The organism is Sulfuricurvum sp., from assembly GCF_041651515.1.
In the GTDB taxonomy this organism is placed as follows: Bacteria; Campylobacterota; Campylobacteria; order Campylobacterales; family Sulfurimonadaceae; genus Sulfuricurvum.
The window spans coordinates 1-96,506 of record NZ_JBAZJF010000007.1 but is presented as its reverse complement, the minus strand read 5'-3'; the positions used below and the strand labels follow the sequence as shown (position 1 = coordinate 96,506).

Sequence of the window (96,506 nt, the reverse complement as noted above, 5' to 3'; positions counted from 1 at the left end):
CATCGCCCAAAACCGCTAAACCTACTTAGTTTTCAATGATCGCAAACTCAAACTCAATGCCTTAACTCAAGGCGTCTCATCGTTTGTGGACGGGAATTATAGGGGAAAATGTAATGGATGTCAAGAGGTTTTGAAGAGAATTATGTGAAATCTTCTATAAGAAAATAATTTCTCGTTTTTTACCCTCTTTTTTGTAACTAAATTACTCATTTATCCTTCTTTATACAGATACATTATCCTCAATACACAATAAACGGTTAATAGAACTACTGTATAATCCCATTTATAAATATCCATATTAAGGAAGAAGCTATGGCTTTATATGATCGCGAATACGCACGCCAAGGTGCGTTTGGTTATGAAACCGCGCAAAGAGACGAAGCGCAGATCGTTTCATTTGTTAGAGAAACCTATAAATTATTTGCCGCATCTATGTTGGCAGGAGGGGTAGGTGCTTACGTAGGGATGCCATTTGCCGGTATCGTTGCTGCTAATTATTGGTGGATTGCTATTCCATGGATGCTCTTTGGTATGTTCGGTCTGCAAATGATCAAAAACAAACCGGGAATTAACATGATCGGCTTGTTCGCCTTTACCTTTGCAAGCGGCGTTATCATTACTCCTCTTATCAGTCATGTTCTTCACCTCTCCGGCGGTGCAGGATTGGTTGGAAACGCATTTTTCATGACGGCAGCATTGTTCGGTGGTCTAAGCTTTTTCGCTATTAAAAGTGCGAAAGATTTCACAACTTGGACCAAACCGATCGTAATTGCCTTTTTCATTATTATGGCGTTTTCATTAATTAATGTCTTTTTCTTGAAAAGTCCAATGATTTATGTGGCTATTCAAGCGGTTTTCTTGCTCGTTATCAGCATAATGGTGTTGATCGATACTCAAAATGTTATCCGTGGGGCATACGAAACGCCGATGGACGGCGCAATTGCCCTTTATCTTGATTTCTTTAACCTTTTCATTACCTTGCTCCAACTCTTCGGAATTTTTGGTGGCCGTGACGAGTAACTCTCTCCCCCCGGAACTGCTCCGGGTGGTGGATGCCAATCTTAATAGACTCAAAGAGGGTATCCGTGTGATTGAGGATATAGCGCGCTATGTTCACAATGACAAGGAACGCTCCACTTCGCTCAAAAATCTCCGCCACCTCTGTCGTATCGAACCCCTCGAAGCACTCCTCGCCTCACGTGACAGTGTCAATGATGTACTCCGTCCTACCATGCAAAGCGAGATGAACCGAACCGATCTCCTTTCTATAATAATAGCAAACTATAAAAGAGCCCAAGAATCTTCACGCGTGTTGGAAGAGCTTTACAAAATAGTAGAGCCGAGTTTGAGCGAGCAATTTAAAACCATCCGCTATGAACTCTATACATTAGAAAAGAAAAATGTCCTATACCTCGGTAACGAGAGTCGTTGAATCCCAAACACATCATTATCATCGGAGCGGGACCGGCCGGGCTAATGGCAGCGGATGTTTTGTCTGCGGCAGGGATGAGTGTCGATATTTATGACGCCAAACCCTCGGTAGGGAGAAAGTTTCTCATGGCAGGCAAAGGGGGACTTAATATTACCCACAATGAGCCGCTAAATGATTTTATCCGCCGCTATGATCAACCAGAGTGGCTAAAGCCTATGATTAACACATTTGATGCCACTATGATTAGAACATGGATGGAGAGCTTGGGGGTGGATTCGTTCGTCGGGACATCGGGACGGATTTTCCCCACCGAGATGAAGGCGGCACCGCTGTTACGACGCTGGCTCTCTTCGTTGAAAAAGCGGGGGGTTCGTGTCCATTGTCGCCATTATTGGCAGGGATTCACCGATGAGGGCTCTTTACGATTTACCTGTACGGAGGGTGAAACCGTCGCAACAGCCGATGCAACCATTTTGGCTTTGGGCGGCGGAAGCTGGGCCAGCTTGGGTTCGGATGGAACATGGGTCGATATTTTGACAGCTAAGGGAGTAAAAATCAATCCTTTGTTGCCCTCCAACTGCGGGTTCAAAGCAACATGGTCTACGTTCATGCAGCCCTATTTAGGAAAACCGTTAAAAAATATATCGGGCTGGGTTGGAATCCCTAAAGAGGAGAGCAGCTCTTCCGAAGCCGTTTTGAGCACGTACGGTATCGAGGGGGGACTGGTTTATGCGTTATCGCGTCCGCTTCGTGAGGAAGTGACCGCGCACGGCACGGCAATACTCTATTTAGACCTCTTGCCTCATATCGCTGAAGCTGACTTGGTATCACGGCTCACCTCAGTCTCTAAGCAATCTACCGATAATATCTGGCGTAAAGCGGGATTGGATGGGGTAAAGGGGGCACTTATCCGCGAGCTATTGAGCAAAAACAAATGGAATGATCCGATCGCTGTTGCGGCACGTGTTAAAAAATTCCCCCTCCGCCTCACCGGAATGCAGCCCATCGATGAAGCCATTAGTACCGCCGGAGGGGTCATGCGTGAGTCCATGAATAGTGATCTGATGCTTCACACCCTGCCGAATGTTTTTTGTGCGGGCGAAATGCTCGATTGGGATGCGCCGACGGGGGGTTATCTGTTAACCGCCTCGTTTGCCAGCGGAGTATTTGCGGCTAAGGGTGTTTTGAAAATCCTTGGCTGATCGAATAAATCAATGACGGCATTCGCCATCGTGACAATGAATTTGTTCTTCAACATATTCTTCAGAGACATGCAAATTGGCACATGAATCAAGGAGACCGTAAAGCTCCATTTCCGCTCCGGTAATATGACGAACCACATTTCCGGCACCATCGATAAAAACAAACATCTCATACTTGTGCTCATTCTTTTTTATATGCTGAGAGAAGATCACGTATTCGGCTTTTGTAAGTTCGGGAAAATTGTCGCACGATGCGATGTATTTCTCACACTCTTTATTGATTTTTTTGATTTCCAAAAATTCGGACTGAATCGCATCTCGAAGGACGGGAAGTAAATTAGGGATAACCTCTTTTAGATTATCGTATTTTTCGATCCCCAACATCATACACTCCTATTTGAAATTCTATATTAACGGATAGTATAACGCTTTGGGATCAAATATTGGTAAAATTCCGGTATTAATCCAAAAAGGGCATTATGCAAACGTTGGCACAACTGCGCGCAGGCGAACTCAAAGGGGTAACACGGCTTACTCTCAGCGAAAACCTCACCTCATTTCCCGAAGAGATATTCGATCTTGCCGATACTTTGGAGATTTTGGATTTGAGCCATAACGCCCTCACCTCCCTCCCGCACGATATCAGCAGACTCACCAAACTGCGAATCGCTTTTTTTTCCTATAACCGTTTTGTCGCACTCCCCTCTTTTAGTGGGTGTGACAATCTCACGATGTTAGGCTTTAAAGGGAACCGGATAGAGACGTTTGACGAAGATATCCTCCCGCTGGATATCAACTGGCTGATCTTGACCGACAACCGACTCAAAACCCTCCCCCGCTCCATCGGCAAACTGCACAAACTCCAAAAATTTCCCCTTGCCGGCAACCAAATAGAGAGACTCCCCGACGAGATGGCAGCGTGCCGAAATCTAGAACTCCTCCGCCTCTCAGCAAACCGCCTCGAAGTACTCCCCTCGTGGCTCATGAAACTCCCCAAACTCTCATGGCTCGCCTTTTCGGGGAATCCGTGCAGCGGAGATCAAAAGTTCACTCTTCGAGAGATTGAATATGAGACATTGGAAGTAAAAGAGAAGCTGGGTTCCGGTGCTTCGGGGGATATTTTCAAGGCCTATTCAAGGGTGCACGAAGAAGAAGTGGCGCTCAAACTCTTTAAAGGGGCGATCACGAGCGACGGTTATGCGCATGATGAGATGAATGCCTGCATGAGCGTGGGGGAACATCCGAACCTCATCAAAGTACTGGCGAAGATAGAGGGGGATGAACAGTTGGGGCTACTGCTGGAATATATCCCCGATACCTACCGAAACCTCGGTCTTCCCCCCGATTTTGAGACCTGCACGCGCGACACCTTCGAAGAAGGGAGCGAATTTAGCCTAGAGACGATCCGAGCAGTGGCCAAAGGAATTGCCTCCGCGAGCGCTCATCTGCATTCGCGCGGAGTGATGCACGGCGATCTCTACGCTCACAACATCCTTATCAACGACGATGAGCACTGCTATCTGGGAGATTTCGGAGCGGCAAGCTTTTACAAACCGCATCAAAAAGAATTAGAGAAAATCGAAGTGCGGGCGTTCGGATGCCTCATCGAGGATATGCTCTCGCTGTGCGTTACCAAAGAGGGAGCTATTTACGAGAGACTAGAAAAATTGAGAGAACAATGTATGAATGAAAATGTAGTCAAGAGACCGCTTTTTTCGGAGATGGAGTTTTAGTTTAATTAATTCTAACTATTTGAATTTATTGCACTCCATCCAAGTGAAAACAAAGTTGAAAGTGCTCGTTTTGCCACATCCGATATTTGTTCTTTGGCAGCAGTTTTAAATGCCTCTTCAAGCTCATCACCTATAGTTTTTTTAGCACCTTCTATAGCCAGTGAACTTGGTACAGTTTTCAGAAGTTCAAGAGCTTTTGGACTCAATGTAACATATGATGACATAGAAGACGCTGTTACTGAACCAATCAAATACTCCGTGTCATATAACCATCTTATAGTATCAAATGCTACATCCAGCTCATCTTTTAAATATTCAATTTTTCCATTTTTTTTATATTTACAAGTATATTCTCCATAAGCATTGACAGTTTCATTACATTCTTCTGCACCTATCAAATCAACTGGACTTAATTGTACTCTTCTTGGAAATTCACGCTGTAATTGTGCGAATATATAGCCTACATGATAATTGAAAGTTTCCATATTTTGCATATTTTTCCTTATCAATTAATTCTTAACTTGAATATCTTTACATATTATCAAAAAATATGCAAATCAAATAGAACTACGTCGTAATAAACACAACCTCAAATTCAAGATAGTTCAACGGATAAGTTTCCATCAACCGTTTTGTCTGCGCGAAATCGAGAACTCTGCGCCCACCACTTACCCCGCTGCGTTTGATGTAGCGGAACATCTCCCGCACCGAATCAAACTCCAAAGTGTAATGCAATACCTCAAAACGGCCATCCAAATGTTTTTCGGCGAGAGAGATCACCTCATCACTGCTGCGAAGCAACGGAGTGACTCCCGCACATTCATGCAAGGTTTTAAACGTCCCTGCGGTGAAGATCGCCAATGACATCGGCGTATTTAACGAAATAAGCGATTTTAAAACTCCCTCCAAATCCTCCGCCCACTGCAATGCTGAAGCCGAGTATATACGATCAAAGTGCTTATCTCTTAGTTTTTCAAAAAGTGCAGGGTCGTTGAAATCCCCCAAGATCAACTCGACGTTGGGGAATAAGGGGTGATGGGAGAGCATGGAAGCGGAAAAGTCGACCCCGACAAAACACTCCATCTCCCAATCTATCAAAGAGAAAAGGGTTCCGTTTCCGCATCCCAAGTCCAAAATACGCTTCGGCTGGTCGGGAGTAGAGGAAATCAGTTTATCCGCAACGAGGCGCTGGATGACATTGCGGCTCCCGTATTCAGCGGCATAACGGGAAAATTCATGGCACGCACTGCTCATCGACGGTTCACAACCAATGCAATAATAAAGACGGCGAGGAGACACAACACGATCGCCGCACCACTGGGGAGGGAGAAAAAGAAAGAGGCGCTCAATCCAAGGACAACACAAATCAGCGCGATGGCGATAGAGAGAAGGGTAGTCCTAAAAAAGCCCATTCCAAAACGGATAGCGGCAACAGGGGGGATCACCATCAAGGCGCCGATAAGCAATGTCCCGACTACTCGGATCGAGAGGGCAATGATGATCGCGATAATGCTCACCAGCATAAAATTGAGTATTGCGACGCGGATACCGCTCGCCCGCGCCACCTCTTCATCAAAGGCGATAAAGTAAAGTTCTTTGAAAAAAAGGATCAGCAGCCCCATCGCAATGGAGCCGAAAAAGGCCATGATCATCAAATCTTCATTGCTGACCGAGAGGATCGAGCCGAAAAGGTAGCTGAATAGCGACGCATTGAACGAGCCAGAGAGAGAAACGATCACAATCGCCAAAGCAAGTGAGCCAGAGAGAAAGATCGCCAGAATCGAATCGGAGTACATCCCGTGGACACTGCGCAGATACTCGATAAGCCATGAAGCGATGAGCGACGCGGCAACCGCCATCCATAAAGGGCTAAGGCCGAAGAGAAGCCCCACAGAGACTCCGACAAGGGAGACGTGGGCGAGGGTCTCGCTGAGGAGCGAATAGCGGCGCAGAACGATAAACGATCCGCTCATCGCCGCCAAAAGGGCGATCATCAATCCGGCGACAAAAGCGCGCTGCATAAACGGGTAATGTAACATCTCCATCACAAGCGGCTCCTAATGGTTATGGCTGACAAGATGGGCAGGGGTTCCGTATAAACGGCTCATCTGATCGCATCGCAGCATTTGTTGGGGTGTTTGGGAAAGGAGGAGTGTTTGATTGACGAAAAAGAGTTTGGAGATATCCTCGGCGATCACCCCGACATCGTGGGTAATGAAAAGGATAGCAATCCGCTTGGTTTTGTTCAAAAGGCGCAACAGCTCGTAAAAACGGTGCTGGGATTCCACATCGACCCCCGTATTGGGTTCATCCACGATCAAGACCTGCGGATGCGATGCCAACGCACGGGCAATCATCACCCGCTGACGCTGTCCTCCCGAGAGATGTCCGATCAGACGGTCGCGCAGATCGCTTACCCCCATCTGCTCCATCGATTCCTCGATTGCTTCGGCATCTTCACTCGTCTCGAAACCCAAAATTCCCCGTCCGGCGTATCGTCCCATCGCAACCACTTCGCGTACGGTAGCGGGAAACGTCGCGTCGACGAGGGCGGAGCGTTGAGGGACATAACCGATTCGGTTCCATGCGCGAAATTTATTCTGCTCGGTACCGAAAAGTTTGATCGATCCGGAGGTGGGCTTTTCCAACCCCATCAATAAGCGGATCAGTGTCGTTTTCCCTCCGCCGTTGGGTCCGATGATGGCACAATACTCCCCTTCTAAAATAGAGAGATTGACCGATTTTAGAATTTCGTTCCCCCCTCGGGTGAAATTCAGATCACGGACTTCAAAGAGACTCGGGGCAAATTTCAACGACACTCCATCGCTTGGGTCAATTTGGCTAAATTATGGCGCATAATCGACTCGTAAGTTTGATGCGATTTTAACTCATCTTCGCTGATATTTTCGAGCGGCTGCAAAGACTCTGCGTGTGCACCGCTCTCTTTGGCGATTGTTTGGGCGACGTTATCGTTGATCAACTCTTCAAAAAAGATCGTCTTAATCGCATGCTCTTTGACCAAGGAGATAACACGGGCAATGATCTGTGCGCTCGGCTGAGCATCCGAAGAGAGGCCAATGATAGAGATATTGTCAAAATGGTTGGCGTGGGCAAGATAGCCAAACGCATTGTGATTGGATACGAGGGTGCGGCTACGACACGTTTTTAATTCTGCCGCATAATCCGTTTTTAGCTTTTGAAGCATCGCGATATAGGCGGTGGCATTTTTTATGTATAACGGCTCGTTTGAGGGAGAGAGACGTATAAATTCGGCTTCAAGGGTCTGGGTCATACGGATCATATTGTCGATATCGAGCCAATAATGGGGATCTGGGGCACCCTCTTTGGTTTTCAGCAAAGCTACATGGGTGCTCATATCAATAACATGCGTACTCTTGGGAAGGGTGGGTTTTAGCGACTCTGCCCATGTCTCGAATCCGGCACCGTTGTAAACAAACAACGCGGAGCGGGAAATCTCCGCCACCTGCATAGGGTTCGGGGAGAACATATGGGCGTCGCTTCCTAAGGGGATTATAGAGCGAATATCCAGCGTATCTGCGGCTATAGCATGTGCCGCTTCATAAAGGGTATAGGTACTGACCGAGATAACCGGTTTTGTGCTGCTTTGGACATCCTGCTCATCCGAATCGGACAAAAGGATGGTCAACACCGAGAAAAAAGTGATGATGATCGCAATAATCAGGACAATTCTTTTTCGTATCGGACATTTGGTACACATTATAGTTTCCTTCTCTAAAAACCGTATTTTAGTCTAAATACTTTAAAGCAATGGGCGGATGGAGAACTCAAATAGCGAACGACGCAGTGCCCTTTCACTAACATTATGCTATAATCGCGAACTTTTTTAACAATCAAGGATTAACATGACAGGTATTCTGCTCATCGTGCAAATCGTACTCGTGGTAATGATCACCATCGCAGTACTTCTTCAAAAAAGCTCCAGCATCGGTCTAGGGGCATACAGCGGTTCGAACGAATCGGTTTTCGGTGCTAAAGGGCCGGGGACGTTCTTGGCCAAAGTAACCTTTTTCCTCGGATTTATTTTCGTGGTCAATACCATCGCATTGGGTTACTTTTATGCTCAGCAAAAAAATGCCTCGGTCATCGACGCGATGGTCGAAAAAACCGATGTTGTTGCTCCGACGATCAATATCGTAAACGATACCAACACCACTAAATAAAGCAAAGGGGTTATTCATGCTAAACGAAGTGTATCAATTTTGTGAAGAAAAAATGCAAGGGAGCTGCGAGCATCTTCTCAGCAACTTCCGCACACTCCGCACCGGACGTGTCACCACTAAAATCTTGGATAATGTTCGTGTCGATAACTACGGTTCACTGACTCCCATCGATCAAGCGGCAAGCGTCCTCGCAACCGATGCAACCACTATCACCATCTCTCCGTGGGATAAGTCGATGCTCTCCGTTATCGAAAAAGCGATTATGAAAGCGGACATCGGGGTTAATCCGAATAACAACGGAACCGAAATCAAATTGTTCTTCCCTGCGATGACCGTAGATCAGCGTCAAGATACCGCTAAAAAAGCACGCGGTATGGCGGAAGATGCAAAAGTAGCGGTACGTAACGACCGCAAAAAAGCAAACGATAAAATCAAAGTGCTTGAAAAAGACAAATTGATTACGACCGATGAGTCAAAATCGGGTCAAGATCAAGTTCAAAAAATCACCGATAAATTTATTGCCAAAATCGAAGAATTGCTCAAAAATAAAGAGCAAGATATCCTGACGGTATAATTGCGATGGATATCAAACAAATCTATCTCGATGCAAGTGCAATGCTCGAAGGGCATTTTAAACTCAGTTCGGGCAATCACTCTGCGTATTATCTTCAATCGGCAAAAGTGTTGGAACAACCTCGCACGGCAAAGCTTCTCGCCGATGCGCTGGCGGCTAACATTCAAGCAAGCGGAATTCAAATCGATACCGTATGCGCTCCGGCACTGGGCGGTTTGATCGCGGGCTTTGCCCTCGCAACCGCACTGGATAAACGTTCGATTTTTGCAGAGCGGGTAAACGGTGAGATGCAAATCCGCCGTGGCTTTGAGATCAGTGCAGGTGAGAGAGTTCTCATCTGTGAAGATATCATCACCACCGGCGGCTCTGCAATGGAAGCGGCGAAAGCGATCGAAGCACTCGGTGGCGTTGTGGTCGGATTTGCCGCACTTGCGAACCGTGGATTCTGCAAACGCAGCGGCAGTGCTTTGGAACGTAAAGTAAATTGTGCTTTACCGGAAGACAAACCTCTTTTCGCCTTAGCCGATTTCGATTTCGAGATGTACGCACCGGATAATTGCCCCTTGTGTGCAAACGGTTCTGAAGCGATTAAACCCGGATCACGAGGCAACTAATGTCGGAAAAATTTAAACTTGATATGGCGCACCTCCAGAGGGTGCAACGTACCCTTCGTAAATCGGGGAATATTTTCCCGAATGAAAAACCCCTCATCGAGACCCTCGAAGATCTGATCATCAAAGCTCAAGATGATACCTCCCTCAACACCTATTACTCTATGGCTCAATATCTTAAACAACGGATAAAAGAGTTACGAGGACATATGGAAGTTCCGGTAGCAGAGATCGAAGAGGCCTATTTGGATTTGGATTGGTCCATCAACTATCTTCAGTGGCTTGTGCGCGAACAGCCTAAAGAATCATAATCGACATTGCATCGCTTCTCCGACGAGGCGGCTTGCAACCTCTTTTTTTCCATCCACGGCAACCGCTATCGGCAGATCAATCAATGCCTCTTTCTCCTCTAAACTGATCACTTTAACCACCACTTTTACCTCCGGATAATAGTGGAGGACACTCTCGCAAACCAATCGTTTCTTCTCCAGATTATCGAGGGTGACAATGACACTTATGGCGCTCTCCACATGAAGCTTTTCTAAAATCTGATATTTAGCCATATCTCCGTAATATGCCTCTTCCCCCTCGGCAAGTGCCTCTTGAACGTGACGATAGTTATTATCGATGACAATATACTCGATACCACGGAGACGAAGCTCTTTAGCTACGAACTTCCCGACGACACTGTATCCGCAGACGACAACATGGTTGGCATGTTTGGAAAGCATACTAAAGTCCTCAGTGACTCCGGGGTCTTTAAAAAGGAGTGCGCTGATGCGTGGAATATTGGCGAGGATCAGCGGAGTAATCATAATTGACAGAACCACTGTTAGCACTAACATCTGCACCAATTGGTCGTCAAGAATCTTTTGATTGCTCGCTAACGCAAAAATAGCAAACGAAAACTCCCCCACCTGAGAGAGGGCCAATGACGTTTTAAATGCGATTTTCCCTTTTGAAGAGAGACGGATAACCCAAAATATAACCGCCGCCTTGATCAGCAATATCCCGGCTAAAACCATTAATATACTAAGAAAATGTTCTCCAAAAAAAGCCAAATCAATTTTCATCCCTACGGTGACGAAAAACGTCCCCAATAAAAGATCTTTAAACGGCGCAATGTCGGCTTCGACTTTATGGTGATACTTGGTCTCGGCGATAATCATCCCTGCGATAAAAGCCCCGAGTGAGTAAGTAAATCCGAATGCATTTGCCAGCAAAGATGCCCCAACTACAATGACCAAAACGGAACCCATGAAAAATTCATCGACTTGAGAATTCGATGAAAAGTGCAGCAGCCATGTCATCAGCCGCTTACCGACAACGAACAACAACCCTGCAATCATCACGGCACTGATCGCGGTTTGGATCAATACATCGTTGATGCTTCCCCCATCGGAGCTTAAAAATCCAATCAATAGCAAGATAGGGATAACCGCAATGTCTTGAAAAATTAAAATTCCCATCGAGCGCTGACCGTAGGGGCGATGGATATCTTTGGTCGATTTGAGATAGGTCAATACGACCGCTGTAGAAGAGAGCGATAATGCCATCGCGGTGATAAGGGACGTCTCTAAATTAAGTCCGAAAACGACGCGGGACAAAGCAAAAAAGATAGCCGCTGAAAGGATAACCTGCAAAAAGCCGTTCATGAATACATCGATTTTCATCATCGCCAGCCGCTGGAGCGAAACCTCCAAACCGATCGTAAACATCAAAAAGACCACTCCGAATTCAGCTGCCTGTTCCAATACATGCGAATCGGCCATATGGCGTAGATCAAATAAGTAGGCGACCATTACCCCGGTTAAAATATACCCGATGATCTGAGAGATTCCGAGCCGTTTTAGAAAAAGATTCACAATGATCGACATACCCAGTGCCATCGTGACGTAATAAAGTGTCGATTCCATTTACTTCCTTAACGCCATCGGAATTCATCCCGATTGGCTACGCTAACGCTTGGTTCACCTCGGCGGTGTACCCATGCATATTTGCATCCGATTTTTTTGTATGTGAGTAGCTATTTATAAGTCTCTTAAGTATATAATACGTTCCTTAAGAAGAACGGTACTTTGCCAACACTTTGGATCAAACAGAGCCGTTTAATTCCATCTTTAAACCCGAACGATCAAGGAATCACCATGACTAAGTATATTTTTGTGACCGGCGGCGTTCTAAGCTCACTCGGTAAAGGGATCACGGCAGCCAGTATCGGCGCACTTCTCAAACACGCCGGCAAAGAGGTCGGGATGCTCAAAATCGACCCCTATATCAACGTCGATCCGGGGACAATGAGCCCGTTGGAACACGGTGAAGTATTTGTCACCAAAGACGGTGCAGAGACCGATTTGGATATCGGTAACTATGAGCGGTTCCTTGATGCCTCTTTTTTACGTACCAGCAACTTTACCACCGGACAGGTATACAGCAGCGTTATCGAACGTGAGCGAACCGGCGGATATTTAGGGCAAACGATTCAAGTTGTTCCTCATATCGTTGGTGAAATCGTCGATCGTATCAAAAAAGCGGGTGAAGGGCACGAAATTCTCGTCGTTGAGCTCGGCGGTACAGTCGGAGACATCGAAGGGTTGCCGTTCATGGAAGCGATCCGTATGATGAAGCATGACGATGAAGTGGAGGGGACTTTTTTTATCCATGTCACCCTTATCCCATTCATTAAAGCTGCGGGCGAGCACAAAAGTAAACCGACTCAACACTCCGTCCAAGAGCTTCGCCGTATCGGTATCACCCCGCAGATGATTATCGCCCGAAGCGAAGAGCAGCTCCCTAAAACGTTCAAGAAAAAACTTGCCCTTGCATGTGACGTAAGTGCGGACAGCATCATCGAAGCAATGGACGAGCAAACCATCTATGCCGTTCCGTTGAGCTTTTTACAACAAAACATCCTTACCCCGATCGCAAAAGAGCTGAGTTTAGGTGATCTTAAACCCGATATGGAGCGATGGGACTCACTGGTCAAAAAAATCGTCTCCCCAAAACACCGTGTTACTCTTGCATTCGTCGGTAAATATTTGGAGCTCAAAGAGTCGTACAAATCCCTTATCGAAGCCCTTATCCACTCGGGAGCGCACCTCGATACCCGCGTCCATATCCACTGGGTTGACAGTGAAAAGATCGAATCTCAGGGTGCTGAAGCGTTGTTACGTGATTGTGATTCGGTACTTGTTGCCGGAGGATTCGGTAACCGTGGCGTGGAGGGAAAAATTGAAGCGATCAAATATGCCCGAGAAAACAAACTCCCTTATTTGGGAATTTGTCTGGGGATGCAGCTCTCAATCGTCGAATACGCCCGTAATGTCTTAGGATATACCGATGCCAATTCGATCGAGTTTAACCCGACAACGACCCATCCTATGATCTATTTGATCGATAATTTCATCGACCAATCGGGTGAGACGCAACTAAGAACCCACCATTCGCCGATGGGAGGAACACTCCGTTTGGGTGAATATCCGTGCGAAACCAAAGAGGGGTCTAACCTCCGCGCCGCATACGCTGATCAAAAACTCATTTTTGAACGTCACCGTCACCGATATGAAGCCAATCCGACCTATCGTGAAGCGCTGGAAAATGCCGGAATGATCGTAACCGGAGAATCCAACGGACTTATCGAAGCGGTCGAAATTCCAGCTCATCCGTGGTTCTTGGGTGTCCAATTTCATCCGGAGTTCACCTCACGCCTCCAAAGCCCGAATCCGTCGATTTTGGCCTTTGTTCAAGCGACTTATAACCATGCGAATCCCGCCTGAAGTACCCCTTCTCACTCATGAAACCTTGAGTGAATGCTTAGCGCGCCGGTTCGAGGCGCAGGGGGAAAAACTCTCCGAAATCCCCCACCCCTCTCTTCTAAAAGATGCCAAAAAAGCGGCTGAACGGCTTGCACTTGCGATCCGAAACGGTGAAAAAATCGCCCTTGTAGGGGATTACGATGTGGATGGCGTCACCTCCACCGCACTGGTTAAACGATTCTTCGACCTCATCCCCTACCCTCTGACGACCACTATCCCCAACCGATTTACCGATGGGTATGGAGTTTCACGCGGCGTTTTAGAACGACTTGATGCTCACGTCGTCTTTACCGTTGATAACGGGATTAATGCGATAGAAGCGGCCGACGTATGTAAAAGCCGAGGCATTGATCTGATCATCACCGATCACCATACCCCCTCCGATACGCTCCCCGACGCGTACGCCATCGTCAATCCCAAACAAAGCGATTGCCCCTACCCGTTTAAAGAGATTTGCGGTGCCCAAGTAGGATGGCTGTTGATGGGGCTACTCAAACAAGAGCTTAATCTCACTACCGATATGCGTCAGTTTTTTCCGTTTTTAGCCCTTGCGATCATCGCCGATGTAATGCCCTTGGTAGGGATTAATCGAGGTATCGTCAAATCGGGGATGGCGATGATGCAAAACTCGTCCCTCGCCCCTTTTGTCATCATCCGCGATGTATTGGGACGCTCTTCTATAACCTCTGAGGACATCGCATTTCAAATCGCCCCCCGGATCAACTCTGCCGGCCGGCTTGAAGATGCATCAATCGCTTTGGAATTTTTAACCGCCGATACAACGGCAAAAGCCTATCACCAATTCGAACTCCTCACCGCACTCAACACCCTGCGAAAAGAGACCGAAGCGCAAACTACCGAACAAGCACTCGCACAGGTTCAAACCGAAGGCCCTGTCATTGTCGTTGCAGGTGAGGGATGGAATGAGGGGGTTGTAGGAATTGTCGCATCACGCCTCGTAAACCATTTCCAAAAACCCGCAGTGGTGCTCAGTATCCATAACGGTATCGCCAAAGGGAGCGGACGAAGTATCGGGAATGTCGATCTCTACAGCCTCATCAAATCCCAAGAGCACTTCCTCACAAAATTCGGCGGACACAAAATGGCAGCAGGACTCTCAATGAGCAGTGAACACGTCGATTCATTTCGTAAGGGAATCACTGCAGAAGCGGCAAAACTCCATCCCGACGATTTTATCCCCCAGAGTGATATTCTAGGTGAACTCGACCATCATGCCATTAATTTTGACCTTTTAAACCTGCTGGAACATTACGAACCCTACGGAGAAGGCAACCCTCGACCGCGCTTTTTACTGCGTGATGCAGAGGTCGTAAGTGTCAAACTTTTCGGACAAGACCGCTCCCACAGCCGCTTGGAACTCCGTCCACGCCCCACTCATCCCAAGACATTAGAACTGATCGCCTTTCGGCGTGTTCTTGAAGCTCCTGAGAGTAAGCGTTTAAGTTGCAGTTATACCGTCAATAAAAATGAATTTAACGGTAAAATTTCGCTACAATTGATGGTTGAACGTTTATTTATATAGAGGTAACCCAATGAAGCCGCAACTCCCAGAAGATAAGTTCCACATACCGATGTCGCGCCGTGACGCGCTCAAATACATGACCCTCTCACCGCTCGCTGCATCTATGCTCGCGAGCAGTTCTGCACCCGCATCCGCAGAAGCATCTGCATCGAGTGCAAAAGGTCATATTGTTATTGTCGGAGGGGGTTCAGGAGCTTTAATGGCACTTGCCCGACTCCGCCGCGCTCTCAAAGAGCCTCAAATTACCATTATTGCCCCCAATGAAAAACACATTTATCAGCCCGGCCAAATCTTCGTTGCCGCAGGCGAATACGCTCCGGAAGATATTATTTTCGATAATACCGGCTACATCGGGGATGATGTCACATGGATCAAAGATGAAGTCGCTACCTTCGATCCGGAACACAATACCCTGAAAACCAAAGGGGGCAAAGATATTGCGTACGATTACCTTGTCGTCGCGGCGGGTGTATCGTGTCACTACGATCAGATCGAAGGGCTTAGTGAGGAGTTGATCGGTCAACATGGCATTTCAAGCGTTTATTTGAGTAACTTTGCAGCAGGGACGGCTGAGGGTGCAACCATGACGCACGAATGGTTTAAAGCAATTCACGAAGCCGCTAAAACTTCCAAACCGCGTGTTATTTGTACCCAACCCTCCACTCCGATCAAATGCGGAGGGGCTCCGCAAAAAATCCTCTATCTCAGCGATGATTTCCTCCGCCGCGATAAACTCACGGCAGATTTTACCTTTGCAAGTTCGGGAGAAAAGCTTTTCGCTCTTCCTGAAATCAATGATGCCCTCTTCAAAGTTCAAAAAAGCTACAACAACATCACCAATAAATTCGGACACGACTTGATCCGAATTGATGCGGAGAAGAAACTGGCCACCTTTAAACATAAGTACGAAGTTAAAGGGGAGTACGACAAAATTCTCGAAGAGTATGAAATGATCGAAAAAGAGGATGAAGTGGTCATGGAATACGACTTCATTCACATTGTGCCCCCTATGAGTGCGGCTGATGCCGTTGCCGCATCACAGCTCGGATGGCAAAAAGGGACGGCACAGGGGTGGCTGGAAGTTGATCGCGAAAGCCTGCAACACCGACGTTATCCAAATGTTTTCGGTATTGGTGATATTTGCGGTATCCCAATGGGGAAAACCGGCGGCAGTGCCCGTCACCACGGTCCGATTATGGTTAAAAATCTCGTCTCTGTTATGGAAGGAAAAAAACCGACCGAAAAATTTGACGGCTACACGGTATGTCCGCTCAAAGTGAGCTACGGTGAAATTATAATGGCTGAATTCAATTACGACGGACTTGCCCCCTCTTTCCCTCTTGATCCGGCAAAACCGCGCTGGGTATGGTGGGCATTCGATTTATACATGCTTCAACCGATGTACCGCTATCTCATGCTAAACGGTTTGATGTAAGTGCGGCTTAGCGGGTGGATACTTTTATCTTTGCTCTTTTGGGGGTGCCATGATTCCCCGACACACCTCCCATATCCTCTCACTATTACCCCTGAGGGGATAGGTACTATCCATTTAAAAGGGACTTTTGATATCCCCTTATTATCGGGGAAGCTCCCCGGTTTTGAGATTAAAAAGCTCTCTTCGGTCACTCCGGATCAACCCCAGGATATTTTGCAGCTTACCCGCTATGATGAACCGATTGCGCTGATCGTATCCGACTCTGGCAAAACAAAAATCGCCCAAATCATTGTCCGCTCGCCACTGCTTAAAGATCCTGCAGGAGTGGGAATCAATGATATCCTTTCCCTCAGTGAAAGAGTTTATTGCGACCGCAATCAATGCCACTACAAAGATAAACCGACAATTATCTATAGTATTGAACCTCAATCGCACGTTATTCGCGAAATAACCGTGCAATAGCTATAATACGGTTATGAATACCTTTTTTATTGAGTTTCGCGATCCTCTTTTCGGGGTTATTGTCTTTTTTATTCTCCTCTTTATCCTCTCATTCTTGAGTTATTGGTGGGGGCGCTACAAAGCCGCACGGGCGCACCGAGATTTGGAATCTTTTTTAGGAAAATTCGAGTCTTTGCAAGATGAAGCCAAAATAAGCGAGCAGGTACAAACCAATTCTCTTTCAAGCGAATCGTGGCTTATGCTGGCACAATGTTTCGAGCATCAGGGAAATACCGAAAAAAGCGTCGAAATTTATCATGCCCTCCTTTCTAAAAATCGAGACAAGATTTTTCAAAAAGAGGCACTTTTATTATTGGGAAAAACCTATTTTAAAGCGGGATTTTTAGAACGTTCCCGCCTTATCTTTATGCAAATTCTCCAAAATAACCCCCGTACTCCGGCTGCACTGCATAATCTCGTCCTTATCTATGAGCAGCTTCAACAATACGATAAAGCTCTCGAAGTGATGGACTCGCTGCTCGAGATCTCTCCGGATGCCATTAATGAAAAACTCTATCTCGAATGCCGCGCCCTCTTATGCAACCCTTCAATGGGCGCTGATGAAAAAGCGGCAAAACTTCTTGATATCTATCACCGTTACGGACAATTGGGATATATGGTGTTTGAATATCTCTTTACCTACCGCCCCCGCTTAGCATGGGAACATTTCGACCAATCGCTAGCGCACCGCTTAAGCGATATTCTATGGCGACTGGATGAGGGAAAGCTCGATTTGGATATAATTGCATCCAACGGTTATCTGCGTGAACTCTTTAGTGCAAAAGGCTCTCTCTCACTTGCACAGGGGAGCTCTATATTTGAACTCGATACGCTCATAACACTGCGTCAATGCGGTGGAAGCAAAGCCTCTTTGCAATTCGAATACGTCTGTGATGAGTGTAAACAGCTCTCGATTTTCACCTTTCACCGTTGCCCGCATTGCCATGCAATTGATTCGCTTACACCGACTATGAGCCTTACAAAGGAGCGTTTTGAAGACAATAACTCTTTTCAGTGACGGTTCTGCTCTGGGTAACCCGGGACCCGGCGGATACGGGGCCATTTTACGCTACGGTGAAGTGGAAAAAATTGTAAGCGGCGGAGAGAAACATACCACCAACAACCGTATGGAACTCTTAGGGGTCATTGAAGGGCTACGTGCCCTCAAAGAGCCCTGTGACGTTACCGTTATCTCCGATTCAAGTTATGTGATTCGAGGGATAAACGAATGGCTAGAGGGGTGGGTTAAACGGAATTTTGCCAAAGTCAAGAATCCCGATTTGTGGCATATGTATCTGGAAGTCTCCGCCCCTCACCGTATACGAGGAGAGTGGGTGCGCGGACATGACGGTCATCCCGAGAATGAGCGGTGTGATGTAATCGCCAAAGAAGAGGCGGAAAAATTTAAACAAGGATTATCAAACAATGGATGATTTACAAACCCTGCAAGCACAGTTGGGGTACTACTTTCAAAAAAAAGAGCTCCTTATTGAAGCGCTGACGCATAAAAGCTACAAACAGCCCTACAATAATGAGCGACTTGAATTTTTAGGCGATGCGGTTTTAGATTTGATCGTTGGCGAATATCTCTATACCAAATTTCGCGATTTCGATGAGGGGAAACTCTCGAAAATGCGGGCATCTCTCGTTAATGAGGGGGGATTTACCGCGCTGGCAAATCATCTTAAATTGGGTCAATATATTTATCTCTCCAACGCCGAAGAGAATAACAGCGGCCGAACCAAAAGTTCGCTTCTCTCCAATGCGTTTGAAGCACTGATGGGAGCCATTTACCTCGAATCCGGATTGGCTACCGTCCAAAATATTACCATTGAGCTATTGGAAATTGTTCACGATGAGATTTCGCTCGATTCACTCTTTAAAGATTATAAAACCTCTTTGCAAGAGTTAACCCAAGCCCATTACGGAACGACTCCGGAGTACCATCTCATTGCAGCACACGGACCCGACCATAAAAAAGAGTTCGAGGTAGCCGTCATAATCGATGGAAAGCGCTATGCTTCCGCGTGCGGAAAAAGTAAAAAACAAGCACAGCAAGAAGCGGCACAAATCGCCCTGGAACTGCTCTCTAAGGAGCTCAAATGAACCGCTTCGGAGAACGCTTTAGTATTACCACTTTCGGCGAATCACACGGAAAAGCGATCGGCTGTGTCCTTGACGGTGTCCCTGCCGGACTTGAAATTGACGAAGCCTTTATCCAAAGTGAATTAAACCGTCGTAAACCGGGGCAGAACGAGTTTGCAACCGCACGTAAAGAGGATGACAAAGTCGAAATCCTCAGCGGTGTTTTCGAAGGAATCAGCACCGGAACGCCTATTACACTCGTGATCTATAATACCGATCAAAAGAGCGGCGATTACTCCAATGTCAAAGATATTTTCCGTCCGGGACATGCCGATTTTACCTATTTTCACAAATTCGGTCTGCGCGATTATCGCGGCGGCGGACGCTCTAGCGCACGTGAAACGGCAGCGCGGGTAGCCGGAGGAGCCATAGCAAAACTGATGCTGAAACCTCTTGGCATTAGCTTCGAAAGCGGTATCAGCGCCATCCACGGTATAGAAGCACAAACCTTCGATTTTTCTTACCCTTCGAAAAGTCCTATTTACGCCCTTGATAAAAATGTCGAAGAGGCTCAAAAAGCAGCTATTTTGGAGGCTAAAAACGCTCACGACTCAGTCGGAGGCGTCGCTACCCTCAGAATTTCGGGCCTCCCCATCGGTTTGGGTGAGGGGTTGTATTACAAACTAGATGCCATCTTAGCCGAAGCAATGATGGGGATCAATGCCGTCAAAGCAGTGGAAATCGGCGAAGGGATTCACAGTACAGAATTACTCGCTTCCCAAAATAACGATCCGATTACTCCAAATGGCTTTAAAACCAATCATGCGGGTGGAATTTTGGGCGGTATGAGCAACGGAGATGATGTTACTCTTCGTGTCCATTTTAAACCGACTCCCTCCATTTTCATTGAACAAGAGAGCGTGGATAAGCACAATGATAGTGTCCATGTCTCCCTCAAAGGGCGGCATGACCCCTGCGTAGCTGTGCGCGGTTCTGTCGTTGTAGAATCGATGGCAGCGCTTGTTATCGCCGATATGCTGCTCCTGAATATGGGACGTACGATGGATGGTATTCGCAACTACTACGCTTAAGAATTCTTTTGCTACCATAAAGAATTCCTACAAAAAGGGTTCTTTGTGACAAGTACCATTCAAAACTGCTACCTCCTCGATACTTCCGTTATTCTTGATGATCCTACCAATATTTTACGAATCAGTGATGAAAACCAAAACGGCGTTGTCATCACGAATATTGTTCTGGCTGAACTTAACAGCAAAAAAGACGATATGCGCTCCGAAGCGGGGTTTCAGGCACGGGAATTTTTTCGCCTTGCAGATGCCGCATGGGGAGAACCGATCAGCTTTATAGAGCTCCCTGAATGCGTCCGTAAGCATGTTGATGTAGAAGAGTGCAAAAATGATCGCTACTATCGATTAGCGCTCAATTTTGACCGCTCGCTCCATGGTGGAGAAGCGAATCTTATCGATCTGTTTATCGTTCACCGCGAAAATTACCGCGTTTCTCACAACTTCTCCGAGCCCAAGGGGATTAATGATGCCAAAATCGGTGAGATCGCCGATGATTATGACCTCACCCTCCTGAGTAACGATATGTCCTTTCGGATTGCCGCAGAGATTCGCGGTATACGGACCCAAAGCATTCGGAACAGCAGTGTAGAAGCCCCGGAAGAAATTGATTTTTCCCATACCTATACGTATGAAGAGACCCCTGTACTGCCGGCGGAGGGAGAACACCATAATTTCGAACAAATTACCTTCGTGCAACAAGCCCTAAGCACTACCTCTGAAATGTATGAGACGGGGGTTCAGCGTTATGCCTTCACCTTTAACCAACAGCTCGAATGGTGTGATTTTGACCGCCGTTTCGGAGAACATTTCAGCGAGGAGCTCGTCCGCCCTCTCAATCTTGAACAAAAATTCTATTATGCAATGATGACTCATCCTCAAAATTATGTCACCGTCGTTGCCGGTTCCACCGGATCGGGAAAAACCCTTGTCGCCCTTCAAGCAGGATTAGAGCTTGTCGAAGAAGGGATCGTCGAGGGGATTGTTTATGCCCGAAACACCGTTACTTCCAACGATCAGCAGGCGGAACTCGGATTTCGTAAAGGGGATGAGGAGCAAAAGCTCAGTTTTTTTATGTACCCTCTCTATTCGGCGGTCAACTTTACCATCGAACACCAAAGTAAACGCTCCATCGATGCTCGGGTCGAATACACGGGGAATACCAACTCGGTCAAACGGGAAAATGCGACGGAAGTGTTTATGAAAAAATACAATATCGAAACAATGGATATTGCCCATTTGCGAGGGACAACGATCTCTCGTAAATTCGTCATAATCGACGAAGCCCAAAATATGACCAACGCAACCCTCAAACTTATCGGAACCCGTATGGGGGATGAAACCCGCCTTGTCGTCATGGGAGATCCGGGTCAAATTGACCACCCGTTCCTCTCCAAACGGCGCAATGCGCTCGTCAGTCTACTGAACAAAGCGCAGCACAATGATTTTGTTGCCGGAATGCAATTACGCCATACCATCCGAAGTGAAGTAGCCGATTGGTTTGATAAAAATTTTTAAACAAGAAGTTCCCGCAAAAGCGGGAATAAGAAGAACGTATTAAATTGGCAAGACGCGGATTTTTTGAGAAAGTTTCTCTTTGAGTGTTGCTTCGATAGCGTAGAGTGTTCCGGTACTTGAACTTGCACATCCGTTACAGGCACCCAAATAGCGGATATAGACATCGATATACTCCGGAGAGTCTTTAATATCGATAATCTCCATATTACCGCCGTCCATAATCAAAAATTGACGGATACTCTCATCAATAACAGCATCGATCGCTTTGATCTTTTGTACCAGCGTCATCGTTTCAAAATCACCGTGTACTCCGGCATCTGCCGCACCGCGCATTTTCTCTTCATCCATCTCACGACGCACATCGGCCAAAATATCGACCAAATAATATTCACGCGCTTCATGACCGCCCGGTTTGATACACGATTTACAAAAACCGCCGGCTTTCGTGTAATCGGTAATCTGTTCTACCGTTTTAAGGTCATTGATTTTGATCACTTCGCGAAGCGTTCCGAGACTTACACGGGCACATTCACACACAATAATCTCATCTTCAAAACTCGATTCATCGACACCAAGGTAGAGTCCGGCCGCTTTTTTGATAACATCGTACGCCATAACCGAACAGTGCATTTTCTGAGGCGGAACAGCCGGAACATCCGGAGTATCACGCAAAGACATCTCTACATCAATATTGGTTATTTTAACCGCTTGCTGTACCGTTTTACCGATACATAACTCCGCCATCATATCCGAACTGGCAATCGCCGTACCGCAACCGAAACTTTTAAATTTCGATTTCACAATAGTGTCTGATGCAGGATCGACTTCCCAATACAAACGGACCGCATCACCGCAACTCTCCGCACCGAAATCGGCAACGATCAGCTTATGCCCTGCCGCATCACACTCCTCTTGGGTGATCTCCCCTTGATTATTCGGGTTGTTCATAAGGGTGGTTACTTTATTTGAGTACTGATCCCAAAGAGATCCGCCTAATAAATCATTTTTTGCCATAGTGGTATCCTTTAGTGATGTATTCCGCACGCGGTTGCTTCACCGCCTGCAGTGGGTTGTACGATTGCATACGAACTTGAGATGGCCCGTAACCGTTTGACAGCGGATTCAAATCGCTCAATCACGTAGTCAATCTCTTCATCGGTCGTAAAACGGCTCAAACTCAAACGAATCCCCGTATGTGCGAGTTCATTATCCGCCCCGATAGCGAGCATAACCGTGTTGGCTTCCAAATCTTCCGATGCACATGCTGATCCGGTAGATGCTCCGATAAGAGCATTATTGAGATCCCATAACATCCCCTCTCCCTCAACTCCACGAATCGAAATAAGGATGGTATTAGGGGTACGATTATCACGGTTACCAACAACCATAACATCACTTAATCCTGCAAGGAGAGCATCTTCAAGGCGATCGCGTTTAGCACGGATGGAGGCCATTTTCGTTTCGATATTTTCCGTAGCAAGTTCAATTGCTTTACCCATTCCAACAATGTAAGGGACATTGAGAGTGCCGGATCGGCGACCTCCCATATGTTCTCCTCCGTGAAGCAAAGGGGTCAGTGCTTCCGAATTGCGAATATAAAGGGCTCCGATCCCTTTAGGACCGTGAAATTTATGGGCGGACATCGACATAAAATCGACATGAACCTCTTGCATGTCGACCGGTATCTTTCCGACCGCTTGAACGCCGTCGGTATGAAAAAGGACCCCTTTTTCTTTACAAATCTGCCCGATCTCTTTAATCGGAAAAATCATTCCGGTTTCATTGTTTGCCCACATGACCGATACCAGCGCCGTTTTTTCGGTAATGAAGCTGCGAAGGGTATGCGCTTCAACAATTCCCTGATCATTAACCGGAAGATAGGTTACTTTTACCCCTTGCTCTTCGAGAAATTTGCACGTTGAAAGAACCGATGGATGCTCGATTTCGGTGGTTACAATATGGTTTTTATCGCCGTTTAGGATCTTATCAACCCATACCGATTTAAGCACCCAGTTATTGGATTCCGTCGCACATGAGGTAAAGATGATATCATCTTTATCACTTGCATTGATCCCTTTGTACATCTGATTGATCGCTTTTGTAATCGCAGGATGCGACGCCGTGCCGAATCGGTGAAGCGAATTGGGATTTCCGTATATTTCACTGAAAAACGGAGTCATGGCGTCAACAACGGCTGGATCAACCATTGTTGTGGCATTGTTGTCCAAATAGACTTGCATAAGACTCTCCAAAATGTGGATTTTAATAAAAGACAAAAAATATCTTGTTTAACTTTTGGGATAATAGAGCAACCGATGTTATAGAGACCTTAAGGGTTTTTTATATTTAGTATTATTTAAGAATTCAACATCAATTCAATCAGCTGATCAACCGTCTCTTGGTAACCGCTAGCAACCATTGCTTCCTGAGAAAGAAAGGCGTCCATCTTCTCTTTTTTCGAGATTGCCTCATCCAACTCTTTATCGCTCCCTCGTACATACGCACCAATCCGTATCAACATCTCATTCTCTTTGAGTAACGTATACAGACGTCGAAAACGGCGTACCGCACTCAAATGTTCGGGAGAAATAATATCGTTTATTACCCGTGAAGCAGAATTGAGGATATTAATAGGGGGATAGATTCCAAAATCGGTCAGTTCGCGTGAAAGGACAATATGCCCGTCCAAAATCGACCGAGACTGATCGGCTATCGGATCAGACATATCGTCCCCCTCCACCAAAACGGTGAAAAAAGCGGTGATAGAACCGTTTCCTTCTTCTTTGCCGGCACGCTCCATCAATTGGGGCAAAAGGGTCAACGAAGAAGGGGGGTACCCTTTTGAGGTTGGAGGTTCACCCAATGCCAGACCAATTTCACGCTGTGCCATGGCGAAACGGGTCACCGAATCCATCATAAAAAGGACATCTTGCCCCTTGGCTTTAAAATATTCCGCAACACTCATTGCACTGAATGCCCCGTATTTGCGCATCAGCGGCGAATCATCACTCGTTGCGACGACCAAAACCGTATTTTCAAGATTTCCTCCAAGGCTTTTTTCGATAAATTCGGGTACTTCGCGTCCCCGTTCTCCGATGAGGGCAACCACTTTGATCGGGGCGTCCGCTCCACGGACGATCATCCCCATCAAGGTCGATTTTCCCACACCACTTCCGGCAAAAATACCGAGTTTCTGCCCCTTGCCACAGGTAAGAAGTCCGTCGATGGTTCGCACCCCGACACTAAACACCTCGTCGATCATTCCCCGCTTCATCGCGGCAATAGGAGCTTTAATAATCGATTCTATGTGATCGAAAACAATAGGCCCTTTGCCGTCGATAGGGGTCATAAACGGGTCAACAACCCGCCCAAGAAGCCCCTCACCTACGCCGATAGCCATCCCCGTCTGATTGGGATATACCTTATCTCCGGCACGAAAACCCTCAACAAATCGAAAAGGGGTAATAAAAAATCGGTTGCGCTCTACCTCGCTCACCATCCCTAACGCTTCGGCACCGTCGATATCGGAGATGATGACAACCGTATCACCGATACTTACATGCAGCCCCTCCGCCACAATAACGGTCGGGCTAATTTTGGTAACGGTACCGAATACGGTGGTAAGTTTCTCGACCCCTAAACGGCTGCGCAATGCTTTAAGTGGCATAGGCTAGTATCGGTTACCGCTGGAGGAGTTGATGAGGCTGAAAAATTCCATCCGGGTCTTCTCATCGCGCTTGAACAATCCGCGCAGTGCGCTCGAAGTGGTCGTAGAACTAATCTTCTCAACTCCGCGCATCTCCATACACATATGACGCGCCTGTATCACGACCGCTACCCCTTTTGGGCTGATCGCTTCCATAAGAGCGTCGGCAATCTGTTCGGTAAGCTGTTCTTGAATCTGCATTCTACGGGCGAACACATCGACAACTCGCGGGATTTTAGAGAGCCCGACCACTTTGCCATCGGGTATATATGCTACATGTGCACGGCCGATAATCGGGAGAAGATGGTGCTCACACGTCGAATAAAACTCTATGTCTTTGATCAATACCATCTCATCATTGCTCGTCTCAAACATCGCCGAATTTAAAATAGCTTGAGGGTCTTCATTGTAACCACCATAGATAAATTCATACGCTTTCAAAACACGCTCAGGGGTTTTAAGCAATCCCTCACGATTCACATCTTCGCCGACGTGAGTTATCATCGTTTTGACCGCATGTATAAACTGTTCGTTGTTATCTAATCCCATAGTTGCTCATCCGTGTAAAATATTACTATTACTCTAACACGTTCTAGCTTTTATTCAGCCATCTATTAACCCTTTTAAGATATTATTGCCACCATTTACTCATCATGAGATAACGCCATAAGGGAATTTAATGCAGATTACTACCAACAAAATCGACTCGGCAAATGCCAAAATCAACGCGGCTATCACACGTCAAACTATTGATGCCAACGTCGAAAAAATTGCCAATCAACTTAGCAAAGAGGCAAAAATTGCCGGCTTCCGTAAAGGGAAAGTTCCTGTCAGTGCCGTAAAAAAACAATACGGTGAGCGTTTGGTACAAGATGCAGAAGCACAAGTATTACGTGACCTTCTCAACGAAGGGCTTAAAGTTATGGAGATCGCAAGCGACATGCTTATCGGTGAACCAAATATCACCAAATTTGAAAAAAATGATAACGGTATCGATGTCGAAGTATCCATTGCTATCCGCCCGGCTATCGAATTGGGCGATTACGCCGCTATGGTTCCGGATGTTGCAAAACCGGACATCGATGATGCAACGGTTATGGCACGTATCGAAGAGCTTGCTTCCGCACAAGCGCCATTGATAAACGTGGAAGAAGATCGTCCCCTCGTAAGCGGTGACACGGTTCTTATGGACTTCGAAGGGTTCGTAGACGGAGAACCGTTCGAAGGCGGTAAAGCGGAAGGATTCTCATTACGTCTCGGAAGCGGTCAGTTTATCCCGGGCTTTGAAGATCAAATGATCGGAATGAAAAAAGACGAAGAAAAAACGATTGATGTAACGTTCCCAGAAAACTACGGCGGAGCTAAATTGGCAGGGAAACCGGCACAATTCAAAGTAAAAGTTCAAGCTATCCAAGCCAAAGAAGCGGTAGTTGTGGACGAAGAGCTTGCGAAAAAAATGCTCCCCGGTTTTGAAGACGCAAGCGTCGATATGCTCAAAGAAAAAGTAAAAGAGCAGCTCCAAAGCGAAGCAATGAGTACCCTTTACAATGACACCCTCAAACCGGATTTGATGGAAACATTCGTAGGGGCATTCACAATTGATCTTCCTGAATTCATCGTTGAACAAGAGATGGATATGGCTCTCAATAAAAAAGCGCGTGATATGAGCGAAGCGGAGCTCGAAGAACTTCGCGGTGATGCTGAAAAAGTAAAAGCGCTACGTGAAACCTTCCGTGACGATGCGTGCCGTGCCGTTAAAGCAACCTTTATCGTAGATGCGCTTGCTCGTGCTGAAAACGTTATCGTTAACGAACAAGAGTTGATGCAAACCATTTATTACGAAGCGATGCAAATGGGTCAAGATCCTGCTGCGGTTTACAAACATTACCAAGAGTCAGGATACCTTCCTGCGATTCAAATGGCGATGATTGAAGATCGCGTACTCAGCAAATTGCTTAACGATAAAATCAAGTAATTACGATGAGCTACATCCCTTACGTCATTGAAAAGACGGGGCGCGGCGAGCGCTCATATGATATTTATTCTCGTCTACTGAAAGATCGTATCATCATGCTTAGCGGCGAAGTAAATGATCCGGTATCTTCCTCGATCGTAGCGCAGATGCTTTTTTTGGAAGCGGAAGATCCTCAAAAAGATATCTATTTCTACATTAACTCTCCGGGTGGTGTCATCACTTCGGGGATGGCGATTTATGATACGATGAACTATATCCGTCCCGATGTCTGTACCATCTGTATCGGTCAAGCGGCATCCATGGGAGCCTTTTTGCTCAGTTCGGGTGCCAAAGGAAAACGTTACGCCCTCCCGCATGCCCGTATCATGATTCATCAGCCTCTCGGCGGTGCACAAGGACAGGCAACTGACATCGAGATCCAAGCCAAAGAGATTTTGCGTATGAAAGCGGAACTCAATGAAATTTTGGCCAAAAACTGCGGACAAACTGTCAAAAAATTGGAAAAAGATACCGATCGCGATAATTTCATGTCAGCCGCAGAAGCGGTAGAATATGGTATTATTGATGAAGTTCTTTTACAAAAAGAAAAAGAAGAGAAATAAGGATTCATGTGGCAAGCCTCAGTGACCTCAAGCGCACACAACGACTAGGCTCCTCCGGAATGGAGGATGGTGTAGTCATTAGTGCAGGCGCACTCAATGATCCCACCAGCGATTTAGAAGTTTTTGCCAAAGAGGTACTGGGTGCCCTGATTTCCAATAATCTTCCCCCTACCCCCAATAATTTTGCCGTCTATTTTGACCGTAAGCTCGAAGAGAAAAGTGAAAGCTTACGGCGTCAAATCGGTTCTATATTGGAACTCGAAGAAGATAATGAAGACGAAAAAAGTATTGAGTTTGAGAAAACACTCAAACAAGGGTTCTCTTCCGTCAAAAGTATTTTACAGCTCAGTGCAACCTTGTATAAAAACATGTCACTTATGGAGAAAATCCTCGATAAGCGTAAAGATGAGCTTAAAGAAGTCCCCTCTCTTGAAGGTGCCAGCGAACTGCTCTCGTCTTTAAGCGGAGACGTCAGTAAACTCAGCGGTATTCTCAAAAAACAAGTTACCCATATGAAGACCATCTACGATGAGACGGCAAATATCGTCAAACAAGTAGAACAAGAGACGATCTTTGATAACCAGTACGGAGTCTATAATAAACGCTACTTAATCACCAAGCTGGAGCAAGAGCGCCATTTAATCACCGAGTTTAAACATAAAAGCTCCTTGATTACCGTCGAACTCTCTAAAAGTACTGCGCAAAGTATCCAAAGTGAAAAAGCACATCAGTTGATGATTCGAACGATTGCACGCCTCTTGTTGAAAACTTCCCGCCGGAGTGATATTGTCGCTCATTATGGTGACGGAGTTTTCGCGATGGTACTCAAACATACCGATATAGAAAGCGCCAAACGGGCTTCCGATCGTCTGTATGAATTGGTAGCATCCAGCAACTTCTTTTTGGCAGAACAAGAGATTCAGCTTCGTATTGCCATTGGAGTAACGGAAATTGATCCCGATAAATCCGTAGAGGAAACCCTTGTGGGAACCCTCGACGCTATGGAAAGCGCCCATTCCGATTCAAAGATTCACTACGCCGTCTGTAACGGCTGATATTAGGTTCTCTATGACTCTCACGATTATTACTTACCCCGATAAACAGCTAAAAAATATTTCCAAAGAGGTTACTGCGTTCGATAATACACTGCATCGATTCCTCGATGACATGTACGATACAATGATTACCTGCAATGGGATAGGGCTTGCTGCCATTCAAGTCGCCAATCCTATACGAGCCTTGCTTCTTTGTATCCCGGACGAAGAGGGAAACCAGCACAGAGACAATTTGCTTGAAATTATCAACCCTGTCATCGTCAATACGGACGGATCGGTATTATATCAAGAGGGGTGTCTAAGCGTCCCCGGCTTTTATGAGGACGTAGAGCGCTATGAAACACTCACCTTACGCTATCAGAACCGTTACGGAGAACGATGTACCCTTGAGGCCAAAGAGCTTCTAAGTATTGCTATCCAGCATGAAATCGATCATCTTGAGGGAAAGCTTTTTATCGAAAAGCTCTCGTATAGCCGCCGCAAGAAATTTGAAAAAGAGTACAAAAAAGCCCTCAAAGAGAAAAAATAGCCCTTTCTCTTCTCCTAAAATATTTCAATCTGCCATATTATTTTCTTCTTCTTGATAATTTGATACAATAATTGTTAAATAATATGGTTGGTAATTATGAAACAGCTACTCTGTGCCACATTTGAAGGGATCGATGCCAAAGCGGTAGAGGTTCAATTTTCAGCAACCAAAGGGCTCCCTGCGTTTAGCATCGTTGGAATGGCAAATACCGCTATCACCGAGTCAAAAGAGCGGGTCAAATCAGCTCTTTTGTCTAATGCGTTCACATTTCCGCCTAAACGGCTCACCGTCAATCTCGCTCCAAGCGATCTCAAAAAAGAGGGCTCTCATTTTGATCTCGCCATTGCGACACTTATCGCACTGGGAAATGATGAATGCGATGTAAGCGAATGGTACGTTTTTGGGGAGCTTGGGCTAGGAGGTGACGTTACCGAAAATATCCTCCTCTACCCAATCCTCCTCTCGCTGGCGAATCAAGGCTTAATTAGCAAAGCGATTGTCCCTTTTGTCAGTCTCGAAAAACTTTCCAAAATTCCGGGAATTGCTTTTTACGGTGTACGTAATCTCACTGAGACGTTAAACCTCCTCCAAAGTACCGAATTGCCATCCCCCTCGTTAAGTGCATCAACTTTTTCCTTTCCTATCGAAAGCCATAAGGATAAAGTATACTATTACCATGAAGAATACCCTCTCGATTTCAACGATATCAAAGGGCAAGAACATGCCAAACGTGCGGCTCTCATAGCGGCCGCAGGGATGCACAATCTGCTGCTGGAAGGCTCTCCCGGATCAGGAAAATCGATGATTGCCAAACGGCTGCGTCATATTCTACCACCGCTGAATAATAATGAGATGCTGGAGTGCGCTAAACTCGAAATTTTAGAAGGGAAAGAGCCCTCTTTTACCCCGTTACGGCCTTTCCGCTCTCCGCATCACTCCAGTACCGGAGCCAGTATTTTCGGAGGAGGAACACACAAAGCCCAAATAGGAGAAGTGGGGTTAGCGCATGGAGGGATTTTATTTTTTGATGAACTCCCCCACTTTTCTAAAACCGTATTAGAATCACTTCGAGAACCGCTTGAAGACCGTCATATCCGTATATCGCGTGTGAATGCAAAAGTGACATATGAAGCCGATTTTTTATTTGTAGCGGCAATGAATCCCTGCCCATGCGGAAATCTGTTTAGTGCTACCGTCCCCTGTCGCTGTTCAGATGTCGAAGTAAACCGCTATAAGTCACGCCTTTCTGACCCTTTTTTGGATCGTATCGATCTCTACATACAAATGCACCCTATCAGTGCTGAAGATCGTCCAAGCCTAAGCTCAAAAGAGCTCCATGCCAAAGTACGGCAGGCCTTTATTCGACAAAAAGAGCGTGGGCAGATGAGTCTCAACGGATCGTTGGGTGATGCAGAAATACAAAAATACTGTGCGGTAGATGAAGAGGGGCAAAAGATGATCGACCAAGCCATTGGGCGATTCAACCTCTCTTTCCGCGCCGTGGGAAGACTCTTAAAGGTAGCACGTACTATTGCGGATATCGAAGGGGAGAAGGAGATAAGAAAAGCTCATCTGCTGGAAGCATTGAGCTATCGGAAGAGATAAAATTTTGAGGTCGCAATTTGCGCCCTCAAAAAGTATTAGAATGTCGCCACAACCCATTGTGTAATGACGAATCCCCCTACTACCAACCAAATAAACATCGAACCAGCCGCATAAATAGGGGCTAATCCAAGTCCTTTGAATTTGGCAAAGCGTGTCCCCATACCAAGAGCTGTCATTGCCATCGTAAGCAAGAAGGTATCAATGATATTAATATTGCTGATGAGTGATTGAATAGTCGTTGCAATCGCGTCCGTTGCATGAGCATCGGTGTAATTGAGCAAAAGAGAATTAACTCCGGCCATACCGATAAAGTAGACGGCAAACCATGGGATAACCAGTTTAACGCCCCCTCCGGTTGTCCCGCTTTTCTTTGCCGCGTAGGAGAGATAAATTCCCAAAACAATCAACATTGGGGCGATCATAATAACCCGTGTCATTTTAACGATGACGGCAGTATTGGCCATATCGGCACTTGCCCCAGGAATCGATGCCGGAACCGCAACCACTTGTGCCACTTCATGTATTGTCCCCCCTACATACATCCCAAATGTACTTGGAGCCATGTGTAGAAATCCGGTTGCCGGTTCAATAATTGCAGCGTACAATACAGGATAAAGAAACATCGAAATAGTTCCGAAAAGAACGACCATCGAAACAGCAATTGCCGCCTTATATTCTTCGCTTTTTAAAACAGGTTCAGTTGCCAAAACAGCTGCCGCACCGCACACCGATGCACCTGCAGCGGTCAACATAGAGGTATCACGGTCAAGTTTAAAGAATTTTTGCGCTAAAAAGGTTCCAAGAATAAATGTCGTAGAAAGCATGATCAAAGAGACCATAAATCCCTCTATTCCCACTTGTTCAATCTGCTGAAACGTAATTCGGAATCCGTAGAAAACAATTGCGAAACGCAAAATCTTTTTCCCGGAGAAAACAATACCGCTCTCCCAGGCCGATGGAAATTTGTTATGCAACGTGTTAGCATAAAAAATACCCAGTACAATCCCCACAACCAGTGGTGAGATACCTAAATTTTTAATAACGCCAAGCCCGGCAATCATGGTTGCTGCTGCTGCGAATATAGCAACAAAAAGGATCCCGTTAATGGTTCCTGCTCGCTTTTGAGGTGAAAATGGCATAAATGTGCCCCCTATGGTTTACAAACTAAAAGGGCAATTATAGGTTATTTTGGTCAACAGGGCTCTTCCGAGGCAAAATTAATCCTCAATTCTTACAAAACCACTATGTTTAAACGTATCGGAATATCCCCATCTGCTGTTGTTTTAGCCGATTCATTCGGTTTCACGACAACCCTTTTTTCCAAGCCGGGATTTTTCAACAAATACTGATAAATCTGTTCAGCTCTGCGAGTTGAAAGAGCTTGTATCTCCTCTGCTGTGATACTTTGAACCGCTATAAGCCGCTCAACCAGCTCCGCGCTGTAATAACGGACAAAGGCACTCTCTTCCTTGTGTTCCTCTTGAAGCTTTGTTTTAAGCGCTTTTATCTCCCCTCTATCCAATGACTCTTTGGCCATTGATTCGAGTATATCCAAACTAACCGCTTGAACCGAATCAATTTTCGATGTTTTATCCCTCTTCATAGCGGCAAGGACGAGTTTTTCAGCTTTCAGTGCATGTGCATCGCTCACCGTATCACTCGCACCGTACACTTCCAGTGAAAGCTTCGGGCGTTTGGCGAGCATTGCCGCGACTTGATCGAGCTTCTCTTTCTCAGGAGGGAGCAATACCGCCGAACCGCTCTCAAAATCAATCGCTGAGAGTTTATCGTTCTCAATTCCCATCATAGAACCGAGCAGTCTAAACGGAGAGGTTACCGCCTTGGTAAAGAGATTGGTAATCACCTGCCAGACAACTTTGCCGTATTTAAAATCAGGGCTGTTCACATCCCCTTGTATCGGCAGATCGATATCAATGATCCCATCGCTGTCTTCGAGGAGTGCTACAACAAGTCGCATCGGCCAGGGTGAGCCCCCCTCTTTTTCCGCGCCCAACTCAATCTGTTTAATCAGAATATTATTCTGACCGTCAAGCTTGCCTCCGTTGATTTTGTATCCTAAATTTAAAAAGAGCCGCCCATCAGCAATCTTGTACCCCAAAAATTGCAACGAATAGGGGGTGTACTCTTTAAGCTCAAGATTATCAAAAGCGACTTTTATATCGGTATATTGCTTCGGTGCTTTGGTATTGAGCTGACCGTCGATTTTTGCCAATCCGTATTTATCTACCCCTCCGCGCAATTTAACAAACGTTGTCACATCCTTGGTCGTAGATATTCCAAGAACGGACCCCTCCAAATCATGAATATAAGTTTTAAACGGCAACGGCAACGAGAGATCACTGAACGTCGCACTGCTGTCGCGTACGAGAAGCTTTACTATATCAATACCGAAAGGGTTAGAGGACGAACGAGTTGTATTCCCCTCAGAAGCCGCATGCTTACCGAGAAGTGCGAAGTTGAGCTCTTTTTTTGCATCAATGAGCGCGTTAATATAGAATCCGTCAATTGCAAGCTGATTGATCTTAAGCCGATTATCGGGATAGGCATAGGTAAACGGAGTTGCCCCAATACTCTGCCAACCCGCCAATACCGTCTCATCGCGTGAATCGTCTACAACCCAGTCGCTTAGGGCAACTTTTCCATTCAATGCCGTTTTCAACGGGGTATAGTCATAATTTCCGCTAACAGAGAGACTGCCGCGATGGATGGATGCATAGGTGGAGGGCTCTAAATAGGGGTTGAACATCGATACGTCCAACCCATTCAATTCAAATCGTCCCTTGCTGTGCAATTTTTCCCGCACCAAATCACCGTCTACACTCAACGTACTTTTCGAATTTACACGGGTCGATGCCGTAATATGATTCGCTGATTTAGGATCACTGCCAAAATTACGGACATTTACATTAAGCTGTTCAAGATTTAGTGCAACCGTTTTATTCGGAACCTCATCCACAAAACGAACTTTACCGTCCGTTAGACTCGTAGAATCCAATACATAGCTCCACGGTGCTTCAGAAGAGGGCTTATCCTCCTTCTTTGCCGAAGTATAAACGATACGTGATACATCAAGAGAACCGTCTTTCGACCGTTTCAAAGCGACTGAAGGGTTTTTCAGCGTTATGCTCGAAATACGTGCCATCTTCTGGATTCGATCGACATGTATCCCATCCACTCCTATACCATCCAAGGCCGCAATTTGCCCTCCGTCTTTCTGACGCAAAACATTCAATGCCCCGGACGTTAACGATGCATTCAAAGGGGCACTCTCTTCACTGTTAATAGCAGTTGCATGAAGAGAGAGATTATCAAGAGACATTTTATACGGCTCAAGCGGCGCTTTATCGTTCCACGTGATACCCAATCCATCCAAATCCAATCGATCCAATGCTACTTTCCACGGTACTTTGGTCTCATTCTCATCATCAGGAAACGCTTTTTGAATCTCCTCGATATAGTGCACCCAGTCGATGGTTCCGTTTTGGTATCGTTCCGCATTCAACCCAATGGAAGAGAGTTTGAGTGATTCGGCTGAAAACACTTTACGCATCGGAAGCACTTTGCCCCCTTGAAGATGCAAAGCACCCATGTTTAGAAGGTTATGTTCTTCCCCTTTGGGGATAATACGGAGTCTGTTGACATCTGCACTTACGTGGGAGAGTTCGGTAGCGTTAATATCCGAACTGTTAAAACGGTAGTCAAAACCGAACTTTATTGTCCCATCGGCTACTTCGATCGGAAGCTTCTCTTTAAAATAGCTCCACGGCGTATAAAGCTCACCGGAATTAAAGGCGACAGTTCCGCCGATAACCAAAGGAGCAAGGGCATCGATTTTACCCCGCAACTCTACAAAGCCGCCATCGTTAATGGTTGCGTAAAATCGCAGTGCCCCGTTGGTATTTGAGAAGTGACGAAAGTCGATGTTATCCAAATTAAAACCGATAGGAGTGGCATCCAGCGTATACACTTCCCCCTCACTGGCATCAAAATAAGCCAGACTTCCCCCTTGGAGCGTAAAGTGTCTGATTAACAACTTCGGAGGCTCTGAGTTCTTCTGCGGCTCGTCATTACTACTGAGCTCGGTAAGCCATTTGAAATTAAAATCTCCCTTAGCATCTCGACGAATGGTAATTCTCGGCTCTTCAAGGGTGATATTGCCGATAACCAACCCGCCGCGCCATATATACGAGAGGGGATCAATATTGATGCTAAAGTGTTTTAACGCGACTAAATCACCTTTCTTCGGTGTCTTAAACGCCATGTTTTTCAGAGAAAGGTTCCACGTAAAAGGGTTGAACGAGGCTGATTCGACCGAGAAGTCTCCCCCCTTGGTCACCTCCGCTATTTTTTGAGGAGCGATGTGTTTGATCGCATACGGAACACCGAAAAAACCGATTACACCGTATAGTATCGTTGCAGCTGCTAACGATTTGAGAACTATCCCTTTGTTCATTGTCATGCCCTTGTCAAAATCTATTTTCATTTTATCATAGTTAAATCTATATTTCGACATAATCAGCTACTTTATCTAACCAAACGGATACCGCCATGAAACGTAAAAAAATCTACAATCCGACTTCCAACGAACATGTAAATGACCGACGTATTTTCGGCGGCAACCCTACCGGTATTTTTGAGCTTAATAACATCAAATATCAATGGGCGTATAACCTCTGGGAGATGATGCTCAACAACACATGGTTCCCCAAAGAGGTCGATATGACCCGCGATGCGGTCGATTACAAGTACCTCACCGAGATGGAAAAAACGGCGTACGACAAGGCCCTGTCACAGCTTATCTTTATGGACAGCCTCCAGACGAACAACCTGATGGATAACGTCAATCCCTACGTTACCGCTCCGGAGATCAATCTCATTTTGGTACGCCAAAGTTTTGAAGAGGCACTCCATTCTCAAAGCTATGCCGTTATGGTCGATTCAATCAGCCAAAACAGTGAAGAGATTTACGATTTATGGCGCCAAGACATGATGCTCAAAACCAAAAATGACTCCATCGCCGCCCGTTACGAAGAGCTTGCAGAGGATCCGAGCGAAAGTGCATTTTTAAAAGCCTGTTTTGCCAACCAGATCCTTGAGGGGATCTATTTTTACAGCGGATTTACCTACATCTACACCTTGGCTCGTTCAGGTAAAATGCTCGGTTCCGCACAGATGATCCGTTTTATCCAGCGGGATGAAGTGACCCACCTTGTATTATTCCAAAACATCATCAATACCCTGCGCCGCGAACGCGCCGATCTCTTCACCGAAGAGCTGATCGAAGAGGTTTACGATATGTTCCGCAAAGCGGTAGACTTGGAAGTTGCATGGGGCAAATACATCACCCAAGGGCAAATTCTAGGTCTTACCAATGAGATTGTAGAACAATACATTCAGTACCTCGCCGATTGCCGCCTTAGCGCCGTCGGACTGACCCCTTTGTATAATGTTGCCAATCCGATCAAATGGGTGGATGACTTCTCCAAATTCAACGACCAAAAAACCAACTTCTTCGAAGGTACGGTTGCGAACTATTCCAAAGGAAGCCTCAGCTTTGACGACTTCTAATATTCGCCCTGTTGTATCGCTGTGCCTTAAAACCGATGAGAATTTTGAGAAAAATCTCTCTCATCTCATTGCGCTAATCAATCAAACACCCGAGGATTGCATTGTCGTCGCACCCGAAGTAGTCTTAAGCGGTTTTGCCTATGATCGGTTTGCGGAAGCAGCGGCCTTTACTCCCATCGCCCTAGAAGCCCTTCTTCGCGTCGTCAAAAACCGTCTTCTGATTTTTACCGCCATCACACGCAGTGACGATACGTTTTATAATATCGCCTATGCCTTGCATAACGGTACCGTTATACATCAGCAGGGGAAAGTAAAACTCTTCTCTCTCGGAGGGGAAACCGACCATTTCACCCCTGCTCAAGAGGGGAGCATTGCCCCTTTTATGTTTGAAGGGATCACTGTCGGGATTTTGATCTGTTTTGAGCTTCGATTTAAAGGGTTATGGCAAAAGCTAGAGGGGTGTGATATTATCGCTATCCCGGCCCAATGGGGTAAACTGCGTTCGGATCATTTTGTCACCCTAACCGAAGCGTTGGCGCTCATGAATCAATGCTACGTCATCGCAAGCGATGCGGATAATGAAGACACCAGTGCCATGAGCGGTATTATTACCCCTTTTGGAACCGCGATACGAAACAGCGGCTCAGAGATATTGAAATCTCAATACGAATCACGTACAGTAGAATCCATGCGACGATATTTAAATGTAGGAATTAAGGGATGATCGATAAAATAACGATTATTAAAACGACTCGGATGGCAGAAGAGATTGCGAAAAGATTCTCGATCCGTCCCGTGATCAAAGATGCCATTATCCACACCAATCGTGAAGCGTTCGTCCCGATTGCGATGCGCCACAACGCCTATCGCCTAGACGCGCTCCCCATCGGTGCACAGCAGTACATCTCATCACCGCTGACGGTCGCTAAAATGACCCAGTATCTCAGTCCTGAGGGGTGTGACAATGTATTGGAGATCGGATGCGGCAGCGGTTATCAAGCGGCCGTATTGTCCAAAGTCTTTCGCCGTGTTTTCACAATTGAGAGAATCGAATCTCTCCTTTTGGAGGCAAAAGAACGGTTTCGCCATCTACGCCTGGGCAATATCCACACCCGTACCGACGACGGACAAAACGGCTGGGAGCAATATGCCCCTTTTGACCGTATTTTATTTTCCGCATCGGCACGCTCCATTCCCCAAAAACTTTTCGATCAATTGCGCGAAGGGGGGATCCTCTTGGCGCCGATGGAGCGGGGGCGTGAACAAATCATCACCCGTTTTACGAAACGGGGAGGCGTTATCTATGAAGATTCCCTCGAAGTGTGTGATTTTGTCCCCGTATTGGATGGAGTTGTCCGATGAACCTCCCCGAGACTTTTGTCGAGCGGCTCTCCCAGATTGTTCCACGTGAGCAGTTCGACGCCATTATCCGCACCTTTGATTCTCCCAAACAGGTCACTTTTCGGGTCAATACCCTTAAATCAACCCCCGAAGAGCTCGAGACAGAGCTGCGCATCGCAGAGATCCCTTATGCGCGGGTAGGGTGGCTAGAGGGGGTTTACCGTATCTCTCCCGATGATAAACTCCGCCTCACCCAAACCGACGCATTCTACGGTGGACGCCTCTACATTCAAAACCTCGCCTCCATGATCGCACCGCTGATTCTCGCCCCCCGACCCGAAGAGACAGTACTCGATCTCGCCGCAGCCCCCGGAGGGAAGACCTTGATGCTCGCCGGAATGATGCAAAACACCGGATGGCTCTCGGCAGTAGAGCTTTCACGTGAACGCTTTTTCCGCCTCCGCGATAATCTGGAGAGCCAAGGGGTGACCAACGCCCACACCTACATGACCGACGGGCGAAGCGTAGGGAAGAAATGTCCCGAGATGTTTGACCGCATCCTCCTTGATGCGCCGTGCTCCTCCGAAGCCCGCTTCAAAACACATGAGCCTAAATCGATGTCGTTTTGGACGATACACAAGGTCAAAGAGACCTCCAAACTTCAACGGCGATTATTGCTCTCTGCCTTTGATGCCCTCAAACCGGGAGGCAAACTGCTCTATTGCACCTGCTCGTTTTCCCCCGAAGAGAACGAAAGCCCTCTTCAGCACCTCTTAGAGCGCCACGGAGACCGTTTAATCACCTTGCCCCTCACATTGCCCTTCGACAACGTCCAAAAGCCCTTACAGCGATGGGGAAAAGAGATTTTTGACGAGCGGATCCAAAACGGTGTCCGTATTTTGCCCACCGATACGATTGACGGATTCTTTTTGTGCCTGCTGGAGAAAAAATGAACTCCATATTATTCGTTTGTCTCGGTAATATCTGCCGCTCTCCGATTGCTGAAGGGGTAGCGAGAAAACTGATAGAAGAGGGTGGTCATAGCATCACCGTCGATTCGGCAGGGACAGGCAGCTGGCACGTCGGCGAAACCCCGTGTCAACACTCCGTTACCGTCGCCCGAAACCATTCTGTCGATATTTCAACCCTCCGCGCCCGTCAGGTAAAAAAAGCTGATTTCACCGCGTTTGATCTTATTGTCGCTTTGGATCAGAGCAATTACCGCGATCTCAAAGCATTAGGATGTCAAAATCTGGTCAAATTGGGAGATTACGGGCACAACGGAGCCGATGTCCCCGATCCGTACTTTTTTGAGGGGTTTGAGGGGTTCGAACACGTCTACACGATGATCGAATCGTGTGTAAAAGAACTCCTTAGCCGCTGAAGGGAAGTTCTTCGTACCCGATAGTAGTACCGAGGATGTAACACGGTGATTCGCTCACACGGCCGTTATAACTGCCGATCCCTATCGCACAGCTCTTGGTATCCATTTCCGCCGTTATCCCCTCCGACATATCGAGCGTTTTGAGGATGTTATCGCTTACCAGCTTGGCATCGCTAACACCGTCTATCCGAAACCCTATATCAATCCAGTCAAACCCTCGTGCGATGTCCTGAACACTAAAACGGATGTCGATAGAAGTAGGGGAGAGTGGGGTTATGGAGCGGACTTCTCCCTGACGGGCGAAGTCAATACGCTCACACAGGTCTTTGAGCGATGAACTGCTCAGGGGCTTTACTGGCACCCTTCACACTCCATCGTTCGGTCTGCGGTATCGCTTTTTTGCTCCGGTGATTGAGAGCGGAGATAATAGGTCGATTTGAGTCCCAGTTTCCAGGCGAGCATATAAATATCGTTCAAATATTTACCGCTTGCTTTATCAAGGGTGATAAAGATATTGAGACTTTGCCCCTGATCGATCCATTTTTGACGGATTGCCGCCGCTTTGACGAGGATCGTTTGATCGAGATCATACGCCGGAGTATAGTATCCCCACGTCTCAGGGCTGAGTTGCGGAGCAACCACAGGGATAAGACCGGAAAGATTCTCTTCAAACCATTTGCGTTTGTAAATCGGTTCAATTGTCTGCGTCGTCCCCGTGAGGATCGAGATAGAGCTTGTCGGCGCGATCGCCATCAAATAGCCGTTACGCATCCCCTGCTTTTTGATCGTTTCACGCAGAGCATCCCACTCGTAGTTCGGGGCGAACAGTCCGCCGCGATCCACAAGATTTTGAACTTCTGCCGTAGCATGATCCATCGGAAGAATTCCACGGCTCCATTTAGAACCTTGATACTCTGAGTACGACCCTTTTTCAACCGCAAGGTTTGAAGAGGCGAGAATAGCGTTATAGCTTACCGCTTCCATCACTTCATCGATTTTGTCGAAATGTTCTTGGCTTCCCCAAACGATTTTGTTTTCCGCAAGCATCTGTGCTTCACCCATAACACCCAAACCGATCGCACGGCTGCGCATGTTAGTCCGCTTGACTTTCTCCAACGGATAGAAGTTAAGATCTATTACGTTATCGAGTGCTCGGATCGCTATTGGAACGATACGGTCGATATCTTCTTTCGTATTGATACGGGAGAGATTGACAGAGGCAAGATTACATACGGCTGTCGCACCGTCCACTTTCTCTTTCTCGACGATGTAGATCTGACGCCCTTGAAGCGAATCCAACGCCGTAATCTTTTTTGCCGGTTTTTCAATCCCGCTGTCCACTGTTACTAATTCATCTTCTTCATACGTTAGAAACGAGCCGTCTTCAAATTTCACTTTTACGAGATAATGATTCGGCTGTGTGTTCTGAAAGATTTCAGTACACAGATTCGAGCTTCGAATGATTCCGTAATGATCATTTGGGTTAGCCCGGTTAGCACTGTCTTTAAAACACAAGAACGGACTTCCCGTCTCAAAATACGACGTTAGAATCTTTTTCCAAAGATCTTTTGCCTTGGTGTGCTCTTTGATAACGCTCGGATCTTGTTCGAGTTCGAGATACCGTTTTTCAAACTCTGCACCATGAAGTTCGGTAAGTTCTTTGACGTCAAACGGATCAAACAGTGTCCAGATACCGTCTTCGACGACACGTTTCATAAACATATCGTTGATCCATAGTGCAGGGAACAAGTCATGCGCACGTCGTCGCTCTTCCCCTGAATTTTTCTTCACATCGAGGAAATCTTTCACATCCATATGCCATGGCTCTAGGTATACCGCGATGGCCCCTTTACGGGTTCCAAGCTGATCAACCGCGATCGCGATATCGTTGGTGATTTTCAAAAACGGTACGGTTCCCCCCGCAGCGTTTTTATGCCCATCGATGAACGATCCCATCGCCCGAACCTGTGTCCAGTCCCAGCCGATACCCCCGCCGAATTTAGAGAGGAGTGCCATCTCTTTGTAGGCGTCAAAAATCCCTTCGATATTATCAGGGCTTGATCCGATATAACATGAGCTGAGCTGATGGCGAGTCGTACGGGCATTAGAGAGGGTAGGGGTTGCCAGCATCACTTCAAATTTAGAGATCATGTCGTAGAATTTTTTTGCCCACCCTTGGCGATCGTTCTCATTTTGCGCCAAGAACATTGCGACTGCCATAAACATATGTTGAGGCAACTCGATAGGATCTCCGTTACGGTCTTTAATCAAATAGCGGTCGTACAACGTCTTAACGCCAAGATAGTTAAATTGTAAATCGCGTTCCGGATCGATATAGCCGTCCAAATCACTGAGATCGTATTTCTCTTTGAGGCCGAGTAAAATACGCCCTTCGGCCTCTCCGCGCTCGAAATAACTTTCCAAGGTGCCATAACCTGTAAATCCGTTTACACGGTGATAAAGATCGTACAAAAAGAGGCGTGATGCAACAAACGTCCAGTTTGGGCTGTCGATATCAATTTTATCAACGGCTGTTTTAATCAGCGTATGCTGTATCTCGTTGCTGTTAATACCGTCACGAAACTGGATTTGCGCGTCCACTTCGAGTTCGCTTTGCGATACGTTAAAAAGCCCTTTGACAGCAGCAGACGTGTATTTTTGAATTTTGGTTATATCGAGCGGCTCTCGGCGCCCGTTACGTTTAATAATGGTTAGCATCTCTCTCCCTTGGACTCTCTACTAGTTTGAATATCAAGGGAATACATCCTCTTGATTACGCTTGCCGCTAAGGCACTAAAGCTTGCCTCGAATGAGGCGAGTTAGACGTATTATAATCACTCAATATTGTATTGTTTCTTATGTCGAAACAATGTTTTTTTATGATAATTATTTAAACACCCGTGCAAAAATTTTATCGACATTTTTGGTGTAATAATCGTAATTGAAACAATCGCGGATTGCCTCTTCGCTCAAACTCTGACGTAACTCTTCATCGTCCAATAGATATTGTAGATAGAGACTCTCCCCTTTATCGTTGATAGCACTTTTACCGTGCTGCAACCCTTCCCATACTTTCATCGCATTGCGCTGAACAATGCGGTACGCATCTTCACGGCTTACCCCTTTAAGTGGAAGCTCAAGCAAAACGCGCTGAGAGAAAACCAAACCGCCGGTTAGGTTTAGGTTGCGCATCATGTTATCAGGATAAACGACGAGATTCGCGATAACACTGTTAAAACGGTGAAGCATGAAATCGCTCGTAACAAAACTGTCCGGCAACCAGAAACGCTCGGTTGAGCTGTGAGAGATATCACGTTCATGCCATAACGCGACGTTTTCCATTGCGGGGATAACATAGGCACGAACCATACGCGCTAACCCGGTTATATTTTCGGTCAAAATCGGATTGCGTTTGTGAGGCATTGCGCTAGAGCCTTTTTGCCCTTTAGAGAAAAACTCTTCACATTCATACACTTCCGTACGCTGCCAGTGGCGTACTTGTACGGCAAATTTTTCAATCGAACCGGCAAGCAATGCTAATGTTGTCGCAAGACGGGCGTAACGATCTCGCTGTATAACCTGGTTAGACGCGGGAGCCGCTTTGAGTCCTAACGCTTCACACGTATACTCTTCAAGCTCTAACGGTGCGTGAGCAAAATTTCCCATGGCTCCGGATACTTGACCGACGGCAATTACCTCCATCGTTTGTTCCAAGTTTGTCAAATGGCGTGCCATCTCATCGTACCAGACCGCTAACACGAGTCCAAACGTAATCGGTTCTCCGTGAATTCCATGGGAGCGTCCAACGACCAATGTCATCTTGTGTTCCATCGCGCGAGCCTTAATCGACTCCATGACCATTTTGACGTCTTCGATGATAAGTGCCAACGAATCGCGCATTTGCAAAGCGACTGCCGTATCAACCGTATCGGAAGAGGTCATCCCGTAGTGGAACCAGCGACTCTCTTCGCCGAGCGTTTCCGATACTGATGTCGTAAAAGCGATCAGGTCATGTTTGGTTATTGCTTCAATCTCATCGATCCGCTCAACACTGAAGGCTGCATTTTTAACAATTTTTTCTGCATCCTCATCGGGAATCAATCCCAATCTATTCCATGCAGTGACAACCGCTTTTTCCACATCAAGCCACGCTTGATATTTTGCTTGAATACTCCATTTCGATTTCATCTCTTCTCTGGCGTAACGATCTACCATATCTGCTTCCTTACTATGCTAAAATGCGCATCTTATTAATAGATATAGTTTATCCAACCCTCCCTAAAAAGGAATTAAATTGCCCTTCATCACCAAAAAACTTCATGCGCCCACCCGACAGAAAGCATTCCGATTTTTAATGCAAGAGTTAGGTATACCCCAAAGTGAAGCGCAACGTTTAATTGCTAAAGGACGTCTTTCACAAGGTGGGGAGGTGATGTCAAATAATGCGGGATTCATTGAAGGCTCCTTTGATTTTATTTGTTTCGAGCCAGTGACGCTTGGACTCCTGCCCACATTTGTTGAAGAAGAATTTGCTGTCTATGATAAACCCAGCGGCCTCCTCGTCCACCCTCAAAACCGCCATACCCCATACAGTCTCAATGATGAGATCAAACACCGTTTCGGACATGATGCCAACATCACCCATCGTATCGATCAAGAGACGAGCGGTTTGGTTTTAGCAGCGCGGAACAAAGTATCGGAGCGGACTTTAAAAATGATGTTTGAAGAGCGTGAAATCACCAAACGATATATAGCAATGGTCAAGGGTCATCTCAAAGAGCCTATCGATATCCAAGAGCCTCTGCTGCGTCGTGAGGATTCCAGTTCGATTGTCCGCATGATCGTACGGGTTCACCCTGAGGGCAAAACATCTCGTACGTTCATCAAACCTCTGAAATATTTTCCGGACACCGATACAACGCTTGTAGAAGCTTCACCTTATACCGGGCGCCAGCATCAGATACGGGTTCATTTGTTTCACGTGAAACATTCTATTGTCGGTGATCCGATTTACGGCCAAGATGAAAACAATGCGGTACGCTTTTTAGATAGAGAAATGTCCATCGAAGAACGCTTTGCAAACACCGGAGCATCGCGCCTCTTACTGCATGCCCATTCCCTAGAATTTACCTACAAAGACATTTCATATCATGTCGTCTCAAAAGAAGATTTTATTACACAATGTTTTGACGCTATGAAAGCGAACTAATCCACCATGCCTTTTGTTACCAAAAAACTGCATTCTCCTGTACATCAGATGGCACTTACCTTTTTAATAAGTGAATTAGGGCTATCACGCAGCGAAGCTCAACGTCTAATAGCGAGAGGTCGACTTACGCAAAACGGCACAGTAATGTGTGATCAATTCGGCTTCATTGAGGGCGATTGTGAGTTCATTTGTTTTGAACCTATAACGCAAGGGTTCAAACCGATGTTTGTCACTAACGACTTTGCGGTTTACGACAAACCAAGCGGATTAAGTGTCCATCCCCATAGCCGGCAATCGCCCTATACCCTTAATGATGAGATCAAACATCTGTTTGGAGATGATGCTAACGCGACACACCGTATCGACCAAGAGACGAGCGGGTTAGTTTTAGTTTCTCGAAACAAAAAGAGCGAGACAGTTTTAAAACGGTTATTCTCTGAGCGTGCTATTACTAAACGATATCTTGCATTGGTAAAAGGTCATGTTGAACACGCTATCGATATCCAAGAGCCGTTATATCGAAACGATCACCCCAACCTTTTAATCAGCATGGTGGTTAAAGTTCATCCGGATGGTAAAAAAGCTCATACCCTTATTAAACCTCTTCAATATTTTCCTGAACATGATATGACTCTCGTAGAGGCGTCTCCGTTAACCGGGCGTACCCATCAAATACGGGTTCATTTGTTTCACGTGAAACATCCGATCATCGGTGATCCGGTATACGGTCCCGAGGAAGAGGATGTAATCCGATTTATAAACAAAGAGTTAAGCAGGGGAGAACGGTTAGAGAAAAGCGGTTCGACACGGCTATTACTGCATGCTCATTCGCTTGAATTTACCTATCAAAATGAGAAATATACTATCGTATCGGAGAAAGATTTTATCAAAGAGTGTTTTGAGGCAATGGGTTTTACTCCACCCCTCTAATGTAACGTTGACGTTTCGCCTCTTTTATTTTACGGATATCGACTAAAATATAGCCGTCGATACAGTTGTTGAATTCGGTATCGATCCCAAAATCCATAAACTCTACACCCCCCTCTTCACACAATTCACAATATTGTTTATAAAGTGTGGGGATAGACGCATCAAATGTTTTTAGATAATCTTTGAGCCGTTTAAAGTCTTCATTGTAATCCTCTCCGCTAAACAATTCCGAAAATTCTGAACAGACGTAATCCGAAAGCCTATAAGGAGACTTGGCTCGTACCATTGTATGGTCAGAACCAAAATAGAGGGTATAGAAATAGACCAATGCTTCTTGAGCATGTTTGGGAAAACTCCCCGAAATACTCACCGGTCCCATCATATATTTAATCTGTGGGTTATGACTTAAATAGGCACCGATACCTTGCCACAGGTAATCAAGAGCACGACTTCCCCAATATTTTGGCTGTACAAAACTGCGCCCTAATTCAATTGCATCTTCTAAAATCGGATCAAATTGATCATTTATATCGCATAGATCGCTCATATATAACCCCTCTTTCCCCAACCAAGAAAGTATCCATTCACATTCCCCGATACGATAGGCACCTACTACTTCCAACGCATCATCATCCCATAGAACAAGGTGATGGTAATAGCGGTCAAATTGATCGAGATCTTTAGCTTTGCCGCTCCCCTCTCCCACTTTGCGAAAGGAATATTCTCTTAATCTTCCTATTTCATTTAAAAGATGAGGAGCGTTATCGTAGTCAATGAGATAGATATGCTTATTGTCGCTTGTCGTACCGATACGTTCACCTTGTTTTAATTCCATTCGAATATCCTGACGCGATACAGGATGTGCTATCGAACATTCCGTCGGATATATACCCGGTTTTGCTTTTGCTATACGTAGTAGATGTTTACGAAACAGTTTTGCATGACGTTTTTCAGTGACATTAAAATCGTTTAGAGCCTTTTCACTGACTAATTCCCCTATTATCATGTCAAAAACCCTATTACGCGCCGCAAACATCTCATGGCTTAATAACATTGTTCCTAGAGGCTTATAGACCCATGAGGCAGCATAAAACAAAGGACTATTTTTAGCACCGATATAAATTGGTAAGATCGGAGCATTATTTCGCTTTGCAAATTTTATAAACCCCCCCTTCCATGCTCCCTCTTTCAATCCGAATAATCCTCCACGCGAAACTTCTCCGCTTGGAAAAAAGATAACTGCCTCTTCCGCGCGCAATGCGGTATCAATTTGACGCAGAGCATGTTTAGATACTCTGTCATTCATATTATCAACACTGATCAAAAACTCTTTAAGTTGAGGGATAGAAGAGAGCATCTTGTTGGCAACGATTTTTACTTTTTGGTCTTGACGTACATGACATACCATTTGAATCAATGATAATGCATCTAAAGCTCCCAATGGATGATTGGCAACAATAATTACTTTTCCGATTGCCGGTATATTTTCCACTTGACGACTATTCGTTTTGTATGATACATTTAAATGTTCCAGTGCGGCATCTATAAATGCTAATCCTGACTTTTGATCATTCATTACCATAAATCGGTTAATCGAGTTTTCATGAACAACCCACTGTGAAACTTTGACAATACATTTAGAAATAAATTTCGGATATTGAAATACTTTTGGATATTCTTTTTTTAGAACATGTTCAACACTAACCATTTTCATTCTCCTGGATATGATACAAAATGGTAAACAATATCAATTTCAAATCCATTACACGCCGATTACATCTCTGTAATCTAACAAAAATGTGAATAACTTTTTATAACACTCACTTAAAGTAAATTGAATCCGTATCAATTCGCTGAAAAGCCCTATTTTAGGCACTTTCAGCCATTTTGAAGAATATAGATTCAGCCAGTATTTATATAAATTATTTCTGAAACAAGAGTAGATTATGAGGTAAAAATACGTATTTGTAGATCACGTTATTCACACTTCGCTCACAGTGTGAATATTACACATTTTGAAAAAAATTATCCTTTTTTTCATTATTTAAGAATTACATAAGTGGTATAACAAAGATAAACAATACATTAAGTCTTAACCGCTATAGAAACCAAAAAAAATTAAGACGATCTAAGACTCTTTCGATACACTTACGGCCAAGCGACCTTCCTGGTGTGTCGGTCGTTTACCTCTTTCCAATTTAACCCTTTGAGCATGAGTAATGGCTACAGCCATCGCATCGGTAATGTCGAGCGGTTTAATCTCTTTTGTAATCCCCAAAATTTGTTTCACCATAAATGCAACTTGTTCTTTTGCCGCTTTTGCTTTACCGGTTAACGCTTTTTTCACTTGAAGTGCCGTATATTCCGCAAACATTCCATGTTCTTGTAAAAGTTTCAACATAATAGCCCCACGAAATTGAGCCAATTTTAAAACCGTTTTTGGATTGTGTGCATAGAAAATATCTTCCATCGCTACTTCATCTATGGTATGGGTTTTAAAAATTTGCTCAAGAGCCTCAACCACTTGTGGAATCTGATATTGAAGTGATTCACTTTTTATTTTGATGAGTCCGGCTTCGAGAAGACGAAATTTTTGACCCTCTATCGTTATAAGAGCGTAACCGCAATTACGTGTACCCGGATCAATACCTAATATTGTCATATTTACTCCTATTCACCTGGTGAATGATTTCATTCACATTAATACACTCCCAAATTATAGGGAAAAAAAGGTATTATTCACATTACTATTCACAGGGGAGTACGATGAATTCGATTGGTAAACAAGTCTTAAATGCACTCAAAAATGAGATCAGTGAGCTTGATTATACGCGCTATATTAAACAGCTTCAGTTTAATGAAGAAGAGTCTAAAAGCAATCTAGCTATTTTTTCTGCTCCGAACGCATTAATCGCTAATTGGATCCGTACAAAGTTTGCCGATAAAATTGCTCATCTTTTTGAAGTCAATACCAATATCAAACCGACGGTACTTATTAATGTCCTCTCATCTACTATTACCCCATCAGTAACTACTGCTCCCACAATTCCGGCTGAAAGAGCTATTACCTCTCTTTTAAACCCCTCTTATACGTTTCAAAACTTCGTTGTGGGAGGTTCCAATAATTTTGCTTATATTGCTGCAAAAAATGTGAGTGAAAAACCGGGTGTTGTTTATAATCCCCTCTTTATCTACGGTGGAGTCGGTTTAGGAAAAACGCACTTGATGCAAGCAGTCGGAAACGTAATGCTCTCTCAGGGTAAAACCGTTATTTATACTTCGGTTGAACAATTTCTAAATGATTTTTCGCGACATCTCAGTAATCGGACGATGGATCGTTTTAAAGATAAATACCGTAAATGTGATCTTCTTCTTATCGATGATATTCAATTTTTAAGCGGTAAAAATCAGATTCAAGAGGAATTTTTTCACACATTTGAAGCATTACGCAATGAAAATAAGCAAATTATTATTACTTCAGACAAAAAACCTAAACAAATCGGCGGATTGGAAGAACGGCTAAAAAGTCGCTTTGAATGGGGTCTTGTAGCCGATATTCAACCTCCTGAACTCGAAACAAAAATCGAAATTATCAAGAAAAAATGTGAAATCAATCGTGTTAAACTCGATCGTGAAGTGATCAACTATGTGGCTACTATTATCGAAAATAATACCCGTGAGATTGAGGGAATTCTCTCCAAACTCAATGCCTACTCTCAACTCATGGGAGTCGATATCACTATCGAATTTGCCCGAAACGTTCTAAAAGAGCAAATGGCAGAAAAACGGAGCAATATTACCATTGATCTTATTATGGAAACAGTAGCCAAAGAACTCAATGTTAAAACATCTGAAATTCGTTCAAAAAGCCGAAACAGCAATATAGTTTACGCCCGTCGTATCGCTATTTATTTGTCCCGTTCATTAACTCCTAATTCTATGCCTCAATTGGCACAATATTTTGGAATGAAAGATCATACGGCCGTCAGCCATACTATGAAAAAAATTCAAGAATTAATGAAAAATGATGAAGATTTTAAAATCAAAGTCGAAGAACTCTCCAATAAAGTTTCGATGGATACCTCTGAATAAATTATTTGTGTTTGTAAAGGGGTTTTAAAAAAGATATAATTCAAGATGTGAATGGATGTGAATGAAACTCACCCTTTTGGTCACACCCATTCATTACGCTGTTAAGGGAGTTTGTAGAGGGTTTTCACCTATTCACACCCCCTTATTACTAACTACTAGCTATTTATGATATAAATAATAAGGAGTCACTTATGAAAATTACCGTTGACAAATCGGTTTTGGAAAACATCCTTCTTCATCTACAACCTTTTTTAGAGAAAAAAGATACCTCCCAAATTACCTCTCATATTTTTCTCTCAACCGATGGAAGAACGTTGACTGCAAAAGCAACCGATTATGAAATAGGTTTGTCTATTCAAACCAATTCACTAACTGTTGAAGAACCCGGTTCTCTAACGGCAAACGGTAAAAAACTTCTTGATATTATCCGTATACTCAAAGATGAAAAAGTTGAATTGGATCTTCAAAAAGATACCTTGCATATTCGTCAAAAGCGTTCTAACTTTAAACTTCCAACATTTAAAAGCTCTGAATTTCCCTCTTTTCCGTCCATTGAGGGAAAACCCAATATTGCAATCAACTCACACTTGTTGATAGAGTCACTCAAAAAAATAACCCCTGCTACCGATACCAATAACCCAAAATTTGAACTTAACGGTGCATTGATTGATATTAAAGCCAATCAAATCAATTTTGTCTCTACCGATACCCGCCGTTTAGCCTTGGTCCATATCGAAAGTCAAAATGATGCAGAACTTTCAATTATTGTCCCTAAAAAAGCTATCATAGAAATTCAAAAACTTTTTACCAACAATATTGAAATTTACTACGATAATACTCATCTCATTATCAAATCTGAAGATTCCCTGTTTTTTACCAAACTTATAAACGGTAAATTTCCTGATTACACCCGTATCATTCCAAAAGAAGTACAACGTTCAATAAAATTGCCAAAAGCGGCAATCATAACGGCAATCAAACAAATCACGACGATATCGAATGATTTGAAACTTACCTTTCAAAACGACGCTATATTGTTTGAAAGTTTGAGTGATGACAATATTGAAGCAAAAACGGCAGTAGAAATTGAAAATGGATTTGATTCTCCGTTTATACTTGCTATCAACAGCCGCTACATTTTGGATTTTTTAGGACAAGTACAAGGAGCCGAATTTATCCTCGAAGCCAATGAGTCAAATCAACCTTTTGTACTTAAAGATGAAAATTTCAAAACAATCGTTATGCCGATCGTTATTTAATACTCTTTTCTACTTAATCCCTTTTGTGGGGATTTTTCTTAAAAAACCTTCTTTTTAGATTATATCAGGTAAAATAAAGCACTTAAACACGCTAATGTGCGGGAGAAATTATGGAACAAAATTACGGTGCCAGCAATATTAAAGTCCTAAAAGGGCTCGAAGCCGTCCGAAAACGACCCGGTATGTATATCGGCGATACCGGTCATCGCGGTCTACACCATCTAATTTATGAAGTGGTTGATAACTCCATCGATGAAGCGATGGCAGGGCATTGTGACACCATAAATGTTACGTTAACAAAAAATGGTACTGCAATTATCAGTGATAACGGTCGAGGTATCCCGACGGATATTCATCCGGGTGAGGGAATATCGGCAGCTACCGTTGTATTAACCGTACTCCATGCCGGTGGTAAATTCGATAAAGATACCTATAAAGTATCCGGTGGTTTGCACGGGGTCGGGGTATCGGTTGTAAATGCCTTGAGTTCTGATTTGAAAATGACCATTTATCGTGAAGGTCAAAGTTTCGAACAGGATTTTAAATGCGGTATTCCACAAGAACCTCTTGCTGTAACCGGAACAACTCGTAAAAAAGGGACAATGATCGAATTTGCCCCAGATCCTTCGATTTTTACAGAAACAATCACATTTGATTACGATTATTTGGCTAAGCGTTTCAAAGAACTTGCTTATCTGAATCCACGTATTACGATCAAGTTTAAAGATGAACGTAACGGTGCCGATAACACTTACCATTTCGAAGGGGGAATTACCCAATTCGTTACGGATATGAATAAAAAAGTGGTGGTTGCTACTCCATACGAATTCAATGAAAAAATTGAAGATATCGAAATGGATATTGCAATCATGTACAACGATAGCTACGATGAAAAAAGCTACACGTTTGTTAATAATATTAATACTCCTAACGGCGGTACCCATGAAGCAGGTTTCCGTGCAGGGTTGACCCGTGTTGTCTCTAACTACAACAAACAAAACGGTAATGCCAAAGAAAAAGATGTTCCATTATCGGGTGAAGACGTAGCAGAGGGGCTTATTTGTGTAGTTTCTGTACGTGTTCCTGAACCTCAATTCGAAGGGCAAACTAAAGGGAAACTTGGAAATACGTATGTTAGACCGCTGGTTCAAAAAGTAACCTATGAAAAATTAACCAAATATTTCGAAGAAAACCCGATCCAAGCCAAAGCAATTGTTCAAAAATCGTTAATGGCAGCACGTGGACGCGAAGCAGCGAAAAAAGCGCGTGAATTAACCCGTCGTAAAGATGCAATGACCGTTGGTACATTGCCGGGTAAATTGGCAGACTGTCAAAGCAAAGACCCAAGCATCAGTGAATTGTATCTGGTGGAAGGGGACTCTGCGGGCGGTTCGGCAAAACAGGGACGTGACCGTGTTTTCCAAGCAATTTTGCCGCTCAAAGGTAAAATTCTCAACGTTGAAAAAGCACGTTTGGACAAAATCCTCAAATCCGAAGAGATCACCAACATGATTACGGCTTTGGGATGCGGAATCGGTGAAGAATTTAATGAAGATAAACTTCGTTATCACAAGATTATCATCATGACCGATGCTGACGTTGACGGTAGCCACATTCAAACTTTGTTATTAACTTTCTTTTTCCGATATCTTCCGAAAATTGTCGAAAACGGTTATCTTTATCTCGCACAACCGCCGTTATATCGTTATAAAAAAGGGAAAAAAGAGATCTACTTTAAAGACGATCACGTTATGAATGCCTTTTTGATCGAAAACGGAATTGAAGCGTTAGAGATGGATAACATCAATGTCGGAGTAAACGATTTGGTCTCTTTCTTTAAAATGGTGGATCATTATCGCAGTACTCTTGATGCATTAGAGCGTCGTTATGCATTGGTTGAATTGATCCGTTATTTCATCGAAAATCCTGATCTTATAGCCCTTTCACTTACCGATCTGTATACCCATGTAGAGGCATTTTTAACAGCAAAAGGGAATAATATCCTAAGTAAAAGTGTAAATGAGAGTGATATGCATCTGTTTGTTCAAACCAAAGAGGGACTTGAAGAACTGCATGTCAATGATGAGTTGTTTTCATCCCCTCATTTTGCCGAAGCAAACTATATTTATCAAAAAATTAAAGATTGGAATTTGCCTTTAGAGGGCGATTTACTTGAACTTCTTACTATGATCACGGATCATGCAAAACGAGGTTCGTATATCCAACGTTATAAAGGTCTCGGAGAGATGAATCCGGAACAATTATGGGAAACAACCATGACACCGGAAAACCGTGTATTGCTGCGCATTACAATCGAAGATGCTGAATCTGCCGGAGAATCGTTTAATCTCTTTATGGGAGATGACGTTGAACCGCGTCGTAATTACATTGAAACACATGCAAAAGATGTGAAGCATCTCGATATCTAAATGATATTTACTGAGCAAGTAGAACGTTCACACCGTTTTAGACTCGCACTTCGGATGGGCTTGCCCATCTTCTTTTTGACAGTTATTACTTTTTTTGCTTTATTAAATCAACAAAATGAGGGGATATTTGCCTCATTTGTTACCGTTTCTATCCTTTTGTTAGGGGTGATGGTTTACTTCATCTTTTATCTTATTTATCAAAGCAGTCGGGAAAATATAACCGACGTTACTACCCATACTTTTACCTTTGACTATTTTTTTTCTTTGTACGAACGCCAAAAAGGGATTAAAACCCTAATGATGATTTCGTTGGAAAATCTTTGGGCTATTAATGAGCGGTACGGTATCCAAAACGGAGACAAAGTTTTAATTCAAACCGTACTTAAGATAAATGAATTTTTTTATGAGAAAGGGTTTGAAAAACTTCCTGTATGTCGTTACAAGGGGGGGGATTTTTTACTTTTTTTCCCGGGTAAAAAAGAAAAGTATATGGCTTTGATCGAACTCTTCATGGCAAAATATCAAAATCACCTTGAAAATGAGATAGAGGTTAGAGTAGGTACGGTGATGGTCGATTCACGTCTTTCGGATGATTATGAAATGCTTCTTAGCCGTTTGTATGAGCTGCATCTTTATCAGGTTAGCGGTGAAAAAGAAGATATTTACTCAATCACGGAACTCGAAAAAGAGATTGTAGAAGCTTTGGAAACCAAGAATTATTCCATTGGATTTTGGCCTGTGCATGATGAAAAATATCCTATCTATGAGACATTGGTTAAATTGATCGATTCCAAAGGTAAGTTTATTCATCAAAGCCGTTATATTCCTGTATTAAACCGATTGAATCGAATGCGTCAATTTGAAAGCGACATTTTGGAAAAAATCGGAAAGATGTGTGATGAGCAAAAATGGGATTTTATTATAGAAATTTCATCTGTTACATTGCGTAATCCCCATTTTTTTGAGCATGCTGTGACCCTATTTGAACGTTATCCTCTTGCACGGTATAAAATAACACTGCTTTTCAAGGAAAAAGAATATTGTCATCAATTAGAGCGTTTTAGAGCGCAATTAACCCATTATCGACGGGTTGGCTATAAGATTGCACTGGATAAACTCGGAGGATACCAGACAACTCTTTTGTACTTAAAAGAGTTGGATATCGATTTAGTCCGTTTTGATCCGCTTTACGCACGCCATATTAAAGAGACAGGATATCAAAACATACTCCAAGGGCTTAATCTCAGTGCCCATTTATGCGGAGCAAAAACGTGGTTGCCGATGATTGAAGATGAATATACCGATAATCTTGCCTTGTCGCTGAAAATAAATTATCGTCAGGGAAATTATCTCGGTAAAATTTTAACATTAGAAGAAGCACAAGGAAAACAATGAAATACGGTGAAGCAATAGTTGAAAATTTTGATGTGGAAAAAGATTTTGAGATTTGGCCCAATCAGCATGAACGCGATTATGTTGTCAAAGTAACGTTACCGGAGTTTACCTGTCTGTGTCCGCGCAGCGGATATCCCGATTTTGCTACGATTTACGTCGAATATACGCCGGACAAATGGGTAGCGGAACTTAAAGCTATCAAACTGTACATTAATTCGTTCAGAAACCGTCATATTTCGCACGAAAACAGTGCAAACGAGATCTATAGCCTCTTTGAAGATAAAATCGCTCCTAAGCGCTTAAAAGTGATTGCTGATTATTATCCGCGCGGTAATGTACATACGGTAATTGAGATTGATAGTGAAAAAATGGGGAAAGATAAAAAGAAAGAGAAGAAAAAATAAAAGGGCAAAAGCCCTTTTATCAACCGAATTTACCCGTAATATATTCTTGGGTCAATTTTTCTTTCGGAGTGACGAAGAGTTCTTCTGTATTTCCAAGCTCGATGAGTTCACCCAGATACATGAATCCGGTGTAATCGCTTACACGGGCTGCTTGCTGCATATTATGGGTTACAATGATAATACTGACACGTTCTTTAAGCTCAATAACAAGCTTTTCGATCCCCTGAGTTGAGATCGGGTCAAGTGCGGAAGTCGGTTCGTCAAAAAGTAACACTTCCGGTTCTACCGCAATGGCACGGGCAATACATAAGCGTTGTTGCTGACCGCCTGAGAGACCATTAGCATCATGTTTTAATCGATCACTTACCTCTTTCCACAATGCGGCATCTTTCAGTGCTTTTTCGACACGATCATGCAATTCCGTCTTATTTTTTATCCCTTGCAAACGCATACCGTAGGCAACGTTATCAAAGATTGACATAGGGAATGCCGTCGGTTTTTGGAATATCATTCCGATTTTAGTACGAAGATGAATTAAATCTTCTTTTGCCCCTAAAATATTACGTCCTTCGAATTCGATTTCACCGGCATAGGTATTTCCGGGATAGAGATCGTGCATTCGATTGAATGAACGGAGTAATGTCGTCTTACCGCATCCTGATGGTCCGATAAGTGCAGTAATTGAGTGTTTTGCGATAGGCATAGTCACTTTTTTTAGGCTTGGAGCAGGTGCTCCTTTGTAGGTAAATTCAAAATCGCGTACGTGAAGTGCGCATTCGTCTTTAATATCGATAATACTTGCCATAACGTTATTTCCTTTTTCCGGCGAATAAAATAAGTCGTCCCACAATATTGAGACCCAAAATAAACATTGAGAGGATAAAGGCGGCTGCCCATCCCAGTTGTTGCCAATCTTCGTACGGACTGGTGGCGTAATTGAACATCGTAACCGTTAGTGAAGGCATCGCTTCATTCAGATCGGTGGTGAAAAAGTTATCATTGAATGACGTGAAGAGTAGCGGTGCTGTCTCTCCTCCGACACGGGCAATACCGAGTAAGACACCGGTCAAAATCCCCGCTTTGGCACCGCGATAAACGACGTCCATAATCACTTTGTATTTGGGTGCTCCAAGGGCAAATGCCGCTTCGCGAAGCGTTCCCGGTACGAGTTGAAGCATATCATCGGTAGTGCGTAAAATAATGGGAATCATGATGATCCCTAAGGCGATGGCTCCAGCCCATGCACTGAAATGCCCCATCGGCATAACGACAATCGCATAGACGAAAGCACCGATAACGATTGAGGGTGCAGACATCATAATATCGGAAATATCTCGGATCGTATGGGCGAGCTTGGAGTTTTTGCCATATTCACTCAAATAGGTTCCGGCCAAAATACCGAGTGGTACGCCGATAGCGGTAGCCATAGCTACCAAAATCGCCTGACCTACAAGGGCATGTTTTAGACCGCTTTCAGCGTATCCGGGAGGTGCCCCCTCGTAAATAAAGATATTCCAATTTAGGGCACTCATCCCTTTCATGACCAAAACACCTAGAATCCAAAATAAAAAAGCTAGAGCAATGATCGCACTGAGTGTTGATAGGCTTAGGATAATTTTATTAATAATTACCCGTTTTTGTGTAGAGGTCATTGTCCTTTCCTCACTTTACGTAAAAAGTAAAATTTTGCGACGGCAATAACAACAAAACTCATAATGAGTAATGTTAGAGCTAGACCGAAAAGGCTGGAAAAATAGAGGGATGTGTCGGCCTCGGTGAACTCATTTGCCAAAGTCACCGGGATGGAGGTTGTCGGATCGAGGATCGAACCGGGTACCTTGTGGACATTCCCCATGACAAAGGTTACCGCCATCGTTTCACCGATTGCGCGTCCAAGAGCGAGGATAAGCGAACCGATGATCCCGGCTTTAGCGTAAGGGATAATAACGTCTTTGATAACATCCCATTGTGTACCGCCAAGAGCGTATGCCGATTCCTTGAGAATATCAGGGGTAGTGTTCATCGCGTCTCGGGTAACAGCCGCCATAAACGGGAGAATCATGATTGCGAGTACAATCCCCGCACTGAGCAAGCCAATACCCAATCCACCGAAGATATCACGGATGATTGGGACGAAGTAAAACAATCCCCACATTCCGTAAATAACAGAAGGGATAGCGGCGAGAAGTTCGACGCTCACCCCAAAGAACCCTTTGATTTTATCATGAGCGATTTCACTGAGGAAAATAGCTACCCCGATCGCTACGGGGATAGCGAGGATCATCGCTAAAAATGTCGAAGCAACCGAACCGAAAATCGCGGCGTATGCTCCGAATTTTTCGAGATTAGGCGCCCACTCATCTTGGGTGATAAAATCAAATCCAAATGCGTTTATCGCTTCGGTGGAGTGGTTGAAAAGTACCACAAATATCCATGCCACGATAAACAGGATTAAGAGGGCGCTGGTGCGGGTCATGTTAAAGAAGATTTTATCAATCATGCCTAGCCTTGATGCAAAAAATGTTGGCAATTATATTACACGATGATTACAACTGCGTTACGAGCCATGCTTTAGCCTGTTCGGAGGTGGTGAATTCTTGGTTGAGCTGAGCCTCGTAGGCCCCATCCAAAAGGGTTTTAAATCGCGTAGAGGGGGTTAATCCAAGAGCAATTAAATCTCGTCCCATCAAGAGCGGGGGAGGGGGAGCGTGTAGAACGTTGAGTGCGGATGCGCGTTCATACAGCCATGCTCCCGCATCATGCTTTTCAGGGAGAGCAGAGACAAATAAACGGCCGAAAAAATCGGCACGTGAAATAAGAAGTAGATCTTTGATGCATACGTGTGTGCTGAGATGGAGAATATCGCTGTCGCTTGCACGGTTACGGTAAAGTTTCCTCGGCGTTCCGTGATAGCGAACCAGCGGTAAAATTCCTTCGATAAGGGATTTGTCATCGGTAATATGCATTAGCCATTGCCGCGCAATCTCTATCCCTTTCTCGGCGTGATGGGGGGCATTGAGAACCCCTTCAATAACGATTGTTGTAAAGGGCTTGGCGATGTCGTGTAATAATGCTGCTAACATCAAAACTATGTCGCGTTTGTTCTCTTTGGTGCGCATGTGTGCCATTTCATCGACACACATCAAGGTATGTGTCCAAACGGAGCCTTCGGGATGAGACACAGGGTCTTGCGGAGTGGTTTCGAGTTTTTCAAGGGGAGAAAAAAAGCTTAATCCCCCCATCTCCTTAAGGAGATTCAAACCTAACGAGGGGCGATTACTAAGGAGGAGAAGTTTTTTCAGTTCTTCAAAAATACGCTCTTTCGGTAATTCATTGAGCGCTCCTGCTAAAATCATATCACGACATAGACGTAAAAGATTCTCATCACATGTCAACTCAAAACGAGCCACAAACTGTACTGCGCGCAATACTCGGAGCGGATCTTCGACAAACGTATTGTTATCGACACACACAAGACGTTTGTTCTTTAAATCTTCTATGCCGCCGTATGGGTCTAATAACGTTTTGGTTAGCGGATTATAGCCGATGGCATTGATCGTAAAATCACGCCGTCGGGCAGCCCTAGCAAAGTCGATATCGCTAAACCACTCTATTTCAAACCCTTTGTGTCCCGCACCGTGTTTGGATTCTATCCGAGGAGGGGAAAAGTCGATAGTAAGCCCTTGATAGGAGAGCTTGAGGACACCAAAACTTTTGCCGACGGCATTGAGCTTTCCAAAAGGTTTGAGAATAACCTCTAATTCCTCTAGTGAGGTTAGTCCATAAAGTTCAATATCCATGTCATGGGTTGGATGAGCGATAAGGGCGTCACGGACATATCCGCCGACTATGATGGGGATAATGTTGTGATCCTTTAACGCATCTATCAGGGGTGATACAGCCGTAGGAAAGGGGATCATTTTTTAAGCAGAGCTTTTTGGGTAAGTGAATCAAGACTAAAACGAAAGGTTGAACCGACGCCCAGTGTACTCTCGATAGTAAGGCTCGATTCATGTAATTTAAGGATATAGCTGACGATGGAGAGTCCCAATCCCATTGAGTTATCCCACCGATTTTTTTGGACACGATAAAATTTAGAGGTAATTTTATCCAACTCGACAGGGGCAATTCCTATCCCTCTGTCGGTGACGCTGAGATCTTTTTCCGTAAGGGTAATCGTAACCTCTTCTTCGGAGTATTTAAGTGCATTATCGACGAGATTGACGATCACAAGATCGATCATTGTTTTATCGGCATAGACCATTTTGGAGATACCGTTATAGAGAATACGTCGTTGAGGATATTTAGCTTGGAGTACCGAAACGGTTTCCGCACATATTTCGGATAGATCAAACAGGGTCGGTTTGATACTAAGGTCGTTATTTTCGAGCTTGACCGATAAGGCGAGTCGGTCTAGCATCAGGGTTATTTTATGGGTATTTGAGAGTATTTTAGCGAGAAAACGCTCTCGGATTTTCGGATCAAGATTCAGATCGTCATGAAGCGTTTCAGCATACCCCATAACCGCCGCAATCGGATTTTTAAACTCGTGGCTGATAGCAGAGAGAATATCGTTTTGCTGCTTGTTAATCAGACGGAGTTTGGCGGTGTGCTTCCGTTTTTGTTTGTCTCTATTATGAAGTTTTTTGACCAAATTTTTCAGTAAAATGGAAATTTGTAAAAACTCTCTGAAATATTCGGGTTTGAGGATCGATTTATAATTTTTGGCCGAAATATCATCCAAATATCGGGTGATTTGGGTGATGTCATGGCGAGCTTTTTTGGAGATATTATACGCGATGATGAGAGAAAAAACCATTAAAACCGAAAAGGCGGCAAAGAGTTTGAGCCATAAGGTGTAAAAATGGTCCATGACCCTATCTAAACTCATTGAAAGGCGAAAAAAGAGGGTTTGTTGCGGAGTAGTGATTTTTTTGGCGACATAGATAAAATTGGTTTTTAGTGTATCGGAATAACGAATAGTCACGCCGTACGGCTCGGTCAGTGCATGCATTATTTCGATTCGTCCGGAGTGGTTCTCCATATTCTTTTTGTTGGCATTACTCTCGGCAATGACGACACCGCTCTCATTGACGATGGTTACCCGGTAGGCCGTTTTTTTTGCCGTTTCTGCAGCAAAGCGGTCTAAGTCATGAGATGCGATAACGAGAGGCTCAAGAAGAGAGATACTTCGTACTAAATCGCTTTCCCCATCCTCAATGATCATAGTTTTGAGGGTTAGATAGCTGATAACGGAAGCAACCAGTAATGCAGCGGTAAAAAGTCCTAATATATTTAGAAAAAAAAGCTGATGGATTCTTAGCACAGTGTGTATCCGACTCCCCGTACGGTTTTGATATACTCTTTGGTTTTATTGGGATCGATTTTCTCTTTGAGACGGTTGATCGCAACATTTACGGTTCGATCTTGATACACTTCATCGCTTCCCCATACATTTTCAAGGAGAAAATCACGATCCAAAACGATATTTTGGTTGGTAATAAGGGCGTGCAGGAGATCAAATTCGAGTTTGGTAAGCTCAACCTCTTCCTTCTCGATGGTAACCGTACGTGAGGCAAGATTAAGTGAAATATCCCGATACAATAGTGCCCCCAGAGAGGAGAGCTTTTTGGTACGGCGAAGCACGGCACGAACCCGTAAAACAAGCTCTTTCATACTAAAGGGCTTGGTGATATAATCATCCCCTCCCCGCTCAAATCCTTGCTCAATCTCTTCATCTTTTTGTTTGGCGCTTACGAAGATGACCGGGGTATGTATCCCTTTTTTACGAAGCGATTCAACGAATTCGCTCCCCTCGGCTCCGGGAAGATTGCGATCCATTAAAATCAGATCGACCTCTTCTTCTTCGAGGGCTTCTTGAACGTGTTTAACATTTAAAAATCCGATGGTCTCGAATCCCTCTTTCGCGAGGTGATACTCCATTAACTCTAAAATGTCCTGTTCATCTTCGACGATCAGTATAAGTGCATCCACGGTTTGGCTCCGATAGCAGGGTATTAGTTATAAATTTGCATCTCTCCGCCATTTTGCGCATAGAGCATTAGGGCGGCGATATTAACAGCACGGTCTCCCGAACGCTCTAATTTTCGGAGGGTTCCTAAAACTTTGACGTATTCGACGGAGAGTTCGCCGGAACTGATAATAAGGGTCATAAGCTCTTTTTCCATAATGGAGAAGAGATCGTCGTTTTTAGACTCTTCGACCATTACCGTACGGTAAAGATCATCGGCATCGCAAAGCTCTTTGGCTTCCAAACATTTGTGAATGTATTGTAGCGCATGGAGGGTCGTTTTGTGCAATTGAATGATGGTGTTGGTAATAACACTGAGATCGCATCCCCCTTTGCAATGTTCTTCGAGTCGTTTTGCGTATTTGCGCATTCCATCACCGATACGGTCGAGTTCATTGGTCATTTTTAGATACGCAACAAGGAGTCGGAGCTCGTCCGCTTCCGGGCCGAATAATGCAAAGGTTTTAATAATCTCGTTGTCGATTTTATTTGCATCGGTTTGGAGATTTTTGAGGTGATTGCGAGCACTCTCGTAAAGTGCTCCTTGATTGGTTTCAAATGCACTGAGGGTATCTTCGCTCGAGTGGATGATTTGAGATAAAAGTGCCGAGATCATTGAACGGATCCCATTGAGCTTATTTTCATAGCGTGGAAGCATGAGGTGCCTTTTTTTATAGAATGATAGTGCGCGATTATAACGTCCCTTTATAACAGAGTGATTACAGAACTGCTAGGGACTTTGTAATCTTTTCGTTACCCGACAATTATACAATGCGCTCATCAAATACCAAGGACCATCCAATGCTAAGTAAAGTAACCAAAGGTTTAATGATCGCGGCTATCGCGGCGACATCGATGATCGCAGCTGAAAAAATCAACGGTGCGGGAGCGACTTTCCCTGCTCCATGTTATTATGACTGGGCTTACAATTACCAAAAAGCGACCCACACACGTGTCAACTATCAGTCTATCGGTTCAGGCGGCGGTATTAAACAAGTGAGTGAACGTATCGTTGATTTCGGTGCAACCGATGCACCAATGACCCCTAAAGAGCTGGATGCTGCAAAATTGTGGCAGTTTCCTGCTGTTATCGGTTCTATCGTTGTTGCACATAATATCCCGGGTATCGCAGATGAACAGCTCAAGCTTAAAAACAGCGTAGTAGCCGATATTTTCGCCGGTAAAATTACAATGTGGAATGACGCAGCCATCGCAGCGGATAATGCAGGAGTAAAACTTCCGGCAGAAAAAATTATCGTTGCTCACCGTTCAGACGGATCGGGGACAACCTATGTTTTCACAGACTATTTGAGCGAAGCGTCTAAAATGTGGAAAAGTAAATATGGTACAGGTAAAGCGATTGGCTGGGCAACTGGAGTCGGTGGAAAAGGGAATGAGGGGGTAACCAACCTTATCAAACAAACTCCTTATTCTATCGGTTATATCGAAAATGCCTATAAAGAGAAAAACCATCTCTCTGCGGCTACGTTGCAAACGGCTCAAGGTAAATGGGTAACGGCTACAACAGCACATTTTCAAGATGCAGTCAAACAAGCCAAATGGAGTAAAAAAGACCATTTTTACAGCTCACTGGTTTTGCAAGACAATGCTTATCCGATCGTAGCGGCTACGTTTATTCTTTTGCCGCGCGAAAAAGCGGAGGTAAACGGTGAAGTCATCAAATTCTTCGACTACTCCTTCCGTAACGGTGATGCGGCAGCAGTAAAACTCGGCTACATCCCACTTCCGGTTGAGACGACCAATCTTGTTCGTCAGTACTGGGGAGAGTCTAAATAATTTGAACGCTGAAGGGGCAACCCTTTAGCTGCACTACGGTACTCATGCAAAGGTACCTATAAGAACATTGTGTGTTTTTATAGGTGCCTTTTGGCACACTCATTTTCTCTCCTTCGTCAATTCCTTAAGTTTTTCAAGTCCGTCTTAGCGTATGCATTCGGATTTGGGTTTTCATTATCCGAAACAATCTGTTTTATATTCATTTTCCTTATCGTAACCATTTCGTAATGTAACATTCATGTAATGTAATTTTTCTACAATGACGCCACTTAATTACAGGAGTGCATTATATGAAAAAAGTAGCGTTATCCGCCCTTGCTGCGGCGATGATGAGCGGTGTGGTTTATGCGGACACGATGACCCTTTACAGTGATCCTAAAACAGGTCAAGTGTTTACAAGTCCGGCTGCAGGCCGCGTAGAGATGGGTGACTTTGTCGATGCGAAAACCGTTGATATGGCTGACCGTGATCAAGCGTCAAAATTGGCGGAATACCAAGATTCAATGAAAAAAGTTGTTAAAACAGGTAACACCGGTGTTACTACGGAGCTTGCTGGGCATAAAATCCAATTCAGCGGCGAATCTTACGTCGGTTTGACATCTGAGCATTATGGCACGAATCTGGCTAACGGTTCAGACACAATGACGGGCTTTGAGTTACGCCGAAATTACGTGACGGCAAAAGCATTTGTAAACGATACCGACTTTTTCCGCACAACTCTCGATATGACACGTGAAAACGGTTACGATGTTAACCCGTATCTTGCTACTGTCAATAATGGTGTTTCAAACGGGGGTGGATCAGCATTAAACGTTTATGTCAAATATGCTTATCTTTATTTGGACAAAGTATTACCGTATACAGGCGTTGAAATCGGGATGGCTCACCGTCCGTGGATCGACTATGAGGAGCATAATGGATGGAGATATCGTTCACTTAACCGAACGGTTCTTGAAAATCAAATGGCCCCTATCAACCATACGGCAGACCTTAGAACTGCTGGCTATCAAGTAGCTGCTCCTGGTATTTTCCCATCAGCCGATCTTGGTGTTGACTTTAATACCAAAACGGATTATTTTACAAGTGAAATTGGTCTTTACAATGGTGAAGGGTATAAAAATAATCAGGGTGTTAACAATGGACTTTCAGGAGAAATGCGTTTGACTGCTCACCTTTACGGGAATGGTAAAAGAGTGGGTAAATACGAACGAACCGAAGAGACGTATGCTAACCTTTCATTTTCTGGATTAATGAATAAAGATGTTTCAAATACGTATGAAACTCTCAACGGTATTACCAGTAATCCAAATAGAAAAGATCGAAATGGGTATATGTTCCATGCTGTGTACAATCAACCGGCATTCCTTATTGCAGCTTCATATGCTGATAATTCAGATAATTATAATTATTCGGACTCCCCTGCTCCAACGTTCAAAAAAGTGGATTACAAAACAATCTCGATTAACGGTGAATACAGACCAATCAAAGATTGGACCATTATTGGTCGTTATGATAATCTTCAAACAAAATATTCAGCGGGTTCTGCTACAACAGGTCTAAACAGTGCGGATGCTTACAATGCTAACCATGTCGGTGATGCATCAATGTATATCTACGGTGTTGCGTATGAATTGAATAAAAACGTAACATTAATCGCAAACGGAAAAACCGTTAAATCAAAGGATACAACGATTGTTAATCCTCTTACTGGTATCTCATCTGCATCAGGAATTGAAGCAAATAACCTTTTCAACAAACAAAGTTGGATGTTGACTGCTGAAATTAACTGGTAAGCCGATTAACTCCTCTCTTCCCCCTCTCCCGCCATTGGCGGGAATCCAAAAAACATAAATTTAAGAAACTACCGGATATAATACCGCTCTTCAAATTATGCCGGCATAGCTCAGTTGGCTAGAGCAATTGATTTGTAATCAATAGGCCCGGGGTTCAAATCCTCGTGCCGGCACCACCTTATAAAGCCCCTTCACGTCGTACTACCACTTTAATCGTCTTAACAAAAATAACAAAATCAGTCCAGAGACTCCAGTTGCGGACATACCATACATCCAGCGTGACACGGCTCAAAAAATCGATATCGCTGCGCCCTGAAACCTGCCATAGACCTGTTATACCCGGTTTGACGGCTAAAACCATCGAAATCTTTTCACCTATCTTGATCCGTTCTTCGGGCATATAAGGACGCGGACCGATGAGACTCATCTCCCCTTTCAGTACATTGAAAATCTGCGGCAGTTCATCAAGGGATGTTTTACGCAAAAATTTCCCTATTTTGGTAATACGCGGGTCATTTTCATATTTATGATAGACAGTATAGTTGGCAATCTCATGAGGGTGGTCCATGAGATAGCTTGCGAGTAAAGCATCGCTATCCTCACGCATCGTTCGAAATTTATAACAGACAAAAGGTTCGCCATCCCGCCCCATCCGAATCTGTTCAAACCAAATACTCCCTTGCGGTTCTTCCCGTTTGATCATGGCGGCGATGAGGGCCATAACGATGAGTGTCGGCGGCAGCAACAGCAGGGACATGAAATAATCACTCCCCCCCTTGATCAATTGATTAAAACGATTGAGAAGTTTATTTTCCAAAACGACGAGATTGGCACGGGCATTGAAGAGATGAATAATATAGGAATCTGAAAAATCGTAACTTTTAATCAGGGGGATGAAGATGACCTCTTGATTACGTTTCACACTTCCGTCCAGAATCGTTTCGATCTCTCCAACGCCGCGATAGTCCGAAGCGATGAAGAGTGTTTTTGAAGAGTCTTCATCCCCTTTGACATAGCCTAAATAAGGATTGTCAAAAACATCCCGTTCAAAAAAAGGATCTTCTCCCAACACCAAAGCTTCACGACGCCATAGCCCCGCTTTGTGAAGCCACCGTTTCATTAGAAATTTTTCGATGGGAAAGAGGACAAACATCATAACAAACGAGGTAACGAGAATAAATCGAGAGTAATGCTCCGCCTCTTTTTGAAGTGCCAAAACAGCCAATACAATCAGACAAGCAATGGCGAGAGATTGCCCGATCCGTTTGTGTTCTTGCCAAAAATCAAATCGTTTGGTGTAGATGCCCTCGAAAAACATAACGATAAGAACGACGCCATACATAACCTCCATCTGAAGATAAAGTTGAATATCTTGAGGCGGCGGGGTATTGAATGAACCGCTTAAGAGTTGACGCAGATAAAAGGCTCCACTTAGGGCGATCAAGATCATTAAAACATCAACAAAGATGAGAATAAATTTGGCGATAGTCTCTTTCAAGGAGTTACCATCCAGGCGATGGTTTCCTCTATCTCAAAGACGGGCGACCAGCCAAGATTTCGAAGGCGAGTATTATCACCCCCCAGACGCAGGATCTCATTGGCGCGGACAAAGGCAGGATTGGTGACAATATCCAGATGATGTCCACTCGCTTTTTCAGCGATAGTAATGATTTCACGAAGGGAATAAATGGTATTGGATGCAATATTAATGACCTCGGAGGATAACGAAGATTCAGCCAGAATGAGGTAAGCCTGAGCAACATCCCGAACATCTGAAAAGTCGCGATAAATATCGATATTTCCCAGTTCAAGTATACGTTTTTTTGCACGGAAATGAGCCACGATCTTAGGAACGATGAACTGCTCGGCTTGACCAACACCCGTATAATTAAAAGGTCGCGTAAGGATAATGGGCAATTGCGTAAAATAATTTCGTCCCATCTGCTCCATCGCATATTTGCTTAACGCATAATGAGACAGGGGTTGCGGGCACTCATTTTCACTGATAGACTCCAACGCAATATTGCCATACACATTGCTAGTGCTCGGTAAAATAACTTTACTAACAGAACTATGGTGTTTGAGTAAGGCGTCGAGAAGATTGAGCGTAGCAAAAAGATTCACATCATAGATAGCCGATGAATCTCCGTCCGGAACAAACGTAATAGCCGCGAGATGAATGACAATATCGGGACGAACTTCGGATATTACAGCGTTGATTGCATCACTGTTTGTGATATCGCAAGGATAAATCTTATCCCTTTTCGCACCGCTAAAAACGGTACCGTATACCTCATACCCATGTGTCTCGAAGAGATCACGGACATAGTGGCCCGTAAAGCTTTCGATCCCGGTAATTAGTAGACGTTTAGAAGCTGAAGCCAACGGTATTCCTTCGCAAATCAGCTTTAACCATCATGGCGCACAGCTCTTCGAGCGTCGTTGACGGTTCCCATCCGAGACACTCTTTCGCTTTCGCTGGGATACCGATCAAAAGCTCTACTTCTGCAGGGCGATAAAATTTCGGATTGATTCGTACGAGTGTTTTGCCGCTCTCGGTATCAATACCGATTTCATCCTCTCCGCTTCCGCTAAATGCCAATGTCACTCCGATTGCTTTAAATGCCATAGAGACAAAATCACGTACCGTTTCGGTTCGGTTGGTTGCTAAGACATACGTATCCGCTTCGTCAGCTTGGAGCATTCGCCACATCCCCTCGACATACTCTTTGGCATATCCCCAGTCTCGTTTGGCATCAAGATTACCCAGCTCCAGTACATCCAGTTTTCCAAGTGAGATTTTAGCTGCGGCATCGGTAATTTTACGGGTGACAAATTCACGGCCGCGCAGAGGAGATTCATGATTGAACAAAATACCGCTGGCAGCAAAAATACCGTAACTTTCACGATAGTTGATACACATCCAATGCGCATACAGCTTGGCTACCCCATACGGACTTCGCGGATAAAATGGGGTAGACTCTTTTTGAGGAATCTCCTGCACTTTTCCGAACATCTCCGAGGTGCTGGCTTGATAAAAACGTATTTTTGGATTGACGATCCGAATTGCTTCGAGCAAATGTACCGTACCCAGTCCGGTAATATGTGCTGTAGCAACCGGTTGGTCAAACGACACCCCTACGAAACTTTGAGCCGCTAGATTATAAATTTCGTCGGGCTGAATCTCCATCACCATCCGAACCGTATTGGATTGGTCGGTCAGATCGTATTCGACCAGATGTAAATTCGGATGAGATTCGATTCCCAGCTCTTCGATACGCCAGAAATTGACGGAGCTGGTTCGTCGGAAAGTTCCATAAACATCATACCCCTTCTCTAAAAGTAATTCCGCTAAATAAGCACCGTCTTGACCCGTTATCCCTGTAATAATTGCTTTTTTCACATAGTGTCCTCATAGTTGTACTAAACAAGATTATACCGTTCAAGGGGTTAAATGTGTATAATTATCCCTACATCAACAGGATAAAATTGCACTTTAGAAGTTCTCTTATGGTAAAATCAAGCAATGAATACAAAAACGGCTATTTCTCTTGTTATCAATCTCTCCCCCTTGCGCCCACCGTTGACGGGCATTGGGCATTACACGCGCGAAATATTAGTCCGGTTGTTGCAAGATCCCTCGATTTCTGATATTCAGGGTTTCTATTATCATCGTTGGTTGCAAAAAGAAGATATTCTCAACCTTTTAAATACGGTTTCTGCATCCGGCTCGACATCATCATTACTCGCTAAATGGATTAAATTTCCCGGTGTTCGATCAGCGTATCGTAAATCATTGCATTGGATTCACCGCCGTAAAATGGCATCATTGCGTGAATATATATATTGGGAGACGAATTACCTTCCCCTCTATTTTGAGGGTAAGACGATAGTGACGATCTACGATCTCTCCTACATCCATTATCCGCAATTTCATCCACTCGATCGGGTAAATGCACTTCGTTCCGGTTTGGAAAAAGCTCTGAGAAATTCTAAGTCCGTTTTGACCATTTCCCGTTTCTCACACGATGAGATTCAGAGTGTTTTTACGGTGCCGCACGAGAAAATTGCGATTATACCTCCGGGTACTTCGGAACAGTTTCATCCCCGCAGTGAGAATGAACTCATCGGAATACGACAAAAATACCCCCTTCCGACAAACTATTTTCTCAGCGTTGCCACGATTGAACCGCGTAAAAATTTAAAAAATATTTTACAGGCATACACACGACTGGAACCGCAAATACGTCAAAATTTCCCCTTGGTTTTGGTTGGAACTCCCGGATGGTTGAGTGATGATTTGGAACCGTTGATTACCCCTTTGGAGCAAGAAAAAGTGCTTATACGTTTAGGCTATATCCCCCAAGAAGATCTTCCCCTCGTTTACAACGGAGCAAGTGCACTGTTGTATCTTTCGTTGTATGAGGGGTACGGTATGCCCGTCGCCGAAGCGATCCAAAGTTCTATTCCCGTGATCACATCATCCCTCAGCTCGATGCCTGAAGTGGGAGGGAATCGTGCATGGTATGCCGATCCCTCTTCCGTGGATTCGATAGTTTCGGCGATCAGGGCAATGATGGCCTCATCCACACCGCTTACCCCTCCATCCTCAGCGCATTGTGCACTCCCGCATATCCAAACATGGGACGATTCGACACGACAGCTTCGAGAACTCTTCGCTCAGGTCGCACGATGATGCGATTAAAACAACTTTGGCTTTTCCGTTTTTTTATCGTCTCATCGGTTAAAAATGAGCTTTCGAACCGTTTGTCTCGGAGTAAATTAGGTATCTTGTGGTTAGGTATCGCTCCCATGCTGCAGGTCGCAATTTTTGCTTTTATCCTCTCCTCTATTATGAGTTCCAAACTGCCGGGTGTTAACAACACACACGCATACGCGCTCTATCTCGTCACCGGCATTACCGCATGGTCTCTTTTTTCGGATATTGTGATGCGTCTTTTGACGTTGTACGTAGATAATGCCCCTTTGATTAAAAAAATGTCGATCCCCATTGTTGCTTTTCCGTTGATTTCGATAGGTTCGGCATGGCTGAATCACCTTTTCTTATTATTCTCCGTGATGATCGTTTTCTTTTTCCTCGATCATAATATCGGTTGGATGATTCTATGGATCCCTTTTTTGACTCTAATGACGACACTGTTGGCGGTGGGTATTGGATTGACCTTGGGCGTGTTAAACGTATTTATTCGGGATGTCGGTCAAATGATGCCGATTATGCTCCAGTTTGGATATTGGTTTACCCCCATCGTATATACCATTTCGATCATCCCTGAGCGTTATCATCCATATTTTTTAGTTAATCCCCTCTATCATCTCTTTTCGATGTACCACAATGTATTTTTATATAAACTCCCTCCGGCATTTTCATCGGTACTTATTGTAGCGCTCGTAGCTTCTGCTTTACTCTTCATAGCCTTTGGATTGCTCGCAAAAGCGAAAAATGAAATGATGGAGGTTCTATGAGTATTTTACGCGTCACGGGTCTTTCCAAAAAATACTTTCACTACACATCGCAGTGGCGTCGTATCGCTTCTTGGTTTTTCCCCTCCTTCCAGCCAAAAGAGTTTCATACGATTTTTCAAGACATTACCTTTTCGATGCAGCGAGCAGAGACCATTGCGATTGTTGGACAAAACGGTGCAGGCAAAAGCACCTTGCTCAAAATGATTGCGGGGATCATCCGACCGACCGAAGGGACGATTGAACGGTATGGGAGTATCGCCGCTATTTTAGAATTGGGAATGGGATTTTCACCCGAGCTGACCGGTCGAGAGAACACACGGCACACCGCTTCTTTGATGGGACATTCCCTTCATGAAATCGAAGCGGTGATGGAGGAAATCAGAGATTTTGCCGAAATCGGAGACTATTTTGATGAACCGATTCGTATCTATTCCAGCGGAATGCAAATGCGTCTTGCGTTCGCGATCGCTACGGCATTTACCCCCGATCTCTTGATTATTGACGAAGCCCTCTCCGTAGGAGACCAATACTTCCAGCACAAAAGTTTTGAACGCATTAGAGCATTAAAAGAGCAGGGGACATCCCTTTTATTTGTTTCTCACGATAAGGGCGCCGTCCAATCGATCTGTGATCGTGCCATTCTGATTGAACAGGGGCGCATTATCAAAGACGGCGATCCCGAAGAGGTTATGGACTTTTACAATGCACTCATTTCCGATAAAGAAAACGCTTCGGTCGAACAAATCAAACTCGAAAACGGCAAAGTACAAACCATCTCCGGATCGGGAGAGGCGAAAATCGGAGAGATCGGCTTGTACAACATCCGAGGGGAGAAGGTAGAACTCATCAGCGTAGGCGATCCGGTTGAGCTGAGAATTCAGGTAAAAGTACTACAGGATATCCCGGAATTAGTACTGGGCTATATGATTCGAGACCGTTTGGGGCAGGCGGTATTTGGAACCAATACCTATCATCTGCACCAAGCCGTTGCGGAAGCAAAAGAGGGGGATGTATTTGAGTACACCTTCTCCTTTGATGCAAATTTCGGCACAGGATCGTATTCCGTGACGGTAGCTGTTCATGCACAGGATACCCATTTGGCCGCCAACTACGAATGGAGAGATCAAGCGTTGGTTTTTGAAGTGATCAATACATCAAAAGAACAATTTTCAGGAATTTGCTGGATAGAATCCACATCGAGGTACACCCATGTCGGACACTAATTTTTACCGTGCTTTTGAGGACAAACATCGCGGGGGCCGTGAACTGATAAAATCCCGTTTAGAGATTTATCTCCCTTTTATCATGGCACTGAAACAGTCGGACAAGGATCTGAAAACATTGGATTTGGGATGCGGACGGGGAGAATGGCTGGAGTTGCTATCAGAGCAGGGATTTGATCCTTATGGGGTTGATCTTGACGAAGGAATGCTGCACGCATGTACCCAGCTCCGTCTGAATGTCGAAAAAAAAGATGCCCTTTCCGCTCTAGCTGCTTTACCCGATGAGAGTAGGGCGATCATCTCAGGATTCCATATTGTCGAACATCTCCCTTTTGAGGTGTTGCAGCGCGTCATCCAAGAAGCTCTTCGGGTACTAAAGCCGGGGGGGATACTCATCCTCGAAACCCCTAATCCGGAAAATATTGTGGTCGCAACATCCGGCTTCTATCTCGATCCCACCCACGTTAAACCGATTCCGCAGGAGCTTCTTGCCTTTATGGTGGAACATTACGGCTTCCATCGGGCTAAAATACTCCGCCTTCAGGAAACGAGAGAGCTTCGTGCCTCATCCGAACCGAACCTGCTCGACGTCATGTTCGGTGTCAGCCCCGATTACGCGATCGTCGCTCAAAAAGGCGCATCCGAGGAGATACTTTCCCGTTTTGATGCTCCCTTTTCCGAGGAATACGGACTGGGTCTCGAAGAGCTCATCAGCCGATACGATCAGCGTATAGCAGGGGCTCTTTCACACGCACTCGAAGAGGCACGGCAGGCTCGCATCCTCAGCCAAGACACCCAAAGAGGTTTGGAATCACTGCTCCACAGCCGTTCATGGCGATGGACGGCACCGCTGCGCGGATTTGGGTCGTTCGCCAGAAAAGTAAAAAAAATTTTGACTCGCTAAAAGCATGATGATAAAGAGAGATAACTGATGGTACAAACTCCTACCCCGCGCATCTCCTATGCAAAAAATTCGGAAGATATCCTCCTTGATCGGGTATTGCACGATATCCGCAGAGGATTCTACCTCGATATAGGAGCCTCCGATCCTTTGATGGACTCAGCGACAGCCCTATTGTATGAAAAAGGGTGGAGGGGGATCAATGTTCCCACCCTTGAATCCTCTTTCAGCAAACTCTCATCCCATCGGATGTGGGAACACACATTGCAGCAGAGCGCCGACCTCACCGCTCTGCTCGAAGAGCTTCACCCCGAAAACATCCATTTCCTTAGAATCACGCGAGAAGAGGCGAAAAAAGGGATCTTCGAACATCTCGATCTAACCCGTTTCCGACCGTGGATCATCCTTCTTGAAGCGATTGAGCTTCATGACGCATACGAACCGACGCTGATAGGTCACGGCTACACCTTCGTCTACTCCGACGGGACAAACCGTTTTTATCTCGCGCACGAACACGCGGAACGTGCACGCTGTTTCACCCCCCCCTCCCCGAGTGCAGACCACTACATCCGATACGAGGAGTGGGAAAGAGAGAGCCGTCTAGAAGAGTTAAAAGAGCACATCCGTACCCAAGATAAAATCATCAAAAAAGCCAGACTGGACTATCAAAAAGCGCATAAAGCGCATCAAAATCTGAGCCATGAACTCCATCTCATTACCCACTCTTTTTCATGGCGTATACTCTACCCCTTGCGTCTTGCAGGAAAAATTCGCAGACGCATCACCGATATTCCATGGATGATGGCAAAGGTTAAGCCACTTTTGGTCGCTTCCCCCTATCTCATGCGTCAGGCATACGCCCTTCGAGACAAAATCATCGCCTCTCGTCGCCCAACGGCGCAATCACCTCTATTGGGACGTATCCTTGCCGATCGTGCCAATTTCCGCTCTTCCGACCCCGCAGACAAACCGCGTCTGGTATTTGTCTCGCCGCTCCCTCCGGCGAAAAGCGGGATTGCCGATTACGCTCTTCGCCTCCTTGCGGCGTTAAAAGAGCACTATACCCTCCTCGTCGTGTGTGAAACCTCTTCAGAGCCGCTCCCCTTTTCGGTGACCGTTCGATCCGCAGAAGAACACCTTTCCCACGGTTCAGCGCTCGACCGCCACCTCTACCATTTTGGCAATTCCCACTACCATGCGTGGATGCTCCCGTTGATCGAGCGGTTTCCGGGAACAGTGGTACTGCACGACCTCTTTTTAGGAGGGCTATACCATTCGCTGATACAGCAAAATCCGACCGCTTCCATCGAACGCCACCTCTTTGATGACCATGGGTATGAGGCACTGCACTGCCTCGCAGATCACGGTATCCACGAAACCCTTATCCGATACCCGCTCAACCAAACCCTTATGGCTCAATCCGACACCGTTTTGGTTCACTCCGAATACTCATTTTCGCGCCTACACACCCCGCACCGCGCTAAAATCCCGTTCCCCAAAGAGCTTCCAGAGCACCCCCTCACCCCTCTGGAAGCCAAAACGGCATTGGGCTTCAAAGAAGACGATTTTCTAGTCTGCACCTTCGGATTTATCGGACACTCCAAATGCTCTCGTGAGCTCCTCCTTTCATGGAAAGAGAGCTCCTTGTGCCGAGACAGAGCAGCCCATCTCATTTTTGTCGGAGAACTCCCCTCGGGCGTGTATGCCGAGGAACTCGTATCTCTGAAAGAATCTCTCCCTCAAGGCTCTACCGTCACGTTTACCGGATATACCGATCGTTATGACGACTATCTGTGCGCGTCCGATCTTATTGTACAGTTGCGCCGTAACTCACGCGGTGAAACCTCCGCAGCCGCGTTTGATGCCCTCTCCTATGGGCGTCCCCTTTTGGTCAATGCCCACGGTACGATGACAGAATTCCCCGAAGATACCCTTATCCGGCTGCCGGATGAATTTACCCTTCCGCACCTCTCCATGGCACTCGAAGAGATTCGCAGCCGTCCACTATTGCGTGAACAGGTGGGACGAGCCGCGCAAGAGTACATCAAACGCCATCATAACCCGTGCGACGTTGCACGCCGATACCGAGATGCCATCGAAGAGGGATACGTTCATGGAGCCTATGCCCACTACCGCAGCGCCCTTCAACACGATCCCCTCGATCCCTCTTCACTGCGCTCTTTGCTCACCCCCAAGCACCCCCCTAAAATATTCGTCGATATCTCCGATGTCGCCTCTCACGATCTCCGCACCGGGATACAGAGGGTGGTTCGCAGTATTTTGCGCTACCTCCAAGATACCCCTAGAGGGTACCGTATCGAGCCGGTTCGTCTCGTCGAGGGGCGCTATCGCCATGCCCACACCTTCATGCACAAATGGCTCGACATCTCCCTCCCTCCACTCTCAGAAGAGGAAGCGCAAATGGGAGAGGGGGACATCTTTTTAGGACTTGATCTCTACGTAGGCCATATTTCCCAAAATCCGCACCTTTTTGAGCAGATGCACGCCCAAGGGGTCAAAATCCATTTTGTCGTGTACGACATCCTCCCCCTTCGCTATCCCCATTTTTTCCCCGCCGATGTCTATCCGCAGTTTTTCTCATGGCTGGGGATCATCACCCGATATTCCGAGGCTCTGGAGTGTATCTCCGAATCGGTTGCGCAGGATGTACGCGACTGGGTGCAAAAGCATCCGCAGTCGCGCACCTCGCCGCTCACGATCGCGTCCTTCCCCCTCGGAGCCGATCTCCAAAACAGCTCCCCCACGCGGGGGATCACAGCAGAGCAACACCAGCTCCTCTCCTCCCTCACGCACTCTCCGATCATCTTGATGGTCGGGACGATCGAACCGCGAAAAGCCCATGCGCAAGCCCTCGCGGCAATGGAGATATTGTGGGAAGCCGGCGAAGAGATTCAGCTCGTCATCGTCGGGAAAAAAGGGTGGCAGGTAGAGGAGCTGATCCAAAAACTAGAGACTCACCCCCGCCGCAACCGATCCCTCTTTTGGTTTTCAGGGGCGAGCGATGAACTGCTCGATCACCTCTATGCCGCCTCGACCCTCCTCTTGGCAGCCTCCTATGGAGAAGGATTCGGACTCCCCCTCATCGAGGCCGCGCAGCACGCGATCCCGCTCCTTGTACGGGATATCCCCGTATTCCGCGAAGTAGCCGCAGACCATGCAGCCTATTTTCACGCCGATACCCCAGATCAGCTCGCCGATGCCATACGGGCATGGTTGGTCGACCCCTCGACCCCCTCGAGTGCGTCGCTCCCCTACGAGTCATGGGAAACAAGCGCCCGAAAACTTCTTGCTCTGCTCCCTATCGGCGCGTAACATCGTTCTTCATCTTCCGCATTCATGCGGAAAGCTTTAGGGGATTGATAACATTAAAATATACTAAAAAATCACCTTTAATAGACCATTCTGGCGGGTAAGGTATATATTTCAGCAAAGATTAAAAGATGTTATAGGATAATACAGCACCATCGAGAGTTGTTAACTCGATGTGCGCACATCAACATTACATAACCATAAAGGATTTACATGGCAATCGATATTGCAACAGCACGTTTAGAAATCGCGAAGATCTACATCGCAGCATTCAATCGTGTTCCTGATTCTACAGGTCTAGCTTACTGGACTGACGTTTACGCTAATAAAGGTGCATCATTGGATGCAATCGCTGGAGGATTCGCAGGTTCTGCAGAATACACAGCAAAATACCCTGCATTCCAAACAAATGCAGAATACGTTAATGCTATCTATACAAACGTTTTTGGACGTGCAGCAGATACAGCAGGTTCTACGTTCTGGGTAAGTCACTTGACAGACGGTACATTGACTCACGCGACATTGATGAACGCTATGTTGAATGCAGCACAAACAAACGGCAGCACAGACGGTGCTAAAATCGTAAACCAAGCAACATTCGCAGTAAGTGCAGTATTGAATAACCTTGATACGACTTCTGCAACAGCTCAATTGGCAAATATCACTTCAGATACAGCGACTGTTACAGCAGCTACGGCAGCGACAGCAGCAATCATTACAGGTACAACTTTCCCACTTACTACAGGTGTTGATACGATCGCCGGTACATCTGGTAACGACGTAATTAATGCAACACTTGATACAACGGATGGCACTACAAAAGCAGCAAGCACTTTCTCTGCGCTTGACACAATCAACGGTACAACAGGTACTGACACATTGAATATTGTATCTGCTGCCATTTTGAATACTACTGCTATCGCAGGCGTAACGGTTTCTGGTGTAGAAACAGTTAATGCTCGTGCTGCAGGAGCTTTGACACTAGATTCAACAACTTGGACGGGTACAACAGCTGTAAACGTCACTCAAGCAACTTCTGCGGCAGTGACTGCGGCTGCTACAACTGCGGTTAATGTTTCTAATGTTGCGGGTACTGTAGCAATTGATGGTGGTTCAACACAAACAGTTACTGCCGGTACGGGTTCAGCAGGGATTACTCTAGGTGCAACTACTGTTGCTACTGGTGCAATTACTGTAACTGATACAGTACAAGGTGCAAATGTTATTGGTATTGATGGTGGTACTAATGTTTCTGTTACTGCAACTGCTACAAATCCAGGTGCTACAACAGGAGCAATCACTGTAGGTAACGGTGGAGCTGCTACAGATCTTCCAACTGGTACAATTACTGTTACTGACAACTTAACAAATGCAGCTGCAGCTGCATCAAACACTACAGGTGGAAATATCACTGTTAAAGGTGGAACAACTGTAAATGTAACTACAACTGCTGCACAAGGAATTATGACTACTACTTCAACAAATAGTACGATTGTTCAAGGTAACGTTGCAGTAACTGGTGGTGCTTCTACAACTTCTGTTACTGTAAATGAAGCTAAAACTGTTGCTGCTGTAAATACTGTAGTAGCTGTTGCAGGTGTTACTGAGACAACAAGTGTTGTTTTCTCTAATTTGACGGCTGGTCAAACTCTTATTGTTGGTGGTTTAACATTTACTGCTACTGGTGCGATGACAGCTGCTCAAGTTGCTGCTGCGTTCGCAAATATAGCGAATGGTGATATTACTGGTAGTTCTACATTAGGAACTTATACTGGTACTTTCTCAGGATGGTCAACAGGTGCAGCAACTGGAACAAGTTCTAACACTCTACTATTTACAAGTTCAACTGCAAACTCAAATGTTGCTGACTTAGCTTTCACTGGTACAGGTCAAACTGCTCCTGCGACTGCAGTTCCAGCATTAACAATAACTCAAGGTTCTGCTGCTACAGCTGCAACTGCAGGTGTTGCTGGTATTACTGCTGGTTCAGTTTCAATTACTGATTCAAATGCAGCTTCAGCTACTATCGCTAATACAATCACAACTGCGACAATCAACGGTTACAGCAGTGCAACAATTGCTGACAATGCGTTGACAACACTTTCTGCAACAAATGGTGGAAACATCACGTTGACAAATGCAGCAACTACTCCAACAAATACAGCATTAGCGATGACTATTAACAATGTTGCTGGTACGTTCCTTGATGCTAATGCTGAGATCAAAACATTGAACTTAACAACTGCAACTGCAGATTCAACATTGACAGTAACTGATGCTAACTTACAAACATTAACTGTTGCAGGTACTAACAAAGTTACTTTAGCAGGTACTGCACTTGGTAATGCACTTACAACTGTAACTGTTACTGGAACTGCTTCTGTCGCTGGTACATTTACAGGAACTGGTTTAACAGATTTCAATGCTTCTGCAACATCTGGAAATGTTACTGCTACTATCGATGCAACAAAAGCAACTTACGAAGGTGGTTCAGGTGCTGATGTTGTGACTGCATCTGGAAATGTTTCAAAAGTTATTTCTCTTGGTGCTGGTGATGATACATTTGTTCTAGGTACTGGTACTACAACTGCTGCCATTTCTGGTGGAACGGGTACAGATACGCTGTCTATGGATGAGGCAACTGCCGCTACTGCATCTGGTTCAACAGCATTTGCTGCTCTTGTGACAGGATTTGAACACTTGACACTTACTGGAGCAGGTGCAGGTGCTATTGACCTTTCAGTTCTTGGTGCATATAATTATGTAACAGATGAAGGAACTAGTGCTCATACATTAGCTAATATGGCATCTGGTGGAACTATTGCGTTTGATACAGCAACAGCTGCTGTTGTAACTCTTAATGCTACAACTGCTTCTACAGCTTCAAATGTTTTAAACATTGCTATGACTTCAAATGATACGACAGGTAATATGGCAGATGCAGTTACAACTGCAACTAATGCTCATATTACAACAGTTGCTATTGCATCTAACTACACAACATTAACATCAACTGCTCATGCTAATACAATGAACTTTGTTGATTCAGCATCTGTAGCTACTTCAATCACTGTAAGTGGAAACGCAGCATTAACGTTAAATACGACAACTGCTACGGCAGTTACATCTGTAAATGCTTCTGCAAACACTGGTGGATTAACATACACAACTGCTGGAACAACTGCTGAAACTGTAACAGGTTCTGCAACTGCGCACAATGCATTAATTGCTGGTGGTGCTAAAGCTGATACTTTAATCGGTGGTAGTGCAAATGATACATTTACATCAAATGCTAAAGCAGATACTATGACTGGTAACGGTGGTAATGATACATTCAACATTACTACTCCAACAGATAGTAACTCTTACTCAACGATTACAGACTTTAATGTGGGTGATACACTTGTATTCACAGGTGTAGCTGCAGCTAGCTTTAATACAACTGCAATTACTGCATTATCAACTTCAACATTTGCAGTATTACTTGATGCAGCTACTGCTTCTACTACTGCTGACCATGCTGTTAGCTGGTTCCAGTACTCTGGAGATACTTATGTTGTTGAAAACAACAATATAGCTGCAACATTTACAGCTGGAAATGACTCTGTTGTTAAATTGACTGGACTAGTAGATCTAAGCCATGCAACATTTAATACTGCAGGTTCAATCGTACTTCACTAATCGCTCTTTTCTACTCCTTTCGAGTAGAACTGAACATTAGTTCAAACTTAAAGCCTCACTTTCTCTTAGGAGCTGGTGGGGCTTTTTTCGTTTAATACATTTCATGTAAATAAATAGTAAAATAAAGGTGTCAGGCACCTTTTGTAACTGCTGCTAGTACCGATAAAGGTGTCAGGCACCTTTTGTAAACTTCCTCTCGCTTCACATAATGTCTGTTCTCTTAAAAATTATCTCTTTCTGATATAATATCTACATGGGTAAATTAGACGAAGTAAAAGAAATATTGAATACCTTGAGAGTCCTATTGAGTCTCTTGTTTGGTGCCATAATATGATTTCGAAACGAACTAAAGAGATAAAGGATTTATGATGAATTTAGCAATTGCTGCAACCGTAGTAGCGATTATGGCTTTTATTACAGTTATGTTTTTTGGTATTTATAAAGTCTCACAAGAATAGTATATAAAGGAGATAAAGGCGTCAGGCACCCTTTGTACTTTGTATAGTAATCAACTGCTGCAAGGAGATTAAATGCCCCGCCCACCTCGATACAATGAAACAGGTATCTATCATGTCATCAATCGCGGGGTAGAACGCCGCAATGTATTTATAGATGATGCCGATTATCAAAAGTTTATGTCGCTTATGGCAGATTTAACAGATAAATACGGTATAAAAATTCATTCTTTTTGTTTGATGAGTAATCATTATCATATATTGCTAGAAACGCTTACCGATAATTTGTCTGAGGCACTCAAGCACCTCAATGTCAATTATTCCAAATATTTTAACAGTGTGAATCAGCGATCAGGGCATCTATGGCAGGGTCGGTTCAAATCGTTTCCTGTATTTGATGAAACACAATTTTGGACGGTTGCCAAATATATTGAACGTAATCCGATTGCAGCAGGCATTGCCGCGCACATTGAAAACTATCCTTACCAGAGTTATCATCTCATGGTTGCTGATAATCACCCGTTCCATTTCCTCCTTGAAGAGTCTAAAATTGTTAGTATGGGATTGAGTGACTACCGTGAATTTATGGATACTCCATTGCAAAATGAATGGCTGAAATCAGTCTATAAAGTGCATCGTACCAATAAAAATGTATCAAAACAGGTATTAGAACACTCATTAGCATCCTTTTTTGAAGTGGAAGGAGAGAGAAACGATAAAATACGTCAATCATACCGTTATGGCTATACACACTCAGATATAGCAAAATATTTAGATATATCAAGAATGACGGTCAATAAAATAGTAAATAATAATTCGTATTGACATAGTAAAGAGTAATGCAATAGTGTCGGACACTATTTACATCTTCAATTTTCATCCAAAATTCATACTAATAGCCTAATATAGCAATAGATATAGAACTAAGGGGACAAAATGGATACAAGTACCAATGATCTAAGCAATAATACATCAGGACAAATACTTACAGGTACATTCTCGTTTACTATGGATACAAATGCAACTTCTACGATTACCGGTGGCAGCGGAGACGAAACGCTTAATGGCACAAGCAGCAACGACATAATGACCGGCGGTGCAGGAAACAATACCCTCATAGGGGGAGCAGGTACAGATACGGCAGTCTATACCGGCAATCGTAACGAATTTACAATTCATGACAATAAGGATGGAACCTATACCGTTACGCATGGTACATCTCAAGACACATTAAGTGGGGTAGAGCAAGTACAGTTTACGGATACAACTATGAGTATTAACTCAGCAATCGAAGTGCGACAGCATCAAGAAGAGGTGACACGTTTTTACAGTGCTCTATTAGGTCGAAATCCTGATTCGGACGGCTTGGCATACTGGGTCAACTCTATGGCATCTACAACATCAGGAAACACGGGAATATCAGTACAAGACGTTGCTCGTTCATTCAGTGATTCGACAGAGTTTAAAAATATGTACGGAGCAAGTGTATCGAATGCGGATTTTGTCAATCTCCTTTATCAGAATATTTTACATCGGGGCGCGGATCAGGCGGGGTACGATTTTTGGCTGAACACAATCAATCAAACCAGCGACAGAGGGAATATGATCGTCGAATTTTCAAATTCGAACGAATACGTAGCGCAGAGTGCACCAACGGTCGATAATTATCTCTCAACCGTACCGTTAACGAACTATACGGTGGCATAGTACAGAAGGACTTAAAATATATTTATAATTATTTTGATATGATTTTATCAAAGGTTTAAAACTTTTAAAATATTCAAATGGAGCAGTATGTCAGCAATTATCATTGACAATAAAGAGTATGCGCTAGAAGATTTAACCGAAGATGCACAAGCACAAATTGCATCGATTCAGGTAGTAGATCAAAAAATAGCCGATTTAAATGCACAGCTAGCAATTATGCAAACAGCGCGTAATGCCTATGCGCAAACCTTAGTCTCGCTTTTACCTAAAAAAAGAGCAAAAAAATAATGGGGATCCCCATTATTCTACTGATCTTAAATTCTGCACAATACAGTGAATATACCTCTAGCCTTACTTAGAAAGTTAACGTATATTTGGCTATAATTTCAAATTATTTTTTGATTGCATTTATACTTTTATAATATCGATCATGTAACTTATTAGACTAAAGGTTATGCAAAGCATGTCCAACCCTATGAAAAAGAATGTAGAGAATGAATTTAAAAAAGCGATCTTAGGACTTAAAAAATCGTTTTATTTTGCCGGTTTTGTGAGTCTTTTTATCAATTTGCTAATGTTAGTGCCATCCCTGTATATGTTGCAGTTGTATGATCGGGTTTTGTCCAGCCGTTCAGAAGAGACGCTGTTGATGTTGACAATCATTGTGGTAGTTATGTTCGCAGTAATGGGGACATTGGAGTTTGTCCGTTCTCGTGTATTGATACGTGTCGGGAATGCCATCGATGCACAAATGAGCACCCGTATCTTTGATGCAATGTTCGCACTGGCTAACCGTTACCCGGGAAAATCAACAGCGCAGCCGCTGGGAGATTTGACACAAATCCGCCAATTCTTGACGGGTACCCCTCTATTCGCATTTTTTGATACACCGTGGATGCCGATTTATATTGGGATTATGTTTCTCTTTCATCCATGGTTCGGATGGTTTGCCATTTTTGCGGCAGTCGTTGCTCTAAGTTTGACATTGATTAATGAAAAGCGGACGAAACAAGGGCTAGAAGCGTCTAACCGTCATTATCAATCGTCACAATCGTTTATTCAAGCAAGTTTACGCAATTCCGAGATTATCGAAGCGATGGGGATGCATGCCAATGTTCGTCGTCGCTGGTACAGTCGCTATATCTCCTTTTTGAATGAGCAGTCGCATGCGAGTGATGAAGCAGGGTTATGGTCGAATATGTCTAAAACCGTGCGGATGCTGATGCAATCGTTGGTTTTAGGTCTTGGGGGATATTTGGCTATTAAGGGTGAACTAAGCCCAGGAATGATGATTGCCGGATCGATCATAATGGGACGGGCTCTCGCGCCGATCGATTTGATGACCAGTACATGGAAACAGTTTACTACCGCGCGGATATCCTATCAGCGATTGGGTGAATTGTTGGCAGAGTTTCCTGAAGCTTCTGCTCCGACACCGCTTCCAACACCGAAAGGATTTATTGATTTGGAAGGGATTATTGTCATCCCTCCTGGGGCAAAAGTCCCATCGCTTCGTGGGGTTAGTATGTCGATAAAAGCGGGTGAGACAGTGGGGGTTATCGGACCGAGTGCGGCCGGTAAATCATCATTGGCCCGTGCGATGCTGGGTGTGTGGCCGTGTGTGAATGGAAAAGTGCGAATCGACGGTGCAGAAATCAGCCATTATGACCGTGCTGTATTGGGAAGCCATATAGGATATTTGCCTCAGGACGTCGAACTGTTTGACGGTACGATCAGCGAAAATATTTCCCGCTATGAAGATCCGAAACCTGAAATGGTTGTTGAAGCAGCCCAGGTTGCAGGGGTGCACGAGATGATTTTGCAACTTCCTCAAGGATACGATACACCGATTGGACCGGGTGGGATTGCTCTCTCGGGTGGTCAACGTCAGCGGATTGGATTGGCAAGAGCGATTTACAATTATCCGACAATCGTGGTTCTCGACGAACCGAATTCAAATCTCGATGATGTTGGAGAGCGGGCATTGGTTGGGGTGATAGCAGAACTTAAAAAACGGATGACAACGGTCGTTCTTATCACTCATCGTCCGGCAATTTTAGGTATTACGGATAAAATCGCCTTTATGCGCGATGGGCAGCTTTATCTTTATGGAGCACGTGATGAAGTCCTAGCGGCACTCGCGCCACAACCGCAACCGATTCAAGAACAGCAAGGAGCGCAGTCGTGAGCCAAACAGAACACGCACAACTCGTTACACCAGAAGAAGTTCCTACCCCGCAGACAGATGATGGACAGTACCGTCGTCTTGGATTTATTGTCCTTGGATTGTTCGTAGGTGTATTTGGAATATGGGGTGCTTTTGCCCCGCTAAACAGCAGTGTACACGCTTCCGGAAAGGTAACGGTTGCTTCCAGTAATCGAGTGGTTCAACATCTGGAGGGTGGGATTGTAAAAGCCATTTTGGTCAAAGATGGGGACAGCGTAAAAGCCAATCAAGAGCTGGTTGAGTTAGATGATACGCAAGCAAATACCCAATTGCAAATTGTTGAGTCACAATTTTATGAAAATCTTGGGCTTGAATCTCGGTTGATCGCTGAGCGCGACGGTAGAAGTTCTATCGTATTTAGTCCTGATATGAGTAAGATGGCCGTTTCAAGCGCCCGTTCGACCATTATGGATGCACAGCAGCGAGAATTTAACGCAAGAGCACAGCAACTAATCGATGAGAAGAGAGTTTTATCGGAGCGGATTGAGCAGTTGCGTAATCAAATCGAAGGTTTGGATGCAACCATCGCGAGTAAGTCAACCCTTTCTCGTTCGTATGATGACGAAATAAAAGAGTGGGAAGTGCTGTATCAGCAGCAGTTAATCGATAAAATGAGACTCCGTGATATTAAGCGTGAAAAAGTACGAACCGACGGTGATATTGCTAATTCAAAAGCGGAAGTTGCACGTGCAAAAGCGCAGATCAGTGAAATACAGGCACAGATGATCGCGCAAAAGCAAAATTTTACCAAAGAGGTTGTTGGCGAACTGAGTGATGTACAAGCGAAACTCTCAGATAATCGTGCCCGTCTTTATGCTCTCCAAGATGCACGGGATCGAACGAAAATCACGGCACCGGTAGCAGGGATAATTGCCAATTTGCAAATTCATACCATAGGGGGAGTAACACCTCCAGGTAAGCCGATACTCGAAATCGTTCCCGAAGGGGAACCTTTGATTATTGAGGGAAAAGTGACAGCAACCGATATCGCTAATATTCGAGTCGGACTTAAAACTGAGGTTCGATTTCCTGGATTTGCCCATATTAAATCACTTAATGCTGTGATGGGAGAAGTGATGCAAATTGCTCCTGATGCGATGATGGATGAAGCGACAAAGACGCCGTATTATCCGATAAAAATTCGGGTAACGCCTGAAGGGCAAAAAGAACTTGAACGAAACCATTTGACAATACAACCGGGTGTTCCTGCTGATATCATGATTGTAGTAGCCAGCCGAACCTTTTTGGATTATATGATCCAGCCATTCAAATTTATGTTCACTAAGGCATTTAATGAGCAGTAGCCTTCGGGTTGCCGTAATCCACGATTGGCTCACTGCTATGGGAGGGGCTGAATATACCCTCCAGCAGTTGTTAGCGCTTTACCCTCAAGCCGATATTTTCACCATTGTTGATATCCTCCCGCAAAAAGATCGCGGATGGCTTGATGGACATCGAATTATCACCTCTCCTTTACAAAAAATTCCATTTTTAGCAAAACGATATCGCCATATGATATGGATGATGCCGTTTTGGATAGAGCAATTTGATCTTGAGGAATACGATCTTATCATTTCAGATTCCCATGCTGTTGCAAAAGGGGTCATTGTCCATCCTGACCAAAAACATTTAGCCTATATCTATTCACCCATGCGATATGCATGGGATTTGAGTTATGAGCATGATCGCATAGGGGTTTTGGGAAGCGGATTCAAACGCTTTTTCTTACGTCATTGGTTTTATAGATTTCGCTTATGGGATGCTGCCTCTTCGCTTCGTCCGGATAGGATAGTGGCTATCTCCGATTTTATCCGAAAGCGTATTCGTAAATCATGGGGGCGTGATGCGAGTATTGTTTATCCTCCTGTGGATGTTGAAAAGTGCCCTTTTGAAGCCGAAAAGGAAGATTATTATATTACGGTATCAAGACTTGTACCCTACAAACGAGTCGATTTGATTATAGATGCGTTTCGAGATATGCCAGAAAAAAAGCTAGTGGTGATCGGAGATGGTCCTATGTATAAAGAACTTTCTAACACTGCGCCTGAGAATGTGAGCGTTACCGGTTATCTTGGACGCAGTGCTATGTTGCAAAAAGTATCCAAAGCCAAAGCCTTTATATTTATGCCCAAAGAAGATTTTGGCATAGCACCCCTTGAAGCACAGGGGTGTGGAACGCCCGTAATCGCCTATGGTTACGGAGGAGCGGCGGAGACGGTAAGGGGATTGGATCAAGAAAATCCGACAGGAGTTTTTGTAGAACGGCAAAATGTTGAGTCATTGATAGATGCAATCGAACGGTTTGAATCCAATAACGAGCAATTTATTCCTAAAAATTGTAGAGAGTGGGCAATGAATTTTTCTCAAAGTCGTTTTCAAGAAAATTTTTTACATAATGTCGAAAGACTGATGAAGGATAAGGTGTGAAGCTATTTTATAGTGTTGTATCAATGGTAGCATGTGGAATTATCGGATGGAGTGCAGAGCCGCTTATGTTGAGTACAGCATACGATATGGCACTCAAAAATGAGCCTCATTTACGCTCTTTAACGCTTAAGACGGAAGCAACAAAAGAGTCTACCCGACAAAGCAAATCTCGTTTGCATCCACAACTTCAAGGAAGTTTATCCTTTGGGCGGTATGAATATGCTGGCCCTTATCTTAACAAACCGATTAAAGAGAGCTACAGTAGTTATTCCGTAACAGCTTCTCAGCCTTTGTATCATCCGGAGTTATGGAGCGGAATAGATGAATCTAAAGCGCGTGAGATGGCGGCGCAATACGAACTTAAATCCGAAGCCCAAAAACTTGGCTTGGATGTTGCAAAAGCGTATTTTGAACTTTTAAAGACGCAGAGTAATATTGAATTGTACAAATCTCAAAAAGAGTATTATGAAATAAAATACAAACAGCTTGAGGAGATGTTGAAATTTGGTTTGAGCAATCGCATAGACCTATTAGAGGCAAAAGTGCACAGTGACAAAGCATCATCTGAGTGGCTGACGGAACAAAAGCGATTGAATGTGGCAAAACTTCATTTGGAACATTTGATTAAAGAGCCGGTAGGGGAACTGCCTTGTTTTGATTTTACCGGTGTTGATGCGGATGAATTGTTTAACGAGCGCCCAATGTGGGAGAGTAAACTTGAAAATAATCCAGCGCTAAAAGCATCACTTGCATCAAAAGAAATGGCAATGCATGAGATTGCTGTTCGAAAATACGCCCATTACCCAAAAGTCGACTTGAGTCTTAATCGTAAAGAGACATATACTCAAGATTATTATTCGCATAAATACGATAATCAAGCCATCGTACAAATGTCAATTCCTCTTTATGAGGGCGGTTATACTCAGTCACGAGTACGCGAAGGAATGATATTGCTTGATGCGGCACAAGAAGAAGTTGACTACAATCGTTTAGATTCTAAATTAAAGTTTGAAGAGCAATGGGCGCAATGGCAGTTAAATGTAGAAACACTGCAAGTGCTTAAAGAATCTGAGACATCAGCTGAGTTGTATGTAGAGTCGATTGAGAAAGCGAATAAGGTTGGATTGAAAAGTCTAGTGGATCTTTTGGAAGCAAAAGCAAAGTTATATGAAGTTAAACGCGATACAATCAATGCTGGATATGAATTGGTCAACAATTATTTAAGTTTACTGGATGTCAGCGGGGAGCTAAACAGTGAAAATATGGCAATATTAGAAAAAATGGCAATACATCAGGGAGATAAATAATGACACCGGTAGTTGCTGTTGTATTGTCAGGTGGATCAGGAACCCGTTTGTGGCCACTCTCTCGCAAGTCTTATCCCAAACAATTTTTGAACCTCTATGGTGAGGGTACAATGTTTCAGCAAACATTAAAACGCTTAAACGGCATTAAAGGGCTTGCAGAAATTGTTATCGTTGCCAATGAAGAACATCGTTTTATTGTTGCCGAACAAATGCGCCAATGTGAAATAAAAGGGCGGATTTTACTTGAACCGTTCGGAAAAAATACGGCTCCGGCAATTGCATTGGCAGCACTGGATGTACTGAAACGTCATGATGATGCCCACCTTTTAATCTTATCTTCAGATCATGCGATTGAATCTGTCGATATATTTCTACAAGCCGTTGACTCAGCAATTCCTTTAAGTGATGAAGATTTTTTGGTCACATTCGGGGTAGTTCCATCTCATCCTGAGACAGGGTACGGATATATTCGTACGGCAGAGGCTATCAGTAACAAAAATGGCTATTGTGTTGGAGAGTTTATCGAAAAGCCGCAGAAGGCGGCGGCTGAACAGATGCTAAAGCAGGGTGGTTATTATTGGAATAGTGGCATGTTTATGTTCAAAGCAGCTACTATTCTGGGAGAACTACAACATTATGGGATTGATATTTACAATGCCTGTAATCAAGTGGTATCTTCTGAGCAAAATGATCTTGATTTTATTCGATTTGATGCAGAACAATTTGACCGTATCCCTTCTGAATCGATTGATTATGCCGTGATGGAACATTCACAAAAAGTAGCAATGGTTCCTTATTCTGGCATATGGAGTGATATAGGATCGTGGGATGCACTTTGGGAAATTTCTGAACAGGATCCATCCGGTAATGTTTTAAGCGGTAACGTCTTGGCGCTTAATACACGTAATTCTTATATTCGTAGTACGTCTAAGCGTGTTGCAGTTACAGGTGTGGAAGAACTGATTATTGTTGTAACGGATGATGCTGTTTTGGTAGCGAACAAATCACAGTCCCAGCAAGTAAAAGAATTAGTGGCATCTCTTAAAGAGTGTGATATTGATATTGTGGAAAAACATCAAGAAGTACATCGACCATGGGGATTTTATACTACTTTGGACAAAGCCGATCGATTTCAAGTAAAGCGAATAGTGGTAAAGCCTGGAGAACAACTTTCATTTCAAATGCATTACCATCGTGCTGAACACTGGATTGTTGTTCAAGGAACAGCAACGGTCCTCTTGGGGGAAGGGAAGCATATTTTAACAGAAAATCAGTCGATTCATATTCCTCTTGGAATGAAACATTCACTGCAGAATCCTGGGAAAATACCTCTTGAGGTTATTGAGGTACAATCAGGAACGTATCTAGAAGAAGATGATATCGTCAGATTCAAAGATGAATATGGGCGAATATAAACTAAAAGAATAGTTCGTTAACAGAACAATATTGTGCTAGAAGTAGAACCTGCTTTCTACTTCAAATTTCTGCTACAATCTCTAAAACACAACCTATCGGAAATGACATGCCAACGACACTGATCCTCACAATGGTGGGACTTTTATTTTTACTGATTATTTTGGTCTTTATTTATGTGTGGATTGCCCGTACTCGCAAAAGTGAACCCGCTGCAATAGAGGCGATTGAGACATTCGAGTCGCTGAGTGCAGTTATCAAGAATCGTACCTCCAGCACTCAAGCTCTTCATCATGCCATAGAGGTGATTTTAGCCCGTTTTGGCTCGATAACACCGCAGAGTGTTAGAGCGTATCGGGATTTAATCGAAGCCCTTTGCGTCCATCCTCATACCGATTCAAAACTTATTTTACATTTTGAAAAAACACTCCGAACCCGGAATCCGCAGTTTGAACACGATATAGAGCATGCGCTTGCGCTCGGACTTGCTACCAGAGGGTGATTTAGCGGATTTTATACTCGATTGGGACACTTATACGAACGCTTTTTGAGGGTTTTGGAAACAAGGCTGCCGTCGATTCGATCAACTCGCGCGCTGCATCATCAAGCATCTCGAAATCAGAGCTTTTGGTAATCGTTATTCCACTCACATCGCCTGAGGGAGAGAGGGCGAAGGTGACGACAACGGTCCCTTGCTGTCTAAGACGCAGGGCATTTCTAGGGTATTTGAGACGCTCTGAGAGGAGAGAACGGATCCGTCCCAAGTTTTCTTCTTCGTAGGAAGCTTGTACATTGACAGGCGGAGGTGGCGGAGGAGCAGGAGGTACTTTTACCACGGTCGGTTCGGCTACGGGAATTTTGGCAACTGCTGGGCTGGGCGCTTGTACGATCGTAGGAGCCTGTACCGGTTTGGCGAGGAGGGGCGTTGGTTTCGGTAATACGTTAGACGTTTTGATCGGTGTGGGTATCTGCGGAGTTTTAACGGGGGTAGGCGGTATGGGTTTGGATGGTGCACTCGGTTGAGAGATGCTCGATCTGCTCATCGGTGTTTGCAGCAACACGGCAATACGGATTTTTTCCGGTTCCGGCATTTTGCGTACGGTGCTGAACGCTCCCCAGGCAACTATAAAAAGGAGTGCATGGAGTGTGAGTGAGACAATAAGAGGTTTGGATGATTTCACACGAATCGACAAAGATTAAAGCTTAACTTCGACTTTTGAACTCGCACGTAATGATTCGGTCATTTTTGTCATTTGCGCTTTGAATTTTTCCATCTTCAAAAACTGTGTAATCTCCCGTTTTGCTTCATCATAAGAGACTTTTTTCGTCCCTTGTTTCATTTTGTCTTGATTGGCATCGTAAAATGCCTTGGTTTCTTTGTCGCTGACGGTGATTTTTGATACTTGCTGTTTCATCCACATATCTACGGCAAGGTCATCTTTAAGTGCTGCATAGGCAAGTTGGAATTGAGGCGTGTTTTGGATACCGCTTTGAGCCACTTGTGCTTTGATAAGGCTTTGATTGATGAGTTGATCGACGATTTGGCGTTTCATTTTCGGATCAAGTTTTTCAAAGCTCATGCCGGGAATCGCTTTGGACATAAAAAGGTTGGCATCGGTTGCTGTGATCGCTTTTCCATTAACGATAGCAAGGGTAGCCGGAGCGGCAAAAGTGAGTGTTGTAGCTGTTAGTAAAATCAGTGGCAAGTGTTTTAGCATGAAGATTCCTCAATAATAATTAGATGTTATTGTAACGAAAAAAACGCATTATCGGTAAATGAATGGGGGTGATTGCTTTTGTCTATCGTTTTGACTACAATGGAGGCATGAATATGGTGAGCAATGATCCTTTAGCACAAGCCGTAGCGGAGCACGCATTGGCCCTTTATCATAAGGGGCAGTATGAGGAGGTTTTACGCGGTATTGATACGATTCTGACGGAAGCGCTGAGTGCACCTTTGCTGGGTGTTGCCGCTTCATGTGCATACGCGATAGAACGGTATGATACGGCAGAATCTTATTGGCGCAGAGCTATAGCTATGCAAAAGGATTATATTGATGGATACAATGATCTTGGAATAGCGCTCAAAGAGCTCAAACGTTTTGATGAAGCGGAATCGGTATTTGCTCAGGCGTTGGAACTTGATCCTAATAATGCAGAACTCTACAATAATCTTGCCAATGTATTCAAAGAAGTCTCTGCTTTGGAAAAAGCTGAAGAGGCTTATAAAAAAGCGATTACCCTAAATCCGGAATATACCGATGCGTATCGCAATTTGGGAATGCTCCTCAAATCCCTCAGCCGTTTATCCGAGGCTGAAGATGTCTATAGACATACACTGCGCCTTAAGCCGGATTGCGCACGAACGCAAGCTAATCTGGGATTTTTATTGCTGGAAACAGGGCGATATAAAGAGGGGTGGCCGTTGTATGAAACACGTTATGACCCACAGATAAATGCAACGTTTCCTATCCCCTCCGTCTCGTTTCCTCAATGGAAGGGTGAACCTTTAGAGGGGAAATCGTTATTGATTGTAGCGGAACAGGGATATGGAGATGAGATCCAATTTGTCCGTTATATAGCGGTTCTTAAACGACAAGGGGTATCTCGGATAACGCTTCTGTGTAAATCGCCGCTGCAAAGGCTTTTTTCAACACTGTATGATACAGACGAGGTGATCACATCTATTGAAACCGCAGGGGAACATGATTATTGGAGTTTTCTCCTAAGCATCCCGTTACACGTAGGGACAACTTTAGAAAATATTCCCGCTTCTTTGCCGTATTTATATCCTCTTCCGAAAGAGAATACAAACACCATGCCGGAAAATATATTTAGGGTTGGCTTGGTATGGAAAGGTTCTTCCGCACACGAAAATGATGCCAACCGTTCCTTGCCAAGCCTTGCGATATTAGCCCCGTTATGGAGAGTTTCAGGGGTTACTTTTATAAGTTTGCAAAAAAGTGATGTCGGAGCGGAAATAGATTCATTTTCGCCTGAGTTGCCCATCATCGATATGGGGGATACTATTGAAGATTTCGCGGATACGTCAGCGCTTATTAATCAGCTGGATTTAGTTATCTGTGTTGATACTGCTATTGCCCATTTATGTGGTGCACTTGGGAAATCGTGCTGGATACTTTTGCCTTTTATCGGAACGGATTGGAGATGGTTGAGAGGGAGGAGTGATTCTCCGTGGTATCCCAAGGTAATGCGTCTTTTTAGACAAACAAGGCCTGATTGCTGGGATGAAACAATCGATGATGTTGCGATGGCATTATTGGATGAGGTTAAAAAAGGTCGGGTATAAATTTTTAGGCTATTAAAGAAAGCTTGTAAATTGGACAGTTATAGATGGTGGACCCTAGCTCTACCAACAAGTCCCTATTTTACGAAGCTAAAGCGATGTGCTGTGAAGTGATACCCCTATAAGTACCCCTAAAAAGCAATGCTTATACGCTCGCTCTACCTAACTATTTTATAACCTCTAGTATAGTATAAATGTCTAAAAAAAATGTCTAAGAATGTCTAGAAAAGTAACTTTTAGACATTGATTATAGTCTTAGTCAAACTTAACGACTAAACTCTTACTATGGAGAGAGCCTTTTTCAAATTTGAGAAGTGAACCTAATTTTATGGTGAATGTCTAAAAAAATGTCTAAGAATGTCTAAAAAATTAACTTTTAGACATTTTCCATTCTTTTCCTTCATTGACTATTTTCCCCCCAAGACGGAGGGTTTGAAGGTTATTTTTAATTTTATTTTTCTTTTGTTGATCGTCTAAAATACTGGGAAGCTTGTCTAAAAGAACTTTTTCAAAATCTGATTTTTTCCCTTTTTTATATATTTGGAGATAATCTAATATTACTTTTTGACAATAATCATCATCGATGCCACGCATTTTTATATATTCATCTTTTTGATCGGTTTGTTTGGCTACTTGTGATGAAAGGTGATAGTTAGGTTTTCGCCCCTCAATAAGTCCTTTATCACGAAGATATTTAAGGCTCTCATCTGTGCTAGGTAGATGTTTAACGACACGATCCAGTACGATAACATCATGCAAGCTAAGTTCGGGATTCATAGCCAAAAGTTTTGCGTACCGCTCATCTAAGATTTGACCGAAAATCGTTACTTCTACTCGGGTGGGTTCGATTTTATAGTTTGGCATAGGGAAAAATCGTTGTCGAAGTTTGGAGTAAATACGCTTAATACCACTGCCTATAGTATCGATCATATTAATCTCAACCATTGCCTGACATAAAAACGGGTTACGATACAGTTCAGGCGGTGCGTCACGCTCTATGACATTTTCAACATTTTCAGGGATGAAGCTTCCGACATTTGAAAATACGAGCTTATCAGGGAACTCGACTACGTTGATACGACCACCCATTTCATAGTCTTGGTGAGCGATACAGTTGTGCAGGGCTTCGTAAATGATCCATGGATCGTATTTGTCTATCTCATCGGGAAAAAGCTTGCTGTCTGCCATGTAGCGATATTTGTAATTTCGGATTTTTGCATGAACTTTTTGTGCGCTGACAAGCAACGGTAATCCGAAATGCTCATACCCTTGCTCGATTCCGTCGCGGTCTTTGAGCACCCATGTGATGCGTGGAACAGCGGGGGAGAGTAAATGCACTACGTCCGATTTGCCCAATAGCAAAAGGGTACTATTAGTGATTTTGCTATCAAGTGTGAGTTTGGCTTTATTGAGAAATGTTCTATCGTCCCATTGTGCGACTTCTTCGGAAAGGTTGGGATGCTTGGTGATGTATTCCGCTCTCGCCAAACGGATCGCTTCGGGGTCAAGATTGTCTAGTGTCGCACCCTCACAGATATGTGCTGACCAATCCTCCACTTTTCCTAGTGGTTCCCCCAAAATAGAAGCTTCTCGTTCGGGTCTGAGTTCGATGAGGCTGTCACCGCTTCGTTGCCATGCCTTGTTATGAGCGTATACGGGCTTACGTGGCAGATGTTTGGGGATATGGATGATCCAAACTGTCTGTTGCGTGTCGGTTGTCGTGAGAGCCTCTACAGATAGCCCCTCACTGCTGAGATTTGGGCAAACCCCTAGTAATCTATGCGGGAGTGTTTCGGGTGTGTAGTCGTGGAAATTTCCGATACCTACAATGTCGAGTGTACCATCTTTGACACCGATAACGATATGCCCACCGTTCATGTTTGCGATAGCTGAAACATACGTGGCTAAATCTTCGCCCTTTGCACCCGAAATACTATGTTTGAGATTTTTAAACTCTTTCCACTCGCATGATTCGTTTTCTTTTGGATAGTGGGATTTAAGATAGGTTTGTAATTCAGTTGCAATCATGCGCTAGACTTCCTTTCTCCAAATAGTTGCTCATTGATGTAACCTCTTCACATTTTATACACCCAATCTTTTTATTAATATGAGCATACGGTGATATCACGAAATTGCCATCATGTCTTTTGCATCTGATTACAAGTATATTTTTTTCATCAGTATAGCCACTTTGAGAGTAATCATAAAGATCACCATGTATCGCTTGCGCTCTTGCGATAAAATTTAATGTGGATGCACTGCGTTTTGCTTGTTCCTTTTTGGCTTTCCTCTCCACTTTTATCGCTTCTTCTTGGGAAGTAATCGGTCGGATGATGATTTGCTTACCCTCCGTAGTGGATACTTCTTTAAATCCCCTAATGGTAATTAGTACAATAGAATTGCTCTTTTTACTAAAAATAGCGGTTGCACCGCCCTTGTAAATTTTATATTTACCATCATCAAGCGTTTTGAAGTCGAAGTAATCATCAAGCATTTTCATAATCACTAAAAGCTCTTGATCACTTTTTGGTGTGTGATTCACCCGTCGTTGTTTGGCATGATTCGTGAAGTGATACTTCAATAATATTTTTCCAATCTATATAAGATCATAAAACTCTTAATTGAATTTTATCTTATTTTATAATTGACAGTGTGTCGAAAAAAGAGTACACTTTTATCAAACCATCGTTTGGATAAATATATGCCGATTATAAAAACCGATAAAGAGACGATTCTCAAAGACTCCATAGCTCTCTTCAAACTTCACGGCTATCACAACACAACGATGGCAAAGATCGGTGAAGCGTGCGGACTGATCAAGGGGAGTATCTACCACTATTTCAAAAGCAAAGAAGAGCTTGGGTTAGAGTCGCTTCGATATATTCACCGCTATTTCGAAGAGCATATTTTCTCCATCTCATACCGTAGTGACCTAAGCGACCGTGAAAAAATTGCCCTCTTCGTTCAAAAAACCGATGAATATTTTCTCAACAGTGCCGGAGGGTGTTTGCTCGGCAATCTCGCACTCGAAGCTTCGCATGATCTACCGTTGTTTAAAGAGGAGATTCTCGCTTACTTCGACAACTGGGAGAGAGCAGTAAGTCACATCATGGAAAATCGCTATGGAGCTGATAAGGCGCGAGAAATTGCCGTCGAATCGGTCGCATCGGTTCAAGGGGCTATCATGATGATGAATCTCTATAACGATTCAACCCTTTATCTGAAAATCGAGAAAAAATTGATCGCTTTGCTCGATTAGTTTTTTTTCATCACTTTATCAAACAACCGTTTGTTTTGTAAATATACAAGGAGGATTCTAAAATGCAAAACCAATACTCAAGGGAGCTATTATGAGAAGCTATTTTCAAAAGTTCAGAGGAGAACATGCACCGCTTGCCGCCAAAGCCAATATCAAAGAGATTGCATTCGCATGGGGCGGAGGATTTATTGCTATTGCGTTGATTGGGTTTTTAACTCAATCACTAGAGTATCCGCTCATACTCGGCTCATTCGGTGCCTCATGCGTACTGTTGTTCGGATTTCCGAAAAGCCCGTTTTCCCAACCGCGCAATGTCATTGCAGGTCATTTTCTCTCAACGTTGATCGGCTTGATTTTCTTTCATCTCATCGGCGATATGTGGTGGAGTATGGCGTTAGCTCTCGCTACCGCTCTCGCCGTGATGCTCGCTACCAATACCGTCCATCCACCCGCAGGGTCTAATCCCATCATCGTTTTTCTGTTGGGTGCCCCGTGGACGTTTTTGATCACACCGACGCTGATCGGAGCTGTGATATTGGTTATCGTGGCACTGTTTTATCTCAATCTCAAAAAATCGTTGGTGTATCCGTCGTATTGGGTTTGAATTCTATATTACTTTTTCATCGCCATCATCAAAAATCCGGTAAATCCGGCATTATTCTGACCTATCATAGGATTCATTTGTAATTTCATCTCTTTTAGTATTTGTGTATACCTCATATAAAATTCATAGGTCGGTTTAGGCTTATATTCTAAACCATTTATCTCGAAAAACTTGATAATATCCTTGGTAGTGGTCGGTTTGATAAAAAACTCTTTATCCCGTGCATAATAATAGGGAATCAACGTCACAATCGACCATTTTGCGAGCTTGTAGATACTGAGTACATCGACGAGTATTCTAAACCCTTTCTCTTGATTAGC

The 96,506-nt window shown here is 44.3% G+C and carries 86 protein-coding genes, 1 tRNA gene and 1 pseudogene; 55 read left to right on the top strand and 33 right to left on the bottom strand.

Annotated elements, in window-relative coordinates:
* Window positions 1-312 precede the first annotated feature (312 nt).
* From WC407_RS12210 to WC407_RS12200, 3 genes are read left to right on the top strand one after another with little or no spacing between them, the layout of a single operon-like run.
* Entirely contained in the window at window positions 313-1,020 is a 708-nt protein-coding gene (locus WC407_RS12210; RefSeq protein WP_373022942.1) for a Bax inhibitor-1/YccA family protein, read from the top strand.
* Window positions 1,004-1,432 (top strand): thiamine-phosphate pyrophosphorylase, encoded by a 429-nt coding sequence (locus WC407_RS12205; protein ID WP_373022941.1) that lies wholly within the window; start codon window positions 1,004-1,006, stop codon window positions 1,430-1,432. The genes WC407_RS12210 and WC407_RS12205 overlap by 17 nt, the downstream gene beginning before the upstream one ends.
* Entirely contained in the window at window positions 1,429-2,634 is a 1,206-nt protein-coding gene (locus tag WC407_RS12200; protein ID WP_373022940.1) for a TIGR03862 family flavoprotein, read from the top strand. Before WC407_RS12205 ends, WC407_RS12200 begins: the two co-directional genes overlap by 4 nt.
* A 9-nt stretch (window positions 2,635-2,643) precedes the next feature.
* Here the strand turns inward: WC407_RS12200 and WC407_RS12195 are convergent, their stop codons facing one another.
* Window positions 2,644-3,018: a hypothetical protein gene (locus tag WC407_RS12195; protein WP_373022939.1), complete on the bottom strand. Its 375-nt coding sequence runs from the start codon at window positions 3,016-3,018 to the stop codon at window positions 2,644-2,646.
* 95 nt (window positions 3,019-3,113) lie between these two features.
* On the opposite strand from WC407_RS12195, the gene WC407_RS12190 reads away from it, so the two are divergent.
* On the top strand, window positions 3,114-4,367 hold the full coding sequence (locus WC407_RS12190) for a leucine-rich repeat-containing protein kinase family protein (protein ID WP_373022938.1): 1,254 nt from the start codon (window positions 3,114-3,116) through the stop codon (window positions 4,365-4,367).
* 11 nt (window positions 4,368-4,378) lie between these two features.
* Here the strand turns inward: WC407_RS12190 and WC407_RS12185 are convergent, their stop codons facing one another.
* The 5 genes from WC407_RS12185 to WC407_RS12165 all read right to left on the bottom strand — a co-directional run bounded on the left by WC407_RS12185 (window position 4,379) and on the right by WC407_RS12165 (window position 8,106).
* On the bottom strand, window positions 4,379-4,861 hold the full coding sequence (locus tag WC407_RS12185; RefSeq protein ID WP_373022937.1) for a hypothetical protein: 483 nt from the start codon (window positions 4,859-4,861) through the stop codon (window positions 4,379-4,381).
* Between the two features lie 73 nt (window positions 4,862-4,934).
* Window positions 4,935-5,621: a methyltransferase domain-containing protein gene (locus WC407_RS12180; RefSeq protein WP_373022936.1), complete on the bottom strand. Its 687-nt coding sequence runs from the start codon at window positions 5,619-5,621 to the stop codon at window positions 4,935-4,937.
* Window positions 5,618-6,412, bottom strand: coding sequence for a metal ABC transporter permease (locus WC407_RS12175; protein WP_373022943.1), 795 nt, complete (start codon window positions 6,410-6,412; stop codon window positions 5,618-5,620). The genes WC407_RS12180 and WC407_RS12175 overlap by 4 nt, the downstream gene beginning before the upstream one ends.
* 12 nt (window positions 6,413-6,424) lie before the next feature.
* Window positions 6,425-7,186, bottom strand: a complete 762-nt coding sequence (locus tag WC407_RS12170; protein ID WP_373022935.1) for a metal ABC transporter ATP-binding protein — start codon at window positions 7,184-7,186, stop codon at window positions 6,425-6,427.
* Window positions 7,177-8,106, bottom strand: coding sequence for a metal ABC transporter substrate-binding protein (locus WC407_RS12165; protein WP_373022934.1), 930 nt, complete (start codon window positions 8,104-8,106; stop codon window positions 7,177-7,179). The genes WC407_RS12170 and WC407_RS12165 overlap by 10 nt, the downstream gene beginning before the upstream one ends.
* A 145-nt stretch (window positions 8,107-8,251) precedes the next feature.
* Between WC407_RS12165 and secG the strand changes: the two genes are divergently transcribed.
* From secG to WC407_RS12145, 4 genes are read left to right on the top strand one after another with little or no spacing between them, the layout of a single operon-like run.
* Window positions 8,252-8,569: a preprotein translocase subunit SecG gene (secG, locus tag WC407_RS12160; protein WP_373022933.1), complete on the top strand. Its 318-nt coding sequence runs from the start codon at window positions 8,252-8,254 to the stop codon at window positions 8,567-8,569.
* A 16-nt stretch (window positions 8,570-8,585) separates the two neighbouring features.
* Entirely contained in the window at window positions 8,586-9,143 is a 558-nt protein-coding gene (gene frr, locus WC407_RS12155; protein WP_373022932.1) for a ribosome recycling factor, read from the top strand.
* Window positions 9,144-9,148: 5 nt separating this feature from the next.
* Window positions 9,149-9,757: an orotate phosphoribosyltransferase gene (gene pyrE, locus WC407_RS12150; protein ID WP_373022931.1), complete on the top strand. Its 609-nt coding sequence runs from the start codon at window positions 9,149-9,151 to the stop codon at window positions 9,755-9,757.
* A complete protein-coding gene (locus tag WC407_RS12145) occupies window positions 9,757-10,065 on the top strand; it encodes a hypothetical protein (protein WP_373022930.1) in 309 nt (102 codons plus the stop codon). Before pyrE ends, WC407_RS12145 begins: the two co-directional genes overlap by 1 nt.
* On the opposite strand, the gene WC407_RS12140 is transcribed toward WC407_RS12145, so the two are convergent.
* On the bottom strand, window positions 10,060-11,670 hold the full coding sequence (locus tag WC407_RS12140; protein ID WP_373022929.1) for a cation:proton antiporter: 1,611 nt from the start codon (window positions 11,668-11,670) through the stop codon (window positions 10,060-10,062). The genes WC407_RS12145 and WC407_RS12140 overlap by 6 nt on opposite strands.
* Window positions 11,671-11,901: 231 nt before the next feature.
* Between WC407_RS12140 and WC407_RS12135 the strand changes: the two genes are divergently transcribed.
* The 9 genes from WC407_RS12135 to WC407_RS12095 are packed head-to-tail and all read left to right on the top strand — an operon-like array spanning window position 11,902 to window position 21,736.
* Complete coding sequence (locus WC407_RS12135) at window positions 11,902-13,530, top strand: CTP synthase (RefSeq protein ID WP_373022928.1); 1,629 nt, start codon at window positions 11,902-11,904, stop codon at window positions 13,528-13,530.
* Window positions 13,514-15,112 (top strand): single-stranded-DNA-specific exonuclease RecJ, encoded by a 1,599-nt coding sequence (gene recJ / locus WC407_RS12130; RefSeq protein WP_373022927.1) that lies wholly within the window; start codon window positions 13,514-13,516, stop codon window positions 15,110-15,112. Before WC407_RS12135 ends, recJ begins: the two co-directional genes overlap by 17 nt.
* Window positions 15,113-15,122: 10 nt before the next feature.
* Entirely contained in the window at window positions 15,123-16,547 is a 1,425-nt protein-coding gene (locus WC407_RS12125) for an NAD(P)/FAD-dependent oxidoreductase (RefSeq protein WP_373022926.1), read from the top strand.
* Window positions 16,548-17,009: a hypothetical protein gene (locus tag WC407_RS12120; protein WP_373022925.1), complete on the top strand. Its 462-nt coding sequence runs from the start codon at window positions 16,548-16,550 to the stop codon at window positions 17,007-17,009.
* A 13-nt stretch (window positions 17,010-17,022) separates the two neighbouring features.
* On the top strand, window positions 17,023-18,066 hold the full coding sequence (locus WC407_RS12115; protein WP_373022924.1) for a tetratricopeptide repeat protein: 1,044 nt from the start codon (window positions 17,023-17,025) through the stop codon (window positions 18,064-18,066).
* The gene (gene rnhA / locus WC407_RS12110) at window positions 18,041-18,481 is read left to right on the top strand and encodes a ribonuclease HI (protein WP_373022923.1); all 441 of its coding nucleotides are present in this window, start codon (window positions 18,041-18,043) and stop codon (window positions 18,479-18,481) included. The genes WC407_RS12115 and rnhA overlap by 26 nt, the downstream gene beginning before the upstream one ends.
* Window positions 18,474-19,154 (top strand): ribonuclease III, encoded by a 681-nt coding sequence (gene rnc, locus WC407_RS12105; protein WP_373022922.1) that lies wholly within the window; start codon window positions 18,474-18,476, stop codon window positions 19,152-19,154. Before rnhA ends, rnc begins: the two co-directional genes overlap by 8 nt.
* Window positions 19,151-20,224, top strand: coding sequence for a chorismate synthase (aroC, locus tag WC407_RS12100; protein WP_373022921.1), 1,074 nt, complete (start codon window positions 19,151-19,153; stop codon window positions 20,222-20,224). Before rnc ends, aroC begins: the two co-directional genes overlap by 4 nt.
* Before the next feature lie 45 nt (window positions 20,225-20,269).
* The gene (locus WC407_RS12095; protein WP_373022920.1) at window positions 20,270-21,736 is read left to right on the top strand and encodes a PhoH family protein; all 1,467 of its coding nucleotides are present in this window, start codon (window positions 20,270-20,272) and stop codon (window positions 21,734-21,736) included.
* Between the two features lie 39 nt (window positions 21,737-21,775).
* On the opposite strand, the gene WC407_RS12090 is transcribed toward WC407_RS12095, so the two are convergent.
* The 4 genes from WC407_RS12090 to folE all read right to left on the bottom strand — a co-directional run bounded on the left by WC407_RS12090 (window position 21,776) and on the right by folE (window position 25,991).
* On the bottom strand, window positions 21,776-22,750 hold the full coding sequence (locus WC407_RS12090) for an iron-sulfur cluster assembly scaffold protein (RefSeq protein ID WP_373022919.1): 975 nt from the start codon (window positions 22,748-22,750) through the stop codon (window positions 21,776-21,778).
* A gap of 11 nt (window positions 22,751-22,761) precedes the next feature.
* The gene (locus WC407_RS12085; RefSeq protein ID WP_373022918.1) at window positions 22,762-23,976 is read right to left on the bottom strand and encodes a NifS family cysteine desulfurase; all 1,215 of its coding nucleotides are present in this window, start codon (window positions 23,974-23,976) and stop codon (window positions 22,762-22,764) included.
* 116 nt (window positions 23,977-24,092) lie between these two features.
* Window positions 24,093-25,403, bottom strand: coding sequence for a flagellar protein export ATPase FliI (fliI, locus tag WC407_RS12080; protein WP_373022917.1), 1,311 nt, complete (start codon window positions 25,401-25,403; stop codon window positions 24,093-24,095).
* Between the two features lie 3 nt (window positions 25,404-25,406).
* Window positions 25,407-25,991 (bottom strand): GTP cyclohydrolase I FolE, encoded by a 585-nt coding sequence (gene folE / locus WC407_RS12075; protein WP_373022916.1) that lies wholly within the window; start codon window positions 25,989-25,991, stop codon window positions 25,407-25,409.
* Window positions 25,992-26,121: 130 nt separating this feature from the next.
* Here folE and tig point away from each other — a divergent pair, with 130 nt between their 5' ends.
* The 5 genes from tig to WC407_RS12050 all read left to right on the top strand — a co-directional run bounded on the left by tig (window position 26,122) and on the right by WC407_RS12050 (window position 31,208).
* On the top strand, window positions 26,122-27,417 hold the full coding sequence (gene tig, locus WC407_RS12070; RefSeq protein ID WP_373022915.1) for a trigger factor: 1,296 nt from the start codon (window positions 26,122-26,124) through the stop codon (window positions 27,415-27,417).
* A 5-nt stretch (window positions 27,418-27,422) separates the two neighbouring features.
* On the top strand, window positions 27,423-28,019 hold the full coding sequence (gene clpP, locus WC407_RS12065) for an ATP-dependent Clp endopeptidase proteolytic subunit ClpP (protein WP_373022914.1): 597 nt from the start codon (window positions 27,423-27,425) through the stop codon (window positions 28,017-28,019).
* Between the two features lie 8 nt (window positions 28,020-28,027).
* The gene (locus WC407_RS12060; RefSeq protein ID WP_373022913.1) at window positions 28,028-29,074 is read left to right on the top strand and encodes a diguanylate cyclase; all 1,047 of its coding nucleotides are present in this window, start codon (window positions 28,028-28,030) and stop codon (window positions 29,072-29,074) included.
* Window positions 29,075-29,087: 13 nt separating this feature from the next.
* On the top strand, window positions 29,088-29,603 hold the full coding sequence (gene def / locus WC407_RS12055) for a peptide deformylase (RefSeq protein WP_373022912.1): 516 nt from the start codon (window positions 29,088-29,090) through the stop codon (window positions 29,601-29,603).
* Window positions 29,604-29,699: 96 nt separating this feature from the next.
* Window positions 29,700-31,208 carry a YifB family Mg chelatase-like AAA ATPase gene (locus WC407_RS12050; RefSeq protein WP_373022911.1) on the top strand — a complete coding sequence of 503 codons (1,509 nt, stop codon included), beginning with the start codon at window positions 29,700-29,702 and terminating at the stop codon, window positions 31,206-31,208.
* A gap of 35 nt (window positions 31,209-31,243) precedes the next feature.
* Here the strand turns inward: WC407_RS12050 and WC407_RS12045 are convergent, their stop codons facing one another.
* On the bottom strand, window positions 31,244-32,347 hold the full coding sequence (locus WC407_RS12045) for a YeiH family protein (protein ID WP_373022910.1): 1,104 nt from the start codon (window positions 32,345-32,347) through the stop codon (window positions 31,244-31,246).
* Between the two features lie 92 nt (window positions 32,348-32,439).
* Window positions 32,440-35,712: a DUF748 domain-containing protein gene (locus WC407_RS12040; protein WP_373022909.1), complete on the bottom strand. Its 3,273-nt coding sequence runs from the start codon at window positions 35,710-35,712 to the stop codon at window positions 32,440-32,442.
* A 65-nt stretch (window positions 35,713-35,777) separates the two neighbouring features.
* Between WC407_RS12040 and WC407_RS12035 the strand changes: the two genes are divergently transcribed.
* The 5 genes from WC407_RS12035 to WC407_RS12015 are packed head-to-tail and all read left to right on the top strand — an operon-like array spanning window position 35,778 to window position 39,522.
* On the top strand, window positions 35,778-36,797 hold the full coding sequence (locus tag WC407_RS12035) for a ribonucleotide-diphosphate reductase subunit beta (RefSeq protein ID WP_373022908.1): 1,020 nt from the start codon (window positions 35,778-35,780) through the stop codon (window positions 36,795-36,797).
* On the top strand, window positions 36,784-37,521 hold the full coding sequence (locus tag WC407_RS12030; protein WP_373022907.1) for a nitrilase-related carbon-nitrogen hydrolase: 738 nt from the start codon (window positions 36,784-36,786) through the stop codon (window positions 37,519-37,521). The genes WC407_RS12035 and WC407_RS12030 overlap by 14 nt, the downstream gene beginning before the upstream one ends.
* Window positions 37,518-38,159 carry a protein-L-isoaspartate(D-aspartate) O-methyltransferase gene (locus tag WC407_RS12025; protein ID WP_373022906.1) on the top strand — a complete coding sequence of 214 codons (642 nt, stop codon included), beginning with the start codon at window positions 37,518-37,520 and terminating at the stop codon, window positions 38,157-38,159. The genes WC407_RS12030 and WC407_RS12025 overlap by 4 nt, the downstream gene beginning before the upstream one ends.
* A complete protein-coding gene (locus tag WC407_RS12020; protein ID WP_373022905.1) occupies window positions 38,156-39,091 on the top strand; it encodes an RsmB/NOP family class I SAM-dependent RNA methyltransferase in 936 nt (311 codons plus the stop codon). Before WC407_RS12025 ends, WC407_RS12020 begins: the two co-directional genes overlap by 4 nt.
* Window positions 39,088-39,522, top strand: coding sequence for a low molecular weight protein-tyrosine-phosphatase (locus WC407_RS12015; RefSeq protein ID WP_373022904.1), 435 nt, complete (start codon window positions 39,088-39,090; stop codon window positions 39,520-39,522). The genes WC407_RS12020 and WC407_RS12015 overlap by 4 nt, the downstream gene beginning before the upstream one ends.
* On the opposite strand, the gene WC407_RS12010 is transcribed toward WC407_RS12015, so the two are convergent.
* The 3 genes from WC407_RS12010 to purB form a co-directional block, all read right to left on the bottom strand.
* Window positions 39,512-39,883 carry a hypothetical protein gene (locus WC407_RS12010; protein ID WP_373022903.1) on the bottom strand — a complete coding sequence of 124 codons (372 nt, stop codon included), beginning with the start codon at window positions 39,881-39,883 and terminating at the stop codon, window positions 39,512-39,514. The genes WC407_RS12015 and WC407_RS12010 overlap by 11 nt on opposite strands.
* Complete coding sequence (locus WC407_RS12005; RefSeq protein ID WP_373022902.1) at window positions 39,874-42,240, bottom strand: ribonucleoside-diphosphate reductase subunit alpha; 2,367 nt, start codon at window positions 42,238-42,240, stop codon at window positions 39,874-39,876. The genes WC407_RS12010 and WC407_RS12005 overlap by 10 nt, the downstream gene beginning before the upstream one ends.
* A gap of 168 nt (window positions 42,241-42,408) precedes the next feature.
* A complete protein-coding gene (gene purB, locus WC407_RS12000) occupies window positions 42,409-43,737 on the bottom strand; it encodes an adenylosuccinate lyase (RefSeq protein WP_373022901.1) in 1,329 nt (442 codons plus the stop codon).
* 139 nt (window positions 43,738-43,876) lie between these two features.
* Here purB and WC407_RS11995 point away from each other — a divergent pair, with 139 nt between their 5' ends.
* Window positions 43,877-44,731 carry an RluA family pseudouridine synthase gene (locus tag WC407_RS11995; RefSeq protein ID WP_373022900.1) on the top strand — a complete coding sequence of 285 codons (855 nt, stop codon included), beginning with the start codon at window positions 43,877-43,879 and terminating at the stop codon, window positions 44,729-44,731.
* Between the two features lie 6 nt (window positions 44,732-44,737).
* Window positions 44,738-45,661 carry an RluA family pseudouridine synthase gene (locus WC407_RS11990; protein WP_373022899.1) on the top strand — a complete coding sequence of 308 codons (924 nt, stop codon included), beginning with the start codon at window positions 44,738-44,740 and terminating at the stop codon, window positions 45,659-45,661.
* On the opposite strand, the gene WC407_RS11985 is transcribed toward WC407_RS11990, so the two are convergent.
* Entirely contained in the window at window positions 45,645-47,369 is a 1,725-nt protein-coding gene (locus WC407_RS11985) for a lysophospholipid acyltransferase family protein (RefSeq protein ID WP_373022898.1), read from the bottom strand. The two genes, WC407_RS11990 and WC407_RS11985, sit on opposite strands and share 17 nt — an antisense overlap.
* Before the next feature lie 420 nt (window positions 47,370-47,789).
* Entirely contained in the window at window positions 47,790-48,323 is a 534-nt protein-coding gene (gene ruvC, locus WC407_RS11980) for a crossover junction endodeoxyribonuclease RuvC (RefSeq protein ID WP_373022897.1), read from the bottom strand.
* A gap of 104 nt (window positions 48,324-48,427) precedes the next feature.
* Here ruvC and dnaA point away from each other — a divergent pair, with 104 nt between their 5' ends.
* From dnaA to queF, 5 genes are all read left to right on the top strand, one after another.
* Entirely contained in the window at window positions 48,428-49,753 is a 1,326-nt protein-coding gene (gene dnaA, locus WC407_RS11975) for a chromosomal replication initiator protein DnaA (protein WP_373022896.1), read from the top strand.
* A 191-nt stretch (window positions 49,754-49,944) separates the two neighbouring features.
* Window positions 49,945-51,012 (top strand): DNA polymerase III subunit beta, encoded by a 1,068-nt coding sequence (gene dnaN / locus WC407_RS11970; protein WP_373022895.1) that lies wholly within the window; start codon window positions 49,945-49,947, stop codon window positions 51,010-51,012.
* A gap of 110 nt (window positions 51,013-51,122) precedes the next feature.
* Window positions 51,123-53,441, top strand: coding sequence for a DNA topoisomerase (ATP-hydrolyzing) subunit B (gene gyrB, locus WC407_RS11965; RefSeq protein ID WP_373022894.1), 2,319 nt, complete (start codon window positions 51,123-51,125; stop codon window positions 53,439-53,441).
* A complete protein-coding gene (locus tag WC407_RS11960) occupies window positions 53,442-54,836 on the top strand; it encodes an EAL domain-containing protein (RefSeq protein WP_373022893.1) in 1,395 nt (464 codons plus the stop codon).
* Window positions 54,833-55,240 carry a preQ(1) synthase gene (gene queF, locus WC407_RS11955; RefSeq protein WP_373022892.1) on the top strand — a complete coding sequence of 136 codons (408 nt, stop codon included), beginning with the start codon at window positions 54,833-54,835 and terminating at the stop codon, window positions 55,238-55,240. The genes WC407_RS11960 and queF overlap by 4 nt, the downstream gene beginning before the upstream one ends.
* A gap of 19 nt (window positions 55,241-55,259) precedes the next feature.
* Here the strand turns inward: queF and pstB are convergent, their stop codons facing one another.
* The 7 genes from pstB to WC407_RS11920 are packed head-to-tail and all read right to left on the bottom strand — an operon-like array spanning window position 55,260 to window position 61,929.
* Window positions 55,260-56,045 carry a phosphate ABC transporter ATP-binding protein PstB gene (gene pstB / locus WC407_RS11950; protein WP_373022891.1) on the bottom strand — a complete coding sequence of 262 codons (786 nt, stop codon included), beginning with the start codon at window positions 56,043-56,045 and terminating at the stop codon, window positions 55,260-55,262.
* A gap of 4 nt (window positions 56,046-56,049) precedes the next feature.
* Window positions 56,050-56,892 carry a phosphate ABC transporter permease PstA gene (pstA, locus tag WC407_RS11945; RefSeq protein WP_373022889.1) on the bottom strand — a complete coding sequence of 281 codons (843 nt, stop codon included), beginning with the start codon at window positions 56,890-56,892 and terminating at the stop codon, window positions 56,050-56,052.
* Window positions 56,889-57,740, bottom strand: a complete 852-nt coding sequence (gene pstC / locus WC407_RS11940; RefSeq protein ID WP_373022888.1) for a phosphate ABC transporter permease subunit PstC — start codon at window positions 57,738-57,740, stop codon at window positions 56,889-56,891. The genes pstA and pstC overlap by 4 nt, the downstream gene beginning before the upstream one ends.
* Before the next feature lie 46 nt (window positions 57,741-57,786).
* Window positions 57,787-59,160 carry a CCA tRNA nucleotidyltransferase gene (locus WC407_RS11935; RefSeq protein WP_373022887.1) on the bottom strand — a complete coding sequence of 458 codons (1,374 nt, stop codon included), beginning with the start codon at window positions 59,158-59,160 and terminating at the stop codon, window positions 57,787-57,789.
* Window positions 59,157-60,566 (bottom strand): sensor histidine kinase, encoded by a 1,410-nt coding sequence (locus tag WC407_RS11930; protein WP_373022886.1) that lies wholly within the window; start codon window positions 60,564-60,566, stop codon window positions 59,157-59,159. Before WC407_RS11930 ends, WC407_RS11935 begins: the two co-directional genes overlap by 4 nt.
* Entirely contained in the window at window positions 60,560-61,234 is a 675-nt protein-coding gene (locus WC407_RS11925; protein WP_373022885.1) for a response regulator transcription factor, read from the bottom strand. The genes WC407_RS11930 and WC407_RS11925 overlap by 7 nt, the downstream gene beginning before the upstream one ends.
* A 23-nt stretch (window positions 61,235-61,257) precedes the next feature.
* Window positions 61,258-61,929, bottom strand: a complete 672-nt coding sequence (locus tag WC407_RS11920) for a phosphate uptake regulator PhoU (protein ID WP_373022884.1) — start codon at window positions 61,927-61,929, stop codon at window positions 61,258-61,260.
* 143 nt (window positions 61,930-62,072) lie between these two features.
* Between WC407_RS11920 and pstS the strand changes: the two genes are divergently transcribed.
* From pstS to WC407_RS11905, 3 genes are all read left to right on the top strand, one after another.
* Window positions 62,073-63,068: a phosphate ABC transporter substrate-binding protein PstS gene (gene pstS / locus WC407_RS11915; RefSeq protein WP_373022883.1), complete on the top strand. Its 996-nt coding sequence runs from the start codon at window positions 62,073-62,075 to the stop codon at window positions 63,066-63,068.
* A 290-nt stretch (window positions 63,069-63,358) separates the two neighbouring features.
* The gene (locus tag WC407_RS11910) at window positions 63,359-64,861 is read left to right on the top strand and encodes a hypothetical protein (protein WP_373022882.1); all 1,503 of its coding nucleotides are present in this window, start codon (window positions 63,359-63,361) and stop codon (window positions 64,859-64,861) included.
* 99 nt (window positions 64,862-64,960) lie between these two features.
* A tRNA-Thr gene (locus tag WC407_RS11905) sits at window positions 64,961-65,037 on the top strand.
* A 2-nt stretch (window positions 65,038-65,039) separates the two neighbouring features.
* On the opposite strand, the gene WC407_RS11900 is transcribed toward WC407_RS11905, so the two are convergent.
* The 3 genes from WC407_RS11900 to gmd are packed head-to-tail and all read right to left on the bottom strand — an operon-like array spanning window position 65,040 to window position 68,264.
* Entirely contained in the window at window positions 65,040-66,359 is a 1,320-nt protein-coding gene (locus WC407_RS11900) for a sugar transferase (protein WP_373022881.1), read from the bottom strand.
* Window positions 66,356-67,246, bottom strand: a complete 891-nt coding sequence (locus WC407_RS11895; protein ID WP_373022880.1) for a GDP-mannose 4,6-dehydratase — start codon at window positions 67,244-67,246, stop codon at window positions 66,356-66,358. Before WC407_RS11895 ends, WC407_RS11900 begins: the two co-directional genes overlap by 4 nt.
* Window positions 67,230-68,264 (bottom strand): GDP-mannose 4,6-dehydratase, encoded by a 1,035-nt coding sequence (gene gmd, locus WC407_RS11890; RefSeq protein ID WP_373022879.1) that lies wholly within the window; start codon window positions 68,262-68,264, stop codon window positions 67,230-67,232. The genes WC407_RS11895 and gmd overlap by 17 nt, the downstream gene beginning before the upstream one ends.
* 123 nt (window positions 68,265-68,387) lie before the next feature.
* Between gmd and WC407_RS11885 the strand changes: the two genes are divergently transcribed.
* The 15 genes from WC407_RS11885 (at window position 68,388) to WC407_RS11815 (ending at window position 89,518) form a co-directional block, all read left to right on the top strand.
* Window positions 68,388-69,557, top strand: a complete 1,170-nt coding sequence (locus WC407_RS11885; protein WP_373022878.1) for a glycosyltransferase family 4 protein — start codon at window positions 68,388-68,390, stop codon at window positions 69,555-69,557.
* Window positions 69,554-70,345 (top strand): ABC transporter permease, encoded by a 792-nt coding sequence (locus WC407_RS11880; RefSeq protein WP_373022877.1) that lies wholly within the window; start codon window positions 69,554-69,556, stop codon window positions 70,343-70,345. Before WC407_RS11885 ends, WC407_RS11880 begins: the two co-directional genes overlap by 4 nt.
* Entirely contained in the window at window positions 70,342-71,568 is a 1,227-nt protein-coding gene (locus tag WC407_RS11875) for an ABC transporter ATP-binding protein (protein ID WP_373022876.1), read from the top strand. Before WC407_RS11880 ends, WC407_RS11875 begins: the two co-directional genes overlap by 4 nt.
* Window positions 71,555-72,472: a class I SAM-dependent methyltransferase gene (locus WC407_RS11870; protein WP_373022875.1), complete on the top strand. Its 918-nt coding sequence runs from the start codon at window positions 71,555-71,557 to the stop codon at window positions 72,470-72,472. The genes WC407_RS11875 and WC407_RS11870 overlap by 14 nt, the downstream gene beginning before the upstream one ends.
* Before the next feature lie 27 nt (window positions 72,473-72,499).
* A complete protein-coding gene (locus WC407_RS11865; RefSeq protein ID WP_373022874.1) occupies window positions 72,500-75,802 on the top strand; it encodes a glycosyltransferase in 3,303 nt (1,100 codons plus the stop codon).
* Window positions 75,803-76,012: 210 nt separating this feature from the next.
* On the top strand, window positions 76,013-79,480 hold the full coding sequence (locus WC407_RS11860) for a DUF4214 domain-containing protein (protein WP_373022873.1): 3,468 nt from the start codon (window positions 76,013-76,015) through the stop codon (window positions 79,478-79,480).
* Window positions 79,481-80,010: 530 nt separating this feature from the next.
* The gene (locus WC407_RS11855; RefSeq protein WP_373022872.1) at window positions 80,011-80,760 is read left to right on the top strand and encodes a transposase; all 750 of its coding nucleotides are present in this window, start codon (window positions 80,011-80,013) and stop codon (window positions 80,758-80,760) included.
* A 111-nt stretch (window positions 80,761-80,871) separates the two neighbouring features.
* Window positions 80,872-81,642, top strand: coding sequence for a DUF4214 domain-containing protein (locus tag WC407_RS11850; protein ID WP_373022871.1), 771 nt, complete (start codon window positions 80,872-80,874; stop codon window positions 81,640-81,642).
* An 87-nt stretch (window positions 81,643-81,729) separates the two neighbouring features.
* A complete protein-coding gene (locus WC407_RS11845) occupies window positions 81,730-81,930 on the top strand; it encodes a hypothetical protein (RefSeq protein WP_373022870.1) in 201 nt (66 codons plus the stop codon).
* 187 nt (window positions 81,931-82,117) lie between these two features.
* Entirely contained in the window at window positions 82,118-83,830 is a 1,713-nt protein-coding gene (locus WC407_RS11840) for a type I secretion system permease/ATPase (protein WP_373022869.1), read from the top strand.
* The gene (locus WC407_RS11835; protein ID WP_373022868.1) at window positions 83,827-85,173 is read left to right on the top strand and encodes an HlyD family type I secretion periplasmic adaptor subunit; all 1,347 of its coding nucleotides are present in this window, start codon (window positions 83,827-83,829) and stop codon (window positions 85,171-85,173) included. The genes WC407_RS11840 and WC407_RS11835 overlap by 4 nt, the downstream gene beginning before the upstream one ends.
* Entirely contained in the window at window positions 85,163-86,296 is a 1,134-nt protein-coding gene (locus WC407_RS11830; RefSeq protein ID WP_373022867.1) for a glycosyltransferase, read from the top strand. Before WC407_RS11835 ends, WC407_RS11830 begins: the two co-directional genes overlap by 11 nt.
* A complete protein-coding gene (locus tag WC407_RS11825; protein WP_373022866.1) occupies window positions 86,293-87,603 on the top strand; it encodes a TolC family outer membrane protein in 1,311 nt (436 codons plus the stop codon). The genes WC407_RS11830 and WC407_RS11825 overlap by 4 nt, the downstream gene beginning before the upstream one ends.
* A complete protein-coding gene (locus WC407_RS11820) occupies window positions 87,603-89,018 on the top strand; it encodes a mannose-1-phosphate guanylyltransferase/mannose-6-phosphate isomerase (protein WP_373022865.1) in 1,416 nt (471 codons plus the stop codon). Before WC407_RS11825 ends, WC407_RS11820 begins: the two co-directional genes overlap by 1 nt.
* A gap of 107 nt (window positions 89,019-89,125) precedes the next feature.
* Window positions 89,126-89,518 (top strand): hypothetical protein, encoded by a 393-nt coding sequence (locus tag WC407_RS11815; RefSeq protein ID WP_373022864.1) that lies wholly within the window; start codon window positions 89,126-89,128, stop codon window positions 89,516-89,518.
* A 1-nt stretch (window position 89,519) separates the two neighbouring features.
* On the opposite strand, the gene WC407_RS11810 is transcribed toward WC407_RS11815, so the two are convergent.
* On the bottom strand, window positions 89,520-90,209 hold the full coding sequence (locus tag WC407_RS11810) for a TonB family protein (protein WP_373022863.1): 690 nt from the start codon (window positions 90,207-90,209) through the stop codon (window positions 89,520-89,522).
* Between the two features lie 3 nt (window positions 90,210-90,212).
* Window positions 90,213-90,734, bottom strand: coding sequence for a hypothetical protein (locus WC407_RS11805; protein ID WP_373022862.1), 522 nt, complete (start codon window positions 90,732-90,734; stop codon window positions 90,213-90,215).
* A 62-nt stretch (window positions 90,735-90,796) separates the two neighbouring features.
* On the opposite strand from WC407_RS11805, the gene WC407_RS11800 reads away from it, so the two are divergent.
* The gene (locus WC407_RS11800) at window positions 90,797-92,326 is read left to right on the top strand and encodes a tetratricopeptide repeat protein (protein WP_373022861.1); all 1,530 of its coding nucleotides are present in this window, start codon (window positions 90,797-90,799) and stop codon (window positions 92,324-92,326) included.
* A 366-nt stretch (window positions 92,327-92,692) separates the two neighbouring features.
* Here the strand turns inward: WC407_RS11800 and WC407_RS11795 are convergent, their stop codons facing one another.
* Both WC407_RS11795 and WC407_RS11790 read right to left on the bottom strand, forming a co-directional pair.
* The gene (locus WC407_RS11795; RefSeq protein WP_373022860.1) at window positions 92,693-94,351 is read right to left on the bottom strand and encodes an ATP-binding protein; all 1,659 of its coding nucleotides are present in this window, start codon (window positions 94,349-94,351) and stop codon (window positions 92,693-92,695) included.
* Entirely contained in the window at window positions 94,338-94,865 is a 528-nt protein-coding gene (locus WC407_RS11790; RefSeq protein ID WP_373022859.1) for a hypothetical protein, read from the bottom strand. The genes WC407_RS11795 and WC407_RS11790 overlap by 14 nt, the downstream gene beginning before the upstream one ends.
* 159 nt (window positions 94,866-95,024) lie before the next feature.
* On the opposite strand from WC407_RS11790, the gene WC407_RS11785 reads away from it, so the two are divergent.
* A complete protein-coding gene (locus tag WC407_RS11785) occupies window positions 95,025-95,582 on the top strand; it encodes a TetR/AcrR family transcriptional regulator (protein ID WP_373022858.1) in 558 nt (185 codons plus the stop codon).
* Window positions 95,583-95,673: 91 nt separating this feature from the next.
* Window positions 95,674-96,186 carry an HPP family protein gene (locus WC407_RS11780; protein ID WP_373022857.1) on the top strand — a complete coding sequence of 171 codons (513 nt, stop codon included), beginning with the start codon at window positions 95,674-95,676 and terminating at the stop codon, window positions 96,184-96,186.
* A gap of 8 nt (window positions 96,187-96,194) precedes the next feature.
* Here the strand turns inward: WC407_RS11780 and WC407_RS11775 are convergent.
* Window positions 96,195-96,506, bottom strand: a pseudogene (locus WC407_RS11775) (hypothetical protein); the annotation flags it as partial.

What these genes read in the sequence shown, in the direction of transcription:
- WC407_RS12015 (WP_373022904.1), top strand. Translation starts at nt 39,088, where the DNA reads ATGAACTCCATATTATTCGTTTGTCTCGGTAATATCTGCCGCTCTCCG.
- WC407_RS11800 (WP_373022861.1), top strand. Translation starts at nt 90,797, where the DNA reads ATGGGGGTGATTGCTTTTGTCTATCGTTTTGACTACAATGGAGGCATG.
- gyrB (WP_373022894.1), top strand. Translation starts at nt 51,123, where the DNA reads ATGGAACAAAATTACGGTGCCAGCAATATTAAAGTCCTAAAAGGGCTC.
- WC407_RS11815 (WP_373022864.1), top strand. Translation starts at nt 89,126, where the DNA reads ATGCCAACGACACTGATCCTCACAATGGTGGGACTTTTATTTTTACTG.
- WC407_RS12040 (WP_373022909.1), bottom strand. Translation starts at nt 35,712, where the DNA reads ATGAAAATAGATTTTGACAAGGGCATGACAATGAACAAAGGGATAGTT.
- ruvC (WP_373022897.1), bottom strand. Translation starts at nt 48,323, where the DNA reads ATGACAATATTAGGTATTGATCCGGGTACACGTAATTGCGGTTACGCT.
- WC407_RS12090 (WP_373022919.1), bottom strand. Translation starts at nt 22,750, where the DNA reads ATGGCAAAAAATGATTTATTAGGCGGATCTCTTTGGGATCAGTACTCA.
- folE (WP_373022916.1), bottom strand. Translation starts at nt 25,991, where the DNA reads ATGGGATTAGATAACAACGAACAGTTTATACATGCGGTCAAAACGATG.
- WC407_RS12185 (WP_373022937.1), bottom strand. Translation starts at nt 4,861, where the DNA reads ATGCAAAATATGGAAACTTTCAATTATCATGTAGGCTATATATTCGCA.
- WC407_RS12210 (WP_373022942.1), top strand. Translation starts at nt 313, where the DNA reads ATGGCTTTATATGATCGCGAATACGCACGCCAAGGTGCGTTTGGTTAT.
- WC407_RS12190 (WP_373022938.1), top strand. Translation starts at nt 3,114, where the DNA reads ATGCAAACGTTGGCACAACTGCGCGCAGGCGAACTCAAAGGGGTAACA.
- WC407_RS11845 (WP_373022870.1), top strand. Translation starts at nt 81,730, where the DNA reads ATGTCAGCAATTATCATTGACAATAAAGAGTATGCGCTAGAAGATTTA.
- WC407_RS11805 (WP_373022862.1), bottom strand. Translation starts at nt 90,734, where the DNA reads ATGCTAAAACACTTGCCACTGATTTTACTAACAGCTACAACACTCACT.
- WC407_RS11935 (WP_373022887.1), bottom strand. Translation starts at nt 59,160, where the DNA reads ATGATCCCCTTTCCTACGGCTGTATCACCCCTGATAGATGCGTTAAAG.
- queF (WP_373022892.1), top strand. Translation starts at nt 54,833, where the DNA reads ATGAAATACGGTGAAGCAATAGTTGAAAATTTTGATGTGGAAAAAGAT.
- secG (WP_373022933.1), top strand. Translation starts at nt 8,252, where the DNA reads ATGACAGGTATTCTGCTCATCGTGCAAATCGTACTCGTGGTAATGATC.
- WC407_RS12195 (WP_373022939.1), bottom strand. Translation starts at nt 3,018, where the DNA reads ATGTTGGGGATCGAAAAATACGATAATCTAAAAGAGGTTATCCCTAAT.
- WC407_RS11830 (WP_373022867.1), top strand. Translation starts at nt 85,163, where the DNA reads ATGAGCAGTAGCCTTCGGGTTGCCGTAATCCACGATTGGCTCACTGCT.
- rnc (WP_373022922.1), top strand. Translation starts at nt 18,474, where the DNA reads ATGGATGATTTACAAACCCTGCAAGCACAGTTGGGGTACTACTTTCAA.
- WC407_RS11840 (WP_373022869.1), top strand. Translation starts at nt 82,118, where the DNA reads ATGAAAAAGAATGTAGAGAATGAATTTAAAAAAGCGATCTTAGGACTT.
- WC407_RS12025 (WP_373022906.1), top strand. Translation starts at nt 37,518, where the DNA reads ATGATCGATAAAATAACGATTATTAAAACGACTCGGATGGCAGAAGAG.
- WC407_RS11920 (WP_373022884.1), bottom strand. Translation starts at nt 61,929, where the DNA reads ATGCTTCCACGCTATGAAAATAAGCTCAATGGGATCCGTTCAATGATC.
- WC407_RS11865 (WP_373022874.1), top strand. Translation starts at nt 72,500, where the DNA reads ATGGTACAAACTCCTACCCCGCGCATCTCCTATGCAAAAAATTCGGAA.
- WC407_RS11850 (WP_373022871.1), top strand. Translation starts at nt 80,872, where the DNA reads ATGGATACAAGTACCAATGATCTAAGCAATAATACATCAGGACAAATA.
- WC407_RS11910 (WP_373022882.1), top strand. Translation starts at nt 63,359, where the DNA reads ATGAAAAAAGTAGCGTTATCCGCCCTTGCTGCGGCGATGATGAGCGGT.
- WC407_RS11780 (WP_373022857.1), top strand. Translation starts at nt 95,674, where the DNA reads ATGAGAAGCTATTTTCAAAAGTTCAGAGGAGAACATGCACCGCTTGCC.
- clpP (WP_373022914.1), top strand. Translation starts at nt 27,423, where the DNA reads ATGAGCTACATCCCTTACGTCATTGAAAAGACGGGGCGCGGCGAGCGC.
- WC407_RS11985 (WP_373022898.1), bottom strand. Translation starts at nt 47,369, where the DNA reads ATGGTTAGTGTTGAACATGTTCTAAAAAAAGAATATCCAAAAGTATTT.
- WC407_RS12115 (WP_373022924.1), top strand. Translation starts at nt 17,023, where the DNA reads ATGAATACCTTTTTTATTGAGTTTCGCGATCCTCTTTTCGGGGTTATT.
- WC407_RS12035 (WP_373022908.1), top strand. Translation starts at nt 35,778, where the DNA reads ATGAAACGTAAAAAAATCTACAATCCGACTTCCAACGAACATGTAAAT.
- purB (WP_373022901.1), bottom strand. Translation starts at nt 43,737, where the DNA reads ATGGTAGATCGTTACGCCAGAGAAGAGATGAAATCGAAATGGAGTATT.
- tig (WP_373022915.1), top strand. Translation starts at nt 26,122, where the DNA reads ATGCAGATTACTACCAACAAAATCGACTCGGCAAATGCCAAAATCAAC.
- WC407_RS12050 (WP_373022911.1), top strand. Translation starts at nt 29,700, where the DNA reads ATGAAACAGCTACTCTGTGCCACATTTGAAGGGATCGATGCCAAAGCG.
- pstC (WP_373022888.1), bottom strand. Translation starts at nt 57,740, where the DNA reads ATGATTGATAAAATCTTCTTTAACATGACCCGCACCAGCGCCCTCTTA.
- dnaA (WP_373022896.1), top strand. Translation starts at nt 48,428, where the DNA reads ATGAATTCGATTGGTAAACAAGTCTTAAATGCACTCAAAAATGAGATC.
- pstB (WP_373022891.1), bottom strand. Translation starts at nt 56,045, where the DNA reads ATGGCAAGTATTATCGATATTAAAGACGAATGCGCACTTCACGTACGC.
- WC407_RS11875 (WP_373022876.1), top strand. Translation starts at nt 70,342, where the DNA reads ATGAGTATTTTACGCGTCACGGGTCTTTCCAAAAAATACTTTCACTAC.
- WC407_RS11795 (WP_373022860.1), bottom strand. Translation starts at nt 94,351, where the DNA reads ATGATTGCAACTGAATTACAAACCTATCTTAAATCCCACTATCCAAAA.
- WC407_RS11960 (WP_373022893.1), top strand. Translation starts at nt 53,442, where the DNA reads ATGATATTTACTGAGCAAGTAGAACGTTCACACCGTTTTAGACTCGCA.
- WC407_RS11820 (WP_373022865.1), top strand. Translation starts at nt 87,603, where the DNA reads ATGACACCGGTAGTTGCTGTTGTATTGTCAGGTGGATCAGGAACCCGT.
- WC407_RS12165 (WP_373022934.1), bottom strand. Translation starts at nt 8,106, where the DNA reads ATGTGTACCAAATGTCCGATACGAAAAAGAATTGTCCTGATTATTGCG.
- WC407_RS11885 (WP_373022878.1), top strand. Translation starts at nt 68,388, where the DNA reads ATGAATACAAAAACGGCTATTTCTCTTGTTATCAATCTCTCCCCCTTG.
- WC407_RS11995 (WP_373022900.1), top strand. Translation starts at nt 43,877, where the DNA reads ATGCAAGAGTTAGGTATACCCCAAAGTGAAGCGCAACGTTTAATTGCT.
- WC407_RS11785 (WP_373022858.1), top strand. Translation starts at nt 95,025, where the DNA reads ATGCCGATTATAAAAACCGATAAAGAGACGATTCTCAAAGACTCCATA.
- WC407_RS12145 (WP_373022930.1), top strand. Translation starts at nt 9,757, where the DNA reads ATGTCGGAAAAATTTAAACTTGATATGGCGCACCTCCAGAGGGTGCAA.
- aroC (WP_373022921.1), top strand. Translation starts at nt 19,151, where the DNA reads ATGAACCGCTTCGGAGAACGCTTTAGTATTACCACTTTCGGCGAATCA.
- WC407_RS11870 (WP_373022875.1), top strand. Translation starts at nt 71,555, where the DNA reads ATGTCGGACACTAATTTTTACCGTGCTTTTGAGGACAAACATCGCGGG.
- pyrE (WP_373022931.1), top strand. Translation starts at nt 9,149, where the DNA reads ATGGATATCAAACAAATCTATCTCGATGCAAGTGCAATGCTCGAAGGG.
- WC407_RS11860 (WP_373022873.1), top strand. Translation starts at nt 76,013, where the DNA reads ATGGCAATCGATATTGCAACAGCACGTTTAGAAATCGCGAAGATCTAC.
- recJ (WP_373022927.1), top strand. Translation starts at nt 13,514, where the DNA reads ATGCGAATCCCGCCTGAAGTACCCCTTCTCACTCATGAAACCTTGAGT.
- WC407_RS12005 (WP_373022902.1), bottom strand. Translation starts at nt 42,240, where the DNA reads ATGCTAACCATTATTAAACGTAACGGGCGCCGAGAGCCGCTCGATATA.
- def (WP_373022912.1), top strand. Translation starts at nt 29,088, where the DNA reads ATGACTCTCACGATTATTACTTACCCCGATAAACAGCTAAAAAATATT.
- WC407_RS12020 (WP_373022905.1), top strand. Translation starts at nt 38,156, where the DNA reads ATGAACCTCCCCGAGACTTTTGTCGAGCGGCTCTCCCAGATTGTTCCA.
- WC407_RS12045 (WP_373022910.1), bottom strand. Translation starts at nt 32,347, where the DNA reads ATGCCATTTTCACCTCAAAAGCGAGCAGGAACCATTAACGGGATCCTT.
- WC407_RS11990 (WP_373022899.1), top strand. Translation starts at nt 44,738, where the DNA reads ATGCCTTTTGTTACCAAAAAACTGCATTCTCCTGTACATCAGATGGCA.
- WC407_RS12180 (WP_373022936.1), bottom strand. Translation starts at nt 5,621, where the DNA reads ATGAGCAGTGCGTGCCATGAATTTTCCCGTTATGCCGCTGAATACGGG.
- WC407_RS12175 (WP_373022943.1), bottom strand. Translation starts at nt 6,412, where the DNA reads ATGGAGATGTTACATTACCCGTTTATGCAGCGCGCTTTTGTCGCCGGA.
- frr (WP_373022932.1), top strand. Translation starts at nt 8,586, where the DNA reads ATGCTAAACGAAGTGTATCAATTTTGTGAAGAAAAAATGCAAGGGAGC.
- pstA (WP_373022889.1), bottom strand. Translation starts at nt 56,892, where the DNA reads ATGACCTCTACACAAAAACGGGTAATTATTAATAAAATTATCCTAAGC.
- fliI (WP_373022917.1), bottom strand. Translation starts at nt 25,403, where the DNA reads ATGCCACTTAAAGCATTGCGCAGCCGTTTAGGGGTCGAGAAACTTACC.
- WC407_RS12140 (WP_373022929.1), bottom strand. Translation starts at nt 11,670, where the DNA reads ATGGAATCGACACTTTATTACGTCACGATGGCACTGGGTATGTCGATC.
- WC407_RS12135 (WP_373022928.1), top strand. Translation starts at nt 11,902, where the DNA reads ATGACTAAGTATATTTTTGTGACCGGCGGCGTTCTAAGCTCACTCGGT.
- WC407_RS12125 (WP_373022926.1), top strand. Translation starts at nt 15,123, where the DNA reads ATGAAGCCGCAACTCCCAGAAGATAAGTTCCACATACCGATGTCGCGC.
- WC407_RS11880 (WP_373022877.1), top strand. Translation starts at nt 69,554, where the DNA reads ATGATGCGATTAAAACAACTTTGGCTTTTCCGTTTTTTTATCGTCTCA.
- pstS (WP_373022883.1), top strand. Translation starts at nt 62,073, where the DNA reads ATGCTAAGTAAAGTAACCAAAGGTTTAATGATCGCGGCTATCGCGGCG.
- WC407_RS12085 (WP_373022918.1), bottom strand. Translation starts at nt 23,976, where the DNA reads ATGCAAGTCTATTTGGACAACAATGCCACAACAATGGTTGATCCAGCC.
- dnaN (WP_373022895.1), top strand. Translation starts at nt 49,945, where the DNA reads ATGAAAATTACCGTTGACAAATCGGTTTTGGAAAACATCCTTCTTCAT.
- WC407_RS11855 (WP_373022872.1), top strand. Translation starts at nt 80,011, where the DNA reads ATGCCCCGCCCACCTCGATACAATGAAACAGGTATCTATCATGTCATC.